The organism is Gardnerella rara, from assembly GCF_055452355.1.
The window spans coordinates 1-115,343 of record NZ_JBVBJP010000003.1; the positions used below are offsets into that span (position 1 = coordinate 1).

A 115,343-nucleotide genomic window follows, 5' to 3' on the forward strand; every position below is an offset into this window, starting at 1 on the left:
GAAATTGCATAACGCATTTCAAGCTCCTTCAAAGCGTGATTTGGCTCAAATGTAAAGTCCAGTGGACTTTACATGCCCAATCAGCCGAGCGGCTACTAATAGCTGCGCGCGCCAACCTGCCGGAGCGCTTGAAGCGTAGCGCGCGAAGGCAATTTTGCGCGCTGAGCAGCTCAAGGCAGAAGCACTGCTTCTGCGCTGCGAAGACGTGAGCGCAGCTAATCTGCGCGAGCGACATAGCGCGCTGTAACGCGCGAACGATTTTCCGCTTTTTGTACGTGATTTAGGTCAAATTTGGTACAAAACCCGTCAACCCACTCCGCTTTTTGTACGTGATTTAAGTCAAATTTGGTACAAAACCCGTCAACCCACTCCGCTTTTTGTACGTGATTTAAGTCAAATATGGTACAAAACCCGTCAACCCACTCCGCTTTTTGTACGTGATTTAGGTCAAATATGGTACAAAACCCGTCAACCCACTCCGCTTTTTGTACGTGATTTAGGTCAAATATGGTACAAAACCCGTCAACCCACTCCGCTTTTTGTACGTGATTTAAGTCAAATATGGTACAAAGTGCGGAAAATCGTCGATTCGCGTGTGCAGAAATAACAAAAACCGCGCAAGCCAAGAAAACCTTGACTTGCGCGGCTTATAAATCTTAGAAAAGCTTAGAAAATCCTAGAAAATCTTAAGCAAAAATTCTAAGCAAAACCTTACTCGGCTGCAGGAGCTTCGGCAGCAGGAGCAGCAGCATCGGCAGCAGGAGCAGCAGCTGGCTCTTCTGGAGCAGCATCTTCTGGAACGGTGACGCTAACAACAGACTCTTCGCCATCCATGTCGAGCACAACGCCCTTAGGAAGCTTAACGTCTTTAGCAAACACCTTGGTGCCGTCGGTTAAGCCGTCAACGTTAACCACCAAGCGCTCTGGCAAGTTGGAAACGTCTGCGCGAACCTTAAGCTCCTGAACGTCTACGAATGCAACAGCAGCACCCTTTGGAGTGCCTTCAACAAACACTGGCACCTCAACGTCAATCTTTTCGCCAGCCTTAACTTCGTAGAAGTCAATGTGCTCAACAATGCGCTTAACAGGGTTGCGCTGAACATCCTTAACAACTGCGATTCGCGATTCCTTGCCAAACTTAATGGTGAACAAAGCGTTTGCGTGACGAAGCGAAAGAGTGGTCTCCCTCATTGGAAGAGTAACGTGTACAGGTTCAGCACCGCCAGCGTAAATGCTTGCTGGAATCAAATTTGCAACGCGCAAACGGCGAGCAACGCCCTTACCGAACTCATTGCGCACATTGCCTTCAAGTGTAATCTTTGTAGCCATATCGGTCTCCTTATTATCTGGATAGATTGATTAATCCAGCTTCAGGCGCACCGACGCGCCGAAAACCATATTGGCATCAGCCCAGTCGATAACGGAACTTACACGGCAATCGCAGGAGCAATCGCAGTGTTATTCCCTCGCCAAAGCAACTTGTCTAGTCTACAAAAACACTTAGACATGCGCAAACTCCGCAAAAATACTAATGCTAATTCGCAAAATCCTAATACAAACACAACACAAAAAGTGACTTGAGCTATACAAGCTATTATCATATATAAAAGAAGTAAGCGCGCATTGAATTGTGCGATTAAAAACAAGCTGATTTTGTGACTAAAGTTATGACTAAAGTTGCAACACAAATTACATGTTGCAACACAAATTTATGACTCAAGATTAGCGCAATTAAGGAGCAGACGTGTCCGTGCTAAACACACTCCAGCAGCAGGCTTTCAACCTTGCTCGCAAGGCCTTGCAAATCGGCAGCAACTTTGCGCACCCAGTTAGCGACGATCGCTCGGGAAGCCAAGACTACTCGCAAGTCGAAGAAAAACAAGAAGCAGCAAACACGCTACTTGCGCAAAAATCGCGTCTGCCTCGCGTAGAAGAGTGGGGCGCAGAAATGCCAACCACAACGTTCTTAGACCCACAAACTGGCTTGTTGACTACAAAAACCGAGGGAAGCGCTCCGCTAGACGAAGGAACAAGCATCTACGACTTGTATGCAGATAGGGCCGCTCGAATGGGAGACGATCCGCTTTACACATACAAAGAAAACGATGAATGGGTTACAAAAACAGCAAATCAGTTCCTTAAAGAAGTGCGAGATGCCGCAAAAGGCTTAATGCACTACGGTTTGCGCAAGGGCGATGCTGTTGCGTTAATGTGCAAAACCTCGTACGAGTGGGATATTGCCGACGCTGCGGTTATGGCTTGCGGAGGCGTGCTTGCTACGATTTACGACACGGATTCTGCCGAGCAAATTCGCAACATTGTAAACAACTCCGACTCGCGCTTTTTGATTGTTGGAACAACAGATATGAAGGAAAAGGCGGACGGCGCAATCGAAGAATGCCCAAGCCTTGAGCGCATTATTTGCATAGAAACTGGCGGATTGGCGGAACTTCAGGCTTTTGGATACGCTGTTAGCGATGAAGAGCTAGACGAGCGCATTGACTCAGTTAAAAAAACCGACTTGTGCTCAATCGTGTACACTTCTGGCTCTACGGCTGCGCCAAAAGGCGTGGAAATGACGCATGAGCATTATTGCACAACGGCGTTAAACTTGCCGATTTATTTGCCAGACTTGCTTAGCGAGCCTGATGGATCTGTGCTTCTGTTCTTGCCTCAGGCACATTCGTTTGCGCGCGCAATCAACTATATTGTTGTTGCCAGCACACTTAGAATCTACATTGCGCAAGGCATTACAACGCTTATATCCGACCTTCAAGTTGCAAAACCAACCGTTATGATTGTTGTTCCGCGTGTGCTCGAAAAAGTGTATAACGCGGCTTCACAAAAGGCAGGTCACGGCGCTAAGGGACTTGCTTTCCAGGGTGCTGTTGTTACGGCTCAGCAATATATGAAGGAAGTACAGGATTCTGGAGACGCTAAGGCGCTAACAAAGGCTCGCCGCGCTGCTTACGACCCACTGGTTTACCGCCCGATTCGCCAAGCGCTTGGTGGGCGTGCGCGCTGGATTGTTGCTGGAGGTGCACCACTGGACCCAGAGCTGCTTTCGTTCTTCCGCGGCGCAGGCGTGCCAGTTTACGAGGGCTACGGTCTTACGGAAACCACTGCCCCATGCGCGTTTACGCCTATTGGCGTTCCATTCCGCGAAGGTTCTGTTGGCATTGCTTTCCCAGCTTTCACTTTGCGAATTGCTAAAGATGGCGAAGTGCAAATTAAGGGCACTTGCGTGTTTAAGAAGTATCACAAGAATGAAGAGGCCACCGAGACTTCGTTTACAGAAGACGGATGGTATGCTACTGGCGATTTGGGTAGAATTGACGACGATGGCATGATTTACATTACTGGTCGCAAGAAGGACTTAATCATTACTGCTGGCGGCAAGAATGTAGCTCCTGGCCCTATTGAAGAAGTGATTAAGCGTTGCGATCTTGTGTCTCAAGCGCTTGTTCTTGGAGATAAGAGGCCATTTATATCTGCTCTTGTTACTTTAGACGAGGAGATTTTGCGCAATTGGCTTAAATCCAAGGGCTTGGACGAGACTATGAGCATGGAAGACGCAGCAAATAACGCGGTTGTGCGTGCGGAAGTTCAAAAGTTTGTGGATCTTGCAAATGAGGGCGTATCGCGCGCGGAATCTGTGCGAAAGTTCATTATTTTGCCAGAAGAGTTTACTCAAGAAAATGGCTTGATGACGGCTTCTATGAAGATTATTCGCCCTCGCGTTATTAAGAAGTATTCTGCATTGCTCAACACGCAAATGTACACGATTCGCAAGAAGTAGCGCTTCTGCGCGCTCCAAGATTACGTAGATTGCACCAAGCACTGTGGAGATTCGAGATTTTTCGCCGCGAAAGAGGTGAGCCTCAGCGCCGAAGGTGGTGACTCGCCGAGAGAGCAAGAAAAATCGAGAATCTCGGTGATGAAAGCTACGCAAAAGTTTTAGATATCCAGAAGGTTTGATGTATTTCTCTACGAGCAATAAAAGAGGAGCGTAGCGACGGGACTTGCGAGGAGAGAAATACTCAAACCTCGCGCAACAACAAATAGGAAATGTCGCGCCCGCGTTTGTTCCCTTTTACCCGCGTTTGTTCCCTTTTTGGTCAATTTTGGAAACAAAAGCAAGAAAAAGTAAACAAACACGGGGAAATTATGCAGCTCGAAATCGTCGATTCGCAGTTTAATCCATAGGTATTTGATAGAATCACGTTGAAAACTATATACCCCCCCCCCGGTAGAAAATATGTTTTCCAAAACAAGACGAACGGCAAGCAATTGCTAAAAAATCTTGTTCAAAAACACGAAAACTAACGATTTCCTATTATCAAATATGAGGAGAGGTTTTATGAATGCTAAAATCGCAGCCGCTATATCTTTAGGCGCAAGTTCACTGGCATTATTCGGTGTGGCAAATGTGGCCAACGCTGTTGAACAGAATCCAAACATAACTCAAGAAACTAACAATGTAGTTAACAGAGAAAATCCACAATCCGAACCACAATCCAATCCAAAAACCAGCGAAGAAGCAAACAAAGAAGCAAACAAGCTTGCAGACGAAGCCGAAAGACTAGAAAAAGAAGCTAATACAGAATTTACAAAAGCTCAAGACGAATACAATCAGGCTAATCAAGCTGCGACCGACGCCAACAATGTTGCTAGCAATGCACAATCTAAGTTAGAGGATGCTCAAAAAGAGAAAACTCTCGCAGAAGAAAATCAGACTAAAGCAAATAAAGAATTGCAAGAAAAGCAATTGCAGGCATCTAAAGCAAAAGACGAAGTAACAGCAAAAACTCAAATCTTAGAAGCAGAAAAAAATAATGAAAAAGCTGCTTTAGACGCAAGGCAAGAAGCTGCAAATGCACAAATAAAAGCCGAAGAACTTAATGCTTCTGCTCAAAGTGACGCTGCAAAGCATAAAGAGCTAGCAGATAAAGCAGATGAAGATTTAAAAGATAAGCAAAAAGCTCAAAAGAAAGAAAACGCAAATCTGCAACAAGCCAAGGATGCCCTAAGCAATGCAAAAAAGGAGCATCAGGAATTATTGCAAAAGGCCAATCAGGCAGATGTACTTAAACAAAATGCAGATAAGCTTGTTGAAGACAACAATAACAATCAAAAGAAAATTACAGCCCAGATAGAAGCGCTTACAAATCCAAAATCTGCTAGCGAAAATGAGAATGTTAAAAATCTAGAAAAAGCAGCTCAAGAAGCGCAAGAAAAAGCAGATTCAGCAAAGACTAATGCTGCTAAGAAGAATTCGGAAGTCAACTCTGCAAGCGACAATCTTACAAAAGCAGAAAATGAGCTTAAGTCAAAGAACAAAGACTTTTATGATTTAAAAAACGCTGTAGAGGAAGCTAAACGCGCAGCAAAACAAAAAAGTGACGAATACGATCTTACCGCAGATACAGAAGATTCAAACAAAAAAGTAGAAGAAAAGTCCGACTTCTACAAGTTCTTGCAATATGTGATTGATACCGAAAAAGCTAAGGAAAACGCAGGCAACGCTGACCTTATTGCAGACGCTGAGCGCGCTCAAAAAGTTCTTAAGGGCGAATCTTATACGGTTCCAAAAGAGTTAGTTAAAACTATAACTACTCCTGAGGGAACTGTGAAGCAATATCGTTCTGAATACACAGTTTATGCTCCAACTTGGTACAACGACTTAGTAAAGCCTGGACTTGGCAGGGTTGGTAGCGCAGACTCGCTGCAAAATATGATTGAAGCATTAACATACTACGATGCTCTTAACAAGCTGCGCAAGGCAGATGATTCTTTGCCAGAAGTCGGCGTGCGCTTAACGCATATTGCAGAGAGCATTGTACACTCCTTCTACTCCGCCGCGCATATTGGTCATGCTGTATCTCATGAACCTGAGAATGTAGCAGAAGATTTAAAAACACATGCATATAATCGATCTGCGGAAAATGTTGCGTGGAGCAACAAGTTAGACGGGCACGATAGCACAAGAAATCCACAGAAGTTTGATGACTGCGAAGTAACAGACGAAGGTCATTTTTCTTGCAAAATCAACTCTGGTGACTCACACAACGCTCTAGACGGTTGGTACACAATAGAAAAAACCTTGTACGACAACACAATTAGCAGCGGCGAATGGGCGAATCATAAACTCGCAAAGGGTGCTAAAGAAATACTGCAACAACATAGACATGATCTTGCAGATTTTACTCGCAATACAAAAACTATCTTATTTGAAAACGACAATGATAGGTCGCTGACTGGTAAGTTTATAAACGCAGTTGGCCATTACACAAACTTTGCCGATAAATCAAATACTGCTGCGGGCTTCGCCGAAGGCGACAACTCGTATGACACTACCTACAACAAATACCAAGATATTGCCATGTGGCATGGTAGCAACGAATCGACGATTACGGTTAGCCAATATAAGGATTTGCTTGATGCTTATGTTAAAAAAGTTAATCCTAATAGCAATAACTTGGAACCAGATAATGCAGAAAAGTTGAAGCAGCTTAATGCGGACGCAAACCTTGCAAATATGGCTATTTTTAACGCCAGATATAAGGTTTTGCAGAAAAAGCACGACATGAGCGAGCAGGATCGTGCCGCTATTAAAGACCTCGAAGAAAAATTCGATGGTGCTGTTAGCAAATTTGAGCAAGCTCAAGAAGAGTTTAAAAACGCGAATAAAAGCAAAATCCTTCTGGAAGAATCTGCTGAGGCTACGCAAAAGCTTTATGAAGAAGAAAAGCAGAAGGCCGATGCTAATGCTCAGCTTGACGAAAATGCTAGAGAAAACAAAAAGAATCAACTTGAGCAACAACTTAAACAGTTGCAAGCAGCTTCGACTGATTTGAACAAAAATGCTGAGAATGCTAAGAAAAATGCAGAAGAAACTCATAGATTGGCAGATGCAAAGCAGGCTACGATTGATGGCAAATTGACTGATGCTGTTAATGTTGCTCAAGGCAAGGTGATTGCTGCCAATCAGGCTGTTCAAGATGCAGAAGCCGACAAGAATAATGCTGAAGAAGCACTTAAGGCTGCTAACAAAAAGGCTGATGAGCTAGCTGATAAGATTGCTGAATTAGAGAAAACAGTCGAAGCGGAAACTAAGAAGATTACAGAAGCAAATAATAGAGTTTCTGATGCGCAAAAGGCTGTTAAAGATGCTGAAGATCAGCAAGAACAAGTAAACAACGAGCTTTCTGCCTTAAGTACAAGAGCAGATGAGGCAAATAAAAAGGTTGTAGAAACTAAAGCTGATGTTTCCAAAAAGATTGAGGCTGTTAAGGCAGCTAAAAAGACTGTTGCAGATGCTAAGGCTAAGGTTGCCTCTGCTCAAGCCACTCTTGCAGCCGCACAAGCTAAGGTTACGGCAGCACAAGAGACTGTTAAGGCTGTTGAAACTAAGTTTAACGAGATAATCAAGAAGCTGCCTCAAGAGACTCAGAAAACATACAGTGCCAAGTTCCTTGCTGCAACTGGGCGATTCGAAACTATGCAAACGGATTTGATGAGCTACACCACGCAGCTTGAAACGTTGACAACTACGTTGACTGAGACTGCCGATGCGCTTAAGAAGAACGTAAAAGACCCAGCTCCTACGCCATCTCCAGAGCCAGCACCATCCCCTGCTCCAAGCATCGACGAAGGCACAACTCCTGGCTCTGAGTCTGGCTCTGGCTCTGCGTCTGTTGAAGAGCCTGGCGAAGCATCTGGCAGCGACTATGTTGGCAGCTCGGATTACAGCAGCAGCAACTGGTACAGCAAGTATCTTGCAGGATACGCAAACAACTTGTTCGGCAGCGAGCAACTCGGATTCCACGTTGCTGTTCCAGCTGCACAATCGCAGAGTGCAAACGGCGCAAACGGTGCTAACGGCGCAAACGCTCAGAATGCTAATGGCGTTGCGGCAAATAATGTTGCAGGCGGCGCACACGCCAACACTCTTAGCGCATCCAGCGCCAATCGCATCGCAGCCGCACTAGTGGCGGGAGCTAAGGCTGCAGCCAAGAACGCTGCCAAGGCAGACGAGGCTAAGAAGGATGACGCTAAGAGCGAGTCCTCTAAGAATGCTGCTAAAGATTCCGAAAAGAGCAAGTCTAAGAGCGATTCCAAGAATGATTCCAAGAGCGAATCTAAGGATGAGTCTAAGAACGCTCAGGCATCAGGCGGCGAAGAGAACGCAGCGCAAAGCGCGTCCAACAGCACTACGCTTAAGGTTGTTGCGGCTCTAGCGACTGTTGTTGCAGGAATCGCAGCAATCGGAGGCGGCACTTACTTTGCTCGCCATCGTCGTGCGTAATCAAAACTAAATAACAAATAAAAACCGCGGAAGGCTAGTCTTATAACCGACTCGTCTGCCGCGGTTTTTGTTGCAGATTTTCCCGAAAATGTTGTTAATTTTGCCGATTAGAGCTACAAACGCGGGAAACCGCGCGCGCTACATGATTACGCAGATTTCACCAAGCGCTGTGGAGATTCGAGATTTTTCGCCGTGAACGAGGTGAGCCTCAGCATGAAATGGTGACTCGCCGAGAGAGCAAGAAAAATCGAGAATCTCAGGCGACTAGCAATACGCAATTGTTCAAGCGAGAAAGAGGGCTGGGTGATTCTTGGTCGAACAGTATAAGAGCGGCAGCCGATACCAAATAATCCAATGACTCACCCTACAAACAAACTTCAACCAAAAACAAAATCAAAGCCAAATCGGAACAACCGCAACAACAAACCACACGTAATAGGCGGAGCGTTGTGAGACAAGAAACACCCAGCCCTCCTACAACACCAAACAGGAAATATCGCTCGCGCGCTACGCTCTAAGCGAAAAGGCAGGTCGTGTCGTTCGCGCGGTCTAAGCGCGACGAATTAGAAACCCAAGCGCTCAAGCTTCTTAGGGTCACTCTGCCACCCCTTTGCAACCTTTACGTGCAAATCGAGCACAGCTTTAGCACCCGTAATGCGATTCACCGCAGTGCGCAAACGCTTCTTAACGCGCACAAGATGCTCCGCGCCGCGACCAATAATAATCGGCTTTTGCGAATCGCGCTCAACATACACCGACACAATCACATGCACTTTATTATCGCCATATTGCGCATAGTCCTCATCTTCTGGGCGCACAATGCTATCTACAACAACCGCCAGCGAATGCGGCAGCTCGTCGTCAAGCTCCTCAAGAAAAGCCCCACGAATCAGCTCCGCAATCATGCTCGAAGGACTCTCCTCGCTAAGCTGATCGTCTGGATACATCTTCGGACCTTCTGGAAGATTGTCAATCAAAACCTTCTTAACTTCGTCAACATTGTCGCGTTCCAGCGCGCTAACTGGCACAATATCCGTAAAATCAGCAAACTGCTGAATCTCAATCAAATGAGACACCAACTCATCTCGGCTTAGCGTATCAATTTTAGTGACGATTCCAATAAGCGGAACCTTCCACACCCAGTTTCCAGCCGCATCTTTTTTGGCAAAGTCGGAGCGAAGTCGGCTTAGAATTCTGCGATCTCCAGGCCCAATCTCCTGATCTGCTGGAAGCAAGAAAGCAATCGCATCCACATCTGCAAGCGACTCGTCCACAATGTCATTCAAGCGCTGGCCTAGCAAAGTGCGCGGCCTGTGGATTCCTGGCGTATCAACTAACACCATTTGCGCATTTGGAGTTGTTAAGATTCCGCGAATCGCCTTGCGCGTTGTTTCTGGGCGAGAAGACGCGATTGCGATTTGCGTTCCAATTAGCGCATTCATAAGCGTTGATTTTCCAACGTTTGGTCTGCCTACTACCGCAACAAATCCCGATTTATAGCCGTTAAAATCAGGCGCTTCTACGCTCGCTTTTAGGGAAGGATCCAAATTAGCAAACATTTCGTCGTCCATATCGTCCATATCGTCCATATCGTCCATATCGTTATTGTCTTTCATATTATTAATATCTTCCATACTGTTCTGCGCAAATGCCACTAAGATAAAAACCGCGGAAGGCTATTTATCGCCGTTTGCTTGCGATGATTCACTGGCTACAGCTTTGTCTTTTCCGCTATTCTCGCCGTCACTCTTTGAGTCACTCTTGACATCATTCTTTACGCCGTCACTCTTTGAGTCACTCTTAGAGTCACCCTTGGAATCGCCCTTTACGCCGCTCTTCCCAACGCTATCTTCTTCTTTGAGACCCTGAATATCTCGCACAACTTGAATCGTGGAAACTTTCTTGCGCCGCCCAGCAGAATCAACCGCAGTCAGCTTAAGCCCGCGAGTCACCGCGCTAGACCCAACAATCGGCACACTTCCAAGCAACTTTGTAAGCAGCCCAAACACAGTGTCCACATCATCTTCGTCTATATGAACTTCAAAAATATCTTCCAAATCGGCAATCGGCGTGCGCGCAGGCATTTGCCACACACCCTCACTCACCTCTTGCGGATCCGCGTGCTGAGTGCGGTCGTGCTCGTCTTCCAGCTCTCCAACAATTTGCTCAATCGCGTCTTCAATCGTCACAAGCCCTGCAATTCCGCCATATTCATCTACAACAACGGCAACGTGCTGGCGGATTCGCTGCATTTCGTGGAACAAATCATCCACTGGCTTGGACTCTGGAACAAGCATTGGGCTTCTGCTAATCGTAGAAACCGCGCGCGAAGACGCCGCTGGATTAAACACGGTTGCACGCACAGCATCCTTTAAATACGCGATTCCTTCCAAATCATCAACCGACTCACCGATTATAGGCACGCGAGAAAATCCAGATCTTGAGCATAATTTTAGGAAATTTTCCAGCGTTTCATCGTTTTTAACGCAAATCATATCGGTTCGCGGCACCATGATTTCGCGCGTCAAAGTGTCGGAAAGCGTGAGCACATTGCGCATCATCTCCGAAACTTCTGGGTCAAAATCATTTGCCTCCACCAGCCTATCAATACTCGCCTTAGCCTGGTCTAACTGAATATTTTCTAGCTCTTCGTCGTCGGAAAGAGCAGCATTTTTCTTATGATTTTGGCTTTGACTTTGCAAATCCCCCTGGCTTGCGATTTTTGCAAACGGATTCATAAAAACAGCAATCGAAACTATTCTAGACAAGCGCATTAGCTTAAAAACTGGCTGAGCCGCGCCCACCGACCTTGGCCGCACAAGAATAGAAACAATTGCAACAATCATTGCCACTATTAGCCCAATTAATAGCGTTAGCCAAAGAGACGCCCCAAGCGCCGCCGCGATTGCCGCAAAAGCCACGCCGTCCAGCACGTTACACACAATTCGCACAAACGCGCACGCTCCGCTTGTTGCGTACCTATCTGCTATAAGCCTCTTTGCTCTGCGAATTCTAGCAAGCTTCCTCAAGCGAACAACTTGACTTTCGCTATCGTTCGTTTGCTCTTCAATCATAAGGTTATTAAGACTAGACCTTGTGACTCTTGGCACCGCCCCTTCCGCAGCTGCCATAGCAAGCGAAAGCCACACAAGCAAAACTGCGACTATTGCAATCGCAGCCAAACAAGCCCACATATGCGCAGGCAAATTGGGGATCGGCGGAATTGTAATGTTATTTAGCATGATTTTTCTCGTATTCTTCCAGCTCATTTACAGCGCCCGATGGCAAAGTGGCGTCGTAAAGCTCGCCAGATCTAGCCGCAAAGAACGTTAGCAAAAGCTGCCTTTGCAAGCCAAACATTTGCTTTTCTTCTTGAGGCGTAGTGTGATCGTAGCCAAGCAAATGCAACATTCCGTGAATCGTAAGCAATAGCATCTCTTCCATTGTGCTATGCCCCGCCGCAGCCGCCTGCTGAGCCGCCACCCACGGGCAAATCACAAGGTCTCCAAGCATTCCTTCGCTAACTTTGTCATCGCTTCCAGGCGTCAGCTCGTCCATTGGAAAACTCATAACGTCTGTAGGGCCTTCTAAGTTCATCCACTTTTCGTGAAGACTAGCGATTGGCTCTGGGTCCACAAAAGTAATCGACAAATCGGATTGAACGCTTACTCGCATTTGTTGCAAAACCCACATTCCAAGGTCGGAGAATATTTTTGGGTCGATTTGCCAAACGGTTTCGTTCATCACTTCAACACTCATGATTACTTGATATTCCTCTCAAGATTTTGCGATTCTGCGGCTGCTGGCGATTCTGCGGTTTCTTGCGATTCTGCGGTTGCTGGCGACTTTCCACGCGCACCGCTAGCCTCACGCCTTGCATCAGCCTTCTCGCGCCTAAAATCAGCCTCGCGCTTTTCCCACGCTTCGTACGCTTCTACGATTCTCCCAACAAGCTCGGCCCTAACAACGTCTTTAGCATTTAAGTGAACAAACGCAATACTCTTAACGTCTTTTAGCACGTTCTCAATCGAAGCTAATCCAGACTTTGGAACCGCTAAATCAACTTGCGTTCTATCTCCCGTAATTACCATTGTGGTGTTAAAACCAAGACGCGTCAAAAACATCTTAAGCTGCTGAACAGTGGCATTTTGCGCTTCGTCTAAAATAACAAAAGCGTCATTAAGCGTGCGACCTCTCATGTATGCAAGCGGAGCCACTTCCACAACGTTTTCGTCCATATACCTCTTAAGTTGCGGCGCGCCCAACATGTCGGAAAGCGCGTCGTAAAGCGGCCTTAAATATGGATCCACTTTGTCGTTTAGCGTTCCAGGCAAGAATCCAAGATTTTCCCCAGCTTCTACAGCAGGGCGCGTCAACACTATTCTTCGCACGCGACCATCTTTTAAAGCTCTAACCGCCTTAGCAACCGCCAAATACGTTTTTCCAGTACCAGCAGGCCCAATTCCAAACGTTATAGTATTTGATTCCATTGCTTGCACATAAGCCGTTTGACCCGCGGTTTTTGCGCGAACAGGTTTTCCGCCTGCAAACGTTATTACACCTTTAGCCATTCGCGCTTTTCTGCCCATTGCGCGTCTTTTAGTATCTTCACTAGATGGCATTAAATCGGCAGAATCTCGCGCAAAATCACTTTCGATTGAAGCAGATCCAAAGCCAGAGCCAAAGCCATCTTCAGATCCAGAGCCAAAAGACTTTAATCCGCTAAACACTCCACCTAAAACTCCGCCATTGTGCCCAATCCTATCGATTCGCACATTATGTTCAGCGCCTTTAAGCACATCTCTTTCTAACATGCGTCTTACAGCATAAGAATCAACAGGAGCTTCGTAAGCGCAATCAACTATTTTGCGCAACGCGTGTTCGGCTTTGCAGGCATCTTTCTCACTTCTTGCGCTTCTAGATACAATTTTCACACAATCCGCATGAACGGAAATATCTACGCTTGGAAAAGCCTTCTCCAACTCTATTAAGTTTGAATCTGCTGCTCCCAAAACAGCAACTGGGCTTAATTCGCTTGGAATTTGAACAATACGCGTTGTACTATTTGCCACGATTTATAAACTACCTTCTTCAAGCTTTTCGCCTGTTAAAACATGAGCGTGAACATGGAAAACGGTTTGACCTGCACCCAAACCAGTGTTGAAAACAAGGCGATAATCGCCATTATAAAAGTCGTTTGCAATTTTTTGCGCAACGCATGCAATATGAGCCAAAACAGCAGAATCATTTTGAGCAAGATCTGCAACATTCTTGTAATGATTGCGCGGAACAATCAAAACATGCACCTTGGCTTGCGGATTAATGTCTTTAAAAGCCACTACCGAGTCGTCTTCATACACTTTGCTGCTTGGGATTTGCCCATCAATTATCTTGCAAAAAATGCAATCGTCGTCAGTTTTGTATGTTTTGCATGCTTTATCCATTATTTTGCCCACTTTTCAATAATTCTTACTGCAATTCTTATTGCAATTCTTATTACCGAACACCATTTACTATTTTACACAAAACACGCACAAAGCTTGCAAAATTGCTTGCAAAATTGCTTGCTACTCGTACCTACCAAGCACTCTAGAAAGCAACGATAAGCATACTGGCCCTGCTGTAGACGCGCGTAAAATATTGCTTCCTAAAACGCAACTTTTGGCGCCAGCGTCTATAAAACTTTGCACTTCTTCTTCGCTAATTCCGCCTTCTGGCCCCACAATTACGTAAACAGTGCGCGTTTTGCCATCTTTTAAGCATTTTTCCGTTAAGTCGTTTACGTAATTTTCGATTTGACTAAAAGAATCTGTTGCGTCTTGATGCAAAACAACTACAAGACTTCCATAAACACATGCACGCCTACAAATCGCTAGAATCTGCTTGCTTGTAACTGGCTCTAAAAGCTCTGGCATCCACGCTCTACGCGATTGCTCCGTAGCGGACTCAAGCACCTGATTCCATCGCTTATCTGTGCGCCCTGGCTTCCATTTTGCAATCGACCTATCTGCACACCAAGGAATTACCTCGTCTACTCCGATTTGCGTAGCCATGTCTATTGCTTGCTCATCGTGACCCGTTTTTGCCAGCGCCTGAATCAGCGCCAATCTGGTTGTTGGAGCTGGCTCTTTTATAAACGAATCTACTCTAACTAAGCCGTTTTCGCTGTCTGTAATCGTTGCGTGAATTCGCACTCCTTTGCCGTCCGAAAGGTCTAGCGAATCGCCATCCGAAAGTCGCATTGCGCTTATTGCATGCCTTTTAACGTGTTGAGGCAAGCTAAGAGTCCACCCCTCTTCAATCCCATTTGCAAGAACGGGCGCATCGTCTTTATTTGTATCCAGCAAAAACAAAGCATCTGTCATAATTTAAGCCTAACGTTAGGCGCAGCCAACATTTTTGCTGCTTATGACTACTTATGTAATTGTGCAAGTAATTCTGTGCAAGTATTGTGGCAAACTAGAATGGTATGTATTGGAGGTATGCGCAAATGGTTGACGATTTTAACTGCAACTTTGCGCATTTTAATAATCAAGATTCCTCTACAAGCGATGAAGCTTTTGTGACTTTTCGCGTATCTCGTTTTACGCCAAATGACGATTCTTGCGACTCTGCGGCGGCTCTCGACTCTTCGGTTGCTTGCGATTCAACCACTGGCCCAGCCACTGCTTCAGCCACCGATTCAACCACCGATTCAACATCAAGCCCCTCCACCAACTCCCCTGGTTTAGTTAGAAGGCACAGGGAAAGCCCTTTTGCAAAAAAGCGCAAAAGCAGCCCATTCCAGGCGCAAAATTCTGGCGATTCACCAGCTAAAGCACTAAGCGGAAAACATTGGGTTCAGGATTATACAATTCGCGCGCGCAAAAACGACACGATTTTAGACTGCTTGCTTAAAATTAAGCGCACACTAGACCCCACTTTGGCATTTAGATACTCTTGCGGCCACGGCGTTTGCGGATCGGATGCTGCGAACGTAAACGGCATACCCACTTTGCTTTGCACAGCTACAATCGCCCAAAATGCTAGGCAAAATACGCAAAATCAAGGGGTTCGATCAAGCGGGTTTAGAAGAACTGGTAGCGTAAAATCGCAAGCAACCGAAAATCACAATCTGCAGTCACAATCTAAAGAAACTCCTTCGTTAATCCAAAATGGAAGCTTTGGCATTATTGAGGTTGCGCCACTTTCAGGCTTTGCTGTTCAAAGAGACCTTATTTGCGACCTTTCCCCAATGATTGCACAGCTTAAAAGACTTGAGCCATATTTGCAATCGCAAAATGTTCCAACAAGAAACAGCAGCGGAAAGCTTGCGATTATTGAGTTTTTGCAGCACCCAGAGCAGCTTGCAAAGTTTGAGCTTTTAAGCAATTGCATAATGTGCGGAGTGTGCGAAGGAATTTGCCCAGTTTATGCGGGCGGAGAAGCATTTATTGGGCCTGCAGCGCTTATAAACGCAGCGCGATTTATTAACGATTCCAGAGATAACGCCACTAATCGAAGATTAGACTTGGCGGATTCTAGCGACGGCATAAGCGCATGCCAATCCGTGCGCGCGTGCTCCAGGCAGTGTCCGCGAGGAATCGACGTTGGAGAAGAGATTTGGCAGCTTACAACGCTTATAAATGAGCGAAAAATAAGCCAAAATAAGCAAGAATAAGCTAAGACTTAAGATAAAACTAATTAATAAACTTGTCTCCAGTTGCAATTCTCACAGCTTCTATAGGGTCGTCTGTAATCGCAAGCAAACTAGGATCAAAAGACGATATAAGTCCTCTTTCTTTAACCGTAGTTCCAATCCAATCAATAAGGCCTTTCCAATATTCGCTGCCAAAAAGCACAACAGGAATTTTAGAAACCTTATGAGTTTGAACAAGCGTAAGAGACTCAAAAAGCTCGTCCATTGTGCCAAATCCGCCTGGGCACACAATAATTCCCGAAGAATATTTTAAGAACATTGTTTTGCGAACAAAAAAGTAGCGGAATCGCATGCCAAGATTTACCCACTGATTTAGACCCTGCTCATGAGGCAATTCGATTCCTAGCCCCACGCTTGTTCCACCAGCTTCTGCCGCTCCGCGATTTGCCGCTTCCATAATTCCAGGCCCGCCGCCCGTTATCACTGCAAAACCGCGGTTTACAAGCTCTTTGCCCATTATGCGAGCGCTATTGTATTCTGGCTCATCAGGCTTTATGCGAGCAGAACCAAACACACTAACAGCTAATCCAAGTTTTGCTAAAGCATCGAAGCCATCTATAAACTCGGCTTGTATTCTAAGAACTCGCCAAGGGTCAAGGCCTTGCCACGCGTAATTATTATGCGAATCGCTATTAGGCAAATCGTGTTGCAACAGCGTTTCCGTTGTACTTTCCTTAGGGATCATTGGCCCGCGCATCATTACGGCACCGCTGTAATAAGTGTCTTTCCAAGGCGAATTCTGTTCGGTGTTTTGCGAGCGCAAGTCGCAAGATTTATCAGATTTATCTAAATTATTTTTAGAAACCATAAGTCACCCTCTAAAACCTTCTAGAACTTTCTAGTCATCTTCTAATCGCAATTAAAAACAGACTTAATCACTCTATCACTCTTAATCACTCTTCAATATCGTCTAATTCTTCTTCCATATGATTCGATTGCTTTGCAAGCAAGAATCCCGAAACAGCAGCGGCCACAATAGACGCCACTAGCACGCCGAATCGTGCTTCTCCCGAAAGATCCGCGTCGCTGTAGGCAAGCGAAGCGATTAACAAAGACACAGTAAAGCCAATTCCACACGCACAAGACGTAGGCAAAAGGTCGCGAACGCGCAAATCGTCTGGAACGCGCAAGCCAATAACTTTCTTAGCAAGCCAAGCTGTAATCATAATTCCAAGTGGCTTTCCAATAACTAGCGCAATCGTAATCGCAATCAGTATTGGAGACAAAAACAGTTCCCAAGTCAGCGTTTCAAAATGAACTCCAGTTGCAAAAAGCGCAAAAACTGGCAGAGCAAACAAAGAAGACAAAGGCTGAATTTTCTGGCGATACCTTTCGGCTCTAAGCGACTTTTCGCCGTGAACAAGATGTGCAGGAGTTAGCAATCCAACCATTACGCCTGCAAGAGTTGGGTGAACGCCAGCTTGATACATCATAACCCACGCAAGCACGCCAACAAGCGCCACAATAGGCCAAGGAACGCGCTTTAATCGCACAAGCATAGTCCACACTAATCCGCATAAAACAACGCCCACAAACCAATACCATGCGTTAAGCGAAGAGAAGAATAGTGCAATTAACGCGATTCCAAGAAGGTCATCTACTGTAGCCAGAGTCATTAAAAATGCGCGCAATGATTTAGGAAGCGTCTTAGCAAAAAGCGCAAGAACAGCCAGCGAGAATGCTATATCTGTTGCCGTAGGAATAGCCCAACCGTCGCGAACCATTTCTAAAGATGGAAGCGCTCCAGAAGTAAGTCGCATAATCTCTTGACCAGCGTGAAGCTCCGAGAATATTGTAACAGTTCCAACAAAAAGAATCGGCGGAACAATCATGCCACCAAGCGCGCAAATCATTGGCATTGCTGCAGCGCGCGGGTCTCTAAGGGATCCTGCAATAAGCTCGTGTTTTAAATCTAAACCAACTGTGAGGAAGAAAATAGTTAGCACGCCGTCTTGAACCCAGTGGCTAATCGACATGTGAATGTTGGTATATGGAATTCCGATTTGCGTGTGAGAAACAGCTTCAAAAATAGGCGACGCAAATGGCAAATTTGCAAGCATTAATCCAGCTAAAGCAAATCCGAGCATAATTAAGCCAGACGTACGCTCATTATTGGCTATTTTGCATGCCACTTTCCACGCGCGCTTTACCATGCGGAATTATCTCCTCTAAGTTTAAGTTTAGAATGCTTGTGCAAAATACGATTTATATGCACTAGGACTTACAAGTATATAAGATACGTATCGAAATATAACAAAAACGCCACCTCGATTAGAAGTGACGTTTTAAATTGTGGAGCTAGGGGGATTCGAACCCCCGACCCCCTCCATGCCATGGAGATGCGCTACCAGCTGCGCCATAGCCCCGTTTAGTTATACAGCTCAAACGAACCTTTGATAGAATACAACAGATTTTGCTGCCAACCAAACTCGGCGTGTCGCCAACTATTCGCCGCTGCCAGATTGCTGCGAGCCAGATTCGCCTTGCTGCGCAGCCGATCCGCCACTCGCTCCGTTAGACGAAGAAGACGAGGACTGCGAAGAATCGCCAGAAACCGAGGACTCGCCTTTAGCTCCGCGAGAGCCAGAATCCGCCCCAGAAGCTCCAGAATCTCCAGAGCCTTGATTTCCAGAATCTGCCCCAAGACCATTTGCGTCTAAAGAGGAAGAAGATCCTTCGCGAGTCTTTTTATCTTGCTTTTCGCTAGAATTCTTGCTCGAAGAATCTTCACCTTCTTTGCCATCTTTGCCGTCTTTACTATCTTTACTATCTTTTTCATCATCCGCATCTTGCGAGCTTTTTTGCTCATCTTGCGAGTTTTTATCTTGATTTTGAACGCCATTATTCTGGCCATTTTGATGCGTATTATTGCCCGAATTCTGGCCATTATTCTGTTCGGTGTTTTGGCCAGAAGGCACTAAATTATCTGTGCCCCTTCCTTGAGTAAATAGCAGCACAATGCCAGAAGTAAGAAGAACGGCCGCAATCGCGCTCAAAATGGCAATAACAATCGTAAGTCTCTTATGCTTAGCTTCGCTATATGCATAATCACTGCCGCCGCCTAATGCACGTTTAGCATCGTTAAGAGTAAGAAGTGAGTCTGCGTCCCCTTCCGAAAGCGAATTATCTTCTTCCTTCAGTTTTCTTAAGGAAGACAATTCCATAACACTTGTGCTTTCAGCACTAAGCGCTTGCGACTCTACCGATTTTGCGTTTTGTGAGCTTGAAGAATCGCCAGCAACATTTGCATTAGAAGCCATTGCAACAACTCTTCTAGCTTGTTTTTCTTTGCTTGAATCGCCCATATTGCTGTAAACTTCGTATTCTTTAGGCATATCATCCTCTAATGCAATAAAACGCGCATTATTCACCACTTTAGTGTCATCTTCTTCATAGCGGCTTGAACTTGACTTTAGTACAGAAGAAGACTGTATCTTTTTAGAAGATGCGTGAATAACATTTTGATAAAGCTGCGATGCTACAGCAGAGACAATCGAACCTATTGCAACGCCAATAACAGACCCAGCAATACCAATTTTTGACGAGAGCAAAAACGCCGTCACAGCCGCAAGAGAGCCAGCTAGCACTTGCGTAAATGATATTCCCTTAAAGAAGTTCTTCACAAGCACACCTTAAAAATTGTTATATACTACTATTCACCAAACAACATTCACTGATTAGTATTCAAATTGACTACTACTTAGATTGTAGTTGCTGGCGCAGATGCCACGTTTGCCTTAGATTTATAAGCGTCTTGCTTTTTCCTTGCTTTTATAAGCTCAATGTGCTCTGCCAAACTTGCAAGAAGAATCGCAGCAAAAATCAATGTAAATCCAACAAAAGCCATGCTTGTTACTTGCTCATTGTAAAGAATGCTAGAAAATAGCAATGTAAACAAGCATTCTGTGCACATAATCACAGAAGCGTTAGCTGTGGAAAGATAAATCAGCGTGTAGTTTTGAATAACCTGAGCAACAACAGTCACTATCACTATAAGATAGAACATGTTTATAAACGTAATCCAATTATCTTCTGCACTAAAGTTAGGCAAAGGCTCACTTATTGCAGCTCCGCACAAAAATAGAACTCCAGAAACACAAAACTGACCAAATGTTAAAGCAACGGGATTGTACTGCCTAGAGTAATACGCTAAGTATGTTAAGTTAAACGCAAAAACAGCCGCGCAAATAAGAGTTAAAACATCTCCGTGAGAAAGCGTAAGAACGAGCAAGCCTGGCTTTAATGCAACAAATCCAACACCCACAACGCATGTTAGAGCCGCAATAATCCCTAAAAGTGTTGGCTTCTTTTTAATAATCATCCATGCGGAAAATGGTGCTATAACGCAGTAGGCAGCTGTAAGAAAAGCGCTTCTTCCTGGGTCTATCCACCTTAATCCTTCTGTTTGCGTAACTAAAGATGCGTAGTATGTAACGCCCGTTAAAAGCGAAGGAATTATTAGCTTTTTAGTAAAATTCTTGCGGATTGTTTTAAAGAAGACTACGCCCATTATTATGCACGCTCCAAGCATGCGAACTCCCATAAGCCACTGCGGCGAGAATACCTCTAGGGCGTATTTAGACGAAACGTAGCTTCCTCCCCAAATTGCGGCGCATAAGAGCAACATGATTCGCGCAATATTTACAGTAAATCGATTGTTCTGCCTTGGTTGAACCGCGTTATTTATTTCACTCATGTCACTCCCCCCATTCCTTCAAATCACGAGTCTATAACATTAAATTTTTCTTTAAGTTAGCTAAATTGCCTTATAATCTTTATAGAATAGACACAAATACAAGAAAAGTACAACCCATCGGCGTTCCTTCGTAAAATTTCCGACTTTATTACGAAATTAGCGCTTGACAGTGCGCTATTGCCTTAAGATTTACGATTCATGATTTAAGCTCGAAGGCAGGTCGGAGCGCGCGCTTGTTTATTTTTGCCCGCGCTTGTTTACCAAAACACCAAACACGACAACAAACGCGGGCAAAAATAAACAAAAGCAGGAAAATCGTTCGCGCGTGGTTACGCCAAGTGAAGTAGAGATTCGAGATTTTTCGCAGCGGATGAAGCGAACCTCAGCGCCGAAGGTGGTGATTCGCTGAAGTAGCAAGAAAAATCGAGAATCTCGGCGATGAAAGCCACGCAAAAGTTCTAGATATCCAGAAGGTTTGATGTATTTCTCTACGAGCAATAAAAGAGGAGCGTAGCGACGGGACTTGCGAGGAGAGAAATACTCAAACCTCGCGCAACAACAAATAGGAGAATCGCGCTACAAGACTCCCAACTTTGTTCAATTGGTGATTTATGTCACAAGTTTACGCATTTTTGCAAAAACGCATCGATTTTTAACCATTTATATGCATGATTGCGCGTAATCTTAAAGGTGATTGAATCATAATCGTATGATTGCTTGATTGCACAATAATCAGTTGAAGAAAGGACTCAACATGGCAACTCTTAGCGAAGATATGAAGACTTTTATTGAGAACAATTTGGCTTGGATTGCAACGATTAGCAAAGATGGCGAGCTTGATCTTGGCCCAAAGATGTCGATGTTTGTGCTTGACGATAATCACCTTGCTTACCACGAGCGCACTGCAGGTCAGCATTTTAAGAACTTGCAAGATGGCAGCCAGTTGGTTGTTGCTGTTGCAAATTTGGCAGAAAAGAAGGGCTATCGCTTCCGCGGAACTGTTACTCTTCACACAGATGACGCGATTTACAACGAGCAGGTTCGCGTTGCAGAAGAAAAAGGTACGAAGAAGCCAGCGGCCGTTCCTGTTATGGAGATTACTGAGATTCAGGATTTGACTTCTGGAGCTAACGCTGGAAAGACGATTGCTAAAGATTAATCAAAATACTAATTTTTTGCAAAAAACTAACAAAACGCCGAATGAATTATGACCATTCGGCTATGCGTTTTAAAATAGCGAGTGGCGTTCGTCCTCAATGGCGAAGATGAACACCACTCAATTTTTATCTGATAATTTTTTACTTGCTTTCTTTACGCAATTCGCGCAACCTAGCGTTCATTTCTTCCGCTTTCTTCTTCTCGAAGTAATAAATTATTGCAGCAATCGCAATCGGGAAAATAACAGTGAACGCAATCCATCCGCAAATCACAGCTGGCTCATCTTTGAATGAAATCCACCCAACAATCACGGATACAATAAATTGAATAGCAATTGGCGGCACCAGCGCAAACACAAACTTTGCGAGATTTGACATACGATCATTCGACCAAAAAATAGCGAACACTCCATAGCTTATGCCTATAACAAACGCTGCTACAGCATAAGATGCAATTCTGTTTCCAACCGCGCTATGCGCTAACAGGCTAGATACAAAACTGATTGCAGTAAAAATAGTGCACCCTATGCCAATGCCTTTAACAATGTTTTTTGCCATTGTTTTGCCTAAAGTTGTAACTTGCTTTTCCATAATAATCATTTCCTTTTTAAGTATTAAAAATTTAGTATTAAAAATTTAGTATTAAAAATTCGCTTAAAACTACATTCCTAAGCGCTTTTTGAACGAGCTCAAGCATCTGCGACTAATCCACTCAACGCTTCCGTCGTCCATTTTTACGCTCATACTTCCGCCGAATCCTGGATCGACTCGAACAATGCGATTCAAGTTCACGATTGCGGATTTAGATATGCGCACAAACGACGCAAATTGCGGATTGTCAAAATCCATCAGGCGCTTGTAAGAAACGCACTCGCCTTTATCGCTGTGAATGATTACGCGCGAATTTTCTACGCAAATCATAATCACATCTGGCTCGTGCATAACAATAATCGAATCGTTAATATAACCATATATGAATGAATTATTGTTGCTATTTGCCGCATTTACAGCATTATTTACAGCATTTACAGTATTATTTTCAGCGCCGCTTGCTTTTGCATCTTTAGAATCAACGCTTTGCAAATTGGCTATAATGCGTTTAAGATTATCGTCAATATTGTGAACTGACAATTGAGCCTGCTGCTCTTCTTCTGGCGGCACAATAGCAATCGTTACTTTCATCAGGCCTCCCTTCCGTATACTACCGTTAGCGTTTGCTAGCTATTGCTAACTTTTCTTAGCGTTGCTAGCTTTTTGTTTTGTAATTTTGACTATACGGCACTGTAAATAGTCTGTCTTTACAAAATCGCTAAGCGGTAGCTTTTGGGTTTTAAGCGGCAAATAAGCGGCGAAAAATAGAAAAACGCATCTTCCTACTCAGCCGTCTACTCAGCCCTCTATGCTGCACCCCAAATGCGAATAAGACGCTGGCTTGTAGGGTCTGCTGCAGGGCCTTGATCGTAAGCATCCAAACGCCAATGAATCGAGCCATCTGAATTAAGACTTGGAATTAGGCGCGCCCAACGGCCGTTTCCCATTCCGCCAATCTCCGTGTAAGAAGGGTCTACCTTGTCTAGTCCAAGAAGCTTATGAACAGTTTGAGATAGGCACGATCCGTGCGAAAACACTAGTAAATCGCGGTCGGAGCCAGTTTTGCGCGCCCAATCTTCTACAGCTCTCGCCGCACGCTCGCCAACTTCTTGCTTTGTTTCTGCACCGTGATTAAGCTCGCCGCCTTTGCCGTCAACCCATGACTTAAAATCTTCAGGCCATTTTTCGCTAATTTGCTGGCGATTAAGGCCTTCCCACTCGCCAAAAAAGCGCTCGCGCACGCCATTTTCAACGTGAACATTAAGGCCAATCTTATCTGCAAAAGCATGCGCAGTTTGCTGAGCGCGAATAAGTGGAGAAACAATGGCAACAAAACTTGCATCGGCTTCTTCTGGCGTAATGCGCACATGCTCCTGGCTATTTGGATCCTTTGGATCTTCCAAATCAGAAGCTCCAAAAAGCACGCGCAAAGCCTTGCCAGAGCGAGTCACCTGGTCTATTCCAGACTCATCTAAAGCAATATCAATCATGCCTTGAAGTCTAAATTGCGCATTATAAGGCGTCTGGCCATGGCGAACAAGCATCACAGAACGCGCAATGCCCTCGTGAGCGCTGTTTTTATTGGCATTATGCGCAATCTGCGTTGCGCTTTCAACAAAATCCACCATTATCTTGCGCTACCTTTCAATTTACTTTATTTTTCAGATGATTAAGCATGCCGCGGAAGTCGCAAATCTATACAAGGAAGACCATTCCATAAATTATCAAGACGATATACTGGAATAGCATCTTCACATACGACATAAACTACAAAATCACCATAATCAAGCGAAAACCATTGCGATAACTTAGAGGTTTCTTCAGGTATTGGCTTGCGCTTGTTCTCCTTAACATACAAGTATTTTTCGATTTCATCACTAACAGCCGATACTTGATCCTCGTTAGGTACGATAATAACAAGCATAATGTCTTTACGAAGCATATTGCTAACGTCAAAAGCTTGGATATTAGTGGCTTTTAACCTATAGGCTGCAGCCACAGCAATCCTAACCGAGTTAAAAGATTTTTCTGAAACTGCCATTGTTTCTCCTTAACTATCGAACTAACGAACTAGCGAACTAACGCTCCCAAGCTGGCTTCCAGCCCTCTACAACGTGCTGCGTGTTTTCCGAATACACCATGGAATCCGCTGGAACATCGTGGCGAACAACAGATCCTGCACCCGTTGTAACTCCATCTCCAACAGTAACGGGAGCTACAAACAGGTTTCCTGCGCCAACATGCGCGTTAGAGCCAATAGTCGTGTGATTCTTATGCACTCCGTCGTAGTTTGCTGTAATCGTGCCACCGCCAATATTCGTGTGCTCACCCAAATCAGCGTCGCCCATATAACTTAGATGCGGAACCTTAGTGCCGTTTCCAATATGCGCTTTCTTCATTTCCACAAACGCGCCCGCTTTGCTCTCCTCGCCAAGCACATTTCCTGGTCGCAAATACGTCCACGGCCCAATGTTTGCAGCGCGGCAAATATGCGATTCTTGCACACGCGAGCGCTCCACAACCGCATCTTCATCTACTTGAGCATCAATAAGCGTAGTGTACGGCCCTACAACCGCACCGCTTTTAACAGTTGTGTGCCCTTGCAAGAAGCAGCCTGGAAGAACCGTAACATCTTCTTGTAAAACAACATCGTCTTCAATCCATGTAGTATCTGGATCTAAAATAGTCACGCCTTCAAGCATCCACTTTTCGCAAACGCGCTTGTTATATGCTTTTGCAAGCGCAGCTAATTGAACGCGAGTATTTACGCCTTCTACGCTCAACGAATCTGCGGACGACATTGCTCCAACACGCCCCATTGCGCGAGCGTGCTCTAGCGCATCTGTTAAGTAGAACTCGCCTTGAGTGTTCTTGGAATCAAGATTTTCTATAGCATCGCTAAGTACTTTTGCATCGAACACATATACCGACGTATTTACTTCCTTAATCGCAAGCTCTTCTGCATTAGCGTCTTTGTGCTCAACAATTCGCAAAACATCGCCATTTTCTCCGCGCACAATTCGCCCGTAGCCAGTGGCATCGTCTAAAACAGCAGTTAAAACAGTTGCCGCGTTTCCTTGATTATTGTGAAAATCGATTAACGATTGCAATGTTTGCGTATCTAAAAGTGGCATATCGCTTGCAGCAATTACCACAGAACCTTTAAGCGCACTACCATATTGCTGCTTTGAAGCTTCGTTAAGATCTTGCATTGCGCACTGCACAGCCCTGCCAGTTCCAGGCTTATCGTCTTGATTTACAATCCGCACAGCGTTGTTGTAGCTTTGCGCTGCTTGCGACACCAGTTGCGCTTGAGCGTGAACCACTACAGCAAGCTCCCCTGGATTTATGCCCGCCATTGCGTCCATTACGCGATTTAAGAACGTCTTCCCCGCAAACTTGTGCAATACCTTTGGAGTTGCTGAACGCATGCGCGTCCCATCACCTGCTGCCAGAATTATTGCTGCGGCTACATTATGATTTTCCACATGCGCTCCTTATTTTGCATAATACGTGCCGAAAGATTTTTCAACACAACACAAGAGCAAAGCAAAAGTGCCCCCGACGCGATTCGAACGCGCAACCAACGGATTAGAAGGCCGTTGCTCTATCCATTGAGCTACAGAGGCGCAAGTTGCAATTATACCAAAATTCTTACACCAACACACCCAGTCTTAAATAATTTGCAAATTAATATCGCGCAACACGCGGTATATTTGATTACTCTGCAAAATGTGGTATAGTCATCAAGTCGCGTTAAAACGCGGATAATTTAAGATGCCCCTGTATCCCAATTGGTAGAGGAAACAGCCTCAAAATCTGTGCAGTGTGAGTTCGAGTCTCACCGGGGGCACGTGCACAACGCCGCTTACATTCTAAGCGGCGTTTTTGTTATCTTCCATCTCGCGCACACGCGCAGCCCCCGATTTTGCAATTAAAACAAAAACGCGCACCCAAAAAGGATGCGCGCTTAGAAAACTACGATTAGCTAGCAATCAACTAGCAATCAACTAGCGATTAATCGCAAGCACCAACGGTGTGAACGTAAATAGAGTCGGTACGACCAGCCTGGCGCTCACCCTGAGCAGTGCTCAAAACAACAATCTTGTCGCCGTCAGAAACCTTACCAGCTTCACGAAGAACCTTGTCGGTGAAGATCATAAGATCATGACGGTTCATATCGTGGTAGTCCTCGCTAATCAAGAAGCCTTCAGTGCCCCAGCTCAAAGCCAACCAGTGATAAGTGTGCTCATTGTTGGTCAAGCCGTAGATTGGAGCAGCTGGACGCTCGCGAGAAATGCGGTGAACGGTACGACCAGTCTGCGTGTAAGCAACAATCGCCTTAGCGTTAAGCTTGTCTGCCAAATCAACAGCTGCAGAAGAAACTGCACCCGTGCTAGACATGTCAAGCTCCACAGATGGAATGCGATCGTAGCCATTTTCAGTCGCGTATTGAGAAATACGGGACATAGTCTGAACGGTAACTGCTGGATACTTGCCGACTGCAGTCTCGTTAGAGGTCATAGTTGCATCGGCGCCGTCAAGAACAGCGTTAGCGCAATCAGAAGCCTCTGCACGAGTTGGAACTGGAGAGTTAACCATAGATCCAAGAACTTCGGTAGCAACGATTACTGGCTTTGCGTATTGGCGAGAAAGCTCAATGCAGCGCTTGGTAACGAGTGGAACCTGCTCAAGTGGCATCTCCACTGCCATATCGCCACGAGCAACCATAATGCCATCGAAGGTCTTAACAATCTCTTCCAAGTTTGCAACAGCCTGTGGCTTCTCAATCTTTGCAACGATTGGAATGCGGCGGCCTTCTTCGTCCATGATTTCGTGAGCGCGATCAATATCGGTAGCAAAACGCACGAACGACATTGCAATAATGTCTGCACCAGTGCGAATAGCCCAACGAAGATCAGACTCATCCTTTTCAGTCAATGCTGGAAGAGACACGGCAACACCTGGAAGGTTAATGCCCTTGTGGCTAGAAACTGGGCCAGCAACAACAACCTTAGTGTGTACGTCGTTGCCTTCTACCTTGGTAACCTCAAGACGAACCTTGCCGTCATCAATCAAAATTGGATCGCCTGCGTGGCAATCTCCTGGCAAACCCTTGAAGGTTGTGGAAGTGCGATGCTCATCACCCTCAATATCGTCTGTGGTGATAACGAACTCTTGGCCCTCTTCCAAATAAACCTTGTCTTCGCCGTCAGCGTTCTTCTTGAACCAACCGCAACGAATCTTTGGACCTTGCAAATCAACAAGAGCAGCAACATTACGACCAGTAGTCTTTGAAGCTTCGCGCAAGTTGTTGTAAACGCGCAAATGATCTTCAGGAGTGCCATGCGAACGGTTTAAGCGAGCAACATCCATGCCAGCTTCAACAAGCTTGGTAATGCCCTCTAACGATTCGGTAGCTGGTCCAATAGTATCAACAATTTTGGCTTTTCTCATAATGCCTGCCTGTTTCCTTTGTTTATTTTTAAATGGGAAAATACCCACTTTCCGAGTAATAGTGTACCAGCAAATTGTGACCTATAGGCAAAACTCGCGCCTATTTTTTTACTACGATTAATCACGACTAGCTGCGCTCGCTTATTAATCACAATTACCTTGCGATTAACTGCGATTAGCCACAACTATCTTTCTAAATTATTTTCTTTCAACGCAAGTCCTATAAGCTTATCCGTGTAATCAGCCATAACCAATAGTCGTAACAAAAACTCGCCAATCGTCGGAACAAAAACTCGCCAATCGTCGTAACAAAAACTCGCCAATCGTCGGAATGAAAACTCGCCAATCACAAGAATAATACTCTAGTCAAGCCTTACAACACAATTGAGTCAATTCGCAGAGATTCCAACCATATAGCAACGACCGTCTGTTTATTTTGCTTGACAACGTATACCATTTGTATCATAATCGTTTTGAAAGGGGTTGATACTATGGCAACAAGTCCTACTCAAATTCGTATCGATAGTAATGTCAAAACAGAAGCAAACGAACTGTTTAAAGAACTCGGCATCGATATGTCAAGTGCCGTGAACGTCTTCTTACGCCAGTGTGTTTTGCACGGAGGTATTCCCTTTAAAATAGAAGTCCCAAAGTTTAATACCGAAACGTTAGCAGCAATGGAAGAAGGAAAAAGAATTTCCAGAGACCCTAACACACCATCGTATTCTTCTATGGAAGACCTTAAGAAAGCGCTTTTATCTGACTGATGTACAACGTTAAGTTTACAAACGCTTATAAGAAAAGCTACAAGCGTATGGTTAAACGTGGAATCGACCTTTCTCTTTTAGATGAAGTAGTAGATAACCTAAGACAAGGTATTGCACTTAATCCTAAATACAAAGACCATATACTCAAAGGAAAATTCAACGGTTTTCACGAATGTCACATTAAACCAGACTGGCTACTTGTTTACCTAATAGAGGATGATATTCTTACCCTCACACTCATCGACACTGGCAGTCACTCAGACCTATTCAACCTGTAAGAGCAAGATGCTCTTTTACCCGACAAGTGACTTTTATTTTATACTCATCCATTAAAGACATTGTTCAGGCTCTTCAAAAATCACGCCAAGCCAGCTTACAGTCGCCATACACTAAATCTTTTATCAATAAAAAAGCTGTAGATTTAAAAATGTGTTATTTTATTTTTTAAACAGTCGCGTACTCTTTTGACTTTGATGCATAATTAAGGCGAGCACGTTGCGTACAAGTGCCCGCCTTAATTTATGGGAGTTATGAGATGCGATTAGCTGCGACTAGCGCAAATGCTTAGCGCGCTTGCAATTTGCCGCAGCTCCAGAAGCCGCAAACATGCCAAACACCATCGCACCGAAAAATGCAAACGTTATGCCAGAGGCGTTTGAACCCGTGTTTGGTAGAGCATCGGCAGAGCGCGCGCCAACAGGCTGCAAAGCATCGGAGCCGCTTGTAGAACCGTCACCATTAGCAGAAGAATCTATCGAACTAGCCATAGGCATAGATATGTGCTTTTTCGGATTGGTTAATTCACCAGTATCAGGGTCAACATCATACGTAGTAATAATAGTTTTATTGCCCTCGTGCGTAACCTGCTTATTACCAACCTTTGTAAGACCATCCTTAGCTGGAGTAATTTCTACCTTATCGATTGGTACCCATTTACCGTTAACAAAGCTGCCTGTATGGGTGGTAATTTTAAGACCATCTACAGGGTCACTGATTTTCTTTTGCGTGTTGTAAGGAAGCGTGTCATCCGCCTCATACTTCATCTTGCCATGCAAGACTTCTGCTTCTTGAGTATCAAGAATTGCAGGCTCGAAGCTATATTGCACTCGCGTCTCAGGCTGAGGCTTAGGATCTGGTGTCTTAGGTTTAGGCTTAGGCGCAGGAGCTGGTGTCTTAGGCTCCGGCTTAGGTTTCGGCGTAGGAGCTGGTGTCTTAGGTTCCGGCTGCGGAGGTGTAGGCGGTGTCTTAGGCTGCGGCGTCTTAGAATCCTGTGTGTAAATGGCATACACAGTCATATCGCCATTAACTACGCTTGCTCCTGTAAACGTCTCGCCCTTGCCATCATTCTTCGTGTTCCATTCTTTAAATGTGTAACCAGTATTTGTAGGATTTTGTGGCATAGACTGGTCGGTCAACGCATCCGTATCAATAGCCTTACCCGTTTCTACCTTCACCGTTTGAGTCTTATCGCCGTCCTTGAAAGTAACTGTTCTTTGAATCCGCTTCCACTGAGCGACGTATGTTACGTTAGCAGTCACCTTATCTGCAACGGTAGGAGTCCAGCCTGTAAAAACATAATCTGTTCTGCTTGGAGCGGTTCCCTCAAAAGCAGGAGTATCGGAACCCGAAGCAGCTTTGTAAACCTGATCGGTAAAAATTGCTTCGTTGTCAACGCCATCAGTATAAGTTATCGTGTATTCTCTTACAAAGCTTACTTCTATAGTGTGAGGCGATTTTACAGCCTTGAATTCATATGAACCCGAAGCTGTATGTTCGACGGTCTGTTCTACTCCGTCTATCTTCAGCGAAGCTATTATGTATCCTTCGTTGGCTGTAAAATTGTATGTCTGATTTTCTCCGTATTGGACTTCTGTCTTTCCGGCAGGAGTTATCGATCCGCCAACACCGGCAGTTGCCATTATAGTAGGATTAAGGTTTGCATAGACCTTATAAATTCGCTTAATTAATGCTGATTCTCCTATAGTTCCCGTTCTGTTTACGGAAATCACATTTCCCGATGTATAAGCAGTTGTCTTGTGCTCGTGACTTGCCGAGAATGAATAGAAAAGGGCGTGGTAATTTCCGCGGTCATTACCGTTTAAGAACTGCCCGTACGTCCAATTCTTAAAAACCCAATCTTTTTTTGCAGTGGCAGTATACTCCCTTACACCTGTAAGCTGAGGGTCAACTCCAGCCGAATTTTTGTAAGTGATAGTTATATCGGCTGCAGGCGAGCCTTTATCGTCTTTTACCGAATAAACATGCAGCTCTGCATCTCTTATATACGGTTCCTGCATGTCTACTTCCGTATATTCGTAGCTCGGATTAGAGGGCTGAATAGCGGGTTTAGCGGTTTTATCGTTTTTCTTTAATGCGTCTTTCTTACCTGTTCCCGCACTGCTACCAGCAAATGCCTGCGTAGTTCCAGCCGTTACGCCAAATGCTACTAATGTAGCCAGCAATAGGCCCATTGTCTTTTTTACTAACGCTTTCACCTTATACATCGCCTCATCAATCTATTGATGTTCCTTTTATTGTTTTGAAAAATTGCATAAAAATAGGCAGAAATATATACCTAATGGATAGGTATATATTTCTGCCTATTAAAAAATTCTACGGAAAAAGAGATAGAGTTATGCTGTCTGTCTGTCTGTCTGTCTGTCTGTCTGTCTGTCTGTCTGTCTGTCTGTCTGTCTGTCTGTCTGAGCATGCTCTATCTAAACCCTTTTGTCAAGTATTTTTCAAAAAAAAATAAAATAAATTTATTTTTCACATTAACAAAATTTAGAATAATACTCGGTTGATTATCTATCAACGCAAAGACATCGCGTGAATCATAGACAATTATTTATCATTAAGCTCACTTATTAGCCGCATCCATTTGCCGCAACTCTTTTTTAAGATCGCGTATTTCGTCGCGCAATCGCGCAGCCAACTCAAATTGCAACTGTTCTGCCGCCGTATGCATTTGCTCGCTCAAATTCTTAATCAAAGACATAATATCGCTTTGCGGCAAGGCCGATATATTCGCCATACGCTTTTCTTTGCTTTGCTGCCCCAGATTCGGCTCTTTTGGCACGCCATAATGCGAGTTCCCAGCCTTATTAGCATTCCTGTAACCACCTGCTAGCAAAGTTTGAGTATCAACATCCTCCTTAGCAAGCATGTCGTTAACGTCACTAATCTTCTTTCGCAAAGGCTTAGGGTCAATTCCATGAGCCTTGTTATACGCGATTTGCTTTTCGCGACGCCTCTCCGTCTCGCTAATCGCCTTGCTCATAGCATCCGTAACAGCATCCGCATACATAAGCACAGTTCCCGAAACATTACGAGCAGCGCGGCCAATCGTTTGAATAAGCGAGCGGTAAGACCTTAAGAAGCCTTCCTTATCTGCATCCAAAATCGCAACCAGCGAAACTTCTGGCAAATCCAAGCCCTCACGAAGCAAATTAATACCAACAATCACATCAATTTTCCCTTCGCGAAGCTCGCGCAAAAGCTCCACTCTGCGCAAAGTATCAACATCCGAATGCAAATACTCAACTTTAATTCCAAGCTCAAGGAAGTAATCAGTTAAGTCTTCCGCCATTTTCTTTGTAAGAGTCGTAACAAGCACGCGCTCATCTTTGGCAACACGCGCCTTAATTTCCGCCAGCAAATCGTCAACTTGACCTTCCACAGGTCGAACCTCAATCTTAGGGTCAAGCAAACCAGTTGGGCGAATAATCTGCTCAACTACGCCATCCGAAAGCCCCAACTCGTAGTCGCCAGGCGTTGCCGAAAGATACACAGTTTGACCAACGTGCTCCAAAAATTCGTTCCACTTTAACGGGCGATTATCCATTGCAGATGGCAGCCTAAAGCCATGCTCAACAAGCGTTCTTTTGCGCGAAGCATCACCCTCATACATAGCTCCGATTTGCGGCACGGTTACATGCGACTCGTCTAAAACTAGCAAAAAGTCGTCTGGGAAAAAGTCAAGAAGCGTATGCGGAGGCGTGCCAGCCGCGCGTCCGTCAAAATGCCTCGAATAATTCTCCACTCCAGGGCACACTCCAACTTGGCGAAGCATCTCCAAATCGTACGTAGTTCTCATTTCCAAACGCTGAGCTTCCAGCAATTTATTTTGCTTTTTAAGCTGCGCAACTCTCTCGCCAAGCTCCGACTCAATCGCCTCTAACGCGCGTTCCATGCGCTCAGGACCCGCAATATAGTGAGATGCTGGGAAAATATGCACGCTACTCTCCTGGCGAATCACTTCCCCAGTAAGCGGATGTAGCATTGTAATTCTGTCGATTTCGTCGCCAAAGAACTCAATTCGCACAGCTAATTCTTCGTACACAGGAATAATCTCAACCGTATCTCCGCGCACTCTAAAAGTTCCGCGCGTAAACGCAATGTCGTTGCGCTTGTATTGCATGCTCACAAACTGGCGTAATAAATCGTCTCGCTCAAGCTGCTGGCCAACGCTTAACATAAGCATTCGCTCGGCATACTCCTCTGGGGTACCAAGTCCATAAATGCAAGAAACAGTAGCCACAACAACGCAATCACGTCTAGTAAGCAAATTCGCTGTAGCAGCGTGACGAAGACGCTCAACATCGTCGTTAATATTCGAGTCTTTTTCAATATACGTGTCTGTTTGCGGAATGTACGCTTCTGGCTGATAGTAGTCGTAGTAAGACACAAAATAGCTCACAGCATTATCTGGCATAAGCTCGCGAAACTCCGCGCAAAGCTGAGCTGCCAAAGTTTTATTCGGCTCAATAATAAGTGTAGGCCGCTGCAAACGCTCAATTAGCCAAGCGGTTGTAGCAGTTTTACCAGTGCCAGTTGCGCCCATTAAAACAACGTCGTTTTCGCCGTTTTCAATGCGATTCGCCAGCTCGTCGATTGCTTGCGGCTGGTCGCCCGAAGGCTCGTACGGCGCTTTTACAACAAAAGGCTTGTTTGTGCGCTGAATTTTATTCGACATTATTTTTCTCCAAGAGCTTTAATAGCATCAAGAGCATTTTATTTATTTTACTAAACCAAACAATCGCGCGGTTGCTTGCGATTTTTCCTTTGGGTCTCTAATGCTCCTCACCCATCCACGTTTTAATTTTTGAATCAACGCTTTTAAGCATAACTTCCATAGGCTTTGTAGAATCAACCACAAAATCCGCGATTTTTTTGCGCTCAATCTCTTCAACTTGATTATTTATGCGCTGCTGCGCCTGATTCTGGCTCATTTTGCGCTCGCTTATCATTCGCGCAATGCGAACATCTTTAGGCGCTTCAACTGTAATAATATGGTCAAAACTAAATGGAATGCTGCCTATTACTTGCGCAAGCAGCGGAATATCGTGCACAATAACAGAACTCATACTTCCTAATACATTGCGATTTTCTTCAGAAATTTTATTAACATATTCGCTTATATACTCAACTTCTAAAGTCTTTGCACAATCATAAATAGCAGGATGAATAAGCGACTCAAGCTTCTTACGATTTTCACAACTCTCGTAGTAGTCTCCAAAAACACGCTTTGCAATAAACTCACGATTTAAAGAGCCATCATTCTTAACGGCATTTTCCCCAAAAATGCTTACGATTTGCCGCAAGACTACGCTTCCTGGCTCCACCACTTTACGCGCTAAAACGTCGTAATCTATAACAAACGCGCCCAGCGAACGCAAATGATTTACTACAGTAGATTTTCCAGCCGCGATTCCGCCCGTTACCGCAATCCGCATCATTGTCATATATAAATTATAAGTAATGCCCCAGTAACTAATTACCAGGGCATTGTTTATTATCACTAATAATAAAAGACTAGTCTTTTAACTCGGCACCATCAGCATCTTTGTGCCACTTACTTCCAGGCTTTGAGCAAAGAATCAAAATACCCTCAACCAATGCCCATATTCCCGTAATAATCAACAGGAAACCAAAGGAAAGAACAGAAATAAGCAGCTGTGCAATCGCCTTTCCTTTAAAACCAAGATAAAAATTGTGAATACCTAATGTGCCTAAGAAAATCGCTAGCAAACCTGCAACAATTTTATTGCGCGAGCTTACTAAAGTTGCTTTAGTGTTCTCCTCACTATTCCCATCATACGAAGGGAACTGAGCATTTTTCTGATTGTTGTCAAACGTGCTCATAATCTTCACCAATCCTTTTAATAATTATGATTAATGTTTAAAAGCATCATATAATCGCGATTCTTAAAAGAAAATTGATTGTACCTATATTTAATTACAAAACTTGAGTCACAAAATACTCGTAAAACATACTCAAAATAGTAGTCAAACATAAACAAAATTGCCCCGATGATAACTCACCAGGGCAATTGTTAATAAGCGTCTAGTAGAAAGTAGAAACTACTTCTTTTCGCTCAAAAGCTGTTCGCGCAAAGCTGCGAGCTGATCGGAATCAGCTAAAGCACCTTCGTTAGCGGCCTCAGAAGAATAGTTGGAAGCAACTTCTTCCTTCTTTTCTTCCTTAGCTGGCTTCTTTTCTTCAGCTTCTTCACTCTGACCATCAGCGGCTGCGGATTCTGCTGCAGCTGCGAGTTCCTTAGCGGCGAACACCTTGTGCTGCTCCCACAATTCGTGAGCTGCTGCATACTGTGCTTCCCACTCTTCGCGCTGCTGCTCGTAACCAGCAATCCACTCGTTGGTGTTTGGATCGAAGCCTTCTGGGTACTTGTAGTTTCCTTCTTCGTCATACTCAGCTGGCATGCCGTAGAGAGCTGGATCGAAATCTTCAGAATTTGGATCAACAGCCTCGTTAGCCTGCTTCAAGGAGAGCGAGATCCTGCGACGATCGAGATCTACGTCAATAACCTTAACGAATACTTCTTCGCCACCCTTAACAACAGTTTCTGGGTTCTCTACATGACGGTTAGCAAGCTCGGAAATGTGAACCAAGCCTTCGATGCCGTCTTCAACGGAGATGAACACACCGAACTGAACAATCTTGGTGACCTTACCCTTAACAACCTGTCCAGGAACATGGGTGCGAGCGAAGCGCTGCCATGGATCTTCCTGAGTTGCCTTAAGGGAGAGGGAGATGCGTTCGCGATCGAGATCAACGTCGAGAACCTCAACGGTAACCTTATCGCCAACCTTAACAACCTCGGATGGGTGATCGATGTGCTTCCAGGAAAGCTCGGAAACGTGAATGAGGCCGTCAACACCGCCGAGGTCAACAAACGCGCCGAAGTTTACGATAGAAGACACAACGCCTTCGCGAATCTGGCCCTTCTTAAGCTGCGAGAGGAAGGTCTCGCGAACTTCGGACTGGGTTTCCTCGAGGAACTGACGACGAGAAAGCACAACGTTGTTGCGGTTCTTATCGAGCTCAAGAATCTTAGCCTTAATCTTCTGGCCAATGTATGGGGAAAGATCGCGAACGCGACGCATTTCAACGAGGGAAGCTGGCAAGAAGCCGCGCAAACCGATGTCTACAATCAAGCCGCCCTTAACAGCTTCAATAACGGTACCTTCAACAATGCCGTCTGCATCCTTGATCTTCTCAATGTCACCCCAAGCGCGCTCATACTGTGCACGCTTCTTGGAGAGAATAAGACGTCCTTCCTTGTCTTCCTTAGTTACAACAAGGGCTTCGATGGTGTCGCCAACTTCAACAACATCATCTGGATCAACGTCTTTCTTGATGGAAAGTTCACGGGAAGGGATTACACCTTCAGTTTTGTAGCCGATGTCCAACAATACTTCGTCGTGATCAATCTTTACGACTGTACCTTCAACTAAATCACCATCATCAAAATTCTTGATGGTTGAATCGACTGCCTTGATGAAGTCTTCTTCGGTGCCAATATCATTAATCGCAACCTTGGCGACTTCGTTATTATTCTCTGCCATTACTTATTAGTGGTTTCTTCTTGGGGTGGATATTACTCGATATTAAATTATGATTTGTGCACGCGCACTATGCACGCACTCTGTCAATGTTATATATAGGCATAGCCAAAATCGCCGTTTTACTTCGGGCGTGTCGCACTACTTGATATTCGCTACTTGCTACTTGCAGCGCGCTCAGCCATATCAACAACATTGGCCAATAGCATTGCGCGAGTCATTGGTCCAACTCCACCAGGATTTGGCGAATACGCTCCCGCGATTTCTCTACAAGCAACATCAACATCGCCTTTTACGCGATACCTTCCCACTTCTTCATCAAAAACGCGCGAAACGCCAACATCAACCAGCACGGCTCCAGGCTTAACATCGCAAGGCTTTACAAATCCCGCGCTGCCCATTGCCGCAATAATAACGTCGGAGCGCAGCATAATATCGTGCAAATCGCGCGTGCGCGTGTGGCACAATGTTACAGTTGCGTCTACTCCCCTGCGCGTAAGAAGCAGTCCGATTGTTCGGCCAACCGTGATTCCTCGTCCAAGCACGCACACATTTTTGCCTTCAAGATTAATGTTATAAGCGTCTAAAAGCGCCAAAATTCCTCGCGGCGTGCATGGCAAAGGCGTAACAATATCTCCCGAAATATGCATAACCAGCTCGCCCAAATTGTACGGATGCATTCCATCGCAATCTTTTGCAGGATCTACCGCCTCAATAATCTTTTGGGAATCCACGCCTTTTGGCAAAGGCAATTGCACTATAAAACCCGTGCAAGAAGGGTCATTATTAAGCTGATTTACGGCTTTAAGAATTTCGTCTTCGCTAGCGTCTTCTGGCAAATCGCAGCGGATTGAGCGAATCCCAACTTCTTCGCAATCCTTGTGTTTTCCAGCAACATATTTCAACGATCCAGGATCGCTTCCAACTAAAAGCGTTCCAAGCCCAGGAGTAATGCCACTTTCCTTAAGCTTTTCTACCCTGCTTTTTAAGTCGCTCTTAATACTTGCGGCTAGCGCTTTTCCGTCTAATACAACAACCATTATTCACATCCCAACTATCATTGATTTAAAGCATCAATTTTAACTTAAACAACAAATCACCTACATAATTCGTATGGATAGGCTATCGTGAGGCATCGAAGTGTGCGACACAACTGTTAATAACTGAATATTAATAATAGAATGGTATTTATACTATCCGCATAGCAAACGCCAATGCGAATAACAACTGACGGAAGGGGCGCAAAGATGTGCAGGAATACTTTTCATTTAAATAGCGCAAAAATAAATAGCGCAAAGAAAATATGCAAAGCAATTTTGGCGTGCATTATTGTTCCATCGATTCTTGTTGGCATGACTGCATGCGGCCAAAAACAGCCAGTACAGCAAAAGCAAGCTTCTCCTAAAGAACAAGTCAAAAAAATCAAGGTTGTTTCCACTCTTGAATCTTGGGCAAGTCTGGCTAGAGAAATAGGTGGAAATAATGTTGAAGTGCAATCTATAATCAGCAATCCAGATACAGATGCATCAACATTTAAGCCATCAAGAAAAGATTTGCAAAAGCTTTATTCCGCACAAGTTGTTATTTCAAATGGCGCTGGCTACGATAGCTGGATTGCAAAACGCACCGCTAAAAACAGCGAAGTTGTAAACGCTGCTTCTACAGTTGGAGCGCTAAATGGAGACAATCCTTACTTGTGGTTCTCAAAAGACGCTAGAAACGAGATGGCTTCTAACATTTGCGAAGCTTTCTCTAAAGTTCTTCCGTCAAAGAAGAAGATTTTTGATAAAAGACTTAACGCCGTTAAAGCTCAAGAAAAAAAGCTTGAGGATTATCTTTCAAACTTCGCTAAAAGCCATAAGAAGCTTAAGTATGCTTCAGTGACTCCTATTCTCTTCTGGCTTATGTCCGACATGGGAATTAGTGATTCTGCACCTAAAGCCTACGCTCAGCAGGTAGCACAGGGAGACGAGGTAGACAAGGCTAATGTGGATGCGTTCCAAAAGCTTATTGAAGAACGAAAATTCGACGTAATCATAAGCAATAGTCAAAGTAAAGGTGACGATATTAACATCTTGACTGGAACAGCTGGCAGAAGCTACACGTCTGTAATCTGGGTTAATGAACTTATGCCATCGTATGCAACCGATTTAAGAAAATGGGTTATGAAGATTTGCGAAGACATTAATAATGCTGGCAAAACTACGACTAATATGCGCAAAGATTTAGAAAAGCAAGAAGCTAATCAAAAGAAGCCTATTACCGAAAAGCCGACTGTTTCGCAGCCAGATCCAAACAGGTCTAACGAGGGCCAGCAAGATCCTGGTAAGTAGGCTCGCGCTCAGCGCGCTATAGACAATAAATACTTCATACTATTTATTAGCAATTACTTACGATTATTAGCAATTACTTACAAATTAACGATTTACTAATTAAATCTAAGTATCATAAACTAGCGTAGCCGTTGACACCACATGTAACACCACTTATAATTTTATAAACACCAAAAACACGCTATTAACTGGGGGGTGAAATGTCACAATGGGACAAATTACTTAAGCGAATACTTAGCTTATCTAAAGATATGAGATTTGAGGAATTGAAAAAAGTTCTGGAAGCCTACGGATATGAAATGTCCAATCCAAGAAGCGGAAGCAGTCATTATACTTTTCGAAAAAATCACGCCAACCCAATTACAATTCCTAAGCATGAACCAATTAAAAAGATATACGTAGAAATGGTGAAATCTGTAGTAGAAGCAGAAGATGAAGAAATAAAAGAGGAAAATCAAATATGGTAAAAACACTTACAAATAAAACGCTCACCTACTACATGTCTTTGCCATACAAACTGGAAATTGTAAAAGATCCAGATGAAGGCGGATTTGTGTCCTACTACCCTGATTTACCAGGATGCATGAGTTCTGGGGAATCCGAACAAGAAGCAGCAGCAAATGCACAAGATGCTAAAAAGGCTTGGCTGGAGGCTGCACTTGAAAGCAAAGTGAACATAAAAGAGCCTTCTTACCATGAACTAAATGATTATTCTGGGCAATTCAAACTGCGTATTCCCAAGGAATTACATAGGCAGTTGGCTGAACAATCTCAATCTGAAGGCATAAGCATGAACCAGTATTGCGTGTATCTTCTTTCGCAAAATAACGCTATTGAGCGCACGCTTGAGCGAGTATAGACAATAAATACTTCATACTATTTATTAGCAATTACTTACGAATTAAAGATTTGCTGGCGATTTATCTGCAATCACTTGCAATCACTCGCAATCACTCGCAGTGCAATTTCAATGCCTCGAAGCATATCAGCTAAACTCATAGAACTCGTGCTCGGCTTATCAAGAACCTGCTCAGGCAAATACGGAACGTGAATGAAACCGCTCTTAATTGGCAATTTTTTAGTCTGGCAGTAATTACAAACACTGTAAAGCACGTCATTACATACGTACGCGCCCGCAGAAAAAGACACAGCCGCAGGCAATTTCGCTTTATTTAAAGCGTCAACTATGTTCACAACTGGCAAAGTCGCTTTATAAGCCACATCACCATCTTGTACAACAGACTCATACCAAGGCTTATATCCACTATTATCTGGTATGCGCGCAGCTCTACAGTTAATGCCAACATACTCAACGTTAAAACAAGCAGAACCGCCAAATTGCCCTAGCGAAAGCACAGCATTAGGGCGAACTTCCTCTATTTTCTTAATAACTTTTTGCGCACCCTTGTTAAATTCCGTAGGAATCTGCAAACGAACAAGTTCCACACCCTCAGGCGCAGGCACTGATTGCGCAATCTCCCACGAAGGATTTATAGACTCATTATCAAACGGCGTAAAACCAGTAATCAAAATACGCATTAAAATACCCCCTCATACAATTCTCACTTATCAAACTTTATCAAACTTTATCAAAATACATGCTAAAACTGTATACAATGCACTTGTATAAAACATTAATGATTCTATTACTTACTTCATGTTCATAGCAAAGATTAAATGGTAGTTACAACTTATACAATAATCGCAAAACAACACACCTAGACTCACGATTAGCCAGACTCGTCGTAGTGTAATATGATTGGCTAATAGCGCGTGCTTAACGAACAATGTTGTTAACAGCGCGCATAAAACTACAGAAAATACAGATAAATCAAAAATCAATGACGAAAAGAGATTACCGATGACCAAGATTATTCAAATTGGCGCAAATCATGCTGGCACTGCCTGCGCTAACACCATTTTGAGCTACCCAGGAAACGATCTTACAATCTACGATCAAAATAGCAATATTTCCTTCCTTGGCTGCGGTATGGCTTTGTGGATTGGCAAGCAGATTCAAAGCAGCGATGGCTTGTTCTACCAGAAGCCAGAAGATTTCGTTAAAAAAGGCGCAAAGGTAAATCTGGAAAGCAAAGTTCTAGACATTGATTACGCAAAGAAAGAAGTTACTGTAGAGCTTAAAGACGGCTCGGTTATTCACGATTCTTACGATAAACTCGTTCTAGCTACTGGCAGCCTTCCAAACAAGCCACGTATTAAGGGCATTGATTTGGAAAACGTGCAAATGGTAAAGCTTTTCCAAAACGCGCAGACTGTTATTGCTAAGCTTCAAGAGCGCGATTTCCATAATGTTGTGGTTCTTGGCGGCGGCTACATTGGCGTGGAACTTGCGGAAGCTTTTAAGCGCTTGAACAAAAACGTGACTCTTATAGACATGGAAGACCATATTCTTAACGGCTACTTTGACCCAGAGTTTTCCGATAATTTGAAGAGAATTATGGAAGATAAGGGCATTAAATTTGAGCTTGGTCAAACTGTTGAAGAGATTGTTGGAGATACTGAAGTCAAGGCTGTTAAGACCAGCAAGGGCACTTACGAAGCCGACATGGTGATTTGCGCTATTGGATTCCACCCAAATGTTGCTCTTGGAAAAGATCATTTGAAGCAATACGAAAATGGCGCTTTCTTAGTTGACAAGAAGCAGCAGACTTCCGACCCAGATGTGTACGCTATTGGCGATTGCGCTACAATCTACGACAACGCTCGAAGCCGCGTAAACTACATCGCTCTCGCTACTAATGCCGTTAGAAGCGGCTTGATTGCAGGTCACAACGTTTGCGGAACTCCTGTAGAAACCGAGGGCGTGCAAGGCTCTAGCGCAATGATGATCTACGATTACAAGCTCGTTTGCACTGGTTTAAGCTTGTCTGCCGCTCAAAAAGAGGGCATGGACGTTGACTACGTTGATTTTGAGGATACTCAAAAGCCTGCGTTTATGGAAGTTGAGAATCCAAAGGTTAAGATTCGCATTGTTTACAAGAAGGATTCTAAGGTAATTGTTGGCTGCCAACTGGCGTCTAACTACGATATGTCTGCCGCAATCCACCTGTTCTCTCTTGCTATTCAAAAGAAGGTTACGATTAAAGAGCTTGCCTTGTGCGATATCTTCTTTATGCCTCACTTCAATCAGCCATACAACTACATTACGATGGCAGCTTACACGGCTTTGTTGAAGGGCTGATTAGTTTCTACGATTAGCCTCTGCGATTAGCTTAAATCGCGTTTATTAAACCAAGCAATCTGTTCTATAATGGAGCAGTTGCTTGGTTTTTTTAATCATCCGCGCAAAAAGCGCGCACAAAAACGCGCATATTAGCGTAAGACATGCAGATTAAAACAAAGGAGTCTAGGATGAAGCAGCTCTCTATTAAGCCAACTATTCACAAGTTCGAGAACGCTCGTGATTTTTCGCAAGAATTTAAGCTTGGCAAGAACGATTTGGTTATTACAAACAAGTACATTTGGGAACCTTATTTTGGTGATTTAAACCTTGATTGCAATGTGATTTTCCAAGAAAACTACGGCAAGGGCGAGCCAAGTGACGAAATGGTTGACGCGATTGTTCGCGATATTCGCACTACCCCAAAGCGCGTGATTGGCATTGGCGGCGGCACCGTTTTGGATATTTCTAAAGTTTGCGCGTTAAAGCAAACAAGCCCACTCGAAGATTTGGTTGACGGCAAAATTCCTGCGCAAAAAGGCGCAGATCTTATTCTTGTTCCAACTACTTGCGGCACTGGCTCCGAAGTTACAAACGTTGCCGTGTTCTCTCTTACAAAGCGCAACACTAAAAAGGGTTTGGCAAACGATGCTTGCTACGCTACAGACGCTGTTCTTATTCCAGAATTGTTAAAGAGCCTGCCTGATTACGTTTTTGCAACCAGCTCTATTGATGCTCTTACGCACTCGATTGAATCTGCGCTCTCCCCTATTGCAACAGAGCTTACAAAAATGTTTAGTTACAAGGCTTGCGGGCTTATTTTGCAAAGCTATATGCGAGTTGTTAAAGAAGGCAACAATGCAAAAGCCCAAGTTGTTAGCGACTTGGTTTCGGCAAGCCTTTACGCTGGTATTGCCTTTGGCAACGCTGGCTGCGGTTGCGTTCACGCTATGGCCTATCCGCTTGGCGGCACTTTCCACGTAGCTCATGGCGAGACGAATGCCGCTCTTCTTACAAGCGTTTTGCGCTACTATGCTAAGCACGACTGCGAAAACAGCGATAGTGCAAAAAACACTGAACTTTCTAAGCTTTTTGACTTTATGGCAAATATTCTTGAATGCCAAAAAGCAGATGTATTAAATAAGCTTGACGAAGTTCTTAACACGATTCTCCCTAAGCACAAGCTTCACGAGTATGGCATGAGCGAAGACATGATTCAAAGCTGGGCTGCAAGCGTTGTTAAAGAGCAGCAGCGACTTTTAAAGAACTCGTACATGCATATGAGTGAAGATGCTATTGCCGAAGTCTACGCATCTACTTTCTAAAATCAGATTTCACTAAAAAATAAATCCCCACAGCCAATAAGGTTGTGGGGATTTTATAATTATCGTGCCTACTTTAAAACTCACGGCTCAAGCGTTATTACAGGATGCAAATCAAACATAGTAACTGTGCGCTTTACACAATCAACAATGCTTGTTATTGCAATTGCAATCACGCCGAAAAGCACAAGCATTCCAATGCTGGAGGCTATTGCGCCGCTGTTTCTTCCAGCCATTGCTTGACGAAGCCCAAGAATCGAGTACGTCATAGGCAAATATGGATGAACCGCTCTAAAGAACGATGGCGTCATTTGCACTGGGAAAGTTCCTGCAGAGCTAGTTATTTGCAGCATAAGCAGCACAATCGCAACAATTCTTCCTGGAATCTTAAACACTGCCATAATCATTTGCATTATGGCCATAAAGACTATTGACGCTATAATCCCCAGCGCGTAGAACGCAGCAACATTGTCAATCTGCAACTTCAACGCTCCGTGAACAACTCCCATAAGAATAATCGCTTGAACAACGCCCATAAGCACAAACGGCGTAAAACTAATAAGCGCACTTTTAAGCGGATTCATGCCATTAAGAATTGCTCGCCTATCCATAACCCTTAAAACAAAGGTTGCCATAAGCGCGCCAACCCAAAGGCCTATCGAAATAAAGTAAGGCGCAAAGCCAGTTCCGTAGTTTTCAACATGCGAATAATTATGCTCTTTAAGTGCAACTGGCGCACTCATCATCTTGCTTTTTTGCTTAATATTGTTGATTTTGCTAGAGCTTTGTGCGCTTTTAAGGCCTTCATGCAACTTTTTGGCTCCTTCAACAAGCTTTGGCGCATTTTCAGAAAGCTTTTGAACTCCAGAATTCAATTGACTTGATCCATCAACTATTTTTGCAGACCCAAGTGCAGCAGAATTAATACCATTGTTAAGCTTTTCGCTGCCGTTGCTTACTGCGCTAAGACCTTCCGCCAGCTTATTTGCTCCAGCGGAAAGCTGCGACGAGCCATTGTGAACGCTTGATATTCCTTTAGAAACGGCGTCAACTCCAGCTTTTATCTTTAAGCTTCCAGAAGAAAGCGCTCCCGCACCTTGGCTCAATGCCGAAAGATTGGTCTCTAAAAGCTTAGAATTTTCGCTTAATCCTCCCGCAAGTCCTTGCAGTTTTTCTAGCACAAGCTCTTTTGTCACAAGAGGATTTTGTGCTTCAACAAGCAGCTGAGTAAGCTGACTCTTTGTAGCCTCATTTCCTGCTTTAACATGCTCTTCAAGCTGCGCGCTAGAATCCGAAAGCTTTTTAGCTCCCGCATACAACTCGTTTGTTGCATTCTGCAGCGTTTGTGCTCCACTATTTAGCTGATTTGCACCATTTGCCAAATCGTTAGTTTTTTGCGCTAAGAATTGCGCTCCCTCCTTGCTTTGCGCATTTGCATTGCTAAGCGTTTGCGCTCCTTTTTGAAGCTCGCCCAATCCGTTTTGTAGTTTTTGCAAAGATTGAGTAAGCTTGATCGATCCGTCAGCAAGCTTATCTACTCCGCCATTAAGCGATTGCATTCCAGCGCTTAAATCGCCAGAACCACTCACTGCTGAATTAAGAGAATCAGAAGCAGAATTTACTTTTTTAAACATATGCTCCCAATACTCTTGTGCAATCGCCTCGCTAATTTCGCTACGCATAGTATGGAAAGCAGTTTTACCGATTTGTGAAGCCAGCATATTGCTTGCTTGATCGTATTTTACGTGAAGCTTTGCTTTAGTAGGAGTATCGTATTGCGCAGAAGCAATGCACTTACTAAAAGACGATGGAATGGTTGCTACCATAAAATAATCGCCATTTTTAAGGCCTTTATTTGCTTTAGCGCTATCTACAAAGTTCCACTGGAATCCTTCACTTCCATCTTTTTGATTCTTTAAACGATTCTTGATTTCGTGGCCAATATTACGCATTTTGCCGTTTATAATCGCACCGTTATCTTCCACAACAACTGCGACTGGAACCGTGTCTAGAGTTTTGTATGGATTAGTAAACGCCCATAAATACAGCGACCCATATAAAAGTGGGATTAAGGCTACTGTTCCAATAACAAGCTTTCGAGCTTTACCTTTTATAGCATTATTTAATTCACGAAACGCAAGAACAATAGTATTAACGCGCATTCTTACCATCTCCATTTTCATTAAGATCATAATCTTCGCTATATTTTGCGCGATTTAGCCTTAAAACTTGATCTGCCTGCTTTTCTATCTCGCTTTGCAAAACTCCCACACAACACGAGCAGAAATGTTTGCTAACGTATGCGCGAATGTCTGCAAGCAAGAGTTCGCTTTGCTCGCTTGTAAGCTCCGTTTCTACTCCGTCTACAAAAAGAATCCACGGCTTTTTTAGCAATGCCAGCGCAATCCCTAATCTCATGCGTTCGCATGGAGTTAAATCACCAATGGCTGTTTCTCTAGGAGATAATACTTTCCAATACGCTAGAACGTTATAAGCGTATTGATGTAGTGCTTCGCGATTTTTAACATCATTTTTGTATTGTTCGCGAAATAGAGGCGATGCACTCGCGAGTTTTAGCTCGCTCATAAGCACTTCTTCTATTGTTTGAGTGTTGTAGAATTCATTGATTCCATTGAACAATCCCAGTCCAACGTATTGACGCGATTCTCTTGTGCCTGCTGGAAGGCTTAAATCTGCGATTTTTAACGTTCCATTCGTAAACTTCATATAGCCCGACAATGCTAGTAATAAAGCAGATTTTCCAGAGCCATGTTCGCCCGAGATTGCAACAATTTGATGCGGCTTAACTTTTAGTGAAACATTCCAGAATGGAGTTCTTGTAAATCTTTTTAATCCTAATTCTTTAGCTTCTATAAGCGTTTGTTCATCTTGCATAATTCGTTTGCGGCAAAATACCGATGTCATACATTTTTAAATGGTATACATTTTTAATGTTGCTATCGAAATTGCTATGCATTCCTCCTTTGTGTTTAACTTTTTCAATTTTCAATTTTCAATTTTCAATTTTCAATTTTTGTTGATTTTGATTTTTGATTTTTGATTTTGTTGATTTTCGACTCAATCTTCACTTTGATGCTGCTCAAATTCGATTTTGGCAGCCAACTTATATTGCGTTATTGCAACAAAATTGTGTAAAACAAAGAATTAATTATTTTGTTAATTCTTTGCGAACACCTTCATGGTACTCTTCAAGGCGAACAAATACTAACTTATTTTTAAACATTTTGTTCATTTGTCTATATTTTAGTCATAAAAACACGCTATATATAACAAAATCTCACATTTTTGATTTAATCGTGTGATTTCCAATATTATTTCTGGCGAGCATTACGTATAAGTGTGTTTAAACATTTATAGGTGTTATCAAGCAGATAAGCATGACCAATCAGGGTAGTATGATAATGTAGCTTTCAACGTTTTGTAGCGAGCAAATCAGAAAAACAGAAGCGAAAATGCTAGCTACAAAAATGCTATTAGCGAAGAATAGCAAATAGATATAAAGGAAGTGAGAGGTATCGAGAATGAGCAAAACTGACAATGCGGCGAATCAGCAATCGCTTGCGAATCAGCAATCATCCAAACTACATCCAGACGTAAAAAATTACGTAAAACTATTTTTCAAAGAAAACAAGCTTGTAGCTTTTCTTTCGATGATAGTTTTTATTGCCTTGTCTATGATTTTCACTGCTATTTCTTGGATTTTGCAAATTATTTTCGACTATATGTCTGGCAAAGGAGACTTCTCTTTAACTACTATTTTGCTGCTTGTCGCTTCCTTTATGCTGGCAATCTCCCTGATTTTTGCGTTGAAGCGCAGTGCGTACCCTCGCTTTCTTGAAAAAGCAATGAATCAGTATAAAGAGTCTGTTATTAAGAAGCTTTTAAAAAAGAGTTATAGTGATTTTTCGCTTGCAAATTCTGGCACGTATCTTTCTGTTCTTACTAATGATTGCGAGCGCATTCAAGAAAAGTATTTGAAGAAGATTTTTGACTTTGTTCAAGACGTTCTTATGCTTGTAAGCTCGCTAGCTCTTATGATTTACTACAGTCCGTTTCTCACTGTTATTGCTCTTATTATTTCCGTGCTTCCAATAGCGTGCTCAATTCTTACAGCTAACGGAATTGCTACTCGTGAGGAGCAGGTTTCTAAATCGAATGAGTCTTATACGTCCTTAACGAAGGATGTTTTGAACGGAGTTTCTGTTATTAAGAGTTTTAAGGCGGAGCAGGAGGTTATTGATCGCTACAAGAATCAGTCGATGGAGCTTGAGCATACTAAGAATCTTCGCGAAAAAACGATGACTACTGTTTCTGCTCTTGGCACAATTTCAAGTCTTGGAACTCAGCTTGGAGTGATGCTTGTTGGCGCTTGGATGGTTAACGCGCATGTTGGTGTTATTACTGCTGGAATGGTGTTAGCTTTTACTAATTTGATGAATGGTGTACTTCAGCCTATTGCAAGTCTTCCGCAAATGCTTGGTGAGATGAAGGGCGCTAAGAAGCTTATTAGCAAGATGGCTGACTATATGAGTAATGCTAAAGAGGATTCTGGCGAGATCATTGACGATTCTATTAAAAGTGTTGTTTTGCGCGACGTTTCGTACGCTTATGACGCGGATCATAAAGTCTTAAAAAACGTAAGTCTTAGTTTGCAAGCTGGAAAATCTTATGCAATTGTTGGGCCTTCTGGTGCTGGTAAGAGTAGTTTGATTAATCTGCTTATGGGCTACTACAAGGATTATAAGGGTAGCGTGCAGCTGAATAATTACGAACTTAGCAATGTGAGCAAGAGTTCGCTTTATGATAAGACGACTCTTATGCAGCAGTCTGTGTTTATGTTTGATGCTTCGATTTTAGATAATATTACGCTTTTTAAGCCATTCCATAGCGCAGAGGTAGATCGCGTGATTCACTTGGCTGGTTTGGATGATTTGATTGCTGCTAAAGGCAAGGATTATCAGTGCGGCGAGAATGGTAGTCATCTTTCTGGAGGAGAAAAGCAGCGTATTGCTATTGCGCGAAGCTTACTTAAAAAGTCCGAAATTCTGCTGGTTGATGAGGCAACGAGTGCTTTAGATAACGAGACGAGTGCGAACGTAACGCAATCTATCTTGGATTTGCAAGGAATTCTTCGACTCGTGGTAACTCATCGCTTGGATGCTAATTCACTTAAACAATATGATGAGATTCTTGTGATGAAAAGTGGCGAGCTTATTGAACGCGGAAGCTTTGAGGATCTTATGAATCAGAAGGCTTACTTCTACTCACTTTACACTGTGTCTATGTAATACTGTTGCGCTGGTTTGGATTGGCTTGGGCTGTGCAATTTAGCGCAATAAATTCTGAAGCAGTGTTAGTAGCCATTAGGTGCAATTTTGCAGCAATTTGCTACTAGAGATATCAGCACAGCTGAGTCTGCTTTTAAATGCTATTGCTAACAAACTATTTTGAACGATTCTGTATTAATGTATTAATGTGTTTAACTTTTAAAGAGTAATTTATAAAATAGTAATTTAAGTTTTACTTTGCAAATAAAACTTTACACAAGTCTTTATGATATTGTCTTTAATTATTAGAATTAAAAATCATCAAAATAAAAACATTGTTATAATCACAAACACAAATCTAAAAAGAGGTGAAGCATTATGCAAAATTTGCAGATTCTACACATTCTATGCAACCCAGTAATTGTATCGGTTGTAGTTTTATGCGTGTTAAGTCTTGCAAAGCTTAATGTTTTACTCGCAATGATTGTTGCATGTGTTGCAGGTGGAATAGCTGGTCAATTGCCTCTTTTTGGAGATAGCAACCACACTATTATGGCGCTGCTTTGCGATGGATTTTCCACAAACGCGCAAACTGCGCTCGCATATATTCTTCTTGGAACATTTGCAGAAGCTATTACAACAACTGGCCTAGCTCAAATCATTTCTAAAAAAATCAGTAAACTTATTGGCGCAAACAAATTTATTCTTCTTGCAGTTCTAACGATTATTGCGTGCATGTCTCAAAATATTGTGCCTGTTCATATTGCTTATATTCCTATTCTTATTCCGCCGATTCTTTCCATTATGAACAAGCTTAAGCTAGATCGCCGCGCTGCCGCTTGCTGTACTGCATTCGGCCTAGAAGTGCCATACATTGCTATTCCATTTGGCTTTGGCTTAATTTTCCAAACTGTTATTGCAACTAATCTTTCTAAAAACGGCATGAAAGTTAGCGTTGCAGACGTTAGCGCTGTTAACTGGTATTTGGGTGCCGCAATGCTTGCAGCCTTACTGTTTGCAGTGTTTGTTCTATACAGAAAGCCTCGCGAATATAAAACAACCGAAGCAGATACTCGCGCTGCGGACGCTGTTGTTGGCCCGCTTACTAAAGCACACTACGTAACTATTCTTGCGATTATTGTTGTTGTAGTAGTGCAAGTTATTAGTAAGGATCTTTCACTTTCTTCTCTTGCAGGCCTTGCAACCATGATTATTTTTAGAGCCGTTGCATGGAAAGATATTGATAAGCAGCTTATGGGCGGCGTAAAACTCATGGGTCTTATTGCATTTATTATGCTTATTGCTGGCGGCTACGCTAACGTAATTCAAGCTACTGGCGGTGTTGATGAGCTTGTACACCTTGGCGTTGCTTGTATGGGTCAAAACAAGCTAATCGCTGCATTCGTTATTACGATTATTGGCTTGCTTGTTACTATGGGCATCGGCACATCGTTTGGCACGGTTCCTATTCTTGCGGTTTTGTTCGTGCCTCTTTGCCAAAGCATTGGTTTTAGCACTCCTGCAACAATTCTTCTTATGTCTTGCGCAGCGGCTCTTGGAGACGCAGGCTCCCCTGCTTCCGATACAACGCTTGGCCCTACTTCTGGCCTAAATGCAGACGGTCAGCACAGCCACATTTGGGATACTTGCGTTCCAACATTCCTTATCTTCAACATTCCACTCATGGCTGCCGGCATTGTAATATCGCAGTTTATTTAGCATTTAGCTGAAAGTCACCAACAATACACATCTAATAAACGCTGGTGAAGATTTTTGCCATTTACGGCAATTTTCTTCACCGCCTTAAAGTAGCCAATCAATGCAAATTCGCGGGCGATTGGCTACTAGAATTAGTTAAGCTGTGAAAAATTATAAAATATTACATGTAAATAGTTTCAGGATCAAGAAGAAAATTCAGTAATCCCAATACAAGAACACCTTCCTCAGTGTGCCAAGGCTTTACGCTCCCGCCAACAAGAATAATCTTACGGAACGCATCACTAATATTCATCAAAGATTTTTCTTCTTGCAACGTCTTCTCTCTAGTAGGTAAAGCAAGTGCAGATTGAATATAAAATCTTTGATCTGCCTTATTTACAACAAAATCAACTTCTGTTTGTTTGCGAACTGATTTGCCATTTTTATCCACTTCACTAACCTGCACACTACCAACATCCACCTTGTAACCGAGACGTTTTAGCTCATTGTAAATAATATTTTCCATTATGTGAGTTTCTTCCATCTGCCTAAAACCAAGAAGCGCATTCCTTACGCCAAGATCCGTAAAATAATACTTCACAGGGCTACCTATATACTTCCTGCCTTTAATGTCATATCGAATAGCGCTATCTAAAAGGAACGAATCTTCTAAATAAGAAATATATCTTTCAACAGTCGTTCTTGTAGTTGAGACCTGTGAAACTGATTTAAACGTTTGCACAATTTTTCTAGTACTAGTTAAAGCACCAATAGAAGAAGCAACTACCCTAGTAACATCATCAAGTTCACTTCTTTTTCGTATTGCATGACGGTCAAGAATATCTCTTTTATACGTATTTTCAAAAACTGATTGAAGAAACTCACGTTTCTGCTCATCGTTTTCCATTAAAGCAACTTGAGGAAGGCCTCCAAATCTCCAATATCCCTCCCAAGCATCCCGCTCATCCTCTTCACGAACAGACATGAATTCAGAAAACGAAAGAGGGTAAATTCTAATCTGATCGCTTCTTCCTCTAAATTCTGTAACAATATCCGACGAAAGGAATTTAGAATTACTACCGCTAACGTAAACATCTAGATTACTAATATGCAGGAAACTATTAAGCACATCTACAAAATCGTCCATCATTTGAACTTCATCAATAAACAGATAGTATGTCTTATCGTCTTTCAGAAGCTCATCAACATGCGCAAGAATATTATCAGGATTACGCAAATCTTTATTTCTTCTATCGTCCAATGCTATGCGAATAATATGATTATCTTCTACACCATCCGCAATCAAATGGTCATAAAACAGTTTCATTAAGATATACGTTTTACCGCATCTGCGCATGCCAGATATTACCTTGATAAGACCATTATTTTTCGCCGAATCAAGTTTTTGAATATAATAGTCTCTCTTTATTTCTTTAACAGACATATCTAGCATCCTTTCAATAAGTATTATGCAAACGCTCGGCGGCACTGCGATATTGATATGCAAATCTTTTTATTGCTACTATCGTTACACAAATCTTTCCGCAAGCACTGCAACAAGTATGCATAAGTGACCGATTGTAAAGTGACCGAACCAAGATTAGCCGATTGTAAAGTAGCCAAAGCAAGATCAACCAAATCGCAAAGTAGCCAATCGCTGCATTTTTGCACTTAATGGCTACTATTATAATCTGAATAATTTAAACTCTCAATATCCCAAGTAGCCAATCGCTACAAAATTGCACCTAATGGTTACTAGCGCTGGTTCAGAATCTACTGCGCTAAATTGCACAGCGCGAGGCATAATCCACTACATTGCGCACAAAAATCAAATACGCAACGCTGCTTCAATACAAAGCTCAAGCGCATACTCTTTAGAGTCTCCACCCCAATTGCGCTCATCGTAATTTTCAACATCATGCAAAGTATCTGCAGTATAAAGAATCTCGCCCCAAACAATCCCACGCATTTGCGCACACGCCGCTAAAGCAGAACACTCCATCTCCACAACCGCGCACCCCTCTTGCATACGACTTGCAACTTTCGTCTTAGTTTCACGGAAAAACCCATCCGTAGTCCACGTCTTAACCTCACAATAAGGCAAATCATGCGCCTGCAAAGTTTGCAAAATAGCATGCCTCGAACGCTCTGAAACGTCAACATAACGACTTGGAGGCAAATAATGATAAGAAGTCCCCTCATCCCTTAAAGCTTTATACGGAACCAGAAAAACGTTTTCCGCATAATCAACTAGCGATCCGCAAGAACCAGCACTAATAACTTCGCTAACACCGTAAGAAATCAGCCAGTCTAAAATCTGAACAGCGGCAGGAGCGCCAACTGGAGCCTGTACTAAGCAGATTCTTTGCGTTTCTTCTTCTACTTTTTCATCTACTTTATCGCCCGCATTCTCATCTGCCTTATCCCCTACTTTTTTCTTTACTTTCTCTTCCAAAACATATATCGGATATTTTTTAGTTGCAGATTCAAAATTTGCTACAATCGTAGCTTTCCTGCTTAAAGCATAATGATCGATTTCATCGCCCAAGAAAGCAAAAACCGCTTTAGATGGAAGCTGAACAGAAATATTATCGTGATTTGGCATTAAAACTGCACTTTTATCGGAATCATACTCTAAAATCGGCAAATCATATTCTGCCATACAATCAGCTCCTTAATATAATCAGCTCCATCCTACAAGCAACTCAATCCTATGTACCAATACGCGCATTAGTACGCAAAGATCACAAAGTAGCCAATCGCTGCAAATTCGCGGGCGATTGGCTACTACGTTATAAAAATCTAAAGTTTCTTTGACTTTTTGTTCATCTTTTTTAGAATCATGTCTCGTTCAACTTTGTTTGTAATATCTGGATGCTTGCGCAAAAGCCTGCTCATATACATATTGAACAAAATAGGCAAAAGCATCATAGATAGCGAAACACTAAACAGCTGGTAAGAAAAACCTTCCGTTAAGAACACAGTTTTCTTTGCAATAATATCGAAGCTAAGGCATCGAACAGCTGCAAATGGAACACTTAGCACCACATACGCCACAACTATTCTTAAGTACGGAACTTTTCTTGATTTAAACGTTTCAACTATAGACCAAAGTAAAACCACAGCCATCAGCAGCAAAGGAATAACAAGAATCATAGAAAGTGAACTGAATCCACTTCCAACTGCAAACGTGAATGTGCTCATAAATGCTTGAATCCACATCCAAATAGAAGCAAGTGGCAAGATTACAAAAACAGATATTGTTAAAGCCAGAACAAGCGCTCCAGTGTACATTGCTATAACAATAAGCGCGATTATTGTATAAGCAATCTTTTCAAATGGAGATAATTTAACGTTCTGATCCAAAGAAAAACTAGGGGTTGGAGTCTCTGGAGCACTAGACTCACGCGAAGATTCACGTTCAGCTTCCTCTTTGTTTCTTTCGCGCATTAATCGTTTGCGCTTCTCACCTTCAGTCTCCCTTAAGTATCCGTTTTTAACGTTGCCATAATAGAATTTTCCGTCATTACCCTTGTAGTAACCATTGCCAGCGTAATCAGTATCTGTAGCCTCAACCTTTATTCTTCCCATTGAATTCCCCCAAACCTTAATTGAGCAAATGAATACGAGGACTATAATATAACTTTTAGCGCAAAAATAACATTTATCTTGCAAATTTTAGCTGAATTAACACCAAAAAATTGACCATTAAGCACATTTTACGCTTAATGGCCAATTCAATATGCTATCTAGAGATATACGCTATCTAGCTCAATCTTCTAGCTATCCCAATATGCTATCAATATTTTTCTTATTGTTTAGATCATCTTCATCAAGAAAATCCATCTGCTTTATTCCACTTAATCTTGCAATAAGCGAGACTGGGAAAGTAACAATATTTTGATTAAGAACGCTGATATTACTATTAACAATTCTTTTTGCCGCAGCCAATTGCTCGTTTTCGTCATTCACTTCTTCTTGCAAATTCAAAAACTGTTCAGAAGACTTTAATTCTGGGTAAGCTTCTGCCAAAGCATAAATCTTCCCTATTGCATGATTCTGATTTTTTATTGCCGCGCTAGAATCAGCCGAGTTTAATCCTTCCCTTAAACTCACCAAATCCACTAATGTTGTTTTCTCGTATTTTGCAAACGACTGCGCAACTTTAAGCATTTGGCAAATCGTGTCGTATCTTTTGGCGAGCGCAATATCAACGTTTTTCTGCGACTCTTCTATAATCACCCTATATTTTCTTAGCTTATTTAACGTGCCAATAAACCAACCAATAGCCACTACAAGCACTGCCGCAATAACTATTAAAATAGTCTCATAATCCATAATGTCTCCTTTATTTTTAGCGTTTTTAGTTCTAGTCTTCTCTACGTTTCTTTACTTTTACAATTTTTACTTTGGCAATTTCTCTCTAATTACGCTGATTACTTCGTAATATTCAGCCAAAACATCTCTAAACCTTGCATATTCTCTTGTTAAAGATAGGTTTTCTATTCCAGATTTTCCAGGAGCGCCTAATATATACCTACCAGAATCAAAAGATGCAATAATATGCTCACTATCTAGATATATGCAAACTTTCATTCTTTTTTGCAAATTATTCAATACTTCTATAAAACTTGGATCTAATACAAGCTTTGTATAAAAATCGTCTGTAGAAAAGATTGAATACGAATTGTTAAATTCAATGGATTCTGTTTGGACTTCGCTCTCCTCTTTTGTTTTTTTACCATAGTATCCATTTAGTTTTTGCCCCATAAAACTTTTTCCAGTAACGGGGACGATTCTAATGTGACCATTTATATTGGTTTTTGCGTTTATTAATAAGACTTGCCCAATAAAATCCGTTTTTTTAACAGTTTTTCCACTTTCACTTCTAGAAGTGTGCATTGCTTGCATGTTTGAAAATTCAGTTTTAAATTCATCGCCAAAAATTATGTGTTTATTTGAATAATACATACTAGATATTGGCAGAAGATTATTAAAAATACTGTTGTCAATTCCTTCAGAATTTTCTAATACCGTTCCAGGCAGAATCGCATTTAAAATCGGCGTTAAAACATTATCCGCGTATAGCGCGCTTACATCAACCTTATTATTTGCAAAAAACTTGCCAGCAAAGCAAATAACAAAAGCAACTACTATGAGTAAAGGATATTTATAAGTGGAGTAATCAAACGAAGGAAGATAGTTGCCAACAGCACCAATAATCAGAACTACTGGTATTAATGGAACTAAGCGCATTGGGTCAAAAGCGTTGTTTTTTACGCCTTCTTTTAACTCATTTAATTTCCCTTGCATTTGGGGAGATTTTTCTAATTTATTAAGTTTTTCTAAAACTTCGGGATTTGTAAACACATTACTATGTTTTACATTCATCGTCATCTCCCTCTTATAATCGCCAAATTTTTATAACAACATTTTTATAAAAGATATAAAAGGCTCTTATATTTTTTTATCATAAATGATCATTATTTGGAATAGTTAAATTTGCAATAGTTAAATAATGACTATTTTGACTTTTAACGACTTTGATTTTGCTAGCAAATTATCTTAAATGTGATTATTTTCAATAAAGATTTAATACAAAACAAATAGCAAAGAGCAAAGTAACACAAAATAAACAAGATTACAATTTATAACACATTAATTTTCAACTACTTTAATAACATTTAGCAAAGCGTATAATGAACTTGAATTTATTCCTTAACTGATAGGAAGTTCAAAAATGGTAAAGAAACTAAAAAATATTTGGAGCGTTAAATTAACTACCGCTTCACTCGTACTAATACCAGCCGCAATTGGCATAAATTACGTTGCAAAGCTATTTGCCAGTATGCTAAAGCTTCCTCTTTGGCTTGGCACACTAGGCACTTGCATTTCAGCATGCTTAGCTGGGCCTGTTGTAGGCGGAATCGCTGGATTTTTAACCAATATTGTCTACGGCTTAACGATTGATCCAATTTCTACAGTTTATAGCATTACAGCTGCAGCAATTGGCGTAAGTGTTGGAATCGCTGCACGACTAAAGTACATGAACAAAGGCCTACACATTTTTATAACTAGCCTTATTGTTGCAGCAATAGCAATAATCATTTCTACACCTTTAAACATGATTTATTGGGGCGGAACCACTGGAAACGTTTGGGGTGACGCTGTTTTTGCAGCAATGGGTTCCAAAGGCTTCTTTGCATCATTCGTAGACGAGCTTGTGGTAGATATACCAGACAAGATTGTTGTTTTGTTCCTTGCAGCTGGAATTTATAAAGTTCTGCCTAAGAGTTTAATAGCAATTTATCAATCTGATGACGAAAACCTTGATAAATAAGCGTTATCGTCAGCAAATAAATCACATAAACTCCAAGTTTTACAAGTTTTAATATAAGCGCAATAAGACGGGATAGCATGAAGAGCATCAGCCTATTTGAAGATAAGCATTCGTTTTTAAACGGGCTATCTGCAAAAACCAAGCTTGCATACATAATATGCGCTATAAGCACGCCAAGTTTGCTTGGAGGCTATACTTCTTTTGCTATCTTTATTATTTTGAGCCTAATATTACTTGCAACATCAAGGGTCCTAGCAAAAATAAAAATCGTAATACAAGTTACTGGTTTTATTATTGTCACTATTTTTATAGTTCAGACTTTCTTTAGATCGGGAAACTACACGATTTTATTCAAACTAGGACCTTTGATTGCTCGCAAAGAAGGCTTTGAAGTAGCAATGAAGATTGTGCTAAATATATTAAATATTTCGTTTGCGTTTTGTGTTTTAACGCTTACAACTAAGCCTTCCGACATGATGCAAGAGATGATACAAGCTGGCTTACCACCTAAAATGGGCTATGTTTTTGTCTCGCTATTTCAAATCATTCCGCAAATAACACAGCAAACTTCGACTATTGTTGACGCTCAAAGAAGCAGAGGATTACAAACAAAAGGTTCCCTAATAACGCGTTTCAAAGCTTTTTTGCCTTTAATATCCCCGATTATAATGTCTTCGTTTATGAGTTCTAAAGAAAGAACTATAGCTTTAGAAGTTCGCGGATTTTCGTGCAATAATCAAAAAACATTCATAAAACCATTTAAGCCTAATAAATACAATACGTTATTTTTATGCGCTTGTTTAATAGTAATAATCGCATCTATTATTTATGCATTACTCAATAATTTAGGATATGTAGCATGGCAGCTATTCATATAGAGCACTTAAAATATCGCTATCCGTATACTAAAACTCTTGCACTCAATGACATTTCTTGCGATATTCATAAAGGCGAATTTATTGGAATAATAGGTGCTAATGGAGCTGGAAAATCAACATTATCTCAAGCGATTTTAGGTCTTGTTCCAAATCTTTATCACGGAGCATACGGCGGAAAAGTTGAGGTAGAAGGTCTTAACGCAAAAACTACGCCAATAGACAAGCTTTGCAAAAAAGTTGGGCTGGTTTTTCAAAATCCTTTTAATCAAATTACTGGCTCAAAGCTTACCGTGTATGAGGAGATTGCGTTTGGGCTGGAAAATATTGGCATTGAGCAAGACGAGATGCAAAATCGCGTAGAGAAAATCATGGAGATGCTTAACATTTCTCATCTTAAAGATTGCTCTCCATACGATTTATCTGGCGGTCAAATGCAACGCATGTCTATTGCCGCCATTTTAGTTATGCAGCCAGAAATAATAATTTTAGACGAGCCAACTTCGCAGCTTGATCCTAAAGGTTCGGAAGAGGTTTTTAAGTCGGTAGAATCCTTAAAAAATCAGGGTCAAACTATTATTATGGTTGAGCATAAAATGGAAAAAATCGCGCAATATAGCGACCGCGTAATGCTTTTAAGCGAAGGAAAACTTATTGATTTTGATACTCCGCAAAAAATCTTTTCTCGCGAAGACTTGGAAGAATATGGCGTAAATCCTCCTGTTTATACTCAAATTTGCAAAAAACTTTCGTTAAAAAACAGTAATGGATTGTACCCAATAACTCTTGAGCAAACGTCGCAAATTTTACGCTCGCACGAAGGGAATCGCTTGCAATGACTCCTACTATTCAAATACGCAACGTATGTTTTTCTCATACTCCAACATCACAAATATTCAATAATCTAAATTTGTCTTTTACACCCGGAGCATGCGCTATTGTTGGCCAAAATGGCACTGGAAAAACAACTTTGCTTAAAATCCTTAGAGGACTTCTTACGCCGAAATCTGGAAGCGTTTTATTAAACGGTAAAGATATTGCAAAATGTAGTGTTCCATCTCTTGCTAAAGATATTGGCTTTGTATTCCAGAATCCAGATGACCAGATTTTTGAATCATCTGTTATACGCGAAGTAATGTTTGGACTTTTAAAAATTGGAATTGATAAGAGTCAAGCATTGCTGCAGGCACAAGAAAGTCTAAAACTTGTAGGGCTTTTAGATAAAAGCGAGGTAAATCCTTACGATTTAAGTCTTTGTGAAAGAAAAATGGTTTCTATTGCGTCGATTTTAGCAATGGATACTCAGGTTGTTATATTAGACGAGCCTACGATTGCTCAGGACGATTGCGGCAAACGTTGTATTGAATCAATTATTAAACACCTTGTTTTGCAAGGGAAAACTGTTATAGCTGTGCTTCACGATATGAATTTTGTGGCTCGAGTATTTAATCGCGTTGTTGTGCTTTCCAATGGCCAGGTTCTTTTTGATGGCACTGCGCGAGACGCATTTATGCAAGATAACATACTTTCTAGCGCACAACTCGATAAGCCAGATGTTGTAAAGCTGTGCGAAAAACTGGGTTATAAAAACACATTCCTATCTGTTGAAGAATTTGTGAACGATTATTGCAAGTGAAAAATCGCAAGCAGCCAATCGCAAAGTGAAAAATCGCAAGATATCTTCTTAAATCATGCTCTGTCTTTTATAAAACCGCAGCACTCGATTTCCGATAACTCAATAAAACCAGCCGACTTATAAAAAGCAATGGTTTTTTCAGTGCAATCCGTGGTTAATTGAATTTGACGAACATTCGGGTAACAATCCACAATCGCATTTAACAAGGCAGAGCCTATTCCCTGCCTTTGATACTCTGGCAAAACAAGAATATCTTGAATAAGAACAACCGTATATCCGTCACCAACAGCTCTAGCAATTCCAACTAGCTCATCATTTTTATACGCAGCTAAAACCTTAAGTGAATTTTTAAAACCATTTTCCAAGGCGGGCAAATCATCTGTATACGAAGACCAGCCCACGGAATCGTACAGCTTTAAAATATCTTTGCTGCTATATTTTTTATATTCTTTTATCTGCACATCTATTAAATCCATCTACAAACACCTCGCAAAATATAGCAAAAGTGCGCGTTCTAAAACGTAAAGACGTAAGAACGCGCACCAGTAATAATACTTAGCAAAAGCTACAACAGCTACAACAGCTACTTTTTAAGTTGCACTGGTTCGTGATCCTTGCCCATCTTAAACTCAAGACCTGCACGCTGCCACATGCGATATTCACCAACTGCCGTAAAGAGAACATCTGTGGAAGAGTTAAGCGCAGTTTCGCACGAATCTTGAATCACGCCAATAATAAGGCCAATAGCAACTACTTGCATAGCAATATCATTTGAAATTCCAAACGACGAGCACGCAAGAGGTATAAGCAAAAGCGAACCACCAGCCACTCCAGATGCGCCTGCAGCGCTAACAGCAGAGAGCGCAGACAAAATCACAGCTGTTGGAATATCAACGTAAATCCCAAGCGTGTGAGCAGCGCACAAAGCCATAATCGAAATAGTTATAGCAGCACCACTCATATTAATGGTTGATCCAAGTGGTATAGAAACCGAGTAATTGTCTTTATTAAAGCCAAGCTTTTCACACAAATTCATGTTTACAGGAATATTTGCAGCAGAAGAACGCATAAAGAACGCTGTAACTCCCGAATCTCGCAATGTTCTTAATACAAGAGGATACGGATTCTTGCCAGTAAGCACAAAAACCAAAATAGGATTTACAATCAAAGCAACAACAGCCATAGTGCATACTAACAAGGCAATAACAGAACCGTATTCACTAAAAATACGAAGACCATTGCTTGCCACTGTTGTATAAACAAGGCCCATAATTCCAAAAGGTGCCGCGTTAATAATCCAGTGAACAATTTTTCCAATAGCAGACGAAACGTTGTCAAAGAATGCTTTAGTGGAAGGCTCAGCAAAGCGAAGTGCTACGCCAAATGCGATTGCCCAGAATAAAATACCAATAAAGTTTCCCTTTGCAAGAGCATCTACAGGGTTTACCACAATATTTAACACAAGAGAATTAAGAACTTCGCCGATTCCTTGAGGAGATGGCGAAGACGCTGCTTCAACATGCGCAAACGTAAAATCAACAGGGAAAATCATAGCCGCGCATACCGCTATAAGGCTTGCGGTGAAAGTAGAAAGCGCATACAACACGATTACAAGCTTCATGTTTCCAACACTTTTTGCTTTTGCAAGCGCGCCAATCACAAGGCAAAATACCAAAATCGGCGCAACGGATTTAAGTGCGCTCACAAACAGCTTTCCCATAAGATCTAGCACATAAACGTGAGCTGGCACAAAAATGCCAAGTGCAGCGCCAAGAAAAAGACCAATAACAATACGCAGAATAAGGTCAATGTTATTCCACTTTTGAATAATCTTGTGCATGAGAGTCTCCTGTAATTTTGTTTGTGCAGAATATTTTATACTCTTTTATTTGTATTCATACTCGCAAGATTTTCTATTTTTACATATTATACACACGCTTGCATACATATGCAAATTGTGACTTTGTGAGATTTAGCACTGATTTTTGTGGTGAGCGCGCTGTAACGCGCGAGCGCTATTACCGAATTTGCGCGACGACCTGCCTGAGCGCTTAGAGCGCAGCGCGATGGCAATTCGGAGCGCTGAGCTTGCTCAAAGTTGAAAGCACAGTGTGCTTTCAACGCAAGCGAAGACGTGAGCGCGATGTAACGCGCGAGCGATTTCCCGCGTTTGTTTACATTTTGGGTCAAATTGGAAACAAACATAAGAACACTTCCCCGCGTTTGTTCCCATTTTTAGTGTTTTGGGAAACAAACACAAGGGAAAAGAAACAAACACAAGGGAAAAGAAACAAAAAAATGAGGCCGATGCATTAGCACCAGCCTCATCTTTACAAAACTTTAATCCTCATTTTGACCGTGGCAAAGCTTGTACTTTCTGCCAGATCCGCATGGGCATTCGTCGTTTTTGTTTGTTCCTGGGAACGTACGGCCATCGGCCCAAGGAGTCTTCCACTCCTCCGCCTTTGGACGCTTGCTTAATGGAACTTCGCCTTCCGCATGGCTCATAGGAGCAGGGCCAACGATTCCAGAATGCTCGTTTTCTTGCTCTTCTTCTTGCTCTACCTGCTCAACCTCTTCATCTACATAAGAAACATCTTGATTTTCTGTTTCTGCAACAATCTGCTCAAGATTCATGCGGAATAGAAGCTGAATAGACTCTTCCTTAATGGCCTCAATCATTGAGTTGTACATCTGGAAGCCTTCGCGCTGATACTCAACAAGAGGATCTCGCTGACCCATACCGCGCAAGCCAATGCCGTCCTTTAAGTAGTCCATCTCGTAAAGATGTTCACGCCACTTTCTATCGAGAACAGCCAAAACAACCCTACGCTCAAACTGACGCAAGTTATCGGAACCCATTCGATCTTCAAACACGGCGTAAATCGTTGTAACGCTATCTACAATCGTGTCTCGCAAAGTCTCAATGGCTTTATCGCCCTTAAGAGCCTCGATTTGCAAGCGAAGCTGATCCCAATCAACAATAATTGGCATAACCGAATTTACAGCGTCTTTAAGGCCTTCCCAATCCCAGTTCTTAGGCTTATCAGACCCATTCATAGCTCCGCGCACGTAGCTATCGGCAGTATCTTTAATAAACTTTAAGATATCTTCGTGAATATCTTCGCCCTTAAGAACCGCCTGACGCTCCGAATAAATAACGGTACGCTGCTTGTTCATAACGTCGTCATACTTTAAAACGTTCTTACGCATTTCAAAGTTACGCGCTTCAACAGTCTTTTGAGCCGTGCGAACGCCATTAGAAACATACTTAGACTCGATTGGTTCGCCCTCTGGCAAGCCCTTAGCCATAACGCGCGCAACAAGCTGAGTGTTGAACAAGCGCATTAAGTCGTCTTCCAAGCTTAAGTAGAAGCGCGATTCGCCAGGGTCGCCCTGACGGCCAGAACGGCCTCTAAGCTGATTATCAATACGACGAGATTCGTGGCGCTCAGTGCCTAGAACATACAAGCCACCAAGCTTCTTAACCTCTTCGTGCTCGTCTTTAACCTGCTCTTTGACTTCTGCCAAAACGCCTGGCCAACGCTTCTCGTACTCTTCTGGGGTATCGTCTGGAGAATAACCCTGAGCCTTAAGCTTTGCATCTGCCAAGAACTCAACGTTTCCACCAAGCATAATATCCGTACCACGACCTGCCATGTTTGTAGCAACAGTCACAGCACCCTTACGACCTGCAACAGCAACAACAGCTGCTTCCTTAGCGTTTTGCTTAGCATTCAACACCTGATGAGGAATACGCGCAACATCCAAAAGTGAGGAAACGATTTCGGAAGATTCAACCGAAGCTGTACCAAGCAAAACAGGCTGACCCTTTGCGTGGCGCTGAGCAACGTCTCGAACAATCGCAGCAAGCTTTTCCTTCTTAGTGCGGAAAATCAAATCATCCTTATCCATACGAATAACTGGACGGTTGGAAGGAATTGGAAGAACGCCAAGCTTGTACGTTCCCATAAACTCAGCAGCTTCCGTTTCTGCAGTACCAGTCATGCCAGCAAGCTTATCGTACATGCGGAAGTAGTTCTGCAAAGTAATAGTTGCAAAAGTCTGATTTTCTGCCTTTACTTCAACGTTCTCTTTAGCTTCAATAGCCTGATGCAAGCCTTCGCTATAACGACGGCCTGGAAGAACACGGCCAGTGTGCTCGTCAACAATAAGAACTTCGCCATTTGTAACAACGTAATCGCGATCCAAAAGGAAGAGTTCCTTAGCCTTTAAAGCATTATTCAAGTAGCCAATCAAAGCAGTGTTGCTTGGCTCGTAAAGATTATCAATACCTAAGTAGTCTTCAATCTTTGCAATGCCTGAATCCAAAATACCAGCGGTCTTGCGCTTTTCGTCAACCTTGTAATCAACATCGCGATCAAGCTTTAAAACAAGCTTTGCAAACTCGCGATACCAGCGCGTAACATCGCCTTCGGCAGGACCAGAGATAATAAGTGGCGTACGAGCCTCATCGATAAGAATGGAATCAACCTCATCAACGATTGCATAGTGATGACCACGCTGAACAAGATCGCCCTTTTCCCAGGCCATATTGTCTCGCAAATAGTCAAAGCCAAACTCGTTGTTTGTACCATAAGTAATATCTGCGTTGTATTGCTTCCTGCGCTCTGGAGGCTGCTGATCTGTAATAATGCAGCCAACGCTCATGCCGAGGAACCTATAAATACGACCCATGAGCTCGCTCTGATAGCTAGCAAGATAGTCGTTAACGGTAACAACGTGAACGCCCTTGCCTTCCAAAGCGTTTAAATAGCTAGGCAATGTTGCAACAAGTGTTTTACCTTCACCAGTTTTCATTTCTGCAATATTGCCCCAGTGCAATGCTGCGCCACCCATAAGCTGAACATCGAAGTGACGCTGACCAAGAGTACGCTTTGAAACTTCTCGCACTGTAGCAAAGGCTTCTGGCATTAAATCATCAAGCTTCGCACCATTGTCTAACTTTTGCTTGAACTTTGCCGTTTGCCCTTTAAGTTCCTCGTCCGAAAGCGCAGAAATCTGATCTTCTAGCGCATTCACAGCCTTCGCAACGTTCTCAAGGCGCCTCAATTGACGGCCTTCACCCATGCGCAAGGCTTTATCAACGATATCTACCACGTTTAGCTCCCTTAGGTCGTGTCTATGATTCGGCTAGCCAACATAGACGTAAACTGTGCCTATATTACGCGACGGCTACGATTTTTGCGGCTCGCGAGTCCAAAACAAAGCATAAAATGCCCGCCTAGCGTGCTACTAGCGTATTACTAGGCGGGCAATGCACTCATATGAGTTATTTTATTTACTTCTTCTTAGCAACATTTTCTGGAGTGTCAATCTCAAACACACCGTAGCTCCATCCATGCCTACGGTATACAACCGATGGACGCATGGTCTCCTTATTTACAAACAGGAAGAAGTCGTGGCCAATAAGTTCCATCTCGTACAACGCCTCATCAATGCTCATTGGCTCAGCAATGTGGAGCTTGCGGCGAATAACAATAGGAGTATCTCCAACGCTCACCTCTACTGATTCGCCAGGACCCAAATCGGAAGCAACCGCGGCGTCTGCACTATTTGTTCCATCTTCTTGTGCAACTTCTTCAACAGTTGTTTCAACTTCTGGCTGTGCAGCACCCAAATCAACTGGAACCATTTGCTCATAACCACGGCGATGATCCTTACGGCGATCACGAGTTCTGCGCAAGCGAAGCGTCAACTTATCTAACGCCATATCTAATGCACTATATTGATCTGTGCTAGACGCCTCTGCGCGAATAACCGTACTTCCTGCAACTACAGTAATTTCAACTCTTTTTGCAGTATCTGCCTGCCTTGGATTGCCCTCAGTGTTAAGCACAATCTGAATGCGCTGCGCATCTGGAGCAATGGCGGTCACACGATTCATCTTGCTTTCTACAACGTCACGGAATCTCTGCTTAATCTGCGTATGACGTCCAGTGATGACGATCTCCATGCGAACCTCCTTAAGTAATCCGATATAAATCGGTTTGTGTACACGTCAACGGCACCAGCGCCGCTGATACATCTATTATATCCGCTAAAAGCCGCCATTTTCTAGCGAGTCGCAAAATATGAAGAAAATTAAAACATCTGCTATAATTGGGAAGGTTGAGGTTTCACGATGACCGCGGCTGCAATGTTCATTCGGAGTAGCTGAGGAACTTCCGGGCTCCACAGAGCACAATGGCGGATAACGTCCGCCCAGGGCAACCTGAGAGATAGCGCAACAGAGAATAGACCGCCTAAACTTTTGTTTAGGTAAGGGTGAAACGGCGGTGCAAGAGACCACCGGGCTTCTGGTAACAGTTAGCCGCATGGCAAGCCTCATTGGGAGCAAGGTCAAGCAGAAGGTGTTTAAGGGCTGCTCGCCTGAGTCTTCGGGTAGACTGCTAGAGTTTGGCGGTAACGTCAAATCGAGATGGATGGTCATCCGTGTGCATTTTGCACGCGACAAAACCCGGGGTATGTGAAACCTCACCTCAACTTTGCGGTTTAACTAAGACTTGCGATTTAACTAAGACTTTTCGGCGCAAAGTCAAAATCGCCATTTATTAAATCCGCTACCCCGCAAGTTTTCATTCCAGCCAAACGGGCCGACTTTAGCGCTGTAGCAGAATCTTCAAAAACGGTGCAATCGCTCGGTTTTACGCCAATTTTATTTGCCAAGTCAACATAAGTTTTAGGACTATTTTTTGCATTTCTTTCTAAATCTTCTCCAAAAATCATCAAATCAAAGTAATCATACAAATCGGTACGTTTTAACGCTGGAACGCATAAAGACCTGGAAAGAGTAGTTATAAGAACCATTTTTGCACTAGTTTTATGCAGATAATCCACGTAATTTTTAGCGCCTTTTCTAAGCGGCAAATGCTTCGCATACGCGTCAAAAGCCATATCTTGCCATTCTTGCATTAAATACTCTGGAGAATCCGTAAAACCAAAACGCTCAATAACGTAATCCGCAACTTGGCGAGGCGTCATTGTGGCAGTGGAATCGGCAAAATCTGGCGGCACTTTAATACCGCGTTTAGCAAAACTCTCTTCGTCTATCTTGTCCCAAACATCTAGGGAATCTAGCAAAGTGCCGTCAAAATCAAAAATCGCAGCACAATTTGAATTATCAACTAATGCATTTTCGCTCATATTATTAGCCTTGATATTAGTCCAGATATTAGCCCTGATATTAGTCCAGATTACTATTTTCAAGTAATTCTTTTGCGTGATCCAAAGACGCTTGAGACTGACTGCCCGAAAGCATTCTTGCGATTTCTTTCTGGCGACCAAGATTATCTAATTTGCTAACAGTTGTATCTGCAACGCCAGAATCCGCGCCAGAATCCGCACCAGAATCCGCCAAACTTTCAATCTTTTTTCTAACAACAAATTGAACGTCTGCAAAAGACGCCACTTGAGCCAAATGCGTTACAACAATCACTTGCGCACTCTTAGCAAGCAAAGCCAAGCGCTTTCCTAACTCTACGGCAGCCACTCCGCCAACGCCAGCGTCAACTTCGTCAAAAATAAACGTCATTGACTGATTGTTGCTGTGGTTAAACTTTGCAGCAACAAGCTCCATTGCAAGCATAAGCCTACTAAGCTCACCGCCAGAAGCACTACTGCCCATTGGCAAATAGTTAGAGGCTGGGAATGGCTTAAAAAGAAACTCAACACTATCTAAGCCGTGTACGTTTAAATCAAATTTTCCATCTTGATTTTTATCTCGCTTAGAAACATTAATCAAAAGCTGCGCATCTGGCATAGATAAGGATTCAAGCTCTTTACTAACTTCATCGCTAAACTTTTTTGCAACAACTTTACGCGTGTTATAAAGAGCCTCGGCTAGTTTTTCAGCGTCTTTATAAGTCTTTTCACACAAGTCTTTAGCGCGCGCAACGGCTTCTGGCGAATCGTCCAAATCTTCAAGCTCAAACTGCGCTTTTTTAGCCCAATCCAAAACATCTGCGATTTGCGGCCCCCACCTGCGTGTTAAATCGCTTAAATCGTGAATACGATTGTTAATGGCGTCTAAATCTTCTTGACTACTATCAACATCTAGCTGCTGCGCAAGTTGCATAACAATGTCGGAAATCTGGGAAGAAATATCATCAAGCTGATTTGCAATCGCGCTATAATCTCCGTCAACTCGAATCGAACGAATTGCCTTAGCAGCATTATCAACCAAATGCAATGCGTCGGCAGAATCTATTGCGCCATAATCAATTTGACTTGCATCTAACGAAGATATTGCCTCACCCAAACCGCGTACAATTTGAGCAGCATTTTCTATGCGATCTCTTTTGGCTTTAAGATCCACGTCTTCATTTGGTTTTGGATCAATTTGGCGGATTTTTTCTAGCGATTCGCGCAAATAGTCGGCACGCTGCCTAGAAGACGACTGCTGATTTATAAGGCGATTATAGGATTCAACGGCATTTTGCCACTTATTAAACGCTGATTCATAATCTTGTAGCTCTTTAGAATTACAAGAGATTGAATCCAAGAATTCACGTTGTTTTGCGCTTGTTGCTATGCGAAGCTGGTCACTTTGACCATGGATTGTGATTGTGTGCAAACAAACGCTCTCTAACAAGGATTTTGGAACGGAACAGCCAGAAATAACAGCCCTGGATCTGCCCGATTTTGGAACAGACCTAGATACGTAAACGTCTTCTTTAGAATCGTCGTCTTCGGATTCTTCGGCATTAATCCCAGACTCTTGCAGCAATTGAGCAGCCGCGCTTGATTTTGGTATAGAAAACACGCCTTGCGCCCATGATTCATCTGCAGCAGCCGCCACTTTTGCTAAATCTGCCTTACCGCCAGATATAAGCTTTACGGCGCTTAAAAGCATGGACTTTCCAGCTCCAGTTTCGCCAGTTATTGCCGTCATGCCTTTAGAAGGCGTAATAATAGCGTGGGAAATTGGGCCTAAATTGCGAATCTCAAGTTCTTCAAGCACAAATACCCCCTATAGGTTTAGACCAGTAGAGCCGCTTGGATATTCGGCACCAGAATCCGCACCAGAATCCGCACCATTTACACTTGCGCTATCTTCGTAATTCCTATCGGTTTCGTTATGAAGATTCGCCTCATAAACCTTAGGTTTAGCGTCCACTTTTCTGCGATTTTCACGCCATCCAACAACTGGCAAATCAAACTTTGTGACTAATCTTTGTGTAAACGGAACTCCAGAAAGTCGCGCTAAAAGCAACTCATCTTTAGATTGCCTAATTTGAATTCTAGAACCTTGCGGCAAAGCCCTTTGGCGCCTTCCATCGCAGCAAATCCAGCCACCAGAAGCAGAATCTTGCAAAATATCAATCGTAAAAGTAGATCCTGCACCAATTATTAGCGGTCTAGCAAACAGTGCGTGAGCGGCCAATGGAACCAATTGCAAAGCCTCAACATTTGGCCACATAATTGGGCCTCCTGCCGAAAACGCGTACGCTGTGGACCCAGTAGGCGTAGAAACAATCACGCCATCGCAGCCAAAAGATGACATTTCAACGTTGTCAACGCGAATTGAAAGCTCCACCATTCGCCCGCGATCTGCCCTATCTAACGTAATATCGTTAAGCGCCCAATCGCTTAAAGGCTCACTTGCACCAGGAAGCCAAACGTCTACATGCGCTTCCATTCTATGCTCTAAAAAGTAGTCTTTTTGCGCGATTCGCCTAATAGCCTCATCAATCTGGAAGCTTTCAAATTCTGCCAAAAAACCAACATGCCCAAGGTTTATTCCAATAATTGGAACAGGAGTGCAATGCACTAATTCTGCAGCCTGAAGCATTGTGCCATCCCCACCTAGCACAACAACAATTTCGGTATTTTTATCTACCCCTTGAGCAATTTTTTGCGCAAAATCCGATACTGCAGCGCTATGAAACACGCTAACATTAAAACCTGCATTTTTAAGCTGAGTAGTAACTTGATTTACAACAGCACTGTTGCTATCAAGACGCGCATGCGTAACCACAAGAGCACTGCGAGAAGCACAATCCCCAGGCAAACGTTCTTGCATAGCACCCCCTTTGAGCTTTATTTGTAGCTTAATTTGTAGCTTTATTTGTAGCTTTACAAAAGTTAATCATCATTTTAGTTGTTGCACTACATATTGCGCATAAAGAAGATATTCAACATTCCCGTGAGTACCTTCTATAGGGGATTCATGAGTTGCAATAACACTTAAACCGTTGTTTTTAGCGCATTCCTTAATATTTTCTAACGCCTTAAGTCTTAGGTTTTTATCTGTTACAATTCCGCCTTTTCCAAGGTTTCCTTTGCCAACTTCAAATTGTGGCTTTACAAGAAGAACAATATTCGCGTTGTTTTGCGCAATACGTGCAATTACTGGAATAACCAAGCTAAGAGATATAAAAGAGACGTCGGAGACTATAAGATTAGGCTTGTACGGCAAATCTTGCGCATAAACATTTCTAATATTTACGCCACTCATTTCAATAACGCGCGGATTGCTTGCGATTTTTGAGTGCAATTGACCGTGTCCAACATCTAAAGCTATAACGCGATTGGCGCCATTTTGCAACAAATAATCGCAGAAACCGCCAGTGGAAGCGCCAATATCTAACGCCATTGTATTTGAATCAACTTCTAATCCCAAATTCTCAAATAAGCGGAACGCTCCTTCGAGTTTTAGCGCTCCTCTAGAAACATATTTAACGCAAGAATTTTCTTCTTTTGATTCATCAAGGCTTATTTTTTGCGATTCTTTTACTAAAAATGACGTTTTTTTAACACTACGATTATCTACTTTTACTACTCCAGCTTTAATAAGACGCTGTGCTGTAGTTCTACTTTTAGCTAAACCGCGATTTACAAGCGCGCAGTCTAAGCGCTGAGCTAAAGAATCTTCGTCTAGCATTAAAAACCTCGCTCAAAATCTAGAATCGCAAGTCATAGGTCGCAAACTGCAAGCCGTAAGCTGTAGGCCACAAATCACAAGCCACAAATCACAAATCACAAAGCCACAAATCACAAAGAAAACTCTGGAAGAGTGTAGTCTTCCAGCGATTTTCCGCCGTCTTTTAAGCTCCAAGCGAGCGCGCAAGCAGCCCTCAAAGCATTGCAATCATTGGGATTGTTGACTTCAATAGCGTTACAAACAACCTGCGCTCTAGAATCGCCGCATACAAACGTAGAATCGTCAACGCGTTTAGGCGCATAATGAACCTCGTTTAGCCCTCTTAAATCCTTAGAAACAAAGCTTGGTCGCAAGTGTTTTGGAGCTTCAAGTAACATGCGCTCGTTGGTAACACCCGTAAGAACAAGAAGCGACTTATACCCACCCCTGGTACCTGCTTCAATATCTGTGTCTAACCTGTCTCCTACAGCAAGCGAGCGCTCAATGCTTATTAGCGGATTTCCGAAATCGTCTTTTTCGCAGCAATTTTCAATATCTTCGTTACTGTGCTTTGCGTTTGCGGCAACCAACAATCGCGCTTCGTCATACATTGCGCACTCTGGCTTGCCTGCAGATGCAATAGGCTCCACTCCCGTGGCGTTTACTACGGCTTGAATCATAGAACCGCATCCAGGAGCTATGCCAAACTCGCGCGGAATTGTTAAATCGCGATTAGTAACAAAATACTTAGCTCCATGCTCTACAGCAAAAGCGACTTGTGCCATTTCTTGCCAAGTCATTTGCGGATACCAGCCTTGAATCACAGCCTGCGGATTGTCTTTACAAGACTTTACAGGATTAAGACCTGCACGCTGAGTCTCTTGAACAAGATGATCCGCACCAAGAACTAAAACGTTTGAGCCGCTTGGAACATAGCGAGCAACCATTCGAGCAGCTACAAGCGAAGAAGTTATGATTTGCCACGGCTCTACTTTTAAGCCAAAACTTTCTAGCTGACTTGCTACAACTTCTTGAAAACGCGAAGAATTATTTGTGGTATATTCAATAAACATACCGTTTTTTTGAGCGTTTTCAATTGATTCGGCTGCATATTCAACGGATTTTCCGCCTCTATATACCACTCCGTCTAAGTCGAGAAGAGCCAGACTAAAATCCTTGCTCAGCTCGCTGGAACTGTCTAGAAAATTCGCTCTTAAATCAGGCTGCATTTTCTGTGTTTTCTGCGATTTGTGCGCTGTCTGCGCTGTCTGCGTTATCTGCGTTATCTGTGGTTTGCGATTCGTCATCCGACTCATCATCCAAATCCGCTTCAGACTCATCATCCGCTTCCGACTCATCGCTAAACTCGCTATCTTCTGGAGCAAATTGCGCATCATCTTCACTAATGCCCACTTCGTCCATAATCGCGTCGTTAAGATGTTCCAAATCGTAGTCAATCACAACATCTTCTGGATTTTCTTCGTCTTCAATATCTGCATACTGCTCTTCTAAGCGATCCAGCAAAACATCAAGTTCAATTGCCTCATCGCTTCGCCCAGCCTCCTCAAGGAAGTACTGCTCTGCCTGAACAGCGCGCATTCTATACTCGCCAGGCAAGCCCTTAGACCTGCCCATTGCGTGAACAAGCTCAATCGCCTTATCCGCATGGTTTGTATCTGCCAAAACGCCTGCATACACAAGGAACATTTCTGCCTTAACTTCGCCACTAACGCTTTTAGCTTCGTCCGACATGCAAATTTCCAGCGCTTTATCGAGGTTACCCATACCGCGCTCGCAATCGGCAATAAATGGAAGATAATCCGTGTAACCATTCATTCGCATAGCCGTTCTAAACTCGCGCGCAGCAAGCTTATAATCGCCTTGACGGTATGCAACAAATCCTAGCGTTTCACGCGAAAAATCAATGCGAGACGCCTGCTTTGCAGCCCACTTTGCGTGTTCTAAAGCAAGCTCCGGGTCCTCATCTTGCAAAGCATATGCAGCAAGAATATGCAAGCCAATGTTTTCGGAATGCTCCTTAGAAAGACCACGCAAACGCTCGCGAGACTCCTTAGAAAGCATTGAATATTCTAAGCCCTTAGGCATTTTTGGTTCGCCTGGGCGCCTATCGGTATACGGGTTTTGAGATGGGTATGAAACAGTTCCATCCGAGTTTCTACGAGGGCCATTTTCAAAGCGGAAAGACGATTTTGAATCGCGCTTTTTAGAATCATTCTTCTTAAATCCGCTCTTGTGGAAGCCGTCCTTGTGGAAGCCGCCGCGATTATCTTCAAATCTGCGATCATTGCGCTCGCCACGATTATCGCGGTCAAACTTCTTGTATCTTGGATTGCGCGATTCTTTTGAATCAGCTTCAAAACTGCGATTTGTGCGCTTTTCGTAATCGCCACGATTGTGTTGATTATTACGGTCAAACTTACGCTCGCCACGTTCTACGCGGTTATCGCCATCAAACTTGCGATCCGAGTTCTTCTTAAAACCGCTCTTCTTGAATCCGTCTTTATGGAAACCATCCTTGTGGAAACCATCCTTGTGGAATCCGCCGCGATGCTCCCCATCTTTATGGAAATCATCCTTACGGAATCCATCCTTATGGAACCCACCTTTGTGGAATCCTCCGCGATGCTCCCCATTTTTACCACCATTTTGACGGCTAAAATGGCCACGATTACCAAACGACTTACCGCTACGCGATCCGCGCTCTTCGCCCATTATTGGCATACCTTTCAAAGTCTAAACAATACCTAAATTAATATTCAAAACTAATATTCAAATTAAATTCAAATATCTACAAACAAAACAATCACGCGCACTTAAAAACTACGCACGCTCAACAGCGCCAACAGCCTTTTTGCCCCTACGAATCAAAGCAAAACGACCATGCAAGAATGAATCTTCATTCAAAACATCATCAACGCTGTCTACGCGATTATTGTTAACGTACAATCCACCAGCTTCCACAGCTCTACGAGCCTCGGAAATAGTGCGGAACAATCCAGCAGCAACAGCGGCCTCAACCACACGGTCTGCAACATGCGCTTTAGCAAACTCCAAAGTGCCATCCTGCGCTTTAACTTTAACGCCGTCTAAAGCAGCCTCAAGAGTTTGCTCGTCGATTCCAGCTAAATCGCCCTTGCCAAAAAGCGCTCCAGAAGCTGCAATCGCCTGGTTTGTAACGTCTTCTCCGTGAACAAAGCTTGTAACTTCCCAAGCGAGCACACGCTGAGCTTCTCGGCTTCCTGGGTCTTCTTGAATTTGCTTTTCCAAGCGCTCAATCTCGCTCTTAGGCAAGAACGTAAAAGCCTTAAGAAGCTTAACAACTTCATCGTCTGGCTGATTAAACCAGAACTGATAGAAGCGATAAGGGCTAAGCATTGTAGGATCAAGCCACATTGCGTTGCCCTCCGACTTACCAAACTTACGACCCTGATTATCCGTAATAATCGGGCTTGTAAACACGTGCACAGAAGCTCCGCGAACCTTACGAATCAAATCCATGCCAGAGGTCAAATTGCCCCACTGATCAGATCCGCCAAGCTGCAAAGTAACGTTGTAATTATCAAACAAGTACAAAAAGTCGTTTCCTTGCAAAACCTGGTAGCTAAACTCAGCGAAAGAAATACCTTCGTCGGAGTTTAAGCGGCGAGCCACAATATCTTTAGAAAGCATTGTGCCAACACGGAAGTTCTTGCCAACATCACGCAAAAAGTCGATAGCAGACATTTTAGAAACCCAGTCGTAGTTGCTTACAAAGCGAACAGGATTTTCTCCATCAAGAGGCAAAATGCGGCCAATTTGCTTGCGTAAGCGCTCTGCCCATCCGGCCACAATATCTTTGGAATTAAGCGTGCGCTCTCCGCTTTGGCGAGGATCTCCAATCAAGCCCGTAGCACCGCCAACCAAAGCAATAGGATGATGTCCTGCAGCTTGCAAATGACGCATGTTAATAAGCTGAACAAGATTGCCAATATGAAGCGATGCAGCAGTAGGATCGTAGCCGCAATAATAAGTTAATGGTTCTCCGTCGAGTGCTTGAGCAAGTTGCTGTTCGTCTGTAGATTGAGAAATCAATCCACGCCACTTTAGCTCTTCAAACAAAGAAGCAAATCCAGCCTCTTTGTAATTCCTCACCTGAGCCATTTATATCTCCTTATTACTGCAAAAATTACCGAAAATATCGGGCGCATTTGCGCGCTACAAGCCTTTCAATTTTGGCAGCACATGGAGACACTCTTATAAGCTGTTCCGTCGCTTAAAGATTCGGCAAATTTCTTGTACTGGCTAATCGCAAGCTGAGCTTGATTAATTTGTTCTTTTACGCGCACAAAGGCTGTTCCGCCCTTGCCACATCTAGAAGAAACAGAGCCATAGCTAGAAAGAACGAGTCTAAGATCTGGTATTTTATTTGCATCAATAACGCCGTCTAAAATCGTTGCATAATCGTTATTACTCAAATCGCTTAAATCGCATTTAAGACTTTCGGCACGCTTTACGCATAATCCCGATAACGTATGCGCATTGCGGAAAGGAACTCCTTGTTTTACCAGCCATTCTGCAATGTCGGTAGCAAGAGCAAAACCAGTTGCAGACTGCTCAAGCAAGCGAGGCGTGTTAAATCGCATTGTTCTAACCATTCCTGCAAATGCTGGAAGCAAAACTTCTAAAGTGTCGATTTGGTCAAAAACCGCTTCTTTGTCTTCTTGCAAATCGCGCGCATATGCGGTTGGAAGACCTTTAAGAGTGGCCATTAATCCAGTTAAATCTCCGATTAATCGCCCTGCTTTACCTCTAGCAAGCTCCGCAATATCTGGATTCTTCTTTTGAGGCATAATCGAAGAGCCCGTTGAATAGGCATCGTCTAAAGTAACAAATGCAAATTCTTGAGTATTCCATATAATAATCTCTTCGCTTAAGCGAGAAATATCAACGCCAATCATGGCTGCAATAAACGAAAATTCCGCAACAACATCGCGGCTTGCTGTAGCGTCAATCGAGTTTGCGCAAACAGCAGAAAAACCAAGCTCTTTAGCAACTTCTTCGGGGTCTAGTCCAAGAGTGTTGCCGGCCAATGCCCCTGCCCCGTATGGGCTTTCGTTTGCGCGCAAATCCCAGTGTGCAAGGCGATCTACGTCTCGCAAAAGTGGCCAAACATGGGCCATTAGCTGGTGTGCAAGCAAAATAGGCTGAGCGTGCTGCATGTGGGTTCGCCCAGGCATTACAGCGTCTTTTGCTTCTAAAGATTGAGCAACTAAAGCATTGCAAACGTCTAGAACTCTGGCAGCTAACTCGCGCGCTGACTCACGTAAAAACATGCGTATTAAAGCTGCGATTTGGTCGTTTCTAGAGCGGCCAGCCCTAAGCTTTCCGCCGAGTTCGCTTCCTGCAATCTCAAGCAGACCGCGCTCTAATGCTGTTGCTTCGTCCTCGTCTTCTTCAATCGGCGCAAAAGTGCCATTATCCACGCGATTTTGCAACTCGTCTAGCGCTTTGCAAAGGTCTGCGTATTCTTGATTTGTTAATAAACCTGCACGATGCAATGCGTGTGCGTGGGCGCGAGAGCCTGCAATATCGTCATCCGCTAATCGCCAGTCAAATTGCGTTGACTTGCTAAGCTTTGCGAGCTCTGCAGAAGGACCCGAGCTAAAACGACCGCCCCACAAGGCTATTGGATGGTTTGCGGCGGTGGCGGCGTTTGCGTTGGCGTTGGCAGTGGCAGTGTCGCTGTCATTTGCGCTGTCATTTGCATTTGCATCGTGCATAGCTGTCATTCTTTCCTCTTTTTAGTCATTCTTAGTCGTTCTTCGCAACGCGCATATCGCGAGCCGCCGCAACCTTGCTAGACAATCCGTAGATTTCAATAAATCCGTTGGAAGCGCGCTGGTCGAAGGTATCGGAAGAATCGTAAGTAGCTAAGTTAAAGTCGTACAACGACTCATTCGACTTTCTGCCTGTTACAACCGCCTTTCCAGCGTATAAAGTCATGCGAATATCGCCAGAAACATGCTCCTGCGTCTCGTTTATAAACGCATTCAAAGAACGCACAACTGGCGAGAACCACTGGCCGTCGTACACAAATTCCGCCCACTTTTTATCGAGAGCACGCTTAAGCCTGTGCTGCTCGCGCTCCAGGCAGCAATTTTCAAGCTCTTGATGCGCGGTAATCAAAGCCTGCGCGCCTGGAACTTCGTACAATTCGCGAGACTTAATGCCAACTAAGCGATCTTCAATAATGTCGATTCTGCCAATTCCTTGAGCGCCCGCCCTCTTGTTCATCTCTTCAATTGCCTGGAGCGCAGTTACACTGTGGCCGTCAATCGCCACTGGCACACCCTTTTCAAACGTGATTGTAACTTCGTCTGGAGTTGTGGCTTCCAAAGGATTCTTTGTGTAAGAGTAGCATTCTTCGGTTGGAGCGTTCCACGGATCTTCCAAAAAGCCTGTTTCAATTGCCCTACCCCAAACGTTTTGGTCTATGGAATACGGACTTTTCTTGCTTTGAGTAATCGGAAGATTATGGTCGTTTGCAAAAGCGATTTCCACATCGCGAGTAAGCGACAAATCACGAATTGGACTAATGGCCTTTAAATCTGGATCCAAAGACTGGATTGCAACTTCAAAACGAACCTGATCGTTTCCTTTGCCTGTGCAACCGTGGGCGATTGTATCGGCGTCAAATTCGTGCGCTGCGTGAACCAAGTGACGAGTAATAAGCGGCCTAGAAAGCGCGGAAACTAAAGGATACACGTCTTCGTAAAGTGCGTTTGCCTTTAGCGCAAGCATGCAATAGTTATCCGCAAATTCTTCTCGAGCGTCAACTACATACGATTCAACAGCACCGCAAGCCAAAGCGCGGTTTTTTATGACTTCAAGCGCTTCCCCGCCCTGACCAACGTTTAGAGACACAGCCACAACATCTTGGCCCGTTTGCTCTTTAAGGTACGGAATTGCTACAGATGTATCGAGGCCACCCGAATACGCCAATACAATACGCTTCTTATTAGTCATAGTAACCTCCCAGGTTGTGCTGCGCGAATCAACGTTATGTTGTGCGAATCAACGTTATGTTGTGCAAATCCGCGTTGTGCTGCGCGAACTCGCGCGTGTATAAATAAACAATACATAGTATATTATACAACTATAGATACATTCTCAACACGCGCAGAAATACGCCATTTTAGGCTATTTATACTAGAGCAAATTTACACAGACAACAATATAAATATAATACTTATACACTTATTCGAATGGTTGCTTGCGATTATTCGTGCCAGCAACCTGCGATTCTTCCACGGCCAATTGCGTCAGCAATCAAAAATGTTGTAAATTAGCATTAAAGCATATATAGAGTACGCGCTGCAAAGAGAGACAAATTATGGATAACAATGATGCTATTAGCAACAGCGATGACTTATCAACAACACAAGTTATAAAAAATAGTCCAAATCCGCACACTAACAACGCAAAAAACATACGTCATAATTCAAAAAATACCGACATAATAAAGAAACCAAAATTTAAAAAGACTAAACGCGCAATCTTGCTTATATTTATCGTATTGGTGGCTGCAGGAATTGTTTCGCAACTTAAATCAGATAACAATAAAAGCAGAACATCTAAAACATATTTGAGTGCATCTGAGTGTAAAAATATAGCAAAAAACTATGTAGTTGACGACTTTCTATCTTTGAATAATATAAAAGAAAAGATGGAGAAATCTGAATGTACTGCAAAAGATTCAAAATCTGCTATAGATTATATAGATAACACTTACGACTTTAACAATGTGGCAGTAAAACGATTAAGACTTCTTGTTGAAGATGACAGCAACCTAACAGAAGACGATGCAAAATCAAAGCTTCAAGACCTTGGGTTTAGTGAACAAGAAATAGAATTTGCCATAAAACACTACTCAGACAAGATTTGTTCTGTAAAAAAATATGATTTGTCTTGCGAAGAGGAAAATAACTCAAAGTTTTCAAAAAAAGATGACAAAGAAAATAAAGAGAACAAAGAGAACAAACTAGATTCCTCCAAAGAAAAAACTGATAATAATAAAGCAAAAACAGATAAATCAGATACTAAACATGGCCAAACAAATAAGGCTAAAAATAATTCTGAGTCAGAGCATTCGAAGCCTCAAGAATCCGATGATTCTAAAACACAGGAAAATCAGCAACCTGCTCAAGAGCCAGTGCAACAACAAACAGAAGCGCCTGCACAGCAACCTGCTCCTGCTCCTGCCGCACAACCGCAACAGCAACCACAACCTGCTCCACAGCAGCAGCAACCACAGCAGCTTCCTTTAGTACATCCTGGAAGCTTCTGCTCTACTTCTGGTCAACAAGGAGTGACAATAAAAGGATCTCTGATGGTTTGCAAAGAAGGTGTAAACGATGGCAGATTGCGCTGGCGCAAAGCGCAATAATATGCAATTCTGTCTGGAGCTTGCTCAAAGTTTAAAGCACAGTGCGCTTTAAACGCAAGCGAAGACGTGAGCGCGGCTAATCCGCGCGAGCGGTTTCCCGCGTTTGTTTCTTTTCCCCCGCGTTTGTTTACATTTTGGGTCAAATTGGGAACAAACACGGGAAAGTCTACGCGTTTTGCGAACCGTTTGGCTTGGCATTTGGATTAGTGTTAGCGCTGTTCGGCTTAGCATCTGGCTTAGCGTTAGCGGTTTTAGCATCAGCGTTGTTTTGCTTTTTTAAAAGATCCAAGTTCTTTTGAAGATTTTCACGCCTAACAGCCTGCCTCTCACACTCGCATATCTGCCTACTAAATCGCCTAGCTATTAAACGCGCCCTACTCCTACTAGAATCATCCTCCAAATTATTAAACTCACGTAGTCTACTAATACTATTAAGAATATTCTCTTCAACAAGCCTGGCATGCTGGCTGATATTACTCATAGCATAAGCCTCATCCAAAGCCCTACGCCGCTCATCCTCCGCATTCTTAAGACTCTTAAGCCGCACGCCCTTTAACACGCGTATACCATTCTCACTACGATTACTATGCAACACCACTTCACTCACATTAACCACAGGATGCTTCGCATAATAATCATGAATAAGCTTATGCGAAATCTCAACATCACAAGCACAATCCCTACCAACACCCTTTCTAGCATCAACCCAAGGAAGCTCACTCCTAACACGCACGCCAAGACTTGCAGTACTAAAATTATCCAACACATCACACACGCTATAAATCTCACGAAGCATAGAACACTCAAACGTTTTACTAAACTCACACGGGCTTAAAATAATATTCTGCGCGCAAACCAAATCCAAACTAAACAAACACGAGTTAAACAATTCCAAACACACCGGCCCATTCTTCCAAGCCTGAAAACCATTAGAAAACAAGTTGAGATTAGTTGAAGACAAATAATGCGCGTAACTATAATAGGTGAACAATTCCAGACGCTCGTGACTCATCGCGCCGTAATGCTGCAAAATCGCATACGCAACACGCTTAACTGTAGACATAACTCTCTTCCTTTCACCCTTTCACCATTGAAAAGACACGGACACTTAATAAACCAACAACCCCTAAAAGTTAGACTTACTAACAGTTAGCTTCTTCTACTATTAGACGATACTGGTTTTAAGTTAGCGAAAACGCTAGCATACGATTCACATACAACACAAATCCAACGGCGTGTCGCATGGAAAACGGGGCATGTCGCTCTCATATCTTCGCTTGCGTTCCATTCCTCGCGGCTATTAGTAGCCGCTCGGCTGATTTGGCACATAAAGTCCACTGGACTTTATGTTTGAGCCAAATCACGCTTTGAAGGAGCTTGAAATGCGTTATGCAATTTCAAGCTCAGTCAAAGCGCCTTTCGCTTGAGAAGCGTAGCGTGCGAACGATATTTACCGATTTTGTTGCGGGTTAGAGAGTTGAGACGCGGCGAAGCGTTATGCGAGCCGCACGCGAATCGCAAGCAACCGCAGAGTCACTCAGTGATACGCCAACAATCTGCTCGCCGCTTTGCGCGCTTTGAATCAGCTGACTTTGCCAATCGCATGCGCAATCAAGGGCAAATCGAAGCTCGCGCAAATCGAGAGCCGCCGCAGATTCATTACCGTCATCCGCCACGCGCTCCTCATATTTATACTCGCGCCAAGAATCCGCCTTAGCAAAAAACGCGTGCTCATCGCCAGAAACCGCAGAATCGCCATCGCTCCCCTCAAGCATCTTCTTTGCAAAGCTCAACTCATCAATCACACTACCCAGCAAATCCGCCACATTTCGCCGATTTTCCGCAACCATTGCACGCGTGCGATTTGGATCCGTAAGTGCAACGCGCGTCATATCTCGCCAAGAACCAGCCGACATTTGCAACGCAACATTGCGATTTTCGCTTCCACACAAAACGTTCGCCAGCGCAGTAGAAACAACGTGCGGCATGTGTGAAATCAGCGCCGCCGAAGCGTCGTGTATAGAATCGTTCAACACAAGAGCGCGGTTTCCACACAACCCCACAATCACACGCAAAACCGCCAAAAACCGCCAAAAATCACTGCTCTCATCAACGCTAACTGCCCAAAGTGCGCCCTCCAGCAGCTGCGCGCTCGACGCCTGCCAACCCGTAAACTCGCTTCCAGCCATAGGATGCGCGCCAATATAACAATCGCCAAGCCCTGCGGCCTTAACCTGCTGGCGCACAAGCCCCTTAACGCTACCAACATCCGTCAAAGTAGTGCGCTGCTTGTTGATTTCGCGCGAAATATCGCCAAGAACTTCTGGCATAGCGGCAAGCGAATTGCATAAAATCAAAACATTTGGCTGCATGCGCGCAAGCTCCGCAACGCTTTCAACACAAGTGATTCCAAGGGCGCGCGCCTCTTTATACATTGTTTGATGGCGATTATACGCGTACACTTTGCAAGAACCAGTGGCTACCAAACGCTTTGCGATTGAGCCGCCAATAAGTCCAAGCCCCACAATACCAACAGAAAATTTTTGAGAAAATTCAGCATCTTCTACCATAATAATTCTCTTTCTGCACGCATTACGTTCAAAGCACTCAAAGCACTCGAAGTATCAGACGAAGCACTCGAAGCATCAACGCACACTCCGCCATTTGGCAGCATCCAATCATTCATAACAGGATTATCTTGATTATCAGAAGGATACACTGCTAAAACTCGAACCCAATCACCATGTTCAACAACCTCTTGAATCATAGCTTTACACGTAGAATCCCAAGGGGCAGCATCAACAGTGGCAATAAAACTATATAAACCATCCTGACCTTTAATCGGCCTAGACATAAAAGAAGTCATATTAAGACCATGATCGCGCACAACATCAAGCAAATTTGCTAGCACTCCAGCGCCCGTAGAACGCGGAATAAAAGCAATAATCGAAGAAAAAGATGAATAGCTTTCGCGCTGCATATTAACAAAAATTAAAGCCTCATCTCTAGGAGCTAACACTAAAAACTCAGTGCGTGCGCCAGAAAAATCTTCAACAGCTTCACTCACAATTTGCCTATTGTATAAATCAGCACAAATTTTAGGGCACAAAGCAACTTCGCCATTAACTAAATCCCTACAAGCAGCAGCGTTTGAAGACGCAGTTTTTTCTTTCAATCCGCGCTTTTGAGCAAACTTACGGCATTGTGCCAACGCGTGAGGATGAGCAACAATAGTCGAACAGTTTTCGATTGAATCCGACTTGCAAACAACAGCATCAAAACTTATATCAACGCCCAAGCGAGCAATGCCAACCATATTTTTTGCATCAATTAATAAATCTAAATTAGGTATTACTACGCCTTCAATATTGTTTTCCCACGCAATAATACCCAAATCGTGACAATCTTCAATTTTGCTAGCAATATTACAAATATTCTCACACGCAGTTGGAATAAGGCGCAAAGCACCTAACGATTTACATTGCTCTTTAACTTTTAAAGCAGCTTGATGAGTAAAAGAACCTTCTGGCCCTAAATAGCATAATTTACGGGAACTATTACTGTTCTTATTACTATTCATGACTATATTGCTATTCATGACTATTCCTCAAACTACTTTAAGATTGTAAGACTTTAAGACTATAAGACTGACTATATAAGACTATAAGTAAGACTACCTTACATTGATTTAGCGCCACTTATTTAGCGCCAGAAATAGCAAAGAATTTATTAGGCATACAAAGCAAAACTACGTGAGCGATGATAATGCCATAAAGCCAAAAATATCCAGCATTTTGCGCAATCCACGGAAGATTATCCACGCCAAATCCAACGGCAACAAGAACTCCGCGAAACGCGCCAAAAACCCTAAACCATCCAAGCGCAATCATCCAAACAACCGAACAGCATACGATTGCGTGCAAAATCAAGCCGAACATGCCGCAAAGCATGCGAGCAAAACACGCGCTCAAAATAACAAGCAAAAACGCGATTACAAGACCGTACGGAAAGTTGTACATAGCGCCCATTCGGTGCGCAAAAGTGCCCAAAACCGCGCAAAATGCCGCTAAAACGCATAAAGCCGCACACCTGCCAGCAAATAGCACGGAATGCGACTTTATGTTAAACATCATTTTAAGCTATATTTTAAGCGATCACGCTAAATTTACGCAGCAATCAGGCAGCGTTGTTGTTCTGCCTACGCTGCTTAGCGCGCCACTTGTACCATTCATCGCGGCTCAAAATAATCTTGCGCACGCGAATTGACTCAGGCGTAACCTCCACGCACTCGTCCTCGTTAGCAAAGTCAAGCGACTCTTCCAAGCTCATCTTAATTGGTGGAGTCAAAGTCTCAAGAACATCTGCTGTAGAAGAACGCATGTTAGTCATATGCTTAGCAAGCGTAATGTTAACATCCAACTCGTCTGGCTTATTGTTAATACCAACGATTTGGCCTTCGTACACAGGGCTTTGCGGATCCACAAAGAACACGCCGCGCGCCTGCAAACGCTGCATAGCATAAGGCGTTGCAACACCCTTGCGATCGCAAACCATGGAACCGTTCTGGCGAGTTACAATCTGACCAGCCCAAGGCGCGTAGCCTGCAGAAATGGAGCTTGCGATTCCCGTGCCGCGAGTTGCAGAAAGAAGAGCCGTGCGGAAGCCAATAAGACCACGAGAAGGCACCGTAAACTGCAAGCGAATCCAGCCAGATCCATGATTGCTCATAGAATCCATGCGACCCTTGCGATCTGCCATAAGCTGCGTAACAGTACCCATGTATTCTTCTGGAACGTCAATCGTAGTGTTTTCCATAGGCTCGTTAATTTGGCCATCAATCGTCTTAGTAACAACCTGAGGACGGCCAACAGTAAGCTCATAGCCTTCGCGGCGCATCTGCTCCGCCAAAACCGCCAACGCCAACTCGCCACGACCCTGAACTTCCCAAGCATCTGGGCGGTCTGTTGGAAGAACCTTAATAGACACGTTACCAATAAGCTCGCGATCAAGCCTATCTTTAATCATGCGCGCTGTAAGCTTGTGATCCTTGCCTTCCGTGCCTGCAAGCGGCGAATCGTTAATGCCGAAAGTCATAGAGATAGCTGGGTCATCAACGTGGATCAATGGAAGAGGCTTTGGATCGTTTTGATCTACAATCGTCTCGCCAATCATAATGTCGTTAACGCCTGCAACTGCAACGATATCTCCAGGGCCTGCGGATGCAACAGGAGTGCGCTCCAAGCCTTGCGTGCGCAAAAGCTCGGAAACGCGGAAGTTTTCAAGCGAGCCGTCTACACGAGAAAGACCGTAAGTCTTGCCCTTTTCCAAAATGCCGTTGTAGATTCGCACTAAGCCGAGGCGACCAAGGAAGTCGGAAGAATCAATGTTTGCAACGTGTGCCTGAAGAGGCGCGCCTTCCTCGTACTCTGGTGCTGGAATGTTGGAAATAATGGAGTCAAAAAGAGGCTCCAAATTATCGTTATCTGGCAAGCCGCCGTTTTCTGGCTGATTCAAAGATGCATAGCCAGCCTTTGCGGCGCAATAAATAACAGGCAAATCAAGAAGCGAATCAATATCTAGGTCGATTCCTTCTTCAACAACGTCTTGTGCAAGGCCAAGAAGCAAATCCGTAGCTTCGCTAACAACCTCGTCAATACGCGCGTCTGGACGATCCGTTTTGTTAACGCACAAAATCACTGGCAGCTTTGCCTCAAGTGCCTTGCGTAGAACGAATCGAGTTTGTGGAAGTGGACCTTCGGAAGCGTCGACGAGAAGCACAACGCCATCAACCATGGAGATGCCGCGCTCCACCTCGCCACCAAAGTCGGCGTGGCCTGGGGTATCAATTACGTTAATTGTGATTCCCTCTGGGTGACCGTACTTTTCTGCAAGCGGGCCGGTGTATTGCACGGCCGTGTTCTTAGCAAGAATGGTGATGCCCTTTTCGCGCTCGAGGTCGTTGGAGTCCATTACGCGGTCTGGCACTTCTTCTCGCTCGGAGAATACGTGCGACTGCTGAAGCATGGCATTTACGAGCGTTGTTTTACCATGGTCAACGTGCGCTACGATTGCCACATTTCTAATATCACCGCGAACAGTCATTACAAACCTCTTCCGTTTTATTTAGCCAAACTTAAACAAGTTTACTCGCGGCTTTAGACACGCCGCTCAAGCACTAGCAGACTCGCTGGCGCCTTCTGGCAAATACTTGTCGTATCCTTCTTCTTCCAACTCGTCCGCAAGCTCTGGCCCTGCAGTCTTTACAAAGTGACCTTGCGCAAAAACGTGCACAATATCTGGCTTAATGTACTTAAGGATTCGCGTGTAATGCGTAACCATCATAATGCCTAGGCCAGTGCTTTCTTTGGCGCGATTTACGCCTTCCGAAACAATTCGCAAAGCATCCACATCTAGGCCAGAATCCGTCTCGTCCAAAATCGCAAACTTTGGCTTTAAAATCTCTAGTTGCAAAACTTCCGCACGCTTTTTTTCGCCGCCCGAAAATCCCTCGTTTACAGAGCGAGACGCAAACTTTGGATCCATTCTTAAGCGCTTCATTGCCTCGTTAAGCTCTTTAACCCACGCACGCAAAGTCGGAGCCTCGCCGCTCACCTCTGTTTTTGCTGTGCGCAAAAAGTTCGTCATCGAAACGCCTGGTACCTCTACCGGGTATTGCATTGCAAGGAACAGCCCAGCTTTTGCGCGCTCGTCTGGAGTCATCTTCAAAATATCTTCGCCGTCTAAAAGCACCTGGCCTGAATCCACTTCGTACTTTGGGTGACCCGCCAAAGTGTATGCGAGAGTAGACTTTCCAGAGCCATTCGGCCCCATAATCGCGTGCGTTTCGCCAGAATTAACTGTAAGATTTACACCTTTTAATATTTGCTTGCGTCCCTCTTTTGTTTCTACAGACGCGTACAAATCCTTGATTTCTAAAGTTGACATGTTTTATCTCCTATTCTTCCGCATATTTCGATTCGTTGGTTGCTTGCGATTCATCCGTCTTAGCTAAACGCCTCTCAATCGCAGCCATCAAATGATCTACGATTTGCGGCACGCCAATCTCCTCAATCAGCTCGTTAAAGAATCCGCGCACAACAAGCTTCCTAGCATCCACCTCGCTCACGCCGCGAGATTGCAAGTAAAACAGCTCCTCGTCGTCAAATCTACCAACCGAACTTGCATGACCCGCACCAATAATATTGCCGTTTTCGATTTCTAGATTTGGCTCCGAATCGGCAATCGCGCCAGGAGTTAGCACCAAATTTCGGTTCAACTCGTACGAATCCGTGCCTGGAGCTTCTGGCTTAATAAGCGCGTTTCCAACCCATGTAGAATGCGCTCCTTTTCCATAAAGCGCGCCCTTATACACTACTCGCGACTTGCATTCTGGGTGATTGTGAACAACCATTGTACGATGCTCAACATGCTCGCCTGGGTCCACAAAATACATGCCAAGCATGTTTAAATCGCCCTTTTCGCCGCCAAAATCCTGATCCATGCGAATTCGCACAACGTCTCCGCCAAGCGTGACCATTGTGTGGCGAAGAGACGCTCCCGCACCCACATGAATCCTATGATTTCCAACGTGTTTGCTGCCTGAATCCCACTCTTGAATGAACGTTGTAGAAACATGCGCGTTCTCTCCAAGAATGATTTCTACGCCTTCAGCAAGCTTTGCAACTCCTGTGTGCTCTACAATAATATCCGCGTTTGTGCAGGAATCAGCTTCAATCACTAAGTGCAATGCGTCTAATGGCAATGCGTCTAATGATTTCGCAGCGTCTAGCGACTGCAAAGTACTTTCATTTTTAAGATTTCCGTGGATTTGCAATATTATTGGCTTTGTAGCTTCGCCGCAAACATGCAAAACGTATGCCGATTTTGCCGAGTTCCACGCAACAGCAGCCACGCGATCCGAAGGTTTCATTTCGGTGTGCGGAGCCTCGTTTTTTGGCAAAATTTGTAGAGTTGCATGCGAATCGCCATCAGCGCCTTTTAGCTCCACCGTAACGTTGTTAGACGGCTCAAAGCTCTCAAAAAACTCGGAGATTCGCTCAACTGGCGTGTATCTCCAATCTTCCTGCTTGCGCGTTGGAATCGCAAAGTCTTGCACATTAAAAGAGCGAACGGATTTATCTGCGCTAGAAGGCATTGCAGCAGGAACCGCATAAGGATCGTTAGGGTCTGCTACAGGAATCGCAACTTCTTTTACTTTCATCTTTTTATCGATTGAATTATCGATTGAATTATCGCTCGTCATCTTCATCACCCCACGGATCCTTCCATTTGCAATTCCACAAGACGATTAAGCTCCAGAGCATACTCCATTGGCAGCTGGCGACTAATCGGCTCCACAAAGCCGCGCACAATCATTCCCATAGCCTCTTTTTCTTCAAGCCCACGGCTCATCAAATAGAAAAGCTGATCCTCGGAAACCTTGGAAACAGTGGCCTCGTGAGCCATCGAAACGTTATCTTCGCGCACGTCAACATGCGGATAAGTGTCGGACCTAGAAAAATCGTCAACAAGCAAAGCGTCGCACACAACCGAAGAGCTAGAGCCGCTAGCGCCCTTAACAATTTTTACAAGACCGCGGTAGGCAGAACGCCCGCCGCCACGCGAAATCGACTTAGCAACAATCGTGGAACTTGTGTGCGGAGCCAAGTGAATCATCTTCGCACCCGTATCTTGGTACTGGCCGCGGCCAGCAAAGCTCAAAGACATAGTCTCCGCTTTTGCGTACGGCTCGGCGAGAATGCATGCAGGATACTTCATAGTTGCCTTGGAGCCAATGTTGCCGTCAACCCACTCCATTGTGCCACCTTCGCGCACGTAGGCTCGCTGGGTAACCAAGTTGTACACGTTATTTGACCAGTTTTGCACGGTTGTGTAACGCACGCGCGCATGCTTTTCTACAACAATCTCAACGTTTGCAGCGTGGAGCGAATCCGTGGAATAAATCGGAGCTGTGCAACCTTCAACGTAATGCACGTACGATCCTTCGTCTGCAATAATCAAAGTGCGCTCAAACTGACCCATGTTCGGCGTGTTAATGCGGAAGTAAGCCTGAAGCGGAATATCCACGTGCACGCCTTTTGGCACGTACACAAACGAGCCGCCACTCCAAGCCGCTGTGTTAAGAGCCGCAAACTTGTTGTCGTCAACTGGAATCACGGTTGCAAAATACTTTTTTACAAGATCGGGATACTTTTGAACTGCTGTATCCGTATCAACAAAAATAACGCCTTGCGCAGCCAAGTCTTCGCGAATCGAATTGTAAATAACTTCCGACTCATACTGTGCTGCAACGCCCGAAACCAAGCGCTTTTTCTCCGCTTCTGGAATGCCAAGCCTATCGTAAGTTTTGCGAATATCTTCTGGTAAATCATCCCAAGTTTTCGCTTGATCGTGTACTGGGCGAACGTAGTACTTAAAATCGTCTGCGTCAAAACCGCGTAAATCCACGCCCCAATCTGGCATAGGCTTTTGCAAAAACGCGCGGTAGCCTTGCAAGCGAAGGTTTAGCATCCATTCTGGCTCGTTTTTATCGGCGGAAATTGCGCGAACAACCGACTCGTCAATGCCCTTCTTTGCAGCCTCGCCTGCAGCATCCGAATCATGCCAGCCGTAATTGTACTCGCCAAATTCAGCAACGATTTGTTCGTCTTGGCGGATTTTATCTTCGTTTACGCGAGCGCGATCTGCCACGTACTGGCTCATTTCAACGTCTGCTGCGCTTGAGTCTGCCGCGCTGGAGTCGTTTTGATTCGCTACATTCTTATTCGTCGATACGCTATTCATCAATGCGCTTGATTCAGGCTTATTTGAATCATCAACCACTGTTTTACCCTCCTATCAAGCTTATAAATCGATTATACATTTAGCCACGCAGCGGCATTACGTGATTCAAATCACATCTCTGCCTTTCTGCATATGCATTCTCCTTCTACGCGCGCGGGAAGGCTTGCGAGTAGCGCTGCTTAAGAGCCTGAATAGAAACGTGCGTGTAGCGCTGGGTTGTGTTAAGCGAGGAATGCCCCAAAAGCTCCTGAACCTCGCGAAGATCCGCCCCTCCGTTGAGCATATGCGTTGCGGCACTGTGGCGAAGCGCGTGCGGAGCAACATCTGGCACGTTTGCGGCTGCGGCGGCAGCGTGAACAATACTTCTTACAACACGCTGATCGATACGCTTTGCTCGCGCTCCCAAAAACAGCGCTTGCATACCAGCTGAGTTTGCGACGTGCTTTTCTAGCAGAGCACTTCGCCCATGCTCAATCCACTCTTTGCACGCATTTGCAGCAGGAACGCCAAACGGCACCACGCGCTGCTTGTTTCCTTTACCTGTAACTTTTACGGTATGATTTTCAAAATCCATATCTTGCACATTAAGGCTTGTAAGCTCCCCCACGCGCATGCCCGTGGCGTATAAAAGCTCTAGAATCGCAGCGTTTCTAAGGGCGAGTGCATGTTCTTGGAGGGATTTTTGGGGCGATTTTAATGGCGATTTTAGGGGCGTGTTTTCTTGATGCTCGGAAGCTTGCGACTTTTGCGCGCGCGGCTTTTTTTGCGCGCAATTTTGCATCGTTAAATCATGCGCAGTTGAATCATGCGCAGTTGAATCATGCGCAAAGTTGTCCGCACAATCATCTGCACAGTTGTCTGCACAGTTGTCTGCACAGTTGTCTGCACAATCCAACAACTTTTGTGCCTGCGCTTCATCTAAAACCGTAGGAAGCTCATTAGCGATCTTAGGAGTTGCAAGAATTTGCGCAGGATTTGCGCTAATCAAACCAATGTGCGTAGCCCACGCAAAAAAGCCGCGCACGGCTACCACTTTGCGCGCCAAACTCGAGCGCGCATGATTCTTGTTAAGCCAATACATCCATTGGCGCAAAACACTGGTGGAAACCGCGCGCAAATCGCAAAAACCATTGCGGCTGCACCACTCTAAGCATTGTAAAACATCCGCGCCGTACGCGCGTAAAGTGGCCTTTCCAAGGCCTTTGTTGGCGCGCAAATAGTCAACGTAGCGCGCACAGTGGTAGCGTAAGTCGCAAAAGTCGCCAGCAACCGTTGATGATGCTGAATCATCGTCAAATAATAAATCATTATTATTACGACTGCTAGCCATAGAACCGCCTCAAATCGCCTATATAACAGCAATCAGAAAGACCTAATTACCGCTTTCTTTGCTCGCGCTCGACTTACGCCTTCTATCCAACACGTGCCAAGCTTTATCTGCAGCAGCAAGTTGAGCCTTGCGCTTGCTAGAACCGTCCGCTTCACCCAGCAGCTCATCGCCGTTTTCGTGCGCCAAAACCGCGCGCGCACGGAACACGGGCGCGTAATCTGGGCCAGAAACCGACATTCTATATTGCGGCTCGTCAAGCCCCATCTCGTGCGCCAAAACCGTAAGCGAAGTCTTCCAATCCAAAGCTGGGCCTTCCGTAAGAACCTCCGCCAAAGTGTCGTCAATCAGGCGATGCACCACAGCGCGCGCCTCGTCAATGCCATGCTCAACAAAAGTCGCGCCAATAAGCGCCTCAACAATATCGCACAAAATCGAGTCTTTTTGAGCGCCGCCATGCTCCATCTCGCCGTGGCCCAAAAGAATGTACGAACCAACGTGCAACTTATCGCGAGCAACCGCGCTCAAAGCCCACTCCGAAACAGCCTTAGCGCGAAGCTTAGCCAACTGGCCTTCCGTCATATCTGGGTGAGCAGAAAACAGCGTTTCTGTAGAAACAAGCTCCAAAACAGCATCGCCCAAAAACTCTAGGCGCTCGTAGTTTTTAGTGCCTGGATGCTCGTGCGAAAACGAGCGGTGAGTAAGAGCCTCCACCAGCAAATCTGGCGAAATCGTAGTGCCAAGAGCGCGCAAAAGCTCCTTAGTAGGATCCCCATCCTGCGTGTGTCCATCTTGCGTGCGCGCAACGCCAATGCTACTAGTTTTAGCGTCTTCTGGCTGATTTGGGTTATTGTATGCGCCGTAATTGCCATCATTTTGGCCGTCATACTGGTCTTTTGTGTTGTTCCCACTCATATCTTCAACATTATAGCGCATGTGTTGAAGTCGTTGATTTGCACTATACGCTTCCCGACTTTGTTGCATATTTGACAAATCGTTCGCGCGGATTAGCCGCGCGAACGTCTTCGCTTGCGTTGAAAGCACACCGTGCTTTCAACCTTAAGCAAGCTCAGCGAATCGAAGTGCATTCGCGCGCTACGCTCTAAGCGCTCATGCAAGTCGATTCGCGCTTTTGTACCAAAAAACACCCAAAACACGTACAAAAAGCGGAACCAATTGACGCACTTTGTACCAAAAAACACCTAAATCACGTACATTTTCGGGAAACAACTCCGCACTTTGTTGCTATGATCAGCGTGCAAAACAACAAAACCCGTCAACTTTTCCCGACTTTGTACCAAAAAACACCTAAATCACGTACATTTTCGGGAAACAACAAAAACTAGGGAAAAACAAAAACCCTGCCACCCGTCGATGGCAGGGTTTTTTTAAAATACAACCTACTTGGTGTGCGCAGAGCGAATTGCTTCGCGATACACGCGACCGCGGAAGTTACCGCAGGTTGGGCAAGCCATGTGAGACAACGCTGGCGAACCGCAGTTCGGGCAGGTAATAGTCTGCACGGCAGAAGCCTTCCAATTGGCGCGACGCGAATGAGTATTAGCGCGCGAGGTCTTGTACTTTGGCAGTGCCATAATCTTTCCTCTATTTCGTTCAACCGATTGAGCTTAAGCGTTCTGTATATTACAGCAAGCGCCATACATTATTCACAATCGCACACATAATCACGCAAATCAGCTGTGATTTTGTGCCTCAAGCTTTTCTTTAAGACTTTCAAGCGCCGCAAAACGAATATCCGTAACGTCGTGATGATGATCCGGATGCTCATTCAGATTCTCTCCGCATTGCGAACAAAGCCCCTTGCAATCAGGCTCGCACAAAGGCTTAAGTGGCAACTCGCTAACCATTGTGTCTCGAATCAGAGCCTCAATGTCGGCAAAATCGCCGCCACCAACCAGCGGATACACGTTTCCAGAATCGTCGCCTTCGTCCCAAATATCAGCATCTTCTAAATCATCACTAGAGTTATTAGAGTTATTGGAACGCGCGCCGCTCTTGCCGCCATTTGCACCCTTGCCGCCCTTGCCGCTCTCCACGCGCGCAAAAAACGCACACACATCAACAGGCCAATCTCTATGCAACGGCATCAAGCATCGCGAGCACTCCGCATGCACGCGCGCGGTAATAGTGCCATGGAACATAAGCCCATCTACAACGGAATCAAAATTGCCATCTACCGTAACATCACTCCCTGGCTCCACGCCAATAACGCTGTCTCCAATGCCCTCTGGCGCTGGGAAGGCGCGTTGCAACTGCATACTACTGCCCGCTCGTGCCGCCATTTGCGCAACTGGTACCGCCCACAAAGACTGGGAGGGATGCGATGTCATTTTAATTCCTTTCTTCGCTTTCGCTGCTTTCGCTGTCAAATTCTTCATCAATCTGGTTTGCAGCCTCATTTCGAACGTGTGCCGCCGCGCGCCTGCGCTCTTCCAAAACGCGCTGACCCGCTTGAACGTCTTGCTCCAGCTTGTCTAACTGCTGCTTTAGGCCTTCCATAACCGTGGCGCTGTACTGATCCGCGCCGCGCGTAAGCTTATCGGCCTTTGCCTGCGCATTGCTTATAATATCTCGCGCTTGGTTCTTTGCAATCGCAACCACATTTTCTTGACCTGCCAAGAATTTGGCTCGCTCCTGGGCTTCTTCAACCATTTGCGCGGCTTGACTTTGCGCCGAACTCACAACAGAGTTTGCCTGTGCTTGAGCCGTACGCAAGCGCCTCTCCGCTTCTCGCATTAACGCACTCGCGCGCTCCAGCTGAACAGGCAGCATGTCTTTTAGCCTAGACAAATAATCGCCAAACTCTTCGCGATCCACCTTTGCCATTCCAGCAGCAAAAAGCACGCCTTTTGCACTGTTTAGCGCGGCTTCCATTGTGTCGATTATGTCGTAAACAGTAGTAAATTCTTCGCGCGACTTTGTGCGCACTTCCTCGCTAACGGTTTGCGGATCCGCGGCCTTAAACGCGTTTTCTTCTTCGTCGTCAAACTCTATTGCGCCGCCGTCTTCACGCTCGCGCAAATCTGGCATTGGGAACAGGTTTTGAGGCACATCGCCAGCTGCATTGCCAGACGAATCGCCAGCAGCCGCAGAATCGCCAGCAGCCGCATCGTCGCTCGCCTTACTCGCCGCAGGCACCGCGTCATAAGCTTCAAAAGCAGCACTAGGCGAATCGTCGTTATTTGCAATCACTGGATTTAATGGCAACTTTTGGCTGTGGTTTGACGATACTTGGCTTTCCATTGTGTCGTCTTCGTTTTCGCTCATTTTCGCTCCTTCGCTAAGTAGCTGCTCTCTTATCTCTTAACAATTTTATTGTACGTATTTTAGTACGTATTTTAGTACGTACTTATTTTAGTAATATTGTACTTATTTCGGTGATATTTAACTCGCCATTGTAATATTTCGCTAATTTTATGATTGAGATATTGCATTTGTCTTAGAAAAAACGTGTTGCAAAAGCGGAATCACATTATTTGGCACCATTCCAGAAACGTCCCCGCCGTGACGAGCTACATCTTTTACAACCGAGCTAGAAACGTGTTCCAAAATAGGATCCGCTGGCAAGAACATGGTTTCAATGCCAGCCAGCTTGCGATTAACCAGCGCCATTCCAAGTTCCGCCTCGTAGTCGCCGTTTTGACGCAATCCCTTAACAATTACGGTTGCGCCGACTTTTTTGCAATAATCCGTAATAAGACCGCTGGTAGAAGCAACCACTATTTTGCACGCTGGCGACTTAGACGCCCCGCACAAAGGTGGCGCAAACTTGCCGACTGGCGAATCATCTTTTAAGTCTTCCAGCGCCTTGCGAATAATATCCACGCGCTCCAACTCGGAAAACATGGGCGTTTTGGCCGCATTAACCGCCACTAAAACATGCACTTCGTTAAAAAGATGCGTACAACGTTGTATCACGTCTAAGTGTCCGGCCGTAACGGGATCGTAGGAGCCTGGGCAAACAGCTATAGTCATGCTTTTAGGTTACCACGAATCGGCCACGAGCTAGACACTAGCTAGATACGGCCTATTTTCCCCGCATTTGTTTCTTTTTCCCCGCGTTTGTTCCCATTTCAGCCAATTTTGGGAACAAACTCGGGCACACTTCCCTGCGTTTGTTTCTTTTCCCCCACGTTTGTTTACGTTTCAGCCAATTTTGGGAACAAACTCGGGCACACTTCCCTGCGTTTGTTCCCATTTGCCAGCGTTTGTTGCGATTATGAATTATGCTTGTATAAACATAAATCGCAAGTAACAAAACATGATTTATGCAACGCGATTTATGCAACATGATTTGTGTGAAAAGGATTTGTACGAAAGGGATGCAATGACGTTTTCAAATGATTCAAAGTATGGCGATAGCTCAAACGCTGCTAATTTGAACGCTGTTATGGAAGACGATTCAAAAAGCCTCCCAGATTCTGGGTCTAGCACAAGCACAAGCGTGCTCGAAAAGCCAGAAGTAGACGAATCCGCGCGAATGGACGATGGCGGCGACGCAGACCGCTTTGCACACTACGTTTCCAAAGATCGCGTAATTGAATCGCGCTTGACTGGCCGCCCTGTTGTGGCGTTGTGCGGAAAAGTGTGGATTCCAAAGCGCGAAGCAAACGACTACCCCGTTTGCCCAGAGTGCAAAAAAATCTACGAAGAGATGAACAATCTGGGCTTTTAGAGTAACTCAAATTAAAGCTGATTTATAAACCAGCCTAAACTAGCCTAAACTAGCCTAAAACGCTGATTTCTGTAGGAATCGCGGGGTCGCCACGCATAAGACTTTGAGCAGAAATCGGAAGTCTGCTAAGAGATTTGGCGCAATAATTCTGTGCGCGCATAATCGCGTCATGACCCATAAACTCCGTGTTAAATTCGCCATTTTGCACGTAGTCAACTAGCAAATCTTCCCAAGAATCCTGCGGCTTAAAAGCAGCGAGCGCACTCTCTGATCCAGAAATCACGTGCTCGCAGTCGGCCACGCCATTGCCAGAAGCGCCGCCGTTTACGCCGCCAAAATCGTAAGAACGATACGCAAGTTTGCGCCCTGGAACAGTCGCCTTATTCTTAGACTTCTTAGCAACAGGTTGCATAACTCCATCCGCGCCCTGGCGCTCCGTAAGCTTATAAACCATTGCGCAAGTAGGAGCGCCCGAACCCGTAACCAGCATGGTTCCAATGCCGTAGGAATCGACTGGCGCGTTTTGCAAAGACGCAAGCGCATACTCGTCCAAATCGTTAGTAACCGTGATTTTAGTATTTTTAGCGCCCAACGCATCGAGCTGCGCGCGCACGCGACGAGCCATAACGCACAAATCGCCCGAATCAATGCGCACACCGCCAAGATCCGCGCCAGCAACCTGCACGGCGGTTTTAACAGCCTCCTCCACGTTGTACGTGTCTACCAAAAGCGTTGTTCCCTTGCCAAGCGCGGCAATTTGCGACTCAAAAGCATCGCGCTCACGGTCGTGCACAAGCGTAAAGCAATGCGCGGCCGTTCCAATCGCCTTAAGCCCGTAAAGCTTGGCCGCAAGCAGGTTTGCAGTTCCCTTAAAACCGCCGATTACCGCCGCGCGAGAGGCAGCCACCGCCGACCACTCGTTTGTGCGCCTGCCGCCCATATCCATGCACGGCCTTCCAGCGGATGCGGAAACCATACGAGCCGCGGCGCTTGCCACCGCGCAATCGTAGTTAAGCACGGAAAGCAGCAGCGTTTCTAGCAGCGTGCACTCGCCAAAAGTGCCTTCAACTTGCAAAATCGGCGAATCTGGGAAGAACATTTCGCCTTCCCTGTAACCACGGATTTTGCCGCTAAAATGGTAGTTTTCTAGCCATTTAATGGTGTCTTTGCTTACGATTTTACGGTCTTGCAAAAATCGCAAGTCCTCATCGCTAAAGTGGAATCGCGCTAGCTCTTCTAGGATTCTTCCCGTGCCTGCTACCACTCCGTAGCGGCGGCCTTGCGGAAGATGCCTCGTAAAAATCTCAAAAACGCATTTGCGGTCTGCTGTGCCGTCTTTTAGCGCGGCATCTAGCATTGTGTACTCGTACATGTCGGTCATGAGCACGGAAGAGTTTGCGTAGGACTTTGCTTCAGAGTTTGCGAAATCAAAAGAATCAGGCATTTTTAATCCTTTCTTGCGATTTTAGTGACGTGAATTTGGCGAGCGGTTAGTGGCCATTTTTGCGTAGCTGCGCTTGCGATTTCTATCTGCTAGCAATCATAGTCCTATGTCTATCTACGACTTAAAGCTACAAAGTGCGGAGTTGTTTTCCCGAGTTTGTACGTGATTTAGATCAAATATGGTACAAAATGCGGAGTTGTTTGACGGGTTTTGTACGTGATTTAGATCAAATCTGGTACAAAATGCGTCAAATCGTTCGCACGCTCTAAACGTGAGTTATTAGCTAAACATATAATTGAGATTATGCTTGAAAATACGAACAGAACTCTTACCGCAGCAGCCACGCGATTGCGCTTGTACAACACGGCAACTCACAACACCAGCGAGTTTAAAACCGTCACCCCTGGTCACGTTGGAATGTACGTGTGTGGCGCAACCGTGCAAAGCTCGCCGCACATAGGTCATATTCGCGCAGCAATCGCCTTCGACGTTGTTCGCCGATGGCTTTTGCGCCTTGGCTACAACGTTACTTTTGTTAGAAACGTTACAGATATAGACGATAAAATCATCAAAAAAGCTAGCGAAAATGGCCAAACATGGTGGCAGCGCGCCTACATTTACGAGCGCGAGTTTACTGAAGCTTACAACACTCTCGGCGTTATGCCGCCTACTGTGGAGCCGCGCGCAACTGGCCACATCAACGACATGGTGGAGCTTATACAGCGCTTGATTGATCGCGGACACGCATACGCAATAAAAAGCGCGGATGGCAATCCTACTGGAAACGTGTATTTTAGTGTTCCAAGTTGGCAGGATTACGGTGCGCTTACACATCAAAATGGCAATTCAGATGGCAGCAATAGTGATGACAAAGCCAGCAAAGCCGACAAATACAATCCAATTGACCCTGCCGATGCAAGCCCAGATAAGCACGATGCTCGCGATTTTGCGCTTTGGAAGGCACCTTGCGATTTTGACCAAAAAGACGCGCGCTGGAATACGCCGTTTGGAGCAGGCCGCCCAGGTTGGCACATTGAATGCTCGGCAATGAGTCACCGCTATCTTGGCGATTCCTTCGACATTCACGGCGGCGGACTAGACTTGCGCTTCCCGCACCACGAAAACGAGATGGCACAAACACTTGCTGCTGGCTGGAAGAGTGCAAACGTGTGGATGCATTCCGCATGGGTTACAGCAAAGGGCGAAAAAATGAGCAAATCCCTTGGAAACGGTCTTTCGGTTCCATCGGTTCTGGCTCAAAAATCCGCGTGGGTTGTGCGATACGCGCTAGGCGGCGTGCAGTACCGCGCAATGCTGGAGTGGTCGGATCAGGCTTTAAACGAGGCGCAATCGGCATATGATCGCATATCAAACTTCCTTGAGCGCGCGGGCCGCGTAATCGAAAATCAGCCAGATTATGCGGAAGTTCAGGGCGTTGATGCAGATAATCTTCCAGAAGATTTTACTAAAGCTATGAACGACGATATTAACGTTTCGGGCGCGCTGGCTGCGATTTTTACTGCGATTCGCTCTGGCAACGCGCTTTTGGACGACTATGCACAAAGTCAAGATGACGGCCAAAACAACAGCATTAAAAGCCTTATTAAAACGTGCGTTTTGCAAGTTCGCGCAATGCTAGACACACTTGGGCTAGACCCTTACTCCCCGCAATGGCGCCGCAACGCGCAAAAATCGCAAGATTTGGGCGAAGATGCAGATAATGGCGCAAGCGCGGAACACAAGGCTCTTGAATCTTTGATTGCAAATCAGCTGGAACAAAGGGCGATTGCGCGCGCGGCCAAGGATTTTGCACGCGCAGACGCGATTCGCGACTCTTTAACCGCCGCTGGCGTTGTAATCGAAGATTGTGCACAAGGCTCATCGTGGCATTTATCTTAAAACTCTTAAACATTCCAAACAACCTGTAGAATAGAGCAATTATGGCAGCATTTAGTTCGTTAACAGAAAGACTTTCTGGCGCATTCAAACACTTGCGTAGAAAAGGCAAATTATCCGACGCAGACATAGACGGCACAATTCGCGAAATCCGCCGCGCGCTCTTAGACGCAGACGTGGCTTTAGACGTTGTGCGATCTTTTACCGCTAAAATCCGCGAGCGCGCACTTGGCGAAGAGGTTTCTAGCGCACTGAATCCTGCGCAGCAAGTTGTGCGAATTGTAAACGACGAGCTTACAAATGTTTTGGGCGCAGGCGTTGATAGGCCACTGAATTTTGCAAAATACCCCCCAACCGTAATCATGCTTGCTGGCTTGCAAGGCGCTGGTAAAACAACGCTTGCAGGAAAGCTGGGCTACTGGCTTAAGGATTCTGGGCACACTCCTTTGCTTGTTGCGGCGGATTTGCAGCGCCCTAACGCCGTTACGCAGCTTGAGGTTGTTGCCGAGCGCGCAGGCGTGGCTGTGTTTGCGCCAGAGCGAGGCGTGCAAAGTGATGGCGGAAGCGAAGTTGTTTCGGCTGGTTTGGCCACTGGAGACCCTGTTAAGGTTGCGCGAGATTCCATTGACTACGCGCGCGCAAAAATGTACGACACGGTTATTATAGATACCGCTGGTCGCCTTGGCGTGGACGATGCCCTTATGCAGCAGGCGCGCGAAATTCGCGATGCTGTTAATCCGCAAGAAATCCTGTTTGTTATCGACGCCATGATTGGTCAGGATGCTGTTCATACGGCTCAAGCGTTTAACGAAGGCGTTGATTTTACTGGCGTTGTGCTTTCTAAGTTAGATGGCGATGCTAGAGGCGGTGCTGCGCTATCGGTTGCAAGCGTTACGGGCAAGCCGATTTTGTTTGCTTCTACTGGCGAAGGCTTGAAGGATTTTGAGATTTTCCACCCAGATAGAATGGCCTCCAGAATCCTAGATATGGGCGATATTCTAACGCTTATTGAGAATGCACAAAAGCAGTTTGACGAGGAAGAATCTAAAAAAGCGGCCGCCAAAATATCTGAAGGAACTTTTGGACTAGACGACTTTTTGGATCAGCTTCAGCAGGTTAAAAAGCTTGGTTCTATGAAGAAAATTCTTGGCATGATGCCTGGAATGGCAGCGCACAGGCAAGAGCTTGAGCAGTTTGACGACCGCGAGATAGACCGCACAGAGGCGATTATTCGCTCCATGACACCTAAGGAGCGCCGAGACACAAAGATTATTGACGGCTCCAGGCGCGCGCGAATCGCAGCTGGCGCGGGCGTTCCAGTTTCCGCAGTGAACGCGCTTTTGCAGCGCTTTGAGCAGGCAGCTAAGATGATGAAGCGCATGAGCAATGGCGGCGGCGCAGGAATGCCTGGAATGGGCGGAATTCCTGGGTTTGGCGGCGGCGCTGGAAAGTCTAAGCGTAAAGACAAAAAGAGCAAGAAGAAGGGCGGAAAATCTGGAAATCCTATGCGACGCGAGGCCGAGGAGCGCGCACTTAGGGATCGCTTGTCTGGAAATTCTTCTGCAAATAGTGCAAATGATGGCGATGACGCGAATGGCGAGTCTGCCTTTATGAAGAAGAAGCAGGATTTGCCTAATAATCTGCCAGAAAATCTTCAAAATCTTATGAGTGGCGAAGGTGATTTTGCTGGCGGAATGCCTGATTTGCCGCCAAACTTGGGCGGCGGTCTTTCGGGACTTTTTGGCAGATAATCAGATAATCAGATAACAAATAATCAGTAGATGATTCACGCGATTTTACCTGCGATTTTACTTATTTCGCTTGTTTTACTTCTGGCTTGGCAGCTGCTTAGGTGGCTGCCAGCTGGAGCAGACGGGCTAAAACCGCTGCCCTACGTTATTGCACTGCTGCCGATTGCGCCGTTTTGCGCAGGGTTTGGGCTAATCGCCAGCGCTGTGGCGGCGGCCTCAACACAATTGCAAAATGAATTTTGTAAATCGTACGTGTTTTTGTGCGTGGCATATGCGGCGTTGCTCTTAATCTCTTTAAAATCGTATACGCCGTATTTTTCAAGACATTTGCGGAAACAAATACAAGAATACTTCCCCGTGTTTGTTCCCAAAAACACCAAAAAAGGGAACAAACGCAGGAACACATGCCCGTGTTTGTTCCCAAAAACACCCAAAACGGAAACAAACGCAGGAATAGATGCCCGTGTTTGTTCCCAAAAACAGCAAAAAAGGGAACAAACGTGGGAAAAGTCGCAAGTAAAATCGCTAGAGAAATCGCTAGAAATCCGCGTTATGACGCTTAATTGCAGATATGGACGCGCAAACGCGAGTCAAATAATAGAACTCGCAAAAACGCATAAAATCGATACGATTCTTTTGCAAGAAGTAAGCGAAAAACTTGTAAAAAGCCTTGAAAAACTTGGGATTATGCGCGATTTTGCGCATGTGCAATTAGGAAGCGCGAACGGGCGCGAAAATGGCGGATTTAACGCGATTTATACGCGATTAAACGACGTAAAACAATCTTTTGGCGAGTCGATTAAGATTGATGCAGCAAACGTGCCAATTGTTACGGCGGCTGCTTGCGAGACGCGCGCGGAAAATCCTCTAATAACATTCGCTTCGGCGCATCCAAAATCGCCTATGCGCGGGTGTGCGGCTTGGAGCAGCGGAATAATGGCGCTTGCAAAAATCGGCGAAAATCATAATAAAAGCGACTGCAAAAAAGTCACAATAATCTGCGGAGACTTAAACTCCACACCAGACCACCCGAGCTTTAGAGCGCTACTAAAATCAGGCTTTTTCGACGCATCAATGCAAATCGGCAAGCGATTAAAAACCTGGCCAACGTGGCAAAAATGGCCAAATCTTGCGCTTGACCATGTGCTAATAAAGTCAACAGGCTGCGCCGCTAAAGCCACAGAACAACGCACGATTCGCGTGGACGGCAGCGACCACTTTGCGCTAATCGTTTGCGTTTCGCTCCCCCTCTAGTTCCCCGCTTCTTCACCCAAATAACAATGCTCTTTGCGTACATTACTCCACTAAGCAAGGTAGAGATTCGAGATTTTTCGCAGCGGATGAAGCGAACCTCAGCATGAAATGGTGATTCGCTGAAGCAGCAAGAAAAATTGAGAATCTCGGCGATTAAAACCACGCAATTGTTCTAGACATTCAGAAGGTTTGATGTATTTCTCTACGAGCAATAAATAGCGCCATCCTAAAACCTTAGAATATTAACGTTCATAAGCTATACGTAAAAGCGCGCGTCACTTGCGAGGAGAGAAATACTCAAACCTCGCGCAACACCAAATAGGAAGCCGCGCGCTACGCTCTAAGCGAAAAGGTAGATCGTCGCGCCCGCGCAATATCAAACAAGGAAAATCCGCTCACATCTTCGCTTGACTTTGTACGAAAAATCGGAACAAATTACGTACATTCTCGGGAAAACATATAGTCCACGCAATCAGGCATAATAGAAAAGTTATTCGCGTGAATCGAAGCCCTCTTATCGACCACGCGAGGAACAGTGGAACTCGCAAGGAGTGCCCCACACCCGAGCGAAATTCTACGACTTTAGTTATAAGGAGAGCCATTTTGGCAACCAAGATTCGTCTTAAGAGATTGGGCAAGAAGTTCTACGCCTTCTATCGCGTTGTAATTTCTGATTCGCGCAACAAGCGTAACGGCAAGTCCATCGAAGAGATCGGTATCTACGATCCAAACAAGCAGCCATCTTTGATTCAGATTAAGTCTGATCGCGCACAGTACTGGCTTGGCGTTGGCGCACAGCCAACCGAACCAGTGTTGAAGCTGCTAAAGATTACTGGCGATTGGCAGAAGTTCAAGGGTCTCGATGGTGCAGAAGGCACATTGAAGACTTCTGAGGCTGGCCCAGACGCTCAGGCTCGTGTTGAGGCTGTAGAAGCCGAGGCTCAGAAGCTTAAGGCTGCTAAGTCCGAAGCCGCTGCAAAGGCTCAGGCCGCTGCAGAAGCCGCTAAGAACGAAGCCGAAGAAGCCGCAGAAGAAGCTCCAGCAGCAAATGCTGAAGCCGAGGAAAAGGCTGAGTAATTATGCTGGCTCAAGCTGTGGAACATCTCATTAAAAATATCGTGGATTTTCCAGATGACGTATCCGTGCGTTCTCATTCAAACGCTCGCGGCGAACTTTTGCGCGTGCGCGTAAATCCAGAAGACATCGGTCGCGTTATTGGAAGAAACGGTCGTACCGCCAATGCTATTCGTATTGTTGTGCAGGCTCTAAGCCATCGCAACGTGCGCGTAGACATTATGGACGTACGTAAGTGAGATTGAACGTGGCTAAAAACCAACTTTTTGACAACCCTCAGCAAGGTGAAAACACCCTACTGAGGGTTTGTCGTATTGGAAAAGCGCAAGGATTAAAAGGCGAAGTCACGGTTCAGGTCTTTACCGACGAGCCTTATAATCGCTTTGAACCAGGCAATGTGCTTTACACTAAAGACGGCGAGCGCGAGTTTACAATCGAAGCTTCCCGCACGTTTAAAAACCGCTGGATTCTGCTTTTTGAACAAAGCCTAAATCGTAATGACGCAGAGTCCCTAAACGGCTTGGAGCTTTACACTAAGGCTCAAAGTGCGGAAGAATTAGAGCAAGAAAACGCTTGGTATATTAAGGATTTAATAGGCCTTAGCGCGCACATTTGCAAGAATAATTCACTTGGTGTTGCTCCGCGCGAAATCGGCAAAGTCGTAGACGTTGTGGACGGCGCGCAGTCGCTGCTTAAAATCCGCCTTTTGGAGCCAGTTGGCGATGATAAAACCGCGCTAGTTCCATTTGTTCAGGCGCTGGTTCCCGAAGTTAATCTTAAAGAAAAATATTTAACTTTAGACCCTCCAGGCGGACTGATTCCTGGGCTTTAATGCGCAGGATTTACGCTTAAAGGCTTTAAAATGCAAATCGACATAATCTCCGTATTTCCAGAATATTTTCGCATGCTCGATCTGAGTTTGCTCGGCAAAGCGCAAGATAACGGCCTGCTTAAAATCAACGCGTATAATCTTAGAAAATGGACGCACGACGTTCATCAGTCGGTTGATGACACGCCAGTTGGCGGCGGCGCGGGAATGGTGATGAAGCCAGAAGTGTGGGCGGAGTGCCTGGATGAGCTGCTTTTTAGTGGCAATAATGACGCAGATAATGGCGATAATATCGCAAATAACAGCATTGATAATGGCACAATTTTAATCTTCCCAAATCCTTCTGCCCCACTGTTTTCTCAAAAAGACGCAACGCAGCTAGCAAACGCCAAGCGACTCGTGTTTGGATGCGGCCGCTACGAAGGCTACGACGCGCGAATCCCCGAATACTACAAATCAAGCGGCGTAGACGTGCGCGAGTACTCGATTGGCGACTACGTTCTTAACGGCGGCGAAGTGGCTGTTAGTGTTATGGTAGAGGCCATTACGCGCTTGATTCCAGGCTTTATGGGAAATCCCGAGTCGATTGTTGAAGAGTCGTATACAGGCGCGGACGCGATTCTTGAGCATCACCAGTACACGCGGCCAACAACGTGGCGCGGCCTTAGCGTGCCTGCGATTCTTACCTCGGGCGACCACGCTAAGGTGGATCGCTTCCGCAGAGACGATGCGTTGGCGCGCACAAGCCAAATCAGACCAGATTTAATTGAGAAGCTTGATTGCAAGTCGCTTAGTAAGCAAGATCGGAAAACTCTGATTAGCCTTGGATGGGAGGTTTCTGGCGATTCGCCAAGGCTCCTATAGAATTTGCACGGTTTCTTGTTTGCTGTTGTAGGAGGGCACTTCCTATTTAGCGTTGCGCGAGGTTTGAGTATTTCTCTCCTCGCAAGTGACGCGCTCCTTTACGGGGGTCTTATGAACGTTAATATTCCAAGGCCTCAGTATGGCGCTATTTATTGCTCGTAGAGAAATACATCAAACCTTCTGGATATCTAGAACTTTTGCGTATCTTTCATCACCGAGATTCTCGATTTTTCTTGCTCTCTCGGCGAGTCACCACCTTCGGCGCTGAGGCTCACCTCTTTCGCTGCGAAAAATCTCGAATCTCTACCTAGCTTGGCAAAGCATAAACGAAAATAAAAATCAATGCGTAGAAGGTCAACGCGAAGTTTGAATAAACATTACGGCAGTCTCGCCATAGTTGCGCGTGTCGAAAATCTCCCACCCCGCACAAATCTTAGGCGCAACACTGCGCGCACTACGCTCCAAAACAATCAGCGTGTCTGCCGCATCGCTTACAACGCCATTGCTAACCATGTTTTCAATCAGCCGCTCAACTTGCGCCGTTTCCAACGCGTACGGCGGATCCACAAACACCAGCCCAAACGCCTCGCCGCTGTAATCTTGCACAAACTGCTCCGCGCGCTTTTTATTTACGCGCACGCTTAAATCCTGGCTCCACGTGCTTTGACTTTCTAGCACTTTAACGGTTTTTGCAATTAGTGCCGCCGCAGCCGCGTTCGCCTCTACACACACCAGCTCTTTTGCGCCCCTAGAAATCGCCTCTACTCCCAACGCCGCGGTTCCAGCGAATAAGTCGAGTACGCGCGCTCCCTCGCACACTCCCCACGAGTCGAGTCTAGAAAAAATCGCCTCTTTTGTACGGTCTGTTGTGGGTCTTGTACATGACTTTGCGGCGCATAATGGCGTGCCTTTAAATCTTCCTGCAATTACGTGCATGTTTTAAGCATATCATTTTAAATCACTTTGACTTACGATTGCAATTTTGATTTGCGTAACCACTTTGACTTGTGTCAAATTTTATCCCTGCTAAAATTGTATTGGCCATTTGTTTATAAACATAAACAAATGTTGCTTAGCACTGGTTTCTGGCGATTTACCCCTAGCCACAGCTAAACAATGATGTTTGCAAACGACCTACGCATAAAATAAAAACAAACAAACAAACAACAAACAAACAACAAACAAAAACAAAATAAGCAAAAAACCATCAAGCAACAAGGAACAAAAATGACTTCAATCATTTTAGATTGCGACCCTGGCCACGACGACGCTATGGCAATTCTGCTAGCGCTTGGCAACCCAAACATTGATTTGCTTGGCGTAACAACAGTCGGCGGCAATCAGAGCCTAGAAAAAGTAACGTACAACGCGCGAGCAACGCTAGAAATGGCTCACGCAACAAACATTCCTGTTCACGCAGGCTGCGATCGCCCAATGATTCGCCCGCTAGAAGTGGCGGCCGCTGTGCACGGAGAAACTGGCCTAGACGGAGTAACGCTTCCAAAGCCAACTCGCCCATTAGACGAAGGCCACGCCGTAAACTGGATTGTTAGCACGATTATGAACAGCGAGCCAGGCACAATTACCCTTGTTCCAACTGGCCCACTTACAAACATCGCAATGGCGGTGCGCATGGAGCCGCGAATCGTTAGCCGCGTTAAAGAGGTTGTGCTTATGGGCGGCGGCTACCACGTTGGCAATTGGAGCGCGGTTGCGGAATTTAACATTAAGGTAGATCCAGAAGCGGCTCACGTTGTGTTTAACGAAGATTGGCCTATTACAATGGTTGGTCTTGATTTAACGCATCAGGCGCTTTGCACGCCGCAAGTGCAGGCCAAAATCGACGCAATCGGCACGCCTCTTTCGGCTTTTGCAAGCGGTTTGATGGACTTCTTCCGCAAGGCGTACCAAAATAATCAAGATTTTATTGACCCGCCTGTGCACGATCCATGCACGGTTGCATACTTGATTGATCACAGCGTTGTGCAGACCCGCAGATGCCCTCTAGACGTTGAAATTAAAGGCGATTTAACGCTTGGAATGACGGTTGCAGATTTGCGCGGACCAGAGCCATCAGCAAGCGAATGCCACACGCAAGTGGCCACCAAGCTTGACTTTAACAAGTTCTGGGATTTGATTATCGACGCTCTAAAGCGAATCGATGGAATCAAATAATAAAACAATAGACATCAAATAATAGATATAAAACAAACAAATAGGAGTTATTATGACTGAGGTTTCATCTCCAGCTCCACACATGTTAGACAAGGGCGGGCGTTCAATCGTAGCACTTATGACCGCACTTCTAGTGGCCATTTTTGCGTTCCAGCTAAACGCATCCATGCTCTCCCCAGCACTTGCCACTATGACGCACGAGCTCAAAACAACAGATACGCAAATCGCGCTAACACAAACCGTGTTCTTTACGGCGGCGGCTCTGTTTTCGCTATTCCTGCCGCGCTTGGCAGACCTTGTTGGCCGCAAAAAGGTGCTTACTGGCATTCTGGTTTCAACCATTTTAGGATGCGTTGTTAGTGCCATTGCGCCAAACGTTACGGTTCTTATGATTGGCCGAATCCTTCAGGGTGCAAGCGGCCCTGTTGTACCAATGTGCTTGATTATGCTGCGTGTGCGCGTTAGCGAAGAAAAACGTTACGCAAAGTTGATGGCAATTTTAACCTCTGTAAACGGCGGAATTGCAGGCGTTGACGCACTTGCAGGCGGCTGGCTCGCAGGCAACTTTGGCTTTAGATCTGTATTTTGGACTATGGCTGTAATCGGCGTGATTGCAGTTCTTTTGGTTATATTCCAAACCGAAGAATCGCACGCACAAGACACCCCTAAGATGGATTGGATTGGCGTTGTAACTCTTGGCATTGCATTCTTGGCTGCATATCTTGCGATTAACGAGATCGGCAAGCTTGCGGGCGCCAACTTGACTCTTGTGGCGGTTCTTGTAGTTCTTGCAATCGTGTTCTTTGTAGTGTTCTGGAACGTAGAGGGCAAAAGCTCCGCTCCGCTTGTTTCTACAAAATACATGAGCCAGCGCCGCACTTGGGGCTTGCTTTCTTGCACGCTTCTTACAATGACGGGCGTTTTTGCAATCATGAATGGCGTTGTGCCTCAGCTTGCGCAAGACGCTAAGTCTGGAGCCGCAATGAGCGCAAGCGTGGTGAGCTTTGCAACTCTTACGCCGTACGCAATTATTGGCTTTGTGTTTGGCCCTGTTGCCGGCATGCTCGCCGCAAAGTTTGGATACCGACTCGTTTTGCGCGCTGGAATCCTTGTGAGCGTTCTTGGCGTTGTGTTTGGAATGTACGTCTCCGAGATGCCTTCTGTCTGCGGGCTTGTAGTGCTTTCTTTGTGGCTTGGAATTAGCTACGCAGGCGTTGCAAACATTATGCTTAACGGCCTTGGAATTGTGCTTTCCCCTAAAGATAATCCTGGATATTTGCCTGGCATGAATGCTGGTGCGTTTAACCTTGGAGCAGGATTGAGCTTTGCGATTCTCTACGCTGTTATGACCAATTTTGCGCAGAATGCTGGAGCAACCACTGGCTACGTTGCTTCGATGATTGCTGGAATCGTGCTGCTTGCGCTAGCGTTTGCATGCTCGTTCTTAATCCCTAAGCCAGAAGATTGCGAGTGATCTACTGATCAATCACAAGAAAATAACAGAATAAACTAAGACCGCAGTTTTTAGCTGCGGTCTTTTTATATTTGCCAGTCAGCACTCAAACGCGCTCATGAATGTTTTGCATTCGCTCCTCAACAAGTTCTGGCGTCATTGCCTCATGTACCGCCTCAACAGACTCAGTGTTCAGCGCCGCAGCTGCCACCGCAAATCGCCCTGTCTTGGAATTGTCAAAGTGGTTGTATCGCGCGTAAATCAAAGCGGCAGTGGCTGCATCGCTAGAACCATTGTCATTGCCAACCGCCTTAGCGCCTTCGGATCCGTTTCCTCTAGAAACAATCATCCTTTGTACGCGCTGCAAAGGCACAGGGTAAAACGCAATGCCTTCCCCAAGAATTCCATACGCAACGCCTTCACGCCCCGAATTAACAAACACGCGCTTAACTCCGCGCTTAAGCAGAGCCTTTGCACATTGCACGGCTGACCTTTCGTCTACAGCGCAAATTCCAGTAAGCGCTTGCGATTCTGCCGTGTCTAAAACAAGTGTATCAATGCAATTTAGGCGCGAAAGTATTCTCGGCGCTTTTGCATCCGTTATTGCGCGAACCATAATCGGCTTTCTGTAGTTATCGCACACCCATTCAAACGACTTTTGCGAGATGTTGGTGTCTAGTGCAACAATGTCTGCGTTTTCTATGATTGATATTCTTTCGCGCAAAAAGTCTGGCGTCATGTAGTCGTAGATGCTCATGTCGTCTAATGCCAAAAGCCTTTGCCCAGATGCGTCTCCAACATACATATAAGACGCTGTCATGGCGTCTGGCAGCTGCTTTGAGTAGCCTATGTCTAATCCGTTTATGGATGCGTCTATTTTAAACAGCTCGCCATTGTGGTCGCCTCCGTACACAGAGACCAAGCTTGCGCGCGTGTTCATCCTCTCTAAAGCAACTGCGATATTTCGCCCAACTCCGCCAAGCGCGTAACGCACCTTTGCAGCGTTCGACGTGTAGTCCATAAGATCTCCGCACGCGATTCCCAAAACATCCATGCTTATTCCGCCGATTACTGTTACGTAGCTTGGTGGCGTAACAATGTAACCTTTGCCTCTAAGGTACCCTTTGCGAATCAGATTGGAAATGTGCGCTGCCACGCCCGATCGCGTAATACCAGCTAAATCTGCAAGCTCCTGCTGACTAATCATAGGATTCTGCTGAATCCACGACAATATTTGTTGTTCGCGTTCAGTCATCTTTGCCTCGTCTCTCGCGTTTTTACCTTATACTTCTAGAATATTCAAAAATTGTCTTTTTCGCACGTAAATTGTAAAAAATTGTGCGATTTTCTTCTTAATTTTCTTCTAATTGCTCAAAATTGCCGTGCTGCTGCCGCGCGTAAAGTCTAAAACCGCCCCAGCAAGTTGCGTGTGGTTGCGCAAAGTCGGGTCGCTAGCAATAAGAGACATTGCGCATTGCCTTGCGTCTGCAATAATATGCGCGTCTTTAACAACTCGAAGCAGCTTTAAGCTTGATTTTCCGCCAGATTGACTGTCTCCTAAAACGTCTCCAGCGTTTCTAAGTTCCAAGTCTTTTTGCGCGATTACAAAGCCGTCTAGCGATTTTTCTACAACCTGCAAGCGCGCTGCCGCCAACTCGTTGTCTTGAACTGCAGATACCAAAAAGGCCCAGGATTGTGTGCCTGCTCTACCAACTCTGCCCCTAAGCTGATGAAGCTGCGCAAGGCCAAAGCGATCGGCGTTAAAAATCACTATGCAACTTGCTTTTGCAACATCTACGCCAACTTCGATTACGGTTGTAGAAACCAAAATTTGCACTTTGCCGCTTTCAAAATCGCGCATAATACTGCGCTTTTCCTCGTCGCTTGTGCGGCCTGTAAGCTCAGCAAAATTGACGCCACTAAATTGAGGAAGATTTTTAAGGCGGGCTAAAATTTGCGATACTGTGTGTATTGGTGCGTTGGGTTGTGCGTTAGATTGTGCGTTAGATTGTGCGTTGTTTAATGAATTAGATGAATACGCGGAAAAGTCGAAAGCCGCCGCAGAGTCGCCATTATCCCCATTATCGCCATTATCATCATCGTCTATTCGCGCACAAACAATGTACGCGCGCTCCCCCGCGTCAATTCTGGAGCGAATGTGGCTAAACATTGCGGCCATTTTTGCAAAGTCCAGCTCGTTTATAACAAACGTGCGAATCGGCTTGCGGCCGCCTGGAAGCTCCGTTAAGTAAGACGCGTCTAAATCGCCAAACCAAGTCATTGCAGCGCTCCTAGGGATCGGCGTGGCCGTCATAACAAGAAGATGAACATCCGCATTATTACTCATTTTGCGTATAAGCGAATCGCGCTGCTCAACGCCAAATCTGTGTTGCTCGTCGATTATAGCCAGCGCAAGGTTTGTGGGCTTAAAACTGGCGGAAAATGCGGCATGAGTGGCCACAATAATTGAAGGCTCGCCGCTTGCCACTTTTGCCAGCGCTCTTCTTCGATCCGCCAGCTTCATTCCGCCCGTCACAAGCGTAATTTCAACGCTTATGCCCGCGCGCTCAATCATTTTGCGAAGATTTTCGGCGTGCTGCTGGGCCAGAACTTGAGTCGGCGCAACAAGCACCGCTTGGTGGCCCGAACCAACAGCTTGAAGCATTGCGCTCATTGCCACAACCGTCTTTCCAGAGCCCACTTCTCCTTGCAAAAGACGACGCATTGGTTTTAATGGGGATTCGCTGGCTGCTGGCGATTCATCTTGCACATCTTGCATATCTTCCGTAATCTCGCTAATAACGTTTTTTTGGCCTTCCGTCAACGCAAATGGCAAGCTGGCTTCAAACTGCTGCCTTAAAGCGCCATTGTTGCATGCATAGGCGGATCCGTTAAGCGAGTTCTCGCGCGACTGCAAAACAGCGATTTGAGATATAAACGCTTCTTCAAAACGCATTGTGTTGATTGCGCGCGCAAAATCCTCTTTGGTTTGCGGATTGTGGATTGACTCAAACGCCGCCGCGCGGTGCATAAAGTTTCTGCTTGCGATTACGGATTGCGGGAGAATGTCTGGAATGGACTCGGGCAAAGACTCGGGCGCAAAATCGCCACTATCGCAGCTCTTAAAAAGTCGCAATAATCCTAAAATCGTCTCGTGAATGTGGTCGCTAGAAATGCGCGAATTTGCGTGGTAAATCGGCTGCGGAGCGCAAAGTCTTTCCATCGCTTCATCAACGCTTTGCGCAACAAAATCGCCAGACGCGCTAGACTTCTCATCGTTGATAGACTTCTCACCATCGCTAGACTTCTCACCATCGCTACCCGCCGCCAAAACGCTTATAACTTGCGGATGCGTAAATTGCAAAACGCCATTAAACGCGCCGCTCACCCCGCCCACAACAACGGTTTGACCAACGCTCATGCGGCTGCTAACCCATTGCGCGTATTGCCTGTTTTTTGAAAAATAGACGATTTGAGCGCGCGCCGCATCTTGCGCAACATTTACGTCTAAGCGATACCCTCTTCGCGCGGCCATTTGCACCAAGTTTATGGACTGTATAACCGCGCAAAACGCCACTTCTTGACCAGGCAAAATTTGGCTTAAATGCGCAGGTTTTAGCGGATTCGTGACTCTAAACGGGTAGTACGTTAGCGCGTCTTTTACCGTGACTACGCCTAGCGATTTTAGGGCAGAAACGCGGCGCTTGTTGCCTACTAAGGATGATATTGGTGTGTTTAGTGTTACGGATGCGGCCATACTTCGATTATAATCGTCGCGCTACCGCTTAAATTCATTCCGCGCTACAAGATTACATAGGCTACGCCAAGCTAGGTAGAGATTCGAGATTTTTCGCAGCGGATGAAGCGTTTCGTTCGCGCGGATTAGCCGCGCTCACGTCTTCGCTTGCGTTGAAAGCACACCGTGCTTTCAACCTGAGCAAGCTCAGCGAATCGAAGTGCATTCGCGCGCTACGCTCTAAGCGCTCATGCAAATCGATTCGCGCTTTTGTACCAAATTTGACCAAAAACACGTACAAAAAGCGGAAATGTCGCGCGCGCGGTCTAAGCGCTCATGCAAGTCAATTCGCTAACAAAAAAGCCCCGAGCACTGCTCAGGGCCTTACATTTAACACGCGATTCACGCCTCAACGCGCTGAACCTTGCCTGCCTTAATGCATTTTACGCACACACGAAGGCGAACGTTTTCGCCATCAATGGTGGTGCGAACCGGCTGAAGGTTCGGGCGGAAGGTGCGCTTATTGCGAATGTGCGAATGTGAAACGCTGAAACCGGTCTGCGGTCCCTTGCCACATACTGCGCAACGAGCTGCCATAATGGACTCCTATTTTCTTTGACTTGCAAGTCTTGCGTCGCTCACTCACGCCAATCCAAATGCAACTAACCAATGTTAAATCGCACAAACAAACAGGCATGCCTGAACGCACAACTACACAAGTATATCACTACGCCCGACATTACAGCGTGAACGAGTTGGTATAACGCTTAAAATTCCGCAAAGTGCGGTAGAGATTCGAGATTTTTCGCCGTGAACGAGGTGAGCCTCAGCGCCGAAGGTGGTGACTCGCCGAGAGAGCAAGAAAAATCGAGAATCTCAGGCGACTAAGCAATACGCAATTGTTCAAGCACGAAAGAGGGCTGGGTGATTCTTGGTCGAACAGTATAAGAGCGGCAGCCGATACCAAATAATCCAATGACTCACCCTACAAACAAACTTCAACCAAAAACAAAATCAAAGCCAAATCGGAACAACCGCAACAACAGACAACACGTAAGAGGCGAAGCGTTGTGAGACAAGAATTAGCCAGCCCTCCTACAACACCAAATAGGAAATCGCGCAACAATAAAGTTCAGTTACAGCGCGAACGGCTTGCCATCGATCAAGATGCGCGAATTTTTGCGCAAATCTGCAATATTTCTGCATCCAAGCAGCGCCATAATCACGCGAATCTGCGTCTTCCAATCCTCAATCTGCTCAACAAGCGCATCCATACCGCCGCAAGTGAGCGTATGCAAGAACTCGCCCGCAACTCCAACTGCGCTTGCCCCAAGCTTAAGCGCGCGCAGAACATCAAGCGGCGTGCGCACTCCTCCGCTTGCAAACACTTGCATTTGCGCAGAGTCGCAAGAATCGCCAGCGACCGCACAATCGCAAGAATCCGCTGAATCGCGCAAAATCTCATCGCATCGCGCTATATCCAGCAACGACTCAACAGTGGTAAGCCCCCAAGAATCAAGGAACTCGTAGCTGCGCCCGCCTCCGCGCCTTGCATTCTCAATCGCAACAAAATTCGTGCCGCCGCGCCCGCCAACGTCCACCGCGCGCACGCCAACATTTTGCAGGCGCAACACATCCCGCGCGCTCATTCCGCAGCCAGTTTCCTTAACAACAACTGGCACTTTCATTGAATCAAGCGCGCTCACAATGGCCTCAATATTGCTAAGCCACGCGCTAAAATCGCGGTCGCCTTCGCTCATAACCAGCTCCTGCGCCGCGTTAAGGTGGATTTGCAACGCGTTTGCCTGCAAAATTTCAACGGCTTTAATCGCCTGCTCAGCGGCGGCTCCCGCGCTCACATTCGCCATCACAAATCCGCGCGGATTAAAGCGTCTAATCACGCTAAATGTTCCCGCAAGCTGCGGATTTTTAAGCGCCGCGCTTAGCGACCCACACGCCATTGCCACACCAGTTTTTGCCGCCACTCTAGCTAGCGACGCGTTTATATTTTCGCCATTTTTGCTGCCGCCCGTCATTGCGTTAATGTACAGCGGAGCAGCCCATTTTTCGGCGGCACCAAGCACGCTCACGCTTGTATCTACGTCGCTTAACGCAAGCTGCGGCAACGCGTTTGGAATAAATCGCACTGCTTCAAACCCAGCATCCGCGCGCGATTTATATTGTTTGCACGCAAGTTTTATGTGATCGTTTTTGCGCTGCTCGATAAGCGATGAATCGCGATTTTCATCAAATTCCGCCACTTGCAACCCAAGCGCCTCAATCCCGTTTTTTTGCCATTCGCTTTTAATGCGATTAGCCACTGCATCAAAATCTTGCGAGCGCGCAATCGCGATTCCGCAATCTCCTCCGCCTGCGCCGCTTGTTTTTGCTGGCAATCCTGCGCAATTTGCAGCCTCTATTAGCCGCGTAAGTTTTGACGTTTCGATTAGCGTTCCCGTTATTTCGCCAAGATCTTTTAGCAGCGCTCGATTTTGCGCAAATCCGCTTAATAACGCGTTAAAATCCCCATTTTCTAGGCTTTTTGCGATTTTTTGCACGCATTTTTCGCTTTGCGCACAAAAATCTTCGTATGTTTTGGCATGTGTTTTAGCGTACTCACGCGCGGCTGAATCGCCATAATTTGCGCCAGACGCTGCGCCAGCCTTCACCCCAGCCTTCACGCTTCCAACAAGCTCCGCGCTGCTGGCAGGGCTTCCCGTCCACCCAACTAAAAGTCGCAAGCCACCGCCCACTTTTAATCGTTTTACAACAAACCGCGGCCATTTTTTTTGCAGCAACTCGTGTAGGCTTGAGTCGCCGCTTTCAATCATTTCCACTTCTGCTTTAAGCCATTCGCGATTGTACGCGCGGTATAATACCCACCCGCCGTATGCGCTTGCAGCCACATCTCCGCCGCTTCCTGACTTTTTTACTAGCGACGATGCGATTATGGCCAATTTGCACAGTTCTGGCGTTGCAATCGTCAACCCGTACCATTCGCACAGCGCGCGAACAGCCGCCACCGTTACGGCCGCCGAAGAACCGAGACCGTATTTTTTGCCCGTTTTTTTATCGTCCAAATCGCTTTCAATGCGTACGTTGTATTCGCGCGCGCCGCCCTTTAAGCCTTGCGCTCCCGCCGCGCCCAACACGCCCATCTCGCGCGCATATTCATCTACTACGTTCATTGCGGAAATCACATACGCGTAGTATTTTTTAATTTTTTCTACATTAGTTTGCGCTGGCAAATCGTTGGTTGCTGGCGATTCTTCCGCGGGCAAATCGCAAGCATCCGCGCGGGAATCAAAGCCGCGTCCGCAACTTTTATCTAAAATAAATTCCCTGCTGTTGCCGCCAAAACGCGCGCAGTCAAAACGCATGCCGTCAAAACGTGCTTCGTCAAACCTCCAATACAGCGGCTCAAAGTTTTTATCCTCACACGCAATTTTTCCGTAAAAATTCCTGCCGTAAAAATTCCTGCCGCAGTCGGCATCTTCAGAAAAATCGCAAGGAAAATCGCAAGCTCCAGCCGCGTCAACCGTAACTTTTACATAGCGATTCACGGCTGCAACAATCGCAGCTTTTCCATCTACAACAGCGTATTCGCCTGCAATATAAAGCTTTCCAGGAGCTTCCGCTTGAAATTTAGTCATGATTTTCTCCGTACGCCGTCACGCTAACCGCACCGCCCGCTCGCGCAATAACAAACTGCGGATTGGATTGCGCAGAGTCGGAACCCGCCGCCGCCAGCGAACCCCGCGATTGCGCAATCTCCTGCAAAACCCGCTGTCTTAACTCGTTTTTAACGCTCAAAGCCTTGCCCGCGCTAGTTAAAACCTTAACATTTGGCCCCGCGTCCATTGTAGCCCAAACAGGCCACCCCTCGCCGCGCATTTGCCGCACAACTCTAAGCACGGCGTGCGTTTCTTCGCTAAGGTAGTCAACGCTGGGATTGGCCGCGCGCATCGCCGCATGCATTCCCAAAGCATTTCGCTGCGAAACCTCGCCCAACGCCTCTAAATCGCAGTTTTTAATCGCTTGCAAAGCCGTTTTAAGGTCATCCTCGCAGCTTTTAATCCAACTTTTGTAAAGCGGCGATGTTTCAACAGTTTGCCGCATTGCTTTGCGGCTGGAAATCTTCTTTTTGTTGGGATTTAAAACAACGGCCACCATTGCAAGGCTCAAATCTTTTGGCAATTCGATTGGCTCCGCGTAGCTTGTTTCGCTACTCTCACCTGCGTTCCACAGCACCAATCCGCCATAAATCGACCTGCATGCCGAGCCCGACCCCTTGCGCGCCAAAATCGAAAGTTCGCGCGCGTTTAGCTTAAGACCATCCGCATACGACGCCGCCGCAGCCAGCGCCGCAAAACCTGAGGCGCTAGACGCAAGGCCCGCCGCCGTTGGAACCGTGTTTTTGCTTACGACTCGCGCTTTGTGGCTCGTTCCAGCCATTTTTCGCACCATGTCCAGCATTCTTACGATTCGCGCGCGT

The 115,343-nt window shown here is 44.9% G+C and carries 93 protein-coding genes, 3 tRNA genes and 1 other RNA gene (1 of these 97 running past the window's edge); 30 read left to right on the forward strand and 67 right to left on the reverse strand.

The genetic code is table 11. The features are described 5' to 3' along the window. Positions 1-711 precede the first annotated feature (711 nt). Entirely contained in the window at positions 712-1,329 is a 618-nt protein-coding gene (locus ACZ0NX_RS03215; protein WP_060787224.1) for a 50S ribosomal protein L25/general stress protein Ctc, read from the reverse strand. 415 nt (positions 1,330-1,744) lie between these two features. Here ACZ0NX_RS03215 and ACZ0NX_RS03220 point away from each other — a divergent pair, with 415 nt between their 5' ends. Beyond that, complete coding sequence (locus ACZ0NX_RS03220) at positions 1,745-3,799, forward strand: AMP-dependent synthetase/ligase (protein ID WP_060787223.1); 2,055 nt, start codon at positions 1,745-1,747, stop codon at positions 3,797-3,799. A gap of 561 nt (positions 3,800-4,360) precedes the next feature. Then, positions 4,361-8,308, forward strand: coding sequence for a coiled-coil domain-containing protein (locus ACZ0NX_RS03225; protein ID WP_464405496.1), 3,948 nt, complete (start codon positions 4,361-4,363; stop codon positions 8,306-8,308). A 563-nt stretch (positions 8,309-8,871) separates the two neighbouring features. On the opposite strand, the gene era is transcribed toward ACZ0NX_RS03225, so the two are convergent. The 6 genes from era to ACZ0NX_RS03255 form a co-directional block, all read right to left on the reverse strand. After that, positions 8,872-9,942 (reverse strand): GTPase Era, encoded by a 1,071-nt coding sequence (era, locus tag ACZ0NX_RS03230; RefSeq protein ID WP_464405498.1) that lies wholly within the window; start codon positions 9,940-9,942, stop codon positions 8,872-8,874. A 42-nt stretch (positions 9,943-9,984) separates the two neighbouring features. After that, a complete protein-coding gene (locus ACZ0NX_RS03235; RefSeq protein WP_464405500.1) occupies positions 9,985-11,550 on the reverse strand; it encodes a hemolysin family protein in 1,566 nt (521 codons plus the stop codon). Further along, entirely contained in the window at positions 11,540-12,067 is a 528-nt protein-coding gene (gene ybeY / locus ACZ0NX_RS03240; protein ID WP_016797557.1) for an rRNA maturation RNase YbeY, read from the reverse strand. The genes ACZ0NX_RS03235 and ybeY overlap by 11 nt, the downstream gene beginning before the upstream one ends. A gap of 2 nt (positions 12,068-12,069) precedes the next feature. Then, a complete protein-coding gene (locus ACZ0NX_RS03245; protein WP_464405502.1) occupies positions 12,070-13,380 on the reverse strand; it encodes a PhoH family protein in 1,311 nt (436 codons plus the stop codon). A 3-nt stretch (positions 13,381-13,383) separates the two neighbouring features. Continuing rightward, entirely contained in the window at positions 13,384-13,752 is a 369-nt protein-coding gene (locus ACZ0NX_RS03250; RefSeq protein ID WP_004122874.1) for a histidine triad nucleotide-binding protein, read from the reverse strand. Between the two features lie 123 nt (positions 13,753-13,875). After that, positions 13,876-14,673, reverse strand: coding sequence for a 16S rRNA (uracil(1498)-N(3))-methyltransferase (locus ACZ0NX_RS03255; RefSeq protein WP_415689591.1), 798 nt, complete (start codon positions 14,671-14,673; stop codon positions 13,876-13,878). Positions 14,674-14,798: 125 nt separating this feature from the next. Between ACZ0NX_RS03255 and ACZ0NX_RS03260 the strand changes: the two genes are divergently transcribed. Next, on the forward strand, positions 14,799-15,968 hold the full coding sequence (locus ACZ0NX_RS03260; RefSeq protein ID WP_464405744.1) for a succinate dehydrogenase/fumarate reductase iron-sulfur subunit: 1,170 nt from the start codon (positions 14,799-14,801) through the stop codon (positions 15,966-15,968). Positions 15,969-15,987: 19 nt separating this feature from the next. On the opposite strand, the gene ACZ0NX_RS03265 is transcribed toward ACZ0NX_RS03260, so the two are convergent. From ACZ0NX_RS03265 to ACZ0NX_RS03285, 5 genes are all read right to left on the reverse strand, one after another. Next, positions 15,988-16,815 (reverse strand): LOG family protein, encoded by an 828-nt coding sequence (locus ACZ0NX_RS03265; protein WP_060787215.1) that lies wholly within the window; start codon positions 16,813-16,815, stop codon positions 15,988-15,990. 85 nt (positions 16,816-16,900) lie between these two features. Next, on the reverse strand, positions 16,901-18,160 hold the full coding sequence (locus tag ACZ0NX_RS03270; protein WP_464405504.1) for a Na+/H+ antiporter NhaA: 1,260 nt from the start codon (positions 18,158-18,160) through the stop codon (positions 16,901-16,903). Positions 18,161-18,300: 140 nt separating this feature from the next. Next, positions 18,301-18,373: transfer RNA gene (locus ACZ0NX_RS03275), tRNA-Ala, on the reverse strand. A 78-nt stretch (positions 18,374-18,451) separates the two neighbouring features. Continuing rightward, positions 18,452-19,630: a hypothetical protein gene (locus ACZ0NX_RS03280; protein WP_464405506.1), complete on the reverse strand. Its 1,179-nt coding sequence runs from the start codon at positions 19,628-19,630 to the stop codon at positions 18,452-18,454. Positions 19,631-19,707: 77 nt separating this feature from the next. After that, a complete protein-coding gene (locus tag ACZ0NX_RS03285; RefSeq protein WP_464405508.1) occupies positions 19,708-20,703 on the reverse strand; it encodes a DMT family transporter in 996 nt (331 codons plus the stop codon). A gap of 754 nt (positions 20,704-21,457) precedes the next feature. On the opposite strand from ACZ0NX_RS03285, the gene ACZ0NX_RS03290 reads away from it, so the two are divergent. Then, entirely contained in the window at positions 21,458-21,862 is a 405-nt protein-coding gene (locus ACZ0NX_RS03290) for a pyridoxamine 5'-phosphate oxidase family protein (protein WP_004130565.1), read from the forward strand. 139 nt (positions 21,863-22,001) lie between these two features. Here the strand turns inward: ACZ0NX_RS03290 and ACZ0NX_RS03295 are convergent, their stop codons facing one another. From ACZ0NX_RS03295 to ACZ0NX_RS03320, 6 genes are all read right to left on the reverse strand, one after another. Then, entirely contained in the window at positions 22,002-22,451 is a 450-nt protein-coding gene (locus tag ACZ0NX_RS03295; protein WP_415689583.1) for a DUF3021 family protein, read from the reverse strand. A 69-nt stretch (positions 22,452-22,520) separates the two neighbouring features. After that, positions 22,521-23,042, reverse strand: coding sequence for a LytTR family DNA-binding domain-containing protein (locus tag ACZ0NX_RS03300; protein WP_464405511.1), 522 nt, complete (start codon positions 23,040-23,042; stop codon positions 22,521-22,523). A 215-nt stretch (positions 23,043-23,257) separates the two neighbouring features. After that, positions 23,258-24,079 (reverse strand): histidine phosphatase family protein, encoded by an 822-nt coding sequence (locus tag ACZ0NX_RS03305; protein WP_415695574.1) that lies wholly within the window; start codon positions 24,077-24,079, stop codon positions 23,258-23,260. A 41-nt stretch (positions 24,080-24,120) separates the two neighbouring features. Further along, entirely contained in the window at positions 24,121-24,492 is a 372-nt protein-coding gene (locus ACZ0NX_RS03310) for an RsfS/YbeB/iojap family protein (protein WP_415695573.1), read from the reverse strand. A gap of 37 nt (positions 24,493-24,529) precedes the next feature. Then, complete coding sequence (gene glmU, locus ACZ0NX_RS03315) at positions 24,530-25,939, reverse strand: bifunctional UDP-N-acetylglucosamine diphosphorylase/glucosamine-1-phosphate N-acetyltransferase GlmU (protein ID WP_464405513.1); 1,410 nt, start codon at positions 25,937-25,939, stop codon at positions 24,530-24,532. Positions 25,940-26,007: 68 nt separating this feature from the next. Beyond that, a tRNA-Arg gene (locus ACZ0NX_RS03320) sits at positions 26,008-26,080 on the reverse strand. Positions 26,081-26,230: 150 nt separating this feature from the next. Between ACZ0NX_RS03320 and ACZ0NX_RS03325 the strand changes: the two genes are divergently transcribed. Further along, a tRNA-Leu gene (locus ACZ0NX_RS03325) sits at positions 26,231-26,304 on the forward strand. 164 nt (positions 26,305-26,468) lie between these two features. On the opposite strand, the gene pyk is transcribed toward ACZ0NX_RS03325, so the two are convergent. Continuing rightward, positions 26,469-27,908, reverse strand: a complete 1,440-nt coding sequence (gene pyk / locus ACZ0NX_RS03330; RefSeq protein WP_415689574.1) for a pyruvate kinase — start codon at positions 27,906-27,908, stop codon at positions 26,469-26,471. A gap of 491 nt (positions 27,909-28,399) precedes the next feature. Here pyk and ACZ0NX_RS03335 point away from each other — a divergent pair, with 491 nt between their 5' ends. Then, a complete protein-coding gene (locus ACZ0NX_RS03335; RefSeq protein WP_415695571.1) occupies positions 28,400-28,675 on the forward strand; it encodes a type II toxin-antitoxin system RelB/DinJ family antitoxin in 276 nt (91 codons plus the stop codon). After that, positions 28,675-28,953: a type II toxin-antitoxin system YafQ family toxin gene (locus tag ACZ0NX_RS03340; RefSeq protein WP_415695570.1), complete on the forward strand. Its 279-nt coding sequence runs from the start codon at positions 28,675-28,677 to the stop codon at positions 28,951-28,953. The genes ACZ0NX_RS03335 and ACZ0NX_RS03340 overlap by 1 nt, the downstream gene beginning before the upstream one ends. A gap of 273 nt (positions 28,954-29,226) precedes the next feature. Here the strand turns inward: ACZ0NX_RS03340 and ACZ0NX_RS03345 are convergent, their stop codons facing one another. From ACZ0NX_RS03345 to ACZ0NX_RS03370, 6 genes are all read right to left on the reverse strand, one after another. Further along, positions 29,227-31,137, reverse strand: coding sequence for an InlB B-repeat-containing protein (locus tag ACZ0NX_RS03345; protein WP_464405516.1), 1,911 nt, complete (start codon positions 31,135-31,137; stop codon positions 29,227-29,229). 398 nt (positions 31,138-31,535) lie between these two features. Next, entirely contained in the window at positions 31,536-33,650 is a 2,115-nt protein-coding gene (gene uvrB, locus ACZ0NX_RS03350; protein WP_415696053.1) for an excinuclease ABC subunit UvrB, read from the reverse strand. Between the two features lie 97 nt (positions 33,651-33,747). Next, positions 33,748-34,419, reverse strand: coding sequence for a dephospho-CoA kinase (gene coaE / locus ACZ0NX_RS03355; protein WP_464405519.1), 672 nt, complete (start codon positions 34,417-34,419; stop codon positions 33,748-33,750). A gap of 70 nt (positions 34,420-34,489) precedes the next feature. Further along, positions 34,490-34,819 carry a TM2 domain-containing protein gene (locus ACZ0NX_RS03360; RefSeq protein ID WP_415696051.1) on the reverse strand — a complete coding sequence of 110 codons (330 nt, stop codon included), beginning with the start codon at positions 34,817-34,819 and terminating at the stop codon, positions 34,490-34,492. Positions 34,820-35,038: 219 nt separating this feature from the next. Beyond that, on the reverse strand, positions 35,039-36,544 hold the full coding sequence (gene rpsA / locus ACZ0NX_RS03365; protein ID WP_004130522.1) for a 30S ribosomal protein S1: 1,506 nt from the start codon (positions 36,542-36,544) through the stop codon (positions 35,039-35,041). A 152-nt stretch (positions 36,545-36,696) separates the two neighbouring features. Continuing rightward, positions 36,697-37,581, reverse strand: coding sequence for a bifunctional methylenetetrahydrofolate dehydrogenase/methenyltetrahydrofolate cyclohydrolase (locus ACZ0NX_RS03370; RefSeq protein WP_464405522.1), 885 nt, complete (start codon positions 37,579-37,581; stop codon positions 36,697-36,699). Positions 37,582-37,788: 207 nt separating this feature from the next. On the opposite strand from ACZ0NX_RS03370, the gene ACZ0NX_RS03375 reads away from it, so the two are divergent. The 3 genes from ACZ0NX_RS03375 (at position 37,789) to ACZ0NX_RS03385 (ending at position 39,733) form a co-directional block, all read left to right on the forward strand. Then, the gene (locus tag ACZ0NX_RS03375; RefSeq protein WP_060787125.1) at positions 37,789-38,874 is read left to right on the forward strand and encodes a metal ABC transporter solute-binding protein, Zn/Mn family; all 1,086 of its coding nucleotides are present in this window, start codon (positions 37,789-37,791) and stop codon (positions 38,872-38,874) included. 200 nt (positions 38,875-39,074) lie between these two features. Continuing rightward, positions 39,075-39,341 carry a type II toxin-antitoxin system HicA family toxin gene (locus ACZ0NX_RS03380; RefSeq protein ID WP_248899242.1) on the forward strand — a complete coding sequence of 89 codons (267 nt, stop codon included), beginning with the start codon at positions 39,075-39,077 and terminating at the stop codon, positions 39,339-39,341. Continuing rightward, positions 39,335-39,733: a toxin-antitoxin system HicB family antitoxin gene (locus tag ACZ0NX_RS03385; RefSeq protein WP_464405525.1), complete on the forward strand. Its 399-nt coding sequence runs from the start codon at positions 39,335-39,337 to the stop codon at positions 39,731-39,733. The genes ACZ0NX_RS03380 and ACZ0NX_RS03385 overlap by 7 nt, the downstream gene beginning before the upstream one ends. A gap of 71 nt (positions 39,734-39,804) precedes the next feature. Here the strand turns inward: ACZ0NX_RS03385 and ACZ0NX_RS03390 are convergent, their stop codons facing one another. Next, complete coding sequence (locus tag ACZ0NX_RS03390; RefSeq protein ID WP_464405527.1) at positions 39,805-40,413, reverse strand: pyroglutamyl-peptidase I; 609 nt, start codon at positions 40,411-40,413, stop codon at positions 39,805-39,807. Between the two features lie 322 nt (positions 40,414-40,735). On the opposite strand from ACZ0NX_RS03390, the gene nox reads away from it, so the two are divergent. Next, positions 40,736-42,076, forward strand: coding sequence for a H2O-forming NADH oxidase (gene nox, locus ACZ0NX_RS03395; protein ID WP_060786936.1), 1,341 nt, complete (start codon positions 40,736-40,738; stop codon positions 42,074-42,076). Between the two features lie 170 nt (positions 42,077-42,246). Beyond that, positions 42,247-43,380: a 4-hydroxybutyrate dehydrogenase gene (locus tag ACZ0NX_RS03400; RefSeq protein WP_464405529.1), complete on the forward strand. Its 1,134-nt coding sequence runs from the start codon at positions 42,247-42,249 to the stop codon at positions 43,378-43,380. Positions 43,381-43,460: 80 nt separating this feature from the next. Here the strand turns inward: ACZ0NX_RS03400 and ACZ0NX_RS03405 are convergent, their stop codons facing one another. Next, entirely contained in the window at positions 43,461-45,539 is a 2,079-nt protein-coding gene (locus ACZ0NX_RS03405) for a YhgE/Pip family protein (RefSeq protein ID WP_464405531.1), read from the reverse strand. Next, positions 45,529-46,272, reverse strand: coding sequence for an ATP-binding cassette domain-containing protein (locus tag ACZ0NX_RS03410; RefSeq protein ID WP_464405532.1), 744 nt, complete (start codon positions 46,270-46,272; stop codon positions 45,529-45,531). The genes ACZ0NX_RS03405 and ACZ0NX_RS03410 overlap by 11 nt, the downstream gene beginning before the upstream one ends. A gap of 647 nt (positions 46,273-46,919) precedes the next feature. Between ACZ0NX_RS03410 and ACZ0NX_RS03415 the strand changes: the two genes are divergently transcribed. Both ACZ0NX_RS03415 and ACZ0NX_RS03420 read left to right on the forward strand, forming a co-directional pair. Continuing rightward, positions 46,920-48,686, forward strand: coding sequence for an ABC transporter ATP-binding protein (locus ACZ0NX_RS03415; RefSeq protein ID WP_464405534.1), 1,767 nt, complete (start codon positions 46,920-46,922; stop codon positions 48,684-48,686). Positions 48,687-49,043: 357 nt separating this feature from the next. Further along, positions 49,044-50,384, forward strand: coding sequence for a Na+/H+ antiporter NhaC family protein (locus ACZ0NX_RS03420; protein ID WP_464405536.1), 1,341 nt, complete (start codon positions 49,044-49,046; stop codon positions 50,382-50,384). A 160-nt stretch (positions 50,385-50,544) separates the two neighbouring features. Here ACZ0NX_RS03420 and ACZ0NX_RS03425 read toward each other — a convergent pair whose 3' ends face one another. From ACZ0NX_RS03425 to ACZ0NX_RS03445, 5 genes are all read right to left on the reverse strand, one after another. Then, entirely contained in the window at positions 50,545-51,807 is a 1,263-nt protein-coding gene (locus tag ACZ0NX_RS03425; RefSeq protein WP_464405538.1) for an ATP-binding protein, read from the reverse strand. Between the two features lie 384 nt (positions 51,808-52,191). Beyond that, positions 52,192-53,025 carry a nucleoside phosphorylase gene (locus ACZ0NX_RS03430; RefSeq protein ID WP_464405539.1) on the reverse strand — a complete coding sequence of 278 codons (834 nt, stop codon included), beginning with the start codon at positions 53,023-53,025 and terminating at the stop codon, positions 52,192-52,194. A gap of 140 nt (positions 53,026-53,165) precedes the next feature. Continuing rightward, a complete protein-coding gene (locus ACZ0NX_RS03435; RefSeq protein WP_464405541.1) occupies positions 53,166-53,954 on the reverse strand; it encodes a hypothetical protein in 789 nt (262 codons plus the stop codon). 192 nt (positions 53,955-54,146) lie between these two features. Then, on the reverse strand, positions 54,147-54,701 hold the full coding sequence (locus tag ACZ0NX_RS03440; protein WP_464405543.1) for a LemA family protein: 555 nt from the start codon (positions 54,699-54,701) through the stop codon (positions 54,147-54,149). Between the two features lie 66 nt (positions 54,702-54,767). Beyond that, the gene (locus ACZ0NX_RS03445; protein ID WP_464405745.1) at positions 54,768-55,754 is read right to left on the reverse strand and encodes a DUF3137 domain-containing protein; all 987 of its coding nucleotides are present in this window, start codon (positions 55,752-55,754) and stop codon (positions 54,768-54,770) included. A 349-nt stretch (positions 55,755-56,103) separates the two neighbouring features. On the opposite strand from ACZ0NX_RS03445, the gene ACZ0NX_RS03450 reads away from it, so the two are divergent. The 4 genes from ACZ0NX_RS03450 (at position 56,104) to ACZ0NX_RS03465 (ending at position 59,214) form a co-directional block, all read left to right on the forward strand. After that, entirely contained in the window at positions 56,104-56,703 is a 600-nt protein-coding gene (locus tag ACZ0NX_RS03450; protein WP_415689542.1) for an ECF transporter S component, read from the forward strand. Positions 56,704-56,780: 77 nt separating this feature from the next. Continuing rightward, the gene (locus tag ACZ0NX_RS03455) at positions 56,781-57,581 is read left to right on the forward strand and encodes an energy-coupling factor transporter transmembrane component T family protein (RefSeq protein WP_464405544.1); all 801 of its coding nucleotides are present in this window, start codon (positions 56,781-56,783) and stop codon (positions 57,579-57,581) included. Then, on the forward strand, positions 57,563-58,417 hold the full coding sequence (locus tag ACZ0NX_RS03460) for an energy-coupling factor ABC transporter ATP-binding protein (RefSeq protein WP_415689540.1): 855 nt from the start codon (positions 57,563-57,565) through the stop codon (positions 58,415-58,417). Before ACZ0NX_RS03455 ends, ACZ0NX_RS03460 begins: the two co-directional genes overlap by 19 nt. Then, positions 58,414-59,214, forward strand: a complete 801-nt coding sequence (locus ACZ0NX_RS03465) for an energy-coupling factor ABC transporter ATP-binding protein (protein ID WP_415689538.1) — start codon at positions 58,414-58,416, stop codon at positions 59,212-59,214. Before ACZ0NX_RS03460 ends, ACZ0NX_RS03465 begins: the two co-directional genes overlap by 4 nt. 53 nt (positions 59,215-59,267) lie before the next feature. Here ACZ0NX_RS03465 and ACZ0NX_RS03470 read toward each other — a convergent pair whose 3' ends face one another. The 4 genes from ACZ0NX_RS03470 to hpf all read right to left on the reverse strand — a co-directional run bounded on the left by ACZ0NX_RS03470 (position 59,268) and on the right by hpf (position 65,191). Continuing rightward, complete coding sequence (locus tag ACZ0NX_RS03470; protein WP_415689536.1) at positions 59,268-59,690, reverse strand: GNAT family N-acetyltransferase; 423 nt, start codon at positions 59,688-59,690, stop codon at positions 59,268-59,270. Between the two features lie 107 nt (positions 59,691-59,797). Further along, positions 59,798-61,054, reverse strand: coding sequence for a serine/threonine transporter SstT (gene sstT / locus ACZ0NX_RS03475; protein WP_060786952.1), 1,257 nt, complete (start codon positions 61,052-61,054; stop codon positions 59,798-59,800). A gap of 500 nt (positions 61,055-61,554) precedes the next feature. After that, positions 61,555-64,335 (reverse strand): preprotein translocase subunit SecA, encoded by a 2,781-nt coding sequence (gene secA, locus ACZ0NX_RS03480; protein ID WP_464405547.1) that lies wholly within the window; start codon positions 64,333-64,335, stop codon positions 61,555-61,557. A 181-nt stretch (positions 64,336-64,516) separates the two neighbouring features. Further along, positions 64,517-65,191: a ribosome hibernation-promoting factor, HPF/YfiA family gene (gene hpf / locus ACZ0NX_RS03485; protein ID WP_415689532.1), complete on the reverse strand. Its 675-nt coding sequence runs from the start codon at positions 65,189-65,191 to the stop codon at positions 64,517-64,519. 156 nt (positions 65,192-65,347) lie between these two features. On the opposite strand from hpf, the gene rnpB reads away from it, so the two are divergent. Then, positions 65,348-65,719, forward strand: an RNA gene (gene rnpB / locus ACZ0NX_RS03490) — RNase P RNA component class A. Positions 65,720-65,748: 29 nt separating this feature from the next. On the opposite strand, the gene ACZ0NX_RS03495 is transcribed toward rnpB, so the two are convergent. The 9 genes from ACZ0NX_RS03495 to ACZ0NX_RS03535 all read right to left on the reverse strand — a co-directional run bounded on the left by ACZ0NX_RS03495 (position 65,749) and on the right by ACZ0NX_RS03535 (position 77,125). Further along, the gene (locus ACZ0NX_RS03495; protein WP_464405549.1) at positions 65,749-66,381 is read right to left on the reverse strand and encodes an HAD family hydrolase; all 633 of its coding nucleotides are present in this window, start codon (positions 66,379-66,381) and stop codon (positions 65,749-65,751) included. A 40-nt stretch (positions 66,382-66,421) separates the two neighbouring features. Then, entirely contained in the window at positions 66,422-68,197 is a 1,776-nt protein-coding gene (recN, locus tag ACZ0NX_RS03500) for a DNA repair protein RecN (protein ID WP_464405551.1), read from the reverse strand. A 9-nt stretch (positions 68,198-68,206) separates the two neighbouring features. Continuing rightward, positions 68,207-69,259, reverse strand: a complete 1,053-nt coding sequence (locus tag ACZ0NX_RS03505; protein WP_464405553.1) for an NAD kinase — start codon at positions 69,257-69,259, stop codon at positions 68,207-68,209. Positions 69,260-69,328: 69 nt separating this feature from the next. Then, a complete protein-coding gene (locus ACZ0NX_RS03510) occupies positions 69,329-70,120 on the reverse strand; it encodes a TlyA family RNA methyltransferase (protein ID WP_464405554.1) in 792 nt (263 codons plus the stop codon). Positions 70,121-70,230: 110 nt separating this feature from the next. Next, positions 70,231-71,328, reverse strand: a complete 1,098-nt coding sequence (locus tag ACZ0NX_RS03515; protein WP_464405556.1) for an HAD-IIA family hydrolase — start codon at positions 71,326-71,328, stop codon at positions 70,231-70,233. Then, entirely contained in the window at positions 71,318-72,832 is a 1,515-nt protein-coding gene (locus ACZ0NX_RS03520) for a tetratricopeptide repeat protein (protein WP_464405747.1), read from the reverse strand. The genes ACZ0NX_RS03515 and ACZ0NX_RS03520 overlap by 11 nt, the downstream gene beginning before the upstream one ends. 108 nt (positions 72,833-72,940) lie before the next feature. Further along, positions 72,941-74,260, reverse strand: coding sequence for a tyrosine--tRNA ligase (gene tyrS, locus ACZ0NX_RS03525; RefSeq protein ID WP_060786962.1), 1,320 nt, complete (start codon positions 74,258-74,260; stop codon positions 72,941-72,943). A 65-nt stretch (positions 74,261-74,325) separates the two neighbouring features. After that, positions 74,326-75,879: an argininosuccinate lyase gene (gene argH / locus ACZ0NX_RS03530; RefSeq protein ID WP_464405749.1), complete on the reverse strand. Its 1,554-nt coding sequence runs from the start codon at positions 75,877-75,879 to the stop codon at positions 74,326-74,328. Positions 75,880-75,910: 31 nt separating this feature from the next. Beyond that, the gene (locus ACZ0NX_RS03535) at positions 75,911-77,125 is read right to left on the reverse strand and encodes an argininosuccinate synthase (RefSeq protein WP_464405558.1); all 1,215 of its coding nucleotides are present in this window, start codon (positions 77,123-77,125) and stop codon (positions 75,911-75,913) included. 367 nt (positions 77,126-77,492) lie between these two features. Between ACZ0NX_RS03535 and ACZ0NX_RS03540 the strand changes: the two genes are divergently transcribed. Then, a complete protein-coding gene (locus tag ACZ0NX_RS03540; protein WP_464405560.1) occupies positions 77,493-78,545 on the forward strand; it encodes a hypothetical protein in 1,053 nt (350 codons plus the stop codon). Positions 78,546-78,711: 166 nt separating this feature from the next. Here ACZ0NX_RS03540 and ACZ0NX_RS03545 read toward each other — a convergent pair whose 3' ends face one another. From ACZ0NX_RS03545 to coaD, 14 genes are all read right to left on the reverse strand, one after another. Then, positions 78,712-79,608 (reverse strand): Panacea domain-containing protein, encoded by an 897-nt coding sequence (locus tag ACZ0NX_RS03545; RefSeq protein ID WP_464405562.1) that lies wholly within the window; start codon positions 79,606-79,608, stop codon positions 78,712-78,714. 406 nt (positions 79,609-80,014) lie between these two features. Then, entirely contained in the window at positions 80,015-81,115 is a 1,101-nt protein-coding gene (locus ACZ0NX_RS03550) for a prephenate dehydrogenase (RefSeq protein ID WP_464405564.1), read from the reverse strand. Next, entirely contained in the window at positions 81,109-82,143 is a 1,035-nt protein-coding gene (locus ACZ0NX_RS03555) for a prephenate dehydratase (protein ID WP_464405566.1), read from the reverse strand. Before ACZ0NX_RS03555 ends, ACZ0NX_RS03550 begins: the two co-directional genes overlap by 7 nt. A gap of 100 nt (positions 82,144-82,243) precedes the next feature. Beyond that, positions 82,244-82,678: an alcohol dehydrogenase gene (locus ACZ0NX_RS03560; RefSeq protein ID WP_415696022.1), complete on the reverse strand. Its 435-nt coding sequence runs from the start codon at positions 82,676-82,678 to the stop codon at positions 82,244-82,246. 43 nt (positions 82,679-82,721) lie between these two features. Next, entirely contained in the window at positions 82,722-84,647 is a 1,926-nt protein-coding gene (gene typA / locus ACZ0NX_RS03565; RefSeq protein WP_101889789.1) for a translational GTPase TypA, read from the reverse strand. Positions 84,648-84,713: 66 nt separating this feature from the next. Beyond that, positions 84,714-85,490, reverse strand: coding sequence for a Fe-S cluster assembly ATPase SufC (sufC, locus tag ACZ0NX_RS03570; RefSeq protein WP_464405567.1), 777 nt, complete (start codon positions 85,488-85,490; stop codon positions 84,714-84,716). Between the two features lie 10 nt (positions 85,491-85,500). Beyond that, positions 85,501-86,814, reverse strand: coding sequence for a Fe-S cluster assembly protein SufD (gene sufD / locus ACZ0NX_RS03575; protein ID WP_464405569.1), 1,314 nt, complete (start codon positions 86,812-86,814; stop codon positions 85,501-85,503). Then, complete coding sequence (gene sufB, locus ACZ0NX_RS03580) at positions 86,814-88,388, reverse strand: Fe-S cluster assembly protein SufB (RefSeq protein WP_464405571.1); 1,575 nt, start codon at positions 88,386-88,388, stop codon at positions 86,814-86,816. Before sufB ends, sufD begins: the two co-directional genes overlap by 1 nt. Before the next feature lie 106 nt (positions 88,389-88,494). After that, positions 88,495-89,679 (reverse strand): tyrosine recombinase XerC, encoded by a 1,185-nt coding sequence (locus ACZ0NX_RS03585; protein ID WP_464405573.1) that lies wholly within the window; start codon positions 89,677-89,679, stop codon positions 88,495-88,497. A gap of 42 nt (positions 89,680-89,721) precedes the next feature. Beyond that, positions 89,722-90,612, reverse strand: a complete 891-nt coding sequence (gene rnc, locus ACZ0NX_RS03590) for a ribonuclease III (protein WP_060786905.1) — start codon at positions 90,610-90,612, stop codon at positions 89,722-89,724. A 464-nt stretch (positions 90,613-91,076) separates the two neighbouring features. Next, a complete protein-coding gene (rpmF, locus tag ACZ0NX_RS03595; protein ID WP_004113441.1) occupies positions 91,077-91,271 on the reverse strand; it encodes a 50S ribosomal protein L32 in 195 nt (64 codons plus the stop codon). Positions 91,272-91,370: 99 nt separating this feature from the next. After that, positions 91,371-92,027, reverse strand: coding sequence for a YceD family protein (locus tag ACZ0NX_RS03600; RefSeq protein ID WP_464405574.1), 657 nt, complete (start codon positions 92,025-92,027; stop codon positions 91,371-91,373). A gap of 1 nt (position 92,028) precedes the next feature. Beyond that, the gene (locus tag ACZ0NX_RS03605; protein WP_464405576.1) at positions 92,029-92,964 is read right to left on the reverse strand and encodes a hypothetical protein; all 936 of its coding nucleotides are present in this window, start codon (positions 92,962-92,964) and stop codon (positions 92,029-92,031) included. A 147-nt stretch (positions 92,965-93,111) separates the two neighbouring features. After that, a complete protein-coding gene (gene coaD / locus ACZ0NX_RS03610; RefSeq protein ID WP_060786908.1) occupies positions 93,112-93,672 on the reverse strand; it encodes a pantetheine-phosphate adenylyltransferase in 561 nt (186 codons plus the stop codon). Between the two features lie 352 nt (positions 93,673-94,024). Between coaD and ACZ0NX_RS03615 the strand changes: the two genes are divergently transcribed. Beyond that, positions 94,025-94,372 carry a DUF3039 domain-containing protein gene (locus ACZ0NX_RS03615; protein ID WP_060786909.1) on the forward strand — a complete coding sequence of 116 codons (348 nt, stop codon included), beginning with the start codon at positions 94,025-94,027 and terminating at the stop codon, positions 94,370-94,372. Positions 94,373-94,421: 49 nt separating this feature from the next. On the opposite strand, the gene ACZ0NX_RS03620 is transcribed toward ACZ0NX_RS03615, so the two are convergent. Next, positions 94,422-95,816, reverse strand: a complete 1,395-nt coding sequence (locus tag ACZ0NX_RS03620) for a nicotinate phosphoribosyltransferase (protein WP_464405578.1) — start codon at positions 95,814-95,816, stop codon at positions 94,422-94,424. A 303-nt stretch (positions 95,817-96,119) separates the two neighbouring features. Between ACZ0NX_RS03620 and cysS the strand changes: the two genes are divergently transcribed. The 7 genes from cysS to trmD all read left to right on the forward strand — a co-directional run bounded on the left by cysS (position 96,120) and on the right by trmD (position 103,484). Continuing rightward, the gene (cysS, locus tag ACZ0NX_RS03625; RefSeq protein WP_060786912.1) at positions 96,120-97,715 is read left to right on the forward strand and encodes a cysteine--tRNA ligase; all 1,596 of its coding nucleotides are present in this window, start codon (positions 96,120-96,122) and stop codon (positions 97,713-97,715) included. 41 nt (positions 97,716-97,756) lie between these two features. Continuing rightward, a complete protein-coding gene (ffh, locus tag ACZ0NX_RS03630; RefSeq protein WP_464405580.1) occupies positions 97,757-99,463 on the forward strand; it encodes a signal recognition particle protein in 1,707 nt (568 codons plus the stop codon). A 30-nt stretch (positions 99,464-99,493) separates the two neighbouring features. Then, on the forward strand, positions 99,494-100,717 hold the full coding sequence (locus ACZ0NX_RS03635) for an endonuclease/exonuclease/phosphatase family protein (protein ID WP_464405582.1): 1,224 nt from the start codon (positions 99,494-99,496) through the stop codon (positions 100,715-100,717). Positions 100,718-101,320: 603 nt separating this feature from the next. Then, entirely contained in the window at positions 101,321-101,794 is a 474-nt protein-coding gene (gene rpsP, locus ACZ0NX_RS03640) for a 30S ribosomal protein S16 (RefSeq protein WP_060786915.1), read from the forward strand. Positions 101,795-101,796: 2 nt separating this feature from the next. Further along, positions 101,797-102,030: an RNA-binding protein gene (locus ACZ0NX_RS03645; protein ID WP_016636230.1), complete on the forward strand. Its 234-nt coding sequence runs from the start codon at positions 101,797-101,799 to the stop codon at positions 102,028-102,030. Between the two features lie 8 nt (positions 102,031-102,038). Continuing rightward, entirely contained in the window at positions 102,039-102,623 is a 585-nt protein-coding gene (gene rimM, locus ACZ0NX_RS03650; RefSeq protein WP_415689478.1) for a ribosome maturation factor RimM, read from the forward strand. 30 nt (positions 102,624-102,653) lie between these two features. Further along, on the forward strand, positions 102,654-103,484 hold the full coding sequence (trmD, locus tag ACZ0NX_RS03655) for a tRNA (guanosine(37)-N1)-methyltransferase TrmD (RefSeq protein ID WP_464405585.1): 831 nt from the start codon (positions 102,654-102,656) through the stop codon (positions 103,482-103,484). Between the two features lie 354 nt (positions 103,485-103,838). Here the strand turns inward: trmD and rsmD are convergent, their stop codons facing one another. Then, positions 103,839-104,420 (reverse strand): 16S rRNA (guanine(966)-N(2))-methyltransferase RsmD, encoded by a 582-nt coding sequence (rsmD, locus tag ACZ0NX_RS03660; RefSeq protein WP_464405587.1) that lies wholly within the window; start codon positions 104,418-104,420, stop codon positions 103,839-103,841. 291 nt (positions 104,421-104,711) lie between these two features. Between rsmD and uriH the strand changes: the two genes are divergently transcribed. Then, a complete protein-coding gene (gene uriH / locus ACZ0NX_RS03665) occupies positions 104,712-105,659 on the forward strand; it encodes a uridine-preferring nucleoside hydrolase UriH (protein WP_464405588.1) in 948 nt (315 codons plus the stop codon). Positions 105,660-105,711: 52 nt separating this feature from the next. Further along, positions 105,712-107,133, forward strand: a complete 1,422-nt coding sequence (gene uriT / locus ACZ0NX_RS03670) for a uridine transporter UriT (RefSeq protein ID WP_464405590.1) — start codon at positions 105,712-105,714, stop codon at positions 107,131-107,133. Positions 107,134-107,218: 85 nt separating this feature from the next. Here the strand turns inward: uriT and ACZ0NX_RS03675 are convergent, their stop codons facing one another. The 5 genes from ACZ0NX_RS03675 to mvaD form a co-directional block, all read right to left on the reverse strand. After that, on the reverse strand, positions 107,219-108,367 hold the full coding sequence (locus ACZ0NX_RS03675) for a PfkB family carbohydrate kinase (RefSeq protein WP_415696008.1): 1,149 nt from the start codon (positions 108,365-108,367) through the stop codon (positions 107,219-107,221). Between the two features lie 108 nt (positions 108,368-108,475). After that, entirely contained in the window at positions 108,476-110,869 is a 2,394-nt protein-coding gene (locus ACZ0NX_RS03680) for an ATP-dependent DNA helicase RecG (RefSeq protein WP_464405592.1), read from the reverse strand. Between the two features lie 381 nt (positions 110,870-111,250). Continuing rightward, the gene (rpmB, locus tag ACZ0NX_RS03685; protein ID WP_004105392.1) at positions 111,251-111,445 is read right to left on the reverse strand and encodes a 50S ribosomal protein L28; all 195 of its coding nucleotides are present in this window, start codon (positions 111,443-111,445) and stop codon (positions 111,251-111,253) included. Between the two features lie 539 nt (positions 111,446-111,984). Beyond that, positions 111,985-114,501 carry a type 2 isopentenyl-diphosphate Delta-isomerase gene (gene fni, locus ACZ0NX_RS03690; protein ID WP_464405593.1) on the reverse strand — a complete coding sequence of 839 codons (2,517 nt, stop codon included), beginning with the start codon at positions 114,499-114,501 and terminating at the stop codon, positions 111,985-111,987. Further along, on the reverse strand, positions 114,494-115,343 hold the 3' portion of the coding sequence (gene mvaD / locus ACZ0NX_RS03695) for a diphosphomevalonate decarboxylase (RefSeq protein ID WP_464405595.1). Its footprint extends 269 nt past the window's final position; only the last 850 of its 1,119 coding nucleotides appear in the window; its start codon lies off the right edge, out of view; it ends in the stop codon at positions 114,494-114,496. The genes fni and mvaD overlap by 8 nt, the downstream gene beginning before the upstream one ends.

Coding starts and splice junctions, on each gene's coding strand:
- uriH (WP_464405588.1), top strand. CDS start 104,712: ATGACTTCAATCATTTTAGATTGCGACCCTGGCCACGACGACGCTATG.
- sufD (WP_464405569.1), bottom strand. CDS start 86,814: ATGAAGATGACGAGCGATAATTCAATCGATAATTCAATCGATAAAAAG.
- ACZ0NX_RS03540 (WP_464405560.1), top strand. CDS start 77,493: ATGGATAACAATGATGCTATTAGCAACAGCGATGACTTATCAACAACA.
- ACZ0NX_RS03285 (WP_464405508.1), bottom strand. CDS start 20,703: ATGAGTGAAATAAATAACGCGGTTCAACCAAGGCAGAACAATCGATTT.
- tyrS (WP_060786962.1), bottom strand. CDS start 74,260: ATGGCTCAGGTGAGGAATTACAAAGAGGCTGGATTTGCTTCTTTGTTT.
- argH (WP_464405749.1), bottom strand. CDS start 75,879: ATGCACGATGCAAATGCAAATGACAGCGCAAATGACAGCGACACTGCC.
- ACZ0NX_RS03250 (WP_004122874.1), bottom strand. CDS start 13,752: ATGGATAAAGCATGCAAAACATACAAAACTGACGACGATTGCATTTTT.
- ACZ0NX_RS03420 (WP_464405536.1), top strand. CDS start 49,044: ATGCAAAATTTGCAGATTCTACACATTCTATGCAACCCAGTAATTGTA.
- ACZ0NX_RS03360 (WP_415696051.1), bottom strand. CDS start 34,819: ATGAGCACGTTTGACAACAATCAGAAAAATGCTCAGTTCCCTTCGTAT.
- sstT (WP_060786952.1), bottom strand. CDS start 61,054: ATGCACAAGATTATTCAAAAGTGGAATAACATTGACCTTATTCTGCGT.
- fni (WP_464405593.1), bottom strand. CDS start 114,501: ATGACTAAATTTCAAGCGGAAGCTCCTGGAAAGCTTTATATTGCAGGC.
- ACZ0NX_RS03635 (WP_464405582.1), top strand. CDS start 99,494: ATGATTCACGCGATTTTACCTGCGATTTTACTTATTTCGCTTGTTTTA.
- ACZ0NX_RS03510 (WP_464405554.1), bottom strand. CDS start 70,120: ATGCTAGACGAAGATTCTTTAGCTCAGCGCTTAGACTGCGCGCTTGTA.
- ACZ0NX_RS03450 (WP_415689542.1), top strand. CDS start 56,104: ATGGTAAAGAAACTAAAAAATATTTGGAGCGTTAAATTAACTACCGCT.
- ACZ0NX_RS03585 (WP_464405573.1), bottom strand. CDS start 89,679: ATGGCTAGCAGTCGTAATAATAATGATTTATTATTTGACGATGATTCA.
- ACZ0NX_RS03260 (WP_464405744.1), top strand. CDS start 14,799: ATGGTTGACGATTTTAACTGCAACTTTGCGCATTTTAATAATCAAGAT.
- uriT (WP_464405590.1), top strand. CDS start 105,712: ATGACTGAGGTTTCATCTCCAGCTCCACACATGTTAGACAAGGGCGGG.
- ACZ0NX_RS03515 (WP_464405556.1), bottom strand. CDS start 71,328: ATGCAGCCTGATTTAAGAGCGAATTTTCTAGACAGTTCCAGCGAGCTG.
- ACZ0NX_RS03215 (WP_060787224.1), bottom strand. CDS start 1,329: ATGGCTACAAAGATTACACTTGAAGGCAATGTGCGCAATGAGTTCGGT.
- ACZ0NX_RS03560 (WP_415696022.1), bottom strand. CDS start 82,678: ATGATGTTTAACATAAAGTCGCATTCCGTGCTATTTGCTGGCAGGTGT.
- ACZ0NX_RS03435 (WP_464405541.1), bottom strand. CDS start 53,954: ATGGGAAGAATAAAGGTTGAGGCTACAGATACTGATTACGCTGGCAAT.
- coaE (WP_464405519.1), bottom strand. CDS start 34,419: ATGACAATGATGCGGATTGCGGTAACGGGCGGAATCGCGGCTGGAAAA.
- ACZ0NX_RS03290 (WP_004130565.1), top strand. CDS start 21,458: ATGGCAACTCTTAGCGAAGATATGAAGACTTTTATTGAGAACAATTTG.
- trmD (WP_464405585.1), top strand. CDS start 102,654: ATGCAAATCGACATAATCTCCGTATTTCCAGAATATTTTCGCATGCTC.
- ACZ0NX_RS03605 (WP_464405576.1), bottom strand. CDS start 92,964: ATGAGCGAAAACGAAGACGACACAATGGAAAGCCAAGTATCGTCAAAC.
- ybeY (WP_016797557.1), bottom strand. CDS start 12,067: ATGAGTGTTGAAGTGATGAACGAAACCGTTTGGCAAATCGACCCAAAA.
- ACZ0NX_RS03415 (WP_464405534.1), top strand. CDS start 46,920: ATGAGCAAAACTGACAATGCGGCGAATCAGCAATCGCTTGCGAATCAG.
- sufC (WP_464405567.1), bottom strand. CDS start 85,490: ATGTCAACTTTAGAAATCAAGGATTTGTACGCGTCTGTAGAAACAAAA.
- ACZ0NX_RS03265 (WP_060787215.1), bottom strand. CDS start 16,815: ATGGTTTCTAAAAATAATTTAGATAAATCTGATAAATCTTGCGACTTG.
- ACZ0NX_RS03505 (WP_464405553.1), bottom strand. CDS start 69,259: ATGCAAGAACGTTTGCCTGGGGATTGTGCTTCTCGCAGTGCTCTTGTG.
- ACZ0NX_RS03255 (WP_415689591.1), bottom strand. CDS start 14,673: ATGACAGATGCTTTGTTTTTGCTGGATACAAATAAAGACGATGCGCCC.
- ffh (WP_464405580.1), top strand. CDS start 97,757: ATGGCAGCATTTAGTTCGTTAACAGAAAGACTTTCTGGCGCATTCAAA.
- ACZ0NX_RS03335 (WP_415695571.1), top strand. CDS start 28,400: ATGGCAACAAGTCCTACTCAAATTCGTATCGATAGTAATGTCAAAACA.
- cysS (WP_060786912.1), top strand. CDS start 96,120: ATGCTTGAAAATACGAACAGAACTCTTACCGCAGCAGCCACGCGATTG.
- ACZ0NX_RS03465 (WP_415689538.1), top strand. CDS start 58,414: ATGACTCCTACTATTCAAATACGCAACGTATGTTTTTCTCATACTCCA.
- ACZ0NX_RS03380 (WP_248899242.1), top strand. CDS start 39,075: ATGTCACAATGGGACAAATTACTTAAGCGAATACTTAGCTTATCTAAA.
- rpmF (WP_004113441.1), bottom strand. CDS start 91,271: ATGGCACTGCCAAAGTACAAGACCTCGCGCGCTAATACTCATTCGCGT.
- ACZ0NX_RS03225 (WP_464405496.1), top strand. CDS start 4,361: ATGAATGCTAAAATCGCAGCCGCTATATCTTTAGGCGCAAGTTCACTG.
- ACZ0NX_RS03270 (WP_464405504.1), bottom strand. CDS start 18,160: ATGGTAAAGCGCGCGTGGAAAGTGGCATGCAAAATAGCCAATAATGAG.
- typA (WP_101889789.1), bottom strand. CDS start 84,647: ATGACTGTTCGCGGTGATATTAGAAATGTGGCAATCGTAGCGCACGTT.
- ACZ0NX_RS03535 (WP_464405558.1), bottom strand. CDS start 77,125: ATGACTAATAAGAAGCGTATTGTATTGGCGTATTCGGGTGGCCTCGAT.
- nox (WP_060786936.1), top strand. CDS start 40,736: ATGACCAAGATTATTCAAATTGGCGCAAATCATGCTGGCACTGCCTGC.
- ACZ0NX_RS03235 (WP_464405500.1), bottom strand. CDS start 11,550: ATGCTAAATAACATTACAATTCCGCCGATCCCCAATTTGCCTGCGCAT.
- ACZ0NX_RS03445 (WP_464405745.1), bottom strand. CDS start 55,754: ATGAATGTAAAACATAGTAATGTGTTTACAAATCCCGAAGTTTTAGAA.
- coaD (WP_060786908.1), bottom strand. CDS start 93,672: ATGACTATAGCTGTTTGCCCAGGCTCCTACGATCCCGTTACGGCCGGA.
- ACZ0NX_RS03520 (WP_464405747.1), bottom strand. CDS start 72,832: ATGGGCGAAGAGCGCGGATCGCGTAGCGGTAAGTCGTTTGGTAATCGT.
- ACZ0NX_RS03675 (WP_415696008.1), bottom strand. CDS start 108,367: ATGACTGAACGCGAACAACAAATATTGTCGTGGATTCAGCAGAATCCT.
- ACZ0NX_RS03555 (WP_464405566.1), bottom strand. CDS start 82,143: ATGAATAGCAATATAGTCATGAATAGTAATAAGAACAGTAATAGTTCC.
- ACZ0NX_RS03410 (WP_464405532.1), bottom strand. CDS start 46,272: ATGCAAGATGAACAAACGCTTATAGAAGCTAAAGAATTAGGATTAAAA.
- ACZ0NX_RS03385 (WP_464405525.1), top strand. CDS start 39,335: ATGGTAAAAACACTTACAAATAAAACGCTCACCTACTACATGTCTTTG.
- ACZ0NX_RS03425 (WP_464405538.1), bottom strand. CDS start 51,807: ATGTCTGTTAAAGAAATAAAGAGAGACTATTATATTCAAAAACTTGAT.
- ACZ0NX_RS03545 (WP_464405562.1), bottom strand. CDS start 79,608: ATGTCTACAGTTAAGCGTGTTGCGTATGCGATTTTGCAGCATTACGGC.
- hpf (WP_415689532.1), bottom strand. CDS start 65,191: ATGGAGATCGTCATCACTGGACGTCATACGCAGATTAAGCAGAGATTC.
- rpsA (WP_004130522.1), bottom strand. CDS start 36,544: ATGGCAGAGAATAATAACGAAGTCGCCAAGGTTGCGATTAATGATATT.
- ACZ0NX_RS03680 (WP_464405592.1), bottom strand. CDS start 110,869: ATGGCCGCATCCGTAACACTAAACACACCAATATCATCCTTAGTAGGC.
- ACZ0NX_RS03620 (WP_464405578.1), bottom strand. CDS start 95,816: ATGCCTGATTCTTTTGATTTCGCAAACTCTGAAGCAAAGTCCTACGCA.
- ACZ0NX_RS03430 (WP_464405539.1), bottom strand. CDS start 53,025: ATGGCAGAATATGATTTGCCGATTTTAGAGTATGATTCCGATAAAAGT.
- ACZ0NX_RS03470 (WP_415689536.1), bottom strand. CDS start 59,690: ATGGATTTAATAGATGTGCAGATAAAAGAATATAAAAAATATAGCAGC.
- rnc (WP_060786905.1), bottom strand. CDS start 90,612: ATGCGCTATAATGTTGAAGATATGAGTGGGAACAACACAAAAGACCAG.
- ACZ0NX_RS03645 (WP_016636230.1), top strand. CDS start 101,797: ATGCTGGCTCAAGCTGTGGAACATCTCATTAAAAATATCGTGGATTTT.
- ACZ0NX_RS03460 (WP_415689540.1), top strand. CDS start 57,563: ATGGCAGCTATTCATATAGAGCACTTAAAATATCGCTATCCGTATACT.
- ACZ0NX_RS03550 (WP_464405564.1), bottom strand. CDS start 81,115: ATGGTAGAAGATGCTGAATTTTCTCAAAAATTTTCTGTTGGTATTGTG.
- era (WP_464405498.1), bottom strand. CDS start 9,942: ATGGAAGATATTAATAATATGAAAGACAATAACGATATGGACGATATG.
- ACZ0NX_RS03600 (WP_464405574.1), bottom strand. CDS start 92,027: ATGACATCGCATCCCTCCCAGTCTTTGTGGGCGGTACCAGTTGCGCAA.
- rpmB (WP_004105392.1), bottom strand. CDS start 111,445: ATGGCAGCTCGTTGCGCAGTATGTGGCAAGGGACCGCAGACCGGTTTC.
- pyk (WP_415689574.1), bottom strand. CDS start 27,908: ATGAGAAAAGCCAAAATTGTTGATACTATTGGACCAGCTACCGAATCG.
- ACZ0NX_RS03340 (WP_415695570.1), top strand. CDS start 28,675: ATGTACAACGTTAAGTTTACAAACGCTTATAAGAAAAGCTACAAGCGT.
- ACZ0NX_RS03405 (WP_464405531.1), bottom strand. CDS start 45,539: ATGCGCGTTAATACTATTGTTCTTGCGTTTCGTGAATTAAATAATGCT.
- ACZ0NX_RS03375 (WP_060787125.1), top strand. CDS start 37,789: ATGTGCAGGAATACTTTTCATTTAAATAGCGCAAAAATAAATAGCGCA.
- uvrB (WP_415696053.1), bottom strand. CDS start 33,650: ATGTCGAATAAAATTCAGCGCACAAACAAGCCTTTTGTTGTAAAAGCG.
- ACZ0NX_RS03495 (WP_464405549.1), bottom strand. CDS start 66,381: ATGAGCGAAAATGCATTAGTTGATAATTCAAATTGTGCTGCGATTTTT.
- ACZ0NX_RS03370 (WP_464405522.1), bottom strand. CDS start 37,581: ATGGTTGTTGTATTAGACGGAAAAGCGCTAGCCGCAAGTATTAAGAGC.
- rsmD (WP_464405587.1), bottom strand. CDS start 104,420: ATGCACGTAATTGCAGGAAGATTTAAAGGCACGCCATTATGCGCCGCA.
- ACZ0NX_RS03400 (WP_464405529.1), top strand. CDS start 42,247: ATGAAGCAGCTCTCTATTAAGCCAACTATTCACAAGTTCGAGAACGCT.
- ACZ0NX_RS03455 (WP_464405544.1), top strand. CDS start 56,781: ATGAAGAGCATCAGCCTATTTGAAGATAAGCATTCGTTTTTAAACGGG.
- ACZ0NX_RS03305 (WP_415695574.1), bottom strand. CDS start 24,079: ATGGTGGATTTTGTTGAAAGCGCAACGCAGATTGCGCATAATGCCAAT.
- ACZ0NX_RS03440 (WP_464405543.1), bottom strand. CDS start 54,701: ATGGATTATGAGACTATTTTAATAGTTATTGCGGCAGTGCTTGTAGTG.
- ACZ0NX_RS03295 (WP_415689583.1), bottom strand. CDS start 22,451: ATGGAAAAGCAAGTTACAACTTTAGGCAAAACAATGGCAAAAAACATT.
- ACZ0NX_RS03390 (WP_464405527.1), bottom strand. CDS start 40,413: ATGCGTATTTTGATTACTGGTTTTACGCCGTTTGATAATGAGTCTATA.
- ACZ0NX_RS03300 (WP_464405511.1), bottom strand. CDS start 23,042: ATGAAAGTAACGATTGCTATTGTGCCGCCAGAAGAAGAGCAGCAGGCT.
- ACZ0NX_RS03615 (WP_060786909.1), top strand. CDS start 94,025: ATGACGTTTTCAAATGATTCAAAGTATGGCGATAGCTCAAACGCTGCT.
- ACZ0NX_RS03310 (WP_415695573.1), bottom strand. CDS start 24,492: ATGGCAGTTTCAGAAAAATCTTTTAACTCGGTTAGGATTGCTGTGGCT.